Annotated in this window: 103 protein-coding genes, 3 tRNA genes and 2 riboswitches (1 of these 108 running past the window's edge); of the genes, 79 read left to right on the top strand and 27 right to left on the bottom strand. The window is 51.7% G+C overall.

Annotated elements, in window-relative coordinates; translation table 11 throughout:
• Positions 1-687 carry the 3' portion of a LytTR family DNA-binding domain-containing protein gene (locus FGS84_RS15160; RefSeq protein ID WP_347563839.1) on the top strand. It extends 48 nt beyond the left edge of the window, so the window shows 687 of its 735 coding nt (coding positions 49-735); its start codon lies off the left edge, out of view; it ends in the stop codon at positions 685-687.
• Between the two features lie 7 nt (positions 688-694).
• On the top strand, positions 695-1,999 hold the full coding sequence (locus FGS84_RS15155) for a GHKL domain-containing protein (RefSeq protein WP_138309384.1): 1,305 nt from the start codon (positions 695-697) through the stop codon (positions 1,997-1,999).
• Positions 2,000-2,013: 14 nt separating this feature from the next.
• Here FGS84_RS15155 and FGS84_RS15150 read toward each other — a convergent pair whose 3' ends face one another.
• Positions 2,014-2,376, bottom strand: coding sequence for a helix-turn-helix transcriptional regulator (locus FGS84_RS15150; protein WP_138309383.1), 363 nt, complete (start codon positions 2,374-2,376; stop codon positions 2,014-2,016).
• A 114-nt stretch (positions 2,377-2,490) separates the two neighbouring features.
• Between FGS84_RS15150 and FGS84_RS31545 the strand changes: the two genes are divergently transcribed.
• From FGS84_RS31545 to FGS84_RS15125, 5 genes are all read left to right on the top strand, one after another.
• Complete coding sequence (locus tag FGS84_RS31545) at positions 2,491-2,883, top strand: hypothetical protein (protein WP_243129986.1); 393 nt, start codon at positions 2,491-2,493, stop codon at positions 2,881-2,883.
• Between the two features lie 19 nt (positions 2,884-2,902).
• A riboswitch (TPP riboswitch) is annotated at positions 2,903-3,012 on the top strand.
• Between the two features lie 148 nt (positions 3,013-3,160).
• Positions 3,161-3,952, top strand: a complete 792-nt coding sequence (gene thiD / locus FGS84_RS15140) for a bifunctional hydroxymethylpyrimidine kinase/phosphomethylpyrimidine kinase (protein ID WP_138309382.1) — start codon at positions 3,161-3,163, stop codon at positions 3,950-3,952.
• Positions 3,953-3,964: 12 nt separating this feature from the next.
• The gene (cytX, locus tag FGS84_RS15135; protein WP_138309381.1) at positions 3,965-5,155 is read left to right on the top strand and encodes a putative hydroxymethylpyrimidine transporter CytX; all 1,191 of its coding nucleotides are present in this window, start codon (positions 3,965-3,967) and stop codon (positions 5,153-5,155) included.
• A gap of 303 nt (positions 5,156-5,458) precedes the next feature.
• On the top strand, positions 5,459-6,172 hold the full coding sequence (locus tag FGS84_RS15130) for a peptidylprolyl isomerase (protein WP_138309380.1): 714 nt from the start codon (positions 5,459-5,461) through the stop codon (positions 6,170-6,172).
• 205 nt (positions 6,173-6,377) lie between these two features.
• Positions 6,378-7,814 carry a L,D-transpeptidase family protein gene (locus FGS84_RS15125; protein WP_138309379.1) on the top strand — a complete coding sequence of 479 codons (1,437 nt, stop codon included), beginning with the start codon at positions 6,378-6,380 and terminating at the stop codon, positions 7,812-7,814.
• Between the two features lie 172 nt (positions 7,815-7,986).
• On the opposite strand, the gene FGS84_RS15120 is transcribed toward FGS84_RS15125, so the two are convergent.
• Together FGS84_RS15120 and FGS84_RS15115 are read right to left on the bottom strand one after the other, a co-directional pair.
• Positions 7,987-8,754 (bottom strand): hypothetical protein, encoded by a 768-nt coding sequence (locus FGS84_RS15120; RefSeq protein WP_138309378.1) that lies wholly within the window; start codon positions 8,752-8,754, stop codon positions 7,987-7,989.
• Complete coding sequence (locus tag FGS84_RS15115; RefSeq protein ID WP_138309377.1) at positions 8,751-9,308, bottom strand: sigma-70 family RNA polymerase sigma factor; 558 nt, start codon at positions 9,306-9,308, stop codon at positions 8,751-8,753. The genes FGS84_RS15120 and FGS84_RS15115 overlap by 4 nt, the downstream gene beginning before the upstream one ends.
• 317 nt (positions 9,309-9,625) lie before the next feature.
• Here FGS84_RS15115 and FGS84_RS15110 point away from each other — a divergent pair, with 317 nt between their 5' ends.
• Positions 9,626-11,005 carry an MATE family efflux transporter gene (locus FGS84_RS15110; RefSeq protein ID WP_138309504.1) on the top strand — a complete coding sequence of 460 codons (1,380 nt, stop codon included), beginning with the start codon at positions 9,626-9,628 and terminating at the stop codon, positions 11,003-11,005.
• A 127-nt stretch (positions 11,006-11,132) separates the two neighbouring features.
• Here the strand turns inward: FGS84_RS15110 and FGS84_RS15105 are convergent, their stop codons facing one another.
• Positions 11,133-12,368, bottom strand: coding sequence for a BTAD domain-containing putative transcriptional regulator (locus tag FGS84_RS15105; RefSeq protein ID WP_138309376.1), 1,236 nt, complete (start codon positions 12,366-12,368; stop codon positions 11,133-11,135).
• 195 nt (positions 12,369-12,563) lie between these two features.
• Here FGS84_RS15105 and FGS84_RS15100 point away from each other — a divergent pair, with 195 nt between their 5' ends.
• The 5 genes from FGS84_RS15100 (at position 12,564) to FGS84_RS15080 (ending at position 17,260) form a co-directional block, all read left to right on the top strand.
• A complete protein-coding gene (locus tag FGS84_RS15100; RefSeq protein WP_138309375.1) occupies positions 12,564-13,424 on the top strand; it encodes a hypothetical protein in 861 nt (286 codons plus the stop codon).
• A 26-nt stretch (positions 13,425-13,450) separates the two neighbouring features.
• Positions 13,451-14,359: a class B sortase gene (gene srtB, locus FGS84_RS15095; protein WP_138309374.1), complete on the top strand. Its 909-nt coding sequence runs from the start codon at positions 13,451-13,453 to the stop codon at positions 14,357-14,359.
• 314 nt (positions 14,360-14,673) lie between these two features.
• Positions 14,674-15,621 carry a transporter substrate-binding domain-containing protein gene (locus tag FGS84_RS15090; RefSeq protein WP_138309373.1) on the top strand — a complete coding sequence of 316 codons (948 nt, stop codon included), beginning with the start codon at positions 14,674-14,676 and terminating at the stop codon, positions 15,619-15,621.
• A gap of 95 nt (positions 15,622-15,716) precedes the next feature.
• A complete protein-coding gene (locus FGS84_RS15085) occupies positions 15,717-16,520 on the top strand; it encodes an amino acid ABC transporter permease (protein WP_027641035.1) in 804 nt (267 codons plus the stop codon).
• The gene (locus FGS84_RS15080) at positions 16,517-17,260 is read left to right on the top strand and encodes an amino acid ABC transporter ATP-binding protein (protein WP_138309372.1); all 744 of its coding nucleotides are present in this window, start codon (positions 16,517-16,519) and stop codon (positions 17,258-17,260) included. Before FGS84_RS15085 ends, FGS84_RS15080 begins: the two co-directional genes overlap by 4 nt.
• 147 nt (positions 17,261-17,407) lie before the next feature.
• Here the strand turns inward: FGS84_RS15080 and FGS84_RS30900 are convergent, their stop codons facing one another.
• On the bottom strand, positions 17,408-17,572 hold the full coding sequence (locus FGS84_RS30900; RefSeq protein WP_171042639.1) for a hypothetical protein: 165 nt from the start codon (positions 17,570-17,572) through the stop codon (positions 17,408-17,410).
• A 148-nt stretch (positions 17,573-17,720) separates the two neighbouring features.
• Complete coding sequence (locus tag FGS84_RS15075; RefSeq protein WP_138309371.1) at positions 17,721-19,331, bottom strand: CTP synthase; 1,611 nt, start codon at positions 19,329-19,331, stop codon at positions 17,721-17,723.
• A gap of 239 nt (positions 19,332-19,570) precedes the next feature.
• Here FGS84_RS15075 and ftsH point away from each other — a divergent pair, with 239 nt between their 5' ends.
• Positions 19,571-21,715 (top strand): ATP-dependent zinc metalloprotease FtsH, encoded by a 2,145-nt coding sequence (gene ftsH / locus FGS84_RS15070; protein WP_138309370.1) that lies wholly within the window; start codon positions 19,571-19,573, stop codon positions 21,713-21,715.
• A 250-nt stretch (positions 21,716-21,965) separates the two neighbouring features.
• A complete protein-coding gene (locus FGS84_RS15065; protein WP_138309369.1) occupies positions 21,966-22,604 on the top strand; it encodes a phosphoribosyltransferase in 639 nt (212 codons plus the stop codon).
• Positions 22,605-22,682: 78 nt separating this feature from the next.
• On the opposite strand, the gene FGS84_RS15060 is transcribed toward FGS84_RS15065, so the two are convergent.
• The 6 genes from FGS84_RS15060 to FGS84_RS15035 form a co-directional block, all read right to left on the bottom strand.
• Positions 22,683-23,390 carry an ABC transporter ATP-binding protein gene (locus FGS84_RS15060; protein ID WP_138309368.1) on the bottom strand — a complete coding sequence of 236 codons (708 nt, stop codon included), beginning with the start codon at positions 23,388-23,390 and terminating at the stop codon, positions 22,683-22,685.
• Positions 23,377-24,243 carry an ABC transporter ATP-binding protein gene (locus FGS84_RS15055; RefSeq protein WP_138309367.1) on the bottom strand — a complete coding sequence of 289 codons (867 nt, stop codon included), beginning with the start codon at positions 24,241-24,243 and terminating at the stop codon, positions 23,377-23,379. Before FGS84_RS15055 ends, FGS84_RS15060 begins: the two co-directional genes overlap by 14 nt.
• The gene (locus tag FGS84_RS15050; RefSeq protein WP_138309366.1) at positions 24,243-25,358 is read right to left on the bottom strand and encodes a branched-chain amino acid ABC transporter permease; all 1,116 of its coding nucleotides are present in this window, start codon (positions 25,356-25,358) and stop codon (positions 24,243-24,245) included. Before FGS84_RS15050 ends, FGS84_RS15055 begins: the two co-directional genes overlap by 1 nt.
• A 10-nt stretch (positions 25,359-25,368) precedes the next feature.
• Positions 25,369-26,250: a branched-chain amino acid ABC transporter permease gene (locus tag FGS84_RS15045; protein WP_138309365.1), complete on the bottom strand. Its 882-nt coding sequence runs from the start codon at positions 26,248-26,250 to the stop codon at positions 25,369-25,371.
• Between the two features lie 154 nt (positions 26,251-26,404).
• On the bottom strand, positions 26,405-27,568 hold the full coding sequence (locus tag FGS84_RS15040; protein WP_138309364.1) for an ABC transporter substrate-binding protein: 1,164 nt from the start codon (positions 27,566-27,568) through the stop codon (positions 26,405-26,407).
• A 145-nt stretch (positions 27,569-27,713) separates the two neighbouring features.
• Positions 27,714-28,583 carry an AraC family transcriptional regulator gene (locus FGS84_RS15035; RefSeq protein WP_138309363.1) on the bottom strand — a complete coding sequence of 290 codons (870 nt, stop codon included), beginning with the start codon at positions 28,581-28,583 and terminating at the stop codon, positions 27,714-27,716.
• A gap of 217 nt (positions 28,584-28,800) precedes the next feature.
• Here FGS84_RS15035 and dapF (FGS84_RS15030) point away from each other — a divergent pair, with 217 nt between their 5' ends.
• From dapF (FGS84_RS15030) to FGS84_RS15005, 6 genes are all read left to right on the top strand, one after another.
• The gene (gene dapF, locus FGS84_RS15030; protein WP_138309362.1) at positions 28,801-29,661 is read left to right on the top strand and encodes a diaminopimelate epimerase; all 861 of its coding nucleotides are present in this window, start codon (positions 28,801-28,803) and stop codon (positions 29,659-29,661) included.
• A 220-nt stretch (positions 29,662-29,881) separates the two neighbouring features.
• Positions 29,882-31,219 carry a type I glutamate--ammonia ligase gene (gene glnA, locus FGS84_RS15025; protein ID WP_138309361.1) on the top strand — a complete coding sequence of 446 codons (1,338 nt, stop codon included), beginning with the start codon at positions 29,882-29,884 and terminating at the stop codon, positions 31,217-31,219.
• A gap of 45 nt (positions 31,220-31,264) precedes the next feature.
• Entirely contained in the window at positions 31,265-31,813 is a 549-nt protein-coding gene (locus tag FGS84_RS15020; protein WP_138309360.1) for an ANTAR domain-containing protein, read from the top strand.
• Positions 31,814-31,894: 81 nt separating this feature from the next.
• Complete coding sequence (gene dapF, locus FGS84_RS15015; protein ID WP_138309359.1) at positions 31,895-32,725, top strand: diaminopimelate epimerase; 831 nt, start codon at positions 31,895-31,897, stop codon at positions 32,723-32,725.
• Between the two features lie 199 nt (positions 32,726-32,924).
• A complete protein-coding gene (locus tag FGS84_RS15010; RefSeq protein ID WP_138309358.1) occupies positions 32,925-34,145 on the top strand; it encodes an LL-diaminopimelate aminotransferase in 1,221 nt (406 codons plus the stop codon).
• A 169-nt stretch (positions 34,146-34,314) separates the two neighbouring features.
• Complete coding sequence (locus FGS84_RS15005) at positions 34,315-35,097, top strand: N-acetylmuramoyl-L-alanine amidase (RefSeq protein WP_138309357.1); 783 nt, start codon at positions 34,315-34,317, stop codon at positions 35,095-35,097.
• 85 nt (positions 35,098-35,182) lie between these two features.
• On the opposite strand, the gene malQ is transcribed toward FGS84_RS15005, so the two are convergent.
• The 3 genes from malQ to FGS84_RS14990 all read right to left on the bottom strand — a co-directional run bounded on the left by malQ (position 35,183) and on the right by FGS84_RS14990 (position 39,931).
• Positions 35,183-36,682 carry a 4-alpha-glucanotransferase gene (gene malQ, locus FGS84_RS15000; RefSeq protein WP_138309356.1) on the bottom strand — a complete coding sequence of 500 codons (1,500 nt, stop codon included), beginning with the start codon at positions 36,680-36,682 and terminating at the stop codon, positions 35,183-35,185.
• Positions 36,683-36,716: 34 nt separating this feature from the next.
• The gene (locus tag FGS84_RS14995; protein WP_138309355.1) at positions 36,717-37,589 is read right to left on the bottom strand and encodes an endonuclease/exonuclease/phosphatase family protein; all 873 of its coding nucleotides are present in this window, start codon (positions 37,587-37,589) and stop codon (positions 36,717-36,719) included.
• Between the two features lie 65 nt (positions 37,590-37,654).
• On the bottom strand, positions 37,655-39,931 hold the full coding sequence (locus FGS84_RS14990; protein ID WP_138309354.1) for a PTS transporter subunit IIBC: 2,277 nt from the start codon (positions 39,929-39,931) through the stop codon (positions 37,655-37,657).
• Positions 39,932-40,241: 310 nt separating this feature from the next.
• Here FGS84_RS14990 and FGS84_RS14985 point away from each other — a divergent pair, with 310 nt between their 5' ends.
• The 14 genes from FGS84_RS14985 to FGS84_RS14920 all read left to right on the top strand — a co-directional run bounded on the left by FGS84_RS14985 (position 40,242) and on the right by FGS84_RS14920 (position 59,200).
• Positions 40,242-41,264 carry a LacI family DNA-binding transcriptional regulator gene (locus tag FGS84_RS14985; RefSeq protein ID WP_138309353.1) on the top strand — a complete coding sequence of 341 codons (1,023 nt, stop codon included), beginning with the start codon at positions 40,242-40,244 and terminating at the stop codon, positions 41,262-41,264.
• Positions 41,265-41,538: 274 nt separating this feature from the next.
• The gene (locus FGS84_RS14980; protein WP_138309352.1) at positions 41,539-41,778 is read left to right on the top strand and encodes a hypothetical protein; all 240 of its coding nucleotides are present in this window, start codon (positions 41,539-41,541) and stop codon (positions 41,776-41,778) included.
• 279 nt (positions 41,779-42,057) lie between these two features.
• Complete coding sequence (gene nrdD / locus FGS84_RS14975) at positions 42,058-44,217, top strand: anaerobic ribonucleoside-triphosphate reductase (protein WP_138309351.1); 2,160 nt, start codon at positions 42,058-42,060, stop codon at positions 44,215-44,217.
• Position 44,218: 1 nt separating this feature from the next.
• A complete protein-coding gene (gene nrdG / locus FGS84_RS14970; RefSeq protein WP_138309350.1) occupies positions 44,219-44,755 on the top strand; it encodes an anaerobic ribonucleoside-triphosphate reductase activating protein in 537 nt (178 codons plus the stop codon).
• A gap of 87 nt (positions 44,756-44,842) precedes the next feature.
• Positions 44,843-45,859, top strand: coding sequence for a LacI family DNA-binding transcriptional regulator (locus FGS84_RS14965; RefSeq protein WP_138309349.1), 1,017 nt, complete (start codon positions 44,843-44,845; stop codon positions 45,857-45,859).
• 330 nt (positions 45,860-46,189) lie between these two features.
• A complete protein-coding gene (locus FGS84_RS14960; protein WP_138309348.1) occupies positions 46,190-47,254 on the top strand; it encodes a sugar ABC transporter substrate-binding protein in 1,065 nt (354 codons plus the stop codon).
• 123 nt (positions 47,255-47,377) lie between these two features.
• On the top strand, positions 47,378-48,895 hold the full coding sequence (locus FGS84_RS14955; protein WP_138309347.1) for a sugar ABC transporter ATP-binding protein: 1,518 nt from the start codon (positions 47,378-47,380) through the stop codon (positions 48,893-48,895).
• Positions 48,896-48,900: 5 nt separating this feature from the next.
• Entirely contained in the window at positions 48,901-49,857 is a 957-nt protein-coding gene (locus tag FGS84_RS14950; RefSeq protein ID WP_138309346.1) for an ABC transporter permease, read from the top strand.
• Between the two features lie 13 nt (positions 49,858-49,870).
• Complete coding sequence (locus tag FGS84_RS14945; RefSeq protein WP_138309345.1) at positions 49,871-50,704, top strand: transketolase; 834 nt, start codon at positions 49,871-49,873, stop codon at positions 50,702-50,704.
• The gene (locus tag FGS84_RS14940) at positions 50,697-51,635 is read left to right on the top strand and encodes a transketolase C-terminal domain-containing protein (protein ID WP_138309344.1); all 939 of its coding nucleotides are present in this window, start codon (positions 50,697-50,699) and stop codon (positions 51,633-51,635) included. Before FGS84_RS14945 ends, FGS84_RS14940 begins: the two co-directional genes overlap by 8 nt.
• 28 nt (positions 51,636-51,663) lie before the next feature.
• Positions 51,664-53,148: a glycerol kinase gene (locus tag FGS84_RS14935; protein ID WP_138309343.1), complete on the top strand. Its 1,485-nt coding sequence runs from the start codon at positions 51,664-51,666 to the stop codon at positions 53,146-53,148.
• A gap of 24 nt (positions 53,149-53,172) precedes the next feature.
• Positions 53,173-54,216: an NAD(P)-dependent alcohol dehydrogenase gene (locus tag FGS84_RS14930; protein WP_138309342.1), complete on the top strand. Its 1,044-nt coding sequence runs from the start codon at positions 53,173-53,175 to the stop codon at positions 54,214-54,216.
• Between the two features lie 301 nt (positions 54,217-54,517).
• Positions 54,518-56,233, top strand: a complete 1,716-nt coding sequence (locus tag FGS84_RS14925; protein ID WP_138309341.1) for a GGDEF domain-containing protein — start codon at positions 54,518-54,520, stop codon at positions 56,231-56,233.
• An 84-nt stretch (positions 56,234-56,317) separates the two neighbouring features.
• On the top strand, positions 56,318-59,200 hold the full coding sequence (locus FGS84_RS14920; RefSeq protein WP_138309340.1) for a response regulator: 2,883 nt from the start codon (positions 56,318-56,320) through the stop codon (positions 59,198-59,200).
• Positions 59,201-59,208: 8 nt separating this feature from the next.
• On the opposite strand, the gene ribE is transcribed toward FGS84_RS14920, so the two are convergent.
• From ribE to ribD, 4 genes are all read right to left on the bottom strand, one after another.
• Positions 59,209-59,736 (bottom strand): 6,7-dimethyl-8-ribityllumazine synthase, encoded by a 528-nt coding sequence (gene ribE / locus FGS84_RS14915; protein ID WP_138309339.1) that lies wholly within the window; start codon positions 59,734-59,736, stop codon positions 59,209-59,211.
• A gap of 82 nt (positions 59,737-59,818) precedes the next feature.
• Positions 59,819-61,018: a bifunctional 3,4-dihydroxy-2-butanone-4-phosphate synthase/GTP cyclohydrolase II gene (locus tag FGS84_RS14910; protein ID WP_138309503.1), complete on the bottom strand. Its 1,200-nt coding sequence runs from the start codon at positions 61,016-61,018 to the stop codon at positions 59,819-59,821.
• Between the two features lie 94 nt (positions 61,019-61,112).
• Positions 61,113-61,793 (bottom strand): riboflavin synthase, encoded by a 681-nt coding sequence (locus FGS84_RS14905; protein WP_138309338.1) that lies wholly within the window; start codon positions 61,791-61,793, stop codon positions 61,113-61,115.
• Positions 61,775-62,878 carry a bifunctional diaminohydroxyphosphoribosylaminopyrimidine deaminase/5-amino-6-(5-phosphoribosylamino)uracil reductase RibD gene (gene ribD, locus FGS84_RS14900; RefSeq protein WP_138309337.1) on the bottom strand — a complete coding sequence of 368 codons (1,104 nt, stop codon included), beginning with the start codon at positions 62,876-62,878 and terminating at the stop codon, positions 61,775-61,777. Before ribD ends, FGS84_RS14905 begins: the two co-directional genes overlap by 19 nt.
• Before the next feature lie 260 nt (positions 62,879-63,138).
• Positions 63,139-63,253, bottom strand: a riboswitch (FMN riboswitch).
• Between the two features lie 222 nt (positions 63,254-63,475).
• On the opposite strand from ribD, the gene FGS84_RS14895 reads away from it, so the two are divergent.
• The 9 genes from FGS84_RS14895 (at position 63,476) to FGS84_RS14855 (ending at position 73,755) form a co-directional block, all read left to right on the top strand.
• Positions 63,476-64,111 carry a cytidylate kinase-like family protein gene (locus FGS84_RS14895; RefSeq protein ID WP_138309336.1) on the top strand — a complete coding sequence of 212 codons (636 nt, stop codon included), beginning with the start codon at positions 63,476-63,478 and terminating at the stop codon, positions 64,109-64,111.
• Positions 64,112-64,246: 135 nt separating this feature from the next.
• Positions 64,247-65,497: a peptidoglycan-binding domain-containing protein gene (locus tag FGS84_RS14890; protein ID WP_138309335.1), complete on the top strand. Its 1,251-nt coding sequence runs from the start codon at positions 64,247-64,249 to the stop codon at positions 65,495-65,497.
• Positions 65,498-65,864: 367 nt separating this feature from the next.
• Complete coding sequence (locus tag FGS84_RS14885; protein WP_138309334.1) at positions 65,865-66,938, top strand: carbamoyl phosphate synthase small subunit; 1,074 nt, start codon at positions 65,865-65,867, stop codon at positions 66,936-66,938.
• Positions 66,938-70,156 (top strand): carbamoyl-phosphate synthase large subunit, encoded by a 3,219-nt coding sequence (gene carB / locus FGS84_RS14880; RefSeq protein ID WP_138309333.1) that lies wholly within the window; start codon positions 66,938-66,940, stop codon positions 70,154-70,156. The genes FGS84_RS14885 and carB overlap by 1 nt, the downstream gene beginning before the upstream one ends.
• 29 nt (positions 70,157-70,185) lie before the next feature.
• Positions 70,186-70,650 carry a RidA family protein gene (locus FGS84_RS14875; RefSeq protein WP_138309332.1) on the top strand — a complete coding sequence of 155 codons (465 nt, stop codon included), beginning with the start codon at positions 70,186-70,188 and terminating at the stop codon, positions 70,648-70,650.
• 235 nt (positions 70,651-70,885) lie between these two features.
• On the top strand, positions 70,886-71,563 hold the full coding sequence (locus FGS84_RS14870; RefSeq protein ID WP_138309331.1) for a DUF4253 domain-containing protein: 678 nt from the start codon (positions 70,886-70,888) through the stop codon (positions 71,561-71,563).
• A gap of 170 nt (positions 71,564-71,733) precedes the next feature.
• Positions 71,734-72,357, top strand: coding sequence for a hypothetical protein (locus tag FGS84_RS14865; protein WP_138309330.1), 624 nt, complete (start codon positions 71,734-71,736; stop codon positions 72,355-72,357).
• Between the two features lie 94 nt (positions 72,358-72,451).
• Entirely contained in the window at positions 72,452-73,087 is a 636-nt protein-coding gene (locus FGS84_RS14860; RefSeq protein ID WP_138309329.1) for a hypothetical protein, read from the top strand.
• Positions 73,088-73,248: 161 nt separating this feature from the next.
• Positions 73,249-73,755 carry a CarD family transcriptional regulator gene (locus FGS84_RS14855; protein WP_138309328.1) on the top strand — a complete coding sequence of 169 codons (507 nt, stop codon included), beginning with the start codon at positions 73,249-73,251 and terminating at the stop codon, positions 73,753-73,755.
• A 216-nt stretch (positions 73,756-73,971) separates the two neighbouring features.
• Here the strand turns inward: FGS84_RS14855 and arcC are convergent, their stop codons facing one another.
• Positions 73,972-74,901 (bottom strand): carbamate kinase, encoded by a 930-nt coding sequence (gene arcC / locus FGS84_RS14850; RefSeq protein WP_138309327.1) that lies wholly within the window; start codon positions 74,899-74,901, stop codon positions 73,972-73,974.
• Between the two features lie 184 nt (positions 74,902-75,085).
• On the opposite strand from arcC, the gene FGS84_RS14845 reads away from it, so the two are divergent.
• The 3 genes from FGS84_RS14845 (at position 75,086) to FGS84_RS14835 (ending at position 77,172) form a co-directional block, all read left to right on the top strand.
• Positions 75,086-75,535 carry a CPBP family intramembrane glutamic endopeptidase gene (locus FGS84_RS14845; protein ID WP_138309326.1) on the top strand — a complete coding sequence of 150 codons (450 nt, stop codon included), beginning with the start codon at positions 75,086-75,088 and terminating at the stop codon, positions 75,533-75,535.
• A 214-nt stretch (positions 75,536-75,749) separates the two neighbouring features.
• Positions 75,750-76,769 (top strand): glycosyltransferase family A protein, encoded by a 1,020-nt coding sequence (locus FGS84_RS14840; RefSeq protein WP_138309325.1) that lies wholly within the window; start codon positions 75,750-75,752, stop codon positions 76,767-76,769.
• A 70-nt stretch (positions 76,770-76,839) separates the two neighbouring features.
• Entirely contained in the window at positions 76,840-77,172 is a 333-nt protein-coding gene (locus FGS84_RS14835; RefSeq protein ID WP_138309324.1) for a hypothetical protein, read from the top strand.
• 306 nt (positions 77,173-77,478) lie between these two features.
• Here the strand turns inward: FGS84_RS14835 and FGS84_RS14830 are convergent, their stop codons facing one another.
• Positions 77,479-78,144 (bottom strand): phosphatase PAP2 family protein, encoded by a 666-nt coding sequence (locus FGS84_RS14830; protein ID WP_138309323.1) that lies wholly within the window; start codon positions 78,142-78,144, stop codon positions 77,479-77,481.
• Positions 78,145-78,391: 247 nt separating this feature from the next.
• Here FGS84_RS14830 and FGS84_RS14825 point away from each other — a divergent pair, with 247 nt between their 5' ends.
• The 15 genes from FGS84_RS14825 to bcp all read left to right on the top strand — a co-directional run bounded on the left by FGS84_RS14825 (position 78,392) and on the right by bcp (position 95,740).
• Positions 78,392-79,246, top strand: coding sequence for a MurR/RpiR family transcriptional regulator (locus FGS84_RS14825; RefSeq protein ID WP_138309322.1), 855 nt, complete (start codon positions 78,392-78,394; stop codon positions 79,244-79,246).
• A 204-nt stretch (positions 79,247-79,450) separates the two neighbouring features.
• Positions 79,451-80,353: a 1-phosphofructokinase gene (pfkB, locus tag FGS84_RS14820; RefSeq protein ID WP_138309321.1), complete on the top strand. Its 903-nt coding sequence runs from the start codon at positions 79,451-79,453 to the stop codon at positions 80,351-80,353.
• 21 nt (positions 80,354-80,374) lie between these two features.
• Positions 80,375-82,306, top strand: a complete 1,932-nt coding sequence (locus tag FGS84_RS14815) for a fructose-specific PTS transporter subunit EIIC (RefSeq protein ID WP_138309320.1) — start codon at positions 80,375-80,377, stop codon at positions 82,304-82,306.
• Positions 82,307-82,446: 140 nt separating this feature from the next.
• Entirely contained in the window at positions 82,447-83,349 is a 903-nt protein-coding gene (locus FGS84_RS14810; protein ID WP_138309502.1) for an AraC family transcriptional regulator, read from the top strand.
• A gap of 187 nt (positions 83,350-83,536) precedes the next feature.
• The gene (locus FGS84_RS14805; protein ID WP_138309319.1) at positions 83,537-84,931 is read left to right on the top strand and encodes a sugar ABC transporter substrate-binding protein; all 1,395 of its coding nucleotides are present in this window, start codon (positions 83,537-83,539) and stop codon (positions 84,929-84,931) included.
• Between the two features lie 132 nt (positions 84,932-85,063).
• A complete protein-coding gene (locus FGS84_RS14800; protein ID WP_138309318.1) occupies positions 85,064-85,957 on the top strand; it encodes a sugar ABC transporter permease in 894 nt (297 codons plus the stop codon).
• Positions 85,950-86,792 carry a carbohydrate ABC transporter permease gene (locus tag FGS84_RS14795; protein WP_138309317.1) on the top strand — a complete coding sequence of 281 codons (843 nt, stop codon included), beginning with the start codon at positions 85,950-85,952 and terminating at the stop codon, positions 86,790-86,792. The genes FGS84_RS14800 and FGS84_RS14795 overlap by 8 nt, the downstream gene beginning before the upstream one ends.
• 67 nt (positions 86,793-86,859) lie before the next feature.
• Positions 86,860-88,074 carry an enolase C-terminal domain-like protein gene (locus FGS84_RS14790; RefSeq protein ID WP_138309316.1) on the top strand — a complete coding sequence of 405 codons (1,215 nt, stop codon included), beginning with the start codon at positions 86,860-86,862 and terminating at the stop codon, positions 88,072-88,074.
• Positions 88,075-88,240: 166 nt separating this feature from the next.
• Positions 88,241-89,986: a sensor histidine kinase gene (locus FGS84_RS14785; RefSeq protein WP_138309315.1), complete on the top strand. Its 1,746-nt coding sequence runs from the start codon at positions 88,241-88,243 to the stop codon at positions 89,984-89,986.
• Positions 89,987-90,001: 15 nt separating this feature from the next.
• Complete coding sequence (locus FGS84_RS14780) at positions 90,002-90,724, top strand: response regulator (RefSeq protein ID WP_138309314.1); 723 nt, start codon at positions 90,002-90,004, stop codon at positions 90,722-90,724.
• A 205-nt stretch (positions 90,725-90,929) separates the two neighbouring features.
• The gene (locus tag FGS84_RS14775; RefSeq protein ID WP_138309313.1) at positions 90,930-92,288 is read left to right on the top strand and encodes a sugar ABC transporter substrate-binding protein; all 1,359 of its coding nucleotides are present in this window, start codon (positions 90,930-90,932) and stop codon (positions 92,286-92,288) included.
• A gap of 92 nt (positions 92,289-92,380) precedes the next feature.
• Positions 92,381-93,262 carry a sugar ABC transporter permease gene (locus tag FGS84_RS14770; protein ID WP_138309312.1) on the top strand — a complete coding sequence of 294 codons (882 nt, stop codon included), beginning with the start codon at positions 92,381-92,383 and terminating at the stop codon, positions 93,260-93,262.
• Between the two features lie 16 nt (positions 93,263-93,278).
• Positions 93,279-94,130 (top strand): carbohydrate ABC transporter permease, encoded by an 852-nt coding sequence (locus FGS84_RS14765; RefSeq protein WP_138309311.1) that lies wholly within the window; start codon positions 93,279-93,281, stop codon positions 94,128-94,130.
• Positions 94,131-94,207: 77 nt separating this feature from the next.
• Complete coding sequence (locus FGS84_RS14760) at positions 94,208-95,125, top strand: nucleoside hydrolase (protein ID WP_240305332.1); 918 nt, start codon at positions 94,208-94,210, stop codon at positions 95,123-95,125.
• A 147-nt stretch (positions 95,126-95,272) separates the two neighbouring features.
• On the top strand, positions 95,273-95,740 hold the full coding sequence (gene bcp, locus FGS84_RS14755) for a thioredoxin-dependent thiol peroxidase (RefSeq protein ID WP_138309309.1): 468 nt from the start codon (positions 95,273-95,275) through the stop codon (positions 95,738-95,740).
• Between the two features lie 16 nt (positions 95,741-95,756).
• Here bcp and FGS84_RS14750 read toward each other — a convergent pair whose 3' ends face one another.
• The 4 genes from FGS84_RS14750 to FGS84_RS14735 all read right to left on the bottom strand — a co-directional run bounded on the left by FGS84_RS14750 (position 95,757) and on the right by FGS84_RS14735 (position 97,808).
• Positions 95,757-96,395 carry a sce7726 family protein gene (locus FGS84_RS14750; protein ID WP_138309308.1) on the bottom strand — a complete coding sequence of 213 codons (639 nt, stop codon included), beginning with the start codon at positions 96,393-96,395 and terminating at the stop codon, positions 95,757-95,759.
• Between the two features lie 13 nt (positions 96,396-96,408).
• Positions 96,409-97,536 (bottom strand): MFS transporter, encoded by a 1,128-nt coding sequence (locus tag FGS84_RS14745; protein WP_138309307.1) that lies wholly within the window; start codon positions 97,534-97,536, stop codon positions 96,409-96,411.
• 105 nt (positions 97,537-97,641) lie between these two features.
• Positions 97,642-97,715 (bottom strand) — tRNA-Met (locus tag FGS84_RS14740).
• Positions 97,716-97,735: 20 nt separating this feature from the next.
• Positions 97,736-97,808, bottom strand: a tRNA-Val gene (locus tag FGS84_RS14735).
• Between the two features lie 178 nt (positions 97,809-97,986).
• Between FGS84_RS14735 and FGS84_RS14730 the strand changes: the two genes are divergently transcribed.
• The 17 genes from FGS84_RS14730 to FGS84_RS14650 all read left to right on the top strand — a co-directional run bounded on the left by FGS84_RS14730 (position 97,987) and on the right by FGS84_RS14650 (position 113,900).
• Complete coding sequence (locus FGS84_RS14730; RefSeq protein ID WP_138309306.1) at positions 97,987-98,913, top strand: diacylglycerol kinase family protein; 927 nt, start codon at positions 97,987-97,989, stop codon at positions 98,911-98,913.
• Positions 98,914-99,134: 221 nt separating this feature from the next.
• Positions 99,135-99,686 (top strand): 2-C-methyl-D-erythritol 2,4-cyclodiphosphate synthase, encoded by a 552-nt coding sequence (gene ispF / locus FGS84_RS14725; protein ID WP_138309305.1) that lies wholly within the window; start codon positions 99,135-99,137, stop codon positions 99,684-99,686.
• 80 nt (positions 99,687-99,766) lie between these two features.
• On the top strand, positions 99,767-101,176 hold the full coding sequence (gene cysS / locus FGS84_RS14720) for a cysteine--tRNA ligase (RefSeq protein ID WP_138309304.1): 1,410 nt from the start codon (positions 99,767-99,769) through the stop codon (positions 101,174-101,176).
• Complete coding sequence (locus tag FGS84_RS14715; RefSeq protein ID WP_138309303.1) at positions 101,161-101,631, top strand: ribonuclease III domain-containing protein; 471 nt, start codon at positions 101,161-101,163, stop codon at positions 101,629-101,631. Before cysS ends, FGS84_RS14715 begins: the two co-directional genes overlap by 16 nt.
• A complete protein-coding gene (gene rlmB / locus FGS84_RS14710; RefSeq protein WP_138309302.1) occupies positions 101,628-102,371 on the top strand; it encodes a 23S rRNA (guanosine(2251)-2'-O)-methyltransferase RlmB in 744 nt (247 codons plus the stop codon). Before FGS84_RS14715 ends, rlmB begins: the two co-directional genes overlap by 4 nt.
• A gap of 30 nt (positions 102,372-102,401) precedes the next feature.
• Positions 102,402-103,325, top strand: a complete 924-nt coding sequence (locus tag FGS84_RS14705; RefSeq protein WP_138309301.1) for a transglutaminase-like domain-containing protein — start codon at positions 102,402-102,404, stop codon at positions 103,323-103,325.
• Positions 103,326-103,339: 14 nt separating this feature from the next.
• Positions 103,340-104,398 (top strand): type II secretion system F family protein, encoded by a 1,059-nt coding sequence (locus tag FGS84_RS14700; protein WP_138309300.1) that lies wholly within the window; start codon positions 103,340-103,342, stop codon positions 104,396-104,398.
• 17 nt (positions 104,399-104,415) lie between these two features.
• A complete protein-coding gene (locus FGS84_RS14695) occupies positions 104,416-104,745 on the top strand; it encodes a hypothetical protein (RefSeq protein WP_138309299.1) in 330 nt (109 codons plus the stop codon).
• Between the two features lie 12 nt (positions 104,746-104,757).
• Positions 104,758-105,252: a DUF4860 domain-containing protein gene (locus tag FGS84_RS14690; RefSeq protein ID WP_138309298.1), complete on the top strand. Its 495-nt coding sequence runs from the start codon at positions 104,758-104,760 to the stop codon at positions 105,250-105,252.
• On the top strand, positions 105,245-105,769 hold the full coding sequence (locus FGS84_RS14685) for a hypothetical protein (RefSeq protein WP_138309297.1): 525 nt from the start codon (positions 105,245-105,247) through the stop codon (positions 105,767-105,769). The genes FGS84_RS14690 and FGS84_RS14685 overlap by 8 nt, the downstream gene beginning before the upstream one ends.
• A gap of 62 nt (positions 105,770-105,831) precedes the next feature.
• Entirely contained in the window at positions 105,832-106,311 is a 480-nt protein-coding gene (locus tag FGS84_RS14680; protein WP_138309296.1) for a hypothetical protein, read from the top strand.
• A 25-nt stretch (positions 106,312-106,336) separates the two neighbouring features.
• Positions 106,337-107,398 carry a PilT/PilU family type 4a pilus ATPase gene (locus FGS84_RS14675; protein WP_138309295.1) on the top strand — a complete coding sequence of 354 codons (1,062 nt, stop codon included), beginning with the start codon at positions 106,337-106,339 and terminating at the stop codon, positions 107,396-107,398.
• Positions 107,399-107,520: 122 nt separating this feature from the next.
• Entirely contained in the window at positions 107,521-108,468 is a 948-nt protein-coding gene (locus tag FGS84_RS14670) for an L-lactate dehydrogenase (protein WP_138309294.1), read from the top strand.
• A 152-nt stretch (positions 108,469-108,620) separates the two neighbouring features.
• Positions 108,621-108,693: transfer RNA gene (locus FGS84_RS14665), tRNA-Thr, on the top strand.
• Positions 108,694-109,126: 433 nt separating this feature from the next.
• Positions 109,127-109,660 carry a methyltransferase gene (locus FGS84_RS14660; RefSeq protein WP_138309293.1) on the top strand — a complete coding sequence of 178 codons (534 nt, stop codon included), beginning with the start codon at positions 109,127-109,129 and terminating at the stop codon, positions 109,658-109,660.
• Between the two features lie 6 nt (positions 109,661-109,666).
• Positions 109,667-111,301: a GH3 auxin-responsive promoter family protein gene (locus FGS84_RS14655; protein ID WP_138309292.1), complete on the top strand. Its 1,635-nt coding sequence runs from the start codon at positions 109,667-109,669 to the stop codon at positions 111,299-111,301.
• 4 nt (positions 111,302-111,305) lie between these two features.
• A complete protein-coding gene (locus FGS84_RS14650; RefSeq protein WP_243129985.1) occupies positions 111,306-113,900 on the top strand; it encodes an HD domain-containing phosphohydrolase in 2,595 nt (864 codons plus the stop codon).
• A gap of 154 nt (positions 113,901-114,054) precedes the next feature.
• On the opposite strand, the gene FGS84_RS14645 is transcribed toward FGS84_RS14650, so the two are convergent.
• Positions 114,055-114,384, bottom strand: a complete 330-nt coding sequence (locus tag FGS84_RS14645) for a branched-chain amino acid transporter permease (RefSeq protein ID WP_138309291.1) — start codon at positions 114,382-114,384, stop codon at positions 114,055-114,057.
• A 3-nt stretch (positions 114,385-114,387) separates the two neighbouring features.
• Positions 114,388-115,089 (bottom strand): AzlC family ABC transporter permease, encoded by a 702-nt coding sequence (locus tag FGS84_RS14640; RefSeq protein WP_138309290.1) that lies wholly within the window; start codon positions 115,087-115,089, stop codon positions 114,388-114,390.
• Positions 115,090-115,343 lie beyond the last annotated feature (254 nt).

Genomic DNA, 115,343 nt, shown 5'->3' with positions numbered 1-115,343 from the left:
ACAGAGCAGGAGCGCATTCAGGCAGCGGAATATGCCGGGCGCTTTTTTGACAGGGAAGGCCTGGAGGTTCACATAGATACATATGCTGCCGGAAGGGAGCTTCTGGAGTCAGGAAGGGCGTATGATTTGTATCTTCTGGATGTGCTTATGCCCGGTATGAGCGGTATTGATACGGCGGAAGCACTGGCAGGGGAAGACGGGCAGGGCCATCCTGTGGTGGTGTTTATTACATCCTCCCTGGAATCCGCAGTGGAGGGATACCGGGTGGAGGCGGCAGGATTCATCCTTAAGCCGGTGGAGGAAGAGAATTTCCGGTCCACCATGGAACGGGTGATGAGGCGCAGGCTGGGAGTGAAAAAGGCGGTCCTGTCCGTGGTGCACAACCGGGTGAATGTAGAGCTTCCCCTGGAGCGTCTGGCCTGGTTTGAGAACCGTCTGCACCGAGTCTTTGTGAGACTGACAGATGGGGAAGTACTGGCCATTAACCAAAAGCTGTCCGAGCTGCAGCAGGCTCTTGAATGCCATTCCCAGTTTCTGCGCTGCCACCAAAGCTACCTGGTGAATCTGGATTATGTGGATAAGCTGGAGGATTCCTGCTTTTACATGAGGGATGGGCAGATGATTCCCATATCCAGGAATTTTTATAAACAGAGCAAGAATGCCTATTACCATTACCGGCTGAAGTGAGGTGCCTATGAACGACGCGGCATGTACTGTCTTTATGAACCTGATTAACCTGGCTGTGCGTATGATGCCCATTTTCGTGTGTCTGGAGCCAAAACACAGCTACAGGGAGAACATAGCAGCCATTTCCGCCTACCTGTGGGTTATCATGATATCCATGGAATCTGTATTCCATATCAGCCCTCAGGTCTTTTTTGTGTTCCGGGGCGTATTTTCCTGCCTTTATTTCCTGGTGCTCCTTATCTTTTTTAAGGGCACCCTTCTTAAGAAAGGCTTCCTGTACATATCCGCATGGCTGTTCGCGGTCCTGTCCACATCGCTGAATGAGTTTGCAGCCTGGATGTTAAAGGGGCATGTTTCCCTGACATACGGACAAATCTGTGTGGCGGTATCCCTGCTGTGGGCCTGCGGTTTTTATGTGTTTGTACGGTTCTGGCTGAGGGATAAGGTGGACCGGCTGTTTGACCAGTTATCCAGGCGCTCCTGCTCACTGCTGCTGACGTACCCATCGGTTTCCCTGTTCATTCTTTTTATCGGAAACAACACCATATTTTCATCCCTTTCCCTGGCTGTGCGCGGGCTGGAGGACGTGCTGTTCTACCTGGCACTGTGCATCATGATACTGGTGCTCTATGTGCTGATTTTAAGCAGCACCCTGGAAATCATGTGCAGGCGCAGGACAGAGGAGGAGCTGCAGTTTGCCAGACAGCTTATCAGCCAGCAGAGGGAGCATTACAACCAGACCCTGGATTACATTGAACAGGTGCGCATCATCAAACATGATTTCCGCCATCACATCCATGCCCTTCTGAATATGGACAGGGGAGAACGGACCAATTATCTGATGAACCTGAAACGGGAACTGGACATGACGGCGGAGATGGTGTTCTGCCAGAACCAGGCCGTGAACGGACTTCTCCAGGAGTATGCTGCCAGGGCAAGGCAGGATGGGGTGGAGTTCACTGCCAGGGTGGATTTGTCCGCCCATGTGCCGGTGGATGATTTGACCCTGTGCATTGTCATCGGCAATCTGCTGGAAAATGCCCTGGAAGCATGCCGCCGCCTGTCAGGGCAGCGCTTCATCCTGGTCCAGGCCAGATGGCTGGATGACCACCTGATGATGCTGGTGGAAAACTCCTACAACGGACAGATTAAGAAGAACGGCAGCAGGATTCTGTCCAGCAAAAGGGACGGAGGGCTGGGCATACTGAGCATAAAGCGAATCCTGAACCAGCCGGGGGACGAGTTCGACGTGGATTACAACGACACCACCTTTACGGCCATGGTGAAAATTGTGGACCGGGCCCTGGGATAGAATGGGCAGATATGCTATTGCTTGCTGTCTTTATGAGACTGTAATTTGGACTGGGCATCCATCTTGGACTGGGTATCCAGCAGGTCCCTGGCCGCCTTAATCAGATAATCCTGCAAAGCCGGAGAGAGTTCATCGAAAATATCCAGGAACTCTTTCCACTTTTTTTTATTTTCAAGGAACATGGGTCCGGAACCCGTGCGGAGCCAGGTTTCATTGACACTGAATTGGGAGCAGATGGTCTTAATATTCTGCTCCGTAACAGTGGAACCGCTTTTTTCCATATAGCTTATGGCATTTTGTTTCAACCCGATTTTTTCTGCAAATTCTTTCTGGCTCAGGCCAAGTTTTTTTCTCAATTCCCGTATACGACTATTCATTCAAAATACCTCCAGAATCAAGATATCAATTATTGATAATAAAGTCAAGAAGGCTAGGAAATCATTGCCCGTGAGATTCCGGCGGTAAAGCCCTCGGTACTGACCATCGGCCATGTGGAGGCGGGCTTTGCCTACAATGTAATCCCCTCCGAGGTGCTGATTGAGGGCACCATCCGTGCTCTGGAGGAGGATGTGCGCCAGGAACTGGACAGGAGAATCGGTGAGATTGCCAGGACGACCGCTGAAACATTCCGTGGTGAGGCAGAGTACGAGATGATATGGGGCGCTCCTCCTGTTATCAATGATGCGGACATGGCTGCCCTGGCAGCGGAATGCGCCAGGGATGTGGAGGGGGACAGGGGCATCACCATAGGAGGTGTGGCAGGACGGGTGGTCAGGAAGGAAGAAGGCTACCTTACGCTGGTCATTGATGAGGAAAAGAACGTGACCATGAAAATCGTGCTGTATGCAGTCAATCAGAAGATAAAAGGATTGCAATCTCCTTAAAACCATGTATAATGGTAGATGTAAATAAACGGGGAGCTCACTTAAGTGGGCTGAGAGTAAGCTGTTCATGCTTAGACCCATTACCTGATTTGGATAATGCCAACGTAGGGACCATAGCGGACGATTGCCGGCGGAGCACCTGTTTTGGTGTTCCGCCTTTTTTATGCGCGGGGCGGTTTTGTATGGCATCAGGCATGGGCGCCGGAGCTTCCCGGCGGCGGATTGGGGGCACCACCTTCTGCCGCTTTATAAAATTAATGCGAAAAGGAGAAAGATTATGAAAACAGCATTAACAATCGCTGGAAGCGATTCCAGCGGAGGCGCCGGCATCCAGGCAGATATCAAGACCATGACCGCTCACGGGGTTTACGCCATGAGCGCCATAACGGCATTGACTGCCCAGAATACAACCGGCGTGACAGGAATTATGGAGGTGACTCCATCTTTTTTAAGGGAACAGTTGGACGATATATTTACGGATATTGTTCCGGATGCAGTTAAAATCGGTATGGTTTCCTCCGGGGGCCTGATAGAGGCCATCGGGGACAGGCTGGCATTTTACAGGGCTGCCAATGTGGTGGTGGACCCGGTCATGGTATCCACCAGCGGTTCCAGGCTGATTAGCGGGGAGGCCATCGGGGCGTTAAAGGAAATCCTGCTGCCCATGGCCAGCCTGCTGACTCCCAATATACCGGAGGCAGAGGTGCTGTCAGGAATGACGATACATAATCCCGGCGACATGGAGCTGGCGGCAAGGAATATCGGGGAAGGCTATGGCTGCGCCGTGCTTCTTAAGGGAGGCCACCAGCTGAATGACGCCAACGACCTGCTGTACCGCGGCGGAAACCTTAAGTGGTTCAAGGGCAGGCGGATTGACAACCCCAATACCCACGGGACAGGCTGTACCCTGTCCAGCGCCATTGCCTCCAACCTGGCCAAGGGCATGGATATGGACCTGGCGGTGGAGCGCGCCAAAGCATACCTCTCAGGTGCGCTGGAAGCCCGGCTGGACTTGGGAAAGGGAAGCGGACCAATGAACCATGCATTTGCCATCCGGGGCGAATATTAAGGAGGAATGGGTATGAAGGAAAAGGGAACTTCCGTATTTGCCAACAGCCTCATATGGTTTGGGGCAGGTGTATCCATTGCTGAGATACTGACAGGCACCTATCTGGCGCCTTTGGGATTTGGAAAGGGCCTGGCAGCCATTTTGCTGGGCCATGTGATTGGCTGCGCCCTGCTGTTCATGGCAGGACTGATTGGCGGGTACACCAGGCGCAGTTCCATGGAAACAGTGAAGATGAGCTTTGGACAGAAGGGAAGCCTGCTGTTTTGCGGGCTCAACGTCCTGCAGCTGGTGGGCTGGACCTCCATCATGATTTATGACGGCGGACTGGCTGCCAACGGTATTTTTAACGCGGGCCTGTGGGTCTGGTGCCTTGTAATTGGAGGTCTGATTCTGGTATGGCTTTTGATTGGAATCAGGAATCTGGGAAAAATCAATACAGCGGCAATGGCAGCCCTGTTCGTACTGACACTTCTTCTGTGCCGGGTCATATTTACAGGCAGCGGAGCGCCGGTCCCGGAGACAGACGGTTCCCTGAGCTTCGGGGCGGCTGTGGAGCTGTCCGTGGCCATGCCGCTGTCCTGGCTGCCGCTAATCAGCGATTATACAAGAGAGGCCGAAAAGCCCTTTGGGGCAACGGCAGCCAGCGCCCTTGTATACGGCCTGGTAAGCTGCTTCATGTACGTCATTGGAATGGGCGCAGCCATCTATACGGGTGAATATGATATTTCAGTCATCATGGTCAAGGCAGGACTGGGAATAGCCGGACTTCTTATCATCGTGCTGTCCACCGTGACCACCACATTCCTGGACGCATACTCCGCCGGTGTGTCCAGTGTGTCCATTACAGGCAGGATAAAGGAAAAATGGGCGGCAGTTGCAGTAACCATTGTGGGTACTGCGGCAGCCATGGTATACCCCATGGACAATATTACGGATTTCCTTTATCTCATCGGCTCCGTGTTCGCACCCATGATTGCCATCCAGATTGCGGATTATTTCATTATCAGGCAGGACCATGAGGCGGAGACAGCCAATATAGTGAACCTGGTTATCTGGCTTGCTGGTTTTGTGATGTACCGCATACTGATGCATGTGGATACCCCTGTGGGAAGCACCCTTCCTGACATGGCTGCCACTGTGGCGCTGTGCGTGGTCTGCCGCCGTGTGACGGCTGCCGGCCGTGCAGCGGCCAGTCGGGTCTGAGAGGCAGCGGACTGGTATGAGAAATAGCGGCCAGCCGGGTCTGAGAGGCAGCGGACTGGTATGAGAAACAGCGGCCGGACAGGTCTGAGAGGCAGCGGCCGGCCGGCAGATTTCCCGGTTCACGCTGGCGGAAATTGTGACAAAAGTATGATATTTCTATAAAGTCCTTTACGGGAAGGCATTGCAGGTGTTACAATATGCTCTGGCAGTCCGGGTGACATAACGCCCAGGCGCCTATTACGGGAAAATGGCCGGACATAGGGACGGCGGACTGGTTTTTCCATAAGAAGAGGAGCATAATTTATGAAAAAATGGATGAGTATATGTGCAGCGGCGGTACTGGCAGTTTCAGCCCTGGCCGGATGTAGCACCAGCGCAGGGACCGCAACCACGGCAGCGCAGACCGAGGCAGCCAAGGAAGATGCAGCCAAGGCAGAGACTGCTGAGAAAGAGACAATTAAGACAGCAGAGGCTTCAGAGGGAGCCCGGGATACAGCTTCTGAGGAAATTAAGACAGCAGCAGGAAAACACCATGTAAAGATTAATGTAAAGGATTACGGCACCATTTCCGTGGAGCTATACGGGGATGAGGCCCCCATTACGGTGGCTAATTTCCTGGAGCTGGCAAAGGACGGCTTCTATGACGGGCTTACCTTTCACCGCATCATAAGCGGTTTCATGATTCAGGGCGGCGACCCGCTGGGAACAGGCATGGGCGGTTCCGACCAGGAAATCAAGGGCGAGTTTTCCAGCAACGGAGTGGAAAATCCATTGTCCCACACCAGGGGCGCCATTTCCATGGCACGTTCCCAGATAAAGGACAGCGCCAGCTCGCAGTTTTTCATTGTACATGAGGACAGTACGTTCCTGGACGGGGATTATGCCTGCTTCGGGTATGTGACAGAGGGCATGGAGGTAGTGGATGCCATCTGTGAGGATACAAAGGTGGAGGACAACAATGGTTCCGTGGCAAAGGCCAACCAGCCTGTTATTGAGAGCATTGAGGTAGTGGACTGATAATGGTCCTGACATACGAAAGAATCCGGGATTCCCTGTTTTTGGGACCCCGGATTTTATATTTTTATGAAGAATTCTTACATTTTTGGTTTTTATATTGAAAATATGCAAAAGGGCTGTTATGTTAAGAAGGCGTCCTGCCATATTCAGGCAGGGGCAGAAAATAATGCAGTTAATATCAATAAAAGGCAGGGCAGGATTATTTATGCAGAAATTAAGGAAGAGGACATGGATGGGAAGGCTGGCAGCAGCGCTGGCGGCAGCGGCTGTGCTTGTGCTGGCAGGGGCTTTTGTGTCCCTGGCAGATGAAGGCGGAGACACAGCCCGCTTTGTATCCGGTACAAAAGTCAACGGCGTGGGCGTGGGCGGACTGACCGTGGATGAGGCCAAGGACAGAATCGAAGGCTTTTATGCCGGTGAATACAATCTCACCATCAAGGAGAGAGGCGGACGCCAGGAAACCATAACAGGCACGGATATCGGTTACAAGGTAGCGGTTCCGGAGGGACTTAAGGCCATACTGGATGCACAGAACGCGTCCGGGCGTGTCTCAGGACCGGATGCGGATAACTCCCATACCATGACCATGACGGTGACCTATAGCCAGGAGGCCCTGGAGGCAAAGATTAAGGCTCTGAACCTCATAAGCGGCTCCGGCATCACGGTCACTTCCGATGCCCATATATCCTCCTATGAGGAGGGACAGCCTTTTTCCATTATACCGGCTGTCCAGGGGAATAATGTGGACGAGGCCAGGACCACAGAGGTGATTACGGCAGCCGTAAAAGCAGGCCAGAGCTCAGTGGACGTGGACAGCGCGGGCTGTTACTACCAGGTAAATGTATGGGAGACAGATGAGAATCTTATGGCCCTGTGTACACGTATGAACCAGTACCGCGATATGAGTATCAGCTATGTATTCGGCGAGGAGCGGGAGACTCTGGGCGGGGATACCATAGCTACCTGGGTCACAGGAAGCCAGGACGGGGTTGTGACGGTTGACATGGAGAAAATTACGGCCTTTGTGACAGAGATGGCCGCCAGAAGGGATACAGCAGGAACCGCCCGTATATTCCATACAGCCACTGGCAAGGATGTGGAGCTGACAGGCCCCTATGGCTGGAAAATAGATGTGGCAGGCGAGGTGCAGGCCCTGGCTGCCCTGATTCAGGCAGGCCCCGCAGCTGCTCCGGCGGACAGGGAGCCTGTATATGCACTGACGGCAGCCAGCCGTACTGCTCCTGACTGGGGCGCCACCTATGCGGAGGTGGACCTGACGGGCCAGCATGTATATATGTTCCAGGAGGGAAACCTGGTGTGGGACGCGCCCTGCGTCACGGGAAATATATCCAAGAATTACGACACGCCCGCAGGCATCTACAGTCTGACCTACAAGGAAAAGGACAGGATACTGAGGGGGGCCAAGAAGGCGGACGGCACCTATGAGTACGAGAGCCATGTGGATTACTGGATGCCTTTTAACGGAGGCATTGGTTTCCATGATGCCACATGGAGAAGCAAATTCGGAGGCACTATTTTCCAGACCAGCGGAAGCCATGGCTGTATAAACCTTCCCCCGGAAAAAGCCAGTATACTCTATGACCTGATTTATAAGGGCATGCCTGTGCTCTGCTACCAATAACAGAGGGCAGCGCAATGGCCAATCCCTGTCCGGCATAAATTCAAACCAGCTATATAATAAAATCAGTGATATGCGGATGGCCCTGCCATCCGCATTGTTATTTGCCTGACCTTTTTCAATATTTTCTATATAAAGCGCCGCCATTGTATGTTTTGGAGCTTTGCCCGGATTTTTATTGCAGCTGTCCCACAAATTCCTTTACCTGATTCACGTCCCTGCCGCCAATCACTATATAACGTACATTCTCATAGATAAAACAGGCAAATACCCCGCCGCCGGATGATGTGATAAGAGCCACAGGTATGTCCAGCGCCGGGTGGCAGAAGGTTTCCATTTCCATTTCCGTTTCCTTCCCCACAACCCCAAAGGCTCCCAGATACCCATCAGAACCGGTCAGGAAATCCATATCGTAAGACATATAAACCGGCCGGCCACCCGCATCATTATATGCAACAGAAACAGATATGGAGGCAGATTCATTATAATCAAAATACTGCAGGGAGATGGGCCGGGGGCCGCTGCCCAGTGCCAGCCGGTACGGTTCACTATATTCCAGCAAATCCAGCCCTAAGTCATCCTCAAGCGCCTGAAAGGATGTGTAATATTTGCACAGGTTTTCGTCCAGACCCTGGACTCTGCCTGTGTTGAGGGAACGGGCAGCACCCAAATCAACAGAGTCATCGGGGGTCTTTACTATACCGCTAAGATAGCTGTTGATTTTTGACGCCAGGGAGGTTATCTCTCCCGGGAAAGCAAAGGCGGCTATCATGACGGCCAGGGCTGCGGCTGCAATCATCCTTCCTTTTTTACCTGAAAACAGAGGGGAAATCCGCTTACTGTCCAGGAACTGCTGGTTCTCAGAGGCGGAAAATATCATGGCCTCTTCTATGAGTTTTTGGTCTATACTGCCAATTTCCTTAAACAACTCCGTTGATTTCATAGATGTGCTCCTTCCTGTTCAAGATACATTTTCAGCGATTTCCGCATACGAAAAAGCAGGGATTTCACATGGCTTTCACTCATACCGGTCACAGCTGCAATGGAACGAATCGTATCCCCATACCAATAGCGGCGGATAAAGAGAACCCGCTTCTGCTGCTCCTGCTCCCACAGAAATCGGCTGATTAATCTGGCTGTCTCCCCTTTTTCATACTGTACTTCCGCACTGTCTGCCCACACGGCGCACTCATCCAGTTCAGACAGCAGACGGTTCAGATTCTTATTCCTCATTTTCGCATGGTTATAATCATAACGGTCCAGGGCAATGTTGCGTGTGATGCGCCCCAGATAAACCGACAGCCTATCAGGCCTGTCCGGAGGAATGCGGTTCCAGGCGGCAAGCCAGGTATCATTGAGGCATTCCTCCACATCCTCCCTGTTCTTTAGAAGGTTCCAGGCAATCCTCCTGCAATATGAACCGAATTTTTCCGACGCCTCAATGACAGCCCGTTCAGAGCGCTGCCAGAACAAATCTATCATATCCTGCTCGTTCATATCTCACCTCCTGATATATAAGTGCAGGGTTCGCTTTGGATAATCTGCCATGTACACGGCCGGCAGTAAATACAGGAATTCCCCCCTTTACTAATAGAGTAGGAAACAGGCATGGATTGGTTGCACATGAACGGCATTTTATTTTTTTTTGCCTTCCTTCTTTGTAAAATACCGACCGCACAGAATTCTGAAGAAACCCTATTGTATATTATGTATGTACGGTTCACGGATTCCGGTGTTATTTTCTACTTGCAAATTGCAGGTTAAGAGAGTACATTATTGGGATGAAATTCATGGAAACAGAGAGGAATACATACATGGCCGCAAATGTGACAAAGGATATGACTGAAGGCTCCCCGGTAAAACTGATACTGGGATTTTTCATCCCCATGCTGTGCGGGCTGCTGTTCCAGCAGCTGTATAATATGGCGGACACCATCATCGTGGGCAAGTGCCTGGGCGTCAGGGCCCTGGCAGCGGTGGGCTCCACCGGCTCCATCAACTTTATGATAATCGGTTTCTGCCTGGGAGTGTGCAGCGGCTTTGCCATTCCGGTGGCCCAGAAATTCGGTGAAAAAAACGAAAAGGCCCTCAGGCGGTTCGTGGCCAACAGCGCATGGCTGGCAATCCTGTTTTCCGTGGTCATGACCGTGGCCGTATGTCTGTTATGCCGAAACATCCTGGAGCTGATGCAGACGCCGGAGGATATCATCGACGGGGCTTACAGCTATATCTTTGTGATTTTCCTGGGGATTCCGGCCACCTATCTCTATAACCTGCTGTCCTGTACCATACGTTCCCTGGGAGACAGCACCACCCCTCTGATTTTCCTGGTGTTCTCTTCCGTGGTGAATGTGGCCCTGGACTTTTTTACGATTCTGGTCCTTAAGATGGGGGTGTCGGGAGCTGCCTGGGCAACCATCACGGCCCAGGCAGTGTCGGGAATCCTGTGTCTGCTGTATATGAGAAAAAAATTCACCATCCTTAAGATGAACGATGACGAGTGGAGACCGGATGCCCATTACATGAAGATTTTATGCAACATGGGGATTCCCATGGGACTGCAGTATTCCATCACAGCCATAGGAAGCGTAATCCTGCAGACCGCAGTTAATTCTCTTGGCTCCATGGCAGTGGCCGCAGTCACCGCGGGCAGCAAAATCAGCATGTTTTTCTGCTGTCCCTTTGATGCCCTGGGCTCTACCATGGCCACCTACGGAGGACAGAATGTGGGAGCCAGAAAGCTGGACCGTATTGACCGGGGCTTAAAGGCAGGGGCTGTTATGGGCTGTGTCTATGCAGTGATAGCCTTTGCCGTGCTCTGTTTCTTCGGCGAATGGATTGCCCTGATGTTTGTGGATAAGGGAGAAGGGGAAATACTGAGGAACACACGCCTGTTTCTCATGGGCAACAGCCTGTTCTATATCCCTCTGGTGTTTGTCAATGCGGTCCGCTTCATGATTCAGGGACTGGGATATTCCAGGCTGGCCATCATTGCCGGTGTATGCGAGATGGCGGCGCGTTCCTTTGTGGGCTTCTGCCTGGTGCCTGTGTTTGGCTACATAGCTGTGTGCATCGCCAGCCCGGTGGCCTGGATAGCCGCAGACCTGTTTCTCATACCGGCTTACCGCCATGTGATGAAGAGCCTGAACAAGCTGTTTTACGGCAGGAGCCGGGCAGCGGGCGGGGCAGAATAATTTGCGGCAGGGCCGCAGGTGGAACCGGAGTAGTCCGGATGTCATCAAAGAAAGCTGCAGGAGAAAATCCCATGGAGGATAATCCTGCAGCTTTTTCATTTATGAATGTGAAATTGTCATACATCCTTTACTCCCGGATACCTGCCGGGGTTCGCTCCCAGGGAAGTACGGGCTGAAGCTTGTAATCCACAACCAGGTCCTTGCGGCTGTAGAGCCTGCGGAAATTGCCCAGTATCCGCTTCATGACCATCTCTCCCTTTTCCATGGTCACAGTAGGAAGGAGGATAATGTACTGGCTGATGCTGTAGCGGGTGTACACGTCGCTGCACCGCAGGGAATCGCGGATGGCACTGTTCAGATGCTCCATGGCCTTGCTGAGGACCGTTGTTTTGGGGACCCGTCCATCCAGGTCGCCGATGGTGAGCAGACACAAATAGATGGAATCACCTGTGCGCTCAATGGCCCTGCGTTCCAGCTGGAACAGGTCATGGAATACGGGATATTCACAGTAAAATGCACCTCCGGAGGCTTCCTCCTTAAGGGTTTCCTGTATGGAATCCAGATTGGTGTTGATGCCCTGTTCCTTGCTGCGGATAGCCTTATACAAATCCTTAAAATGGTCTGACGGCGAGATGGAGAATTCATTATAAAACAGGTCCAGGGTATGGTTGTATTCTTCAATGGCCTGGCTGGTGTGGCCGTCCCTGTAGAGGGAGTAAACCAGGTGATAGTGGAATTCTTCATCAAAGGGTTCAATTCCCACAGCTGTCTGGCAGATGGAGGTTATCCTGGAGAAGTCTTCCTTCTTAGTAAGCAGCTCCACTGTCTTATAGACCAGCTTCTGGTACAGGGAATGGTAGTATGTACTGATGGGGATGACCCAGGATTCATATTCGGATTTGGGAAGGAAATCCCCCTTGTACAGCTCCAGCCCTTCAAGGCACAGCTCCAGGGCTTCATCTTCTCCCATATCCTGATTCAGCACCCGGGTGCAGATGGACTCAAACTGGTCAATGTCCAGGACAGATGGATAATCCTGTGTCCAGCAATAGGAGCCCCGCTGCTGGACCAGCAGCTTCTGGGGAGGAATCCCCAGGGGTTCAAGCAGCTTGCGGCTGCGGAACATCAGGGTCTTCAGGGCGCCGCCCGGGTTGACGCCGGGGTCGTCGGCCCACACGATGTTGATAAGTTCGCCGGGACTGATGGATTTCTTCTGGAATACAACCAGATATTCCAGGAGACACCATGGCTTTTTTGACTGGTTGCTGTTGTCGGTTATCTCTTTATCGCCAACCCTGAGGGAAAATCCGCCCAGGGTTTTTATATAAATTGTTGGTCTGTCTTCCATAACGGATGCATTCATGTCTGCTCTCCTTTGCAAAAGCGGGGTCACTCTAAGATAAGTATACTAACCAGAACCATAATTGTCCAGAAAAAAAATACATAAAAAAGTAGTGCCCTGTACTTTTGTAACCGGATTGTAACCGGAGGCTGTTATAATGATAACAGGTTTAATGGGATTACTATGTCAATTTATTAGAGAAAAGCAGGTGAATATATGTCGATTGCAAAAACAGGGGCCCTACCGGATTCATACAAATATGTAAATGTAGCCATTGACAGTTTTGATGGCCGCCTGTTACAGGGGAGGCTTTATCATGACAGCCTGGAGGAGGCAATGCCCTTTGGCTGTATCTCAGAGATGGCCATCTGCCTGGAAAACCTGTACGATGAACTCCGCTATCCCATGAAGAGTGTGGACCAGAGGTCCTTTGTGGGGATGAACCACGCCGGGGTATCCTTGCGGTGCGGGGATGAGTCCGGAAAAAAGCGGATACAGGGAAAACTGGCCGAGTTCAGTCTTCATGTGAAATACAGGTTTCATTCCACATGGCAGGGTGATATAATGGATTTGAGAAACGGCAGCACCTATTCCTTTCAGAGCTTTTTGGAGCTGATGGATTATCTGGACCGTTCTCTCGGATGCGGAAGTGATATCATCCACGGCCTGGGCAAGCGGATGTGTGAGGTGGCTGTGCGGAATTTCAGTCATTTCGTCATGGGCGGGGACGTATCCCATCCGGCGGTGCCGGACCGGCGGGAATTTGCCAGTGAGTTTGAGCTCAGGGATGAAGTGGAACGCCTCCTTCTGCCTCTTCCGGAAGGAGAGGAGAAGGGCAGCATCATCATTCCCAGAAGCGTCATGGTCAATGCAGAAGGCTTTGGTCCCATGACCTTTGTCATAAGGGTCATGTTCAGACGGAACGCCACCTGGCAGGGAACCATCTGCTGGAAGGAGAAGCGCAGGCAGATTAGTTTCCGCAGCTTTTTGGAGATGCTGCTTCTGATACAGGAGGCAGTGGCTGACAGCGAAGGATGGAATGGGGAGCTTAAAGCGGCCTCCGGCCATATGGGATGACAGCAGGAAAGGACATATAATCATCTATGAATCAGAAAAAAGGAAATAGCAGGATACGGGGCGTCATCATCCTTGTATTGCTGGCCATCATGCTGGTAAGCGGCGCCATGAGCGTCCACAGCTGGCTGGAGGACAAGAGGACCAGGGAGGAATATGAACGGCTGGCCGAACTGGCCAGGGAGACAACCCCGCAGCCGTCCGCAGAGGCAGTGACAGAGCCCGGCCCTGCGGAGCCGGAGACAGAACCCTATGTATCCCCAATTAACTTTGAGGAACTGATGAAGGAGAATCCGGATACCATTGGATGGATTCGTGTGCCGGATACCAACATCGATTATCCCATTGTACAGGGAGAGGACAACGATTTCTACCTGAATCATGATTTTTACGGCAAGGAGAATATTGCAGGCGCCATTTACCTGGACTTCGAGAGCCAGGGCGATTTTGTGGGACGCAACAATGTGCTGTACGGCCATAATATGAAGAACGGAAGCATGTTCAAGGATGTAAACCGTTATAAGGACGAGGCGTATTTTAAAGAGCACCAGTTTTTCAGCATCTATACGCCTGACCGGGAAATCAGGTTAAAGGCAGTGGCTGCCTATTACGGGGAGGCCCAGCCCATTGTGCGCAAGACCAGGTTCAAATCCCAGGAATCCTTTGACGCCTTTGTGCATGAGATGGTGAAGCCCTGCGGCTACAGCCAGGAGATTACATATCCGGCCAGGACACTGTATACTCTGGTTACATGCAGCTACGAAATCAACGATGCCAGGACGTTCCTGTTTGCCGTGGAGGTGGATGAGGACGGAAATCAAATCCAGCCTGATGATGCATTCTTACAGCGCATGGATGAACTGATGGGGGACAAGGCCGGGGAAGGGACCCAGGAAGCCGGTCAGGAAACAGCAGCCGGAACAAAGGAAAATAAATAGCAGAAAGTGATTATATATGACAGCCATGAATTCCCAGTTAAAGGATTTATGGCTGTTTTTACAAGTATTTATACCTTTTTCCTGCATAAAAAAACGTATTTGGGTATTGGAAAACAGGACGAGTTATGTTATACTTAGCACGTTAGGCGCATGTATGCTTAAGAAATGAAAGTGCGCCGTGTTTAATAGGGCAAGGTTTTAGCTGTTTAGGGATTGCCGGTCATCAGATGACAGTGGAGTCATACCTGTGTGGATGGGTGTGGCTTTTTTCTTAGACAGTAAAGCCGGGAATATTTTTAAGAGGAGAGATTATTATGAAAATGAGTGCAAAGAAAGTTTTAGGCCTGATTCTGGCCGGCGTCCTTGCTGCCGGTTCCCTGACAGCCTGCGGCGGAGGCAGTACAGCAGCAACAGCAGCAGACACAAAGGCAGAGACAGCAGCTGCAGCCGGCGATGCCAAGGCAGAGGGCGACGCCGCAGCCGGTACCACGGCAGCCGCAGACAGCGGAGAGAAGAAGACGCTGCGCGTGGCCATGGAATGTGCATACGCGCCTTACAACTGGACGCAGCCGGATGATTCCAACGGTGCAGTGGCTATTGCTGACAGCAATGAGTTTGCTTATGGATATGATGTTATGATGGCAAAAAAGATTTGTGAGGAACTGGGATATGACCTGGAAATCGTACGTCTGGACTGGGATTCCCTGATTCCGGCTGTCACCACAGGACAGGTTGACTGTGTTATCGCAGGACAGTCCATTACCTCCGAGCGCCTTCAGGCAGTGGATTTCACTGAGCCATATTACTATGCAACCATCGTTACTCTGGTAAAGGAAGGCAGCAAGTATGCAGATGCCAAGAGCGTTGCAGACCTGGCGGGTGCCACCTGTACGTCCCAGCAGAGCACCATCTGGTACAACACCTGTCTGCCTCAGATTCAGGATGCCAATGTACTGGCTGCAACTGCCAGCGCTCCTGACATGCTGATGTCCTTAAACGCCGACAAGTGCGACCTGGTTGTTACTGACCAGCCTACAGGCAAGGGCGCTCTCATCGCTTATCCTAACTTCAAGATGATTGAGTTTGGCGGCGGCGATGCTGATTTCCAGGTAACGGATGAAGATATCAATATCGGTATTTCCTTAAAGAAGGGCAATACGGAGTTAAAGGATGCCATTAACAGCGTCCTCACAAAGATGACAAAGGATGACTTCTCCAAGATGATGGACGAAGCTATCTCTGTTCAGCCTCTGGCAAATTAATACGCAGGTTCATCTGCAGAGGGATAAGCAACTGATTTGCAGAAAGATGGCATTGCCGGCAGGCGAAAGTACGTTAAAGAGTAAGGAGAAGGGATATGCCAACAGACTTTTTCGGCCGTGTTATGGTCGTATTCAACCGATACGGTATGTCAATGCTCCAGGGCGCAGGCGTCAGCCTTAAGATTGCCCTGGTAGGTACCCTGGTGGGCTGTATCATAGGCTTTGCCGTGGGTATAGTCCAGACCATACCGAATGAACGGGGAGACAACCCGGTAAAGAGGGCTGTACTCTGGGTCGTGAAACTGATTCTGAACGCCTATGTGGAGTTCTTCCGCGGAACACCCATGATGGCCCAGGCCATGTTTATTTATTACGGGCTTCTGCCCATGTTAGGAATCAATATGTCCATGTGGGGCGCTGCTTATTTTATTCTTTCCATCAATACAGGCGCTTACATGGCTGAGACGGTCCGCGGCGGAATTCTTTCCATTGACCCGGGACAGACAGAGGGAGCAAAGGCCATCGGCATGACCCATGTACAGACCATGCTCTATGTGATTCTGCCCCAGGCTCTGAGGAACATCATGCCCCAGATTGGCAACAACCTGATTATCAATATCAAGGACAGCTGCGTGCTCTCTGTTATCGGCGTCACGGAGCTGCTGTATAAGACCAAGGCAGCAGCAGGAGCCCTGTACATGAATTTCGAGGCATATACCATCACCATGATTGTATATTTCATCATGACATTCACCTGTTCCAGAATCCTGCGCTGGTGGGAAAACCGGATGGACGGCGCGGACAACTACGACCTGGCCACCACCGATACCCTGGCCCATACCAGCGGTATGTACCGGTTCCCGGATGAGAAGGATAAGAAGAAGGAGGATGCGCGATGAAAGGAGACAGAATATTAGAAATCCGTCATTTGAGCAAAACCTTCGGTACCAATCCCGTGCTCAAGGATATTGACTTTTCAGTCAGCAGCGGAGATGTGACCTGCATCATCGGAGCTTCAGGTTCCGGAAAATCCACCCTGCTCCGATGTCTGAATCTTTTGGAGACGCCTACCACAGGTGAAATCATGTACCATGGAACGGATATTGCCGATAAAAAGGTTAATGCGCCCCAGTACCGCTCCAAGGTGGGCATGGTGTTCCAGAGTTTTAATCTGTTCAACAACATGACTGTGCTGGAGAACTGTATCATCGGACAGGTAAAGGTTCTTAAGAAGAACAAGACAGATGCCCATAAGAATGCCATGTACTACCTGGAGAAGGTGGGGATGGCTCCCTATATCAATGCAAAGCCCAGACAGCTTTCCGGCGGACAGAAACAGAGGGTGGCCATAGCAAGGGCATTGGCCATGGAACCTGAGGTACTGCTTTTTGACGAGCCCACATCTGCATTGGACCCGCAGATGGTGGGCGAGGTGCTGGAGGTCATGCGCAAGCTGGCCGGAGAGGGCCTTACCATGATTATCGTCACACACGAAATGGCTTTTGCCAGGGATGTATCCAGCCATGTGGCATTTATGGCCGGCGGCGTGATTGTGGAGGAGGGAGAGCCCTCCCAGATATTCGGTTCGCCTAAACAGCTTCAGACCCAGGAGTTTTTGAGCAGGTTTATGCACGGGTGATTGCGGTTGGCGGATGCAGATACAGATTATAAGATTGCAGTTGGCAGATGCAGACTGCAATAGCAGTATAATAGTATGACAGATGAGATGGAAACGGAGCGGAGGCAGATGTCCCGGCTCCGTTTTTATTTGTGCCGGGCTGCTGCTTTATTCCTTGTCTGATGAGACAGCCTTGGTTACATAGGGATAGAGATCCTCATAGGCTTCCTTTTCCGCCTCGTCCTGAGGCAGGGAAGGTATCAGGCCTGTACAGTCCATGGTGGAGCAGGCTTGTATGTCAACGTCAAAATCGTCTTTTTCCTTGTGTTCCAATTGGATTTCACCTCCTTGTGGTGTGTTTTTGATTGATTCTCAAATATAGTTTGCGCCAAGGCAGAGGACTCATACTGGTAAATTGAAAGCAGGGCAGCCATTTCTTTCAAAATAGCTGTCCTGCTCAGGGGGATTTTGAGATATCATGTTATTTCTGGTTTTTTTCCTTTAGAGCAGCCTCAATAAATCCTTTAAATAAGGGATGGGGCCGGTTGGGCCTGGATTTGAGCTCGGGATGGGCCTGGGTGGCAATAAACCAGGGATGGTCCGGAAGCTCTATCATTTCCACAATCCGTCCGTCAGGGGACAGGCCGGAGAGCATCATGCCGCATTTTGCAAGCGCTGTCCGGTAGTCGTTATTGACCTCGTAGCGGTGTCTGTGGCGCTCATGGATGGTGGACTCATTGTACAGTCCATAGGCTTTGGAGGTCTTGTCCAGGACACAGGGATAGGAGCCCAGCCGCAGGGTGCCGCCGATGTCCTCCACTCCGTTCTGCTCCGGCATGAGATGGATAACGGGATGGGTGGTGGCGGGATTCAGCTCCACGCTGTGGGCGTCTGCGTACCCGGCCACATTTCTGGCAAATTCCACAATGGACAGCTGCATTCCCAGGCAAAGTCCCAGGAATGGTATGCTGTGTTCCCGGGCATACTGGATGGCGTAAATCTTTCCGTCGATGCCGCGGTCGCCAAAGCCGCCGGGAACCAGGATGCCATGGATGTCTTTGAAGATTTCAGAGGCATTTTCCGGGGTGACTGTCTCGGAGTCCACCCATTTGATATGGACAGAGGCACGGTTGGCAACGCCTCCGTGCTTCAGGGCCTCCACCACGGAAATGTAGGCATCGTGAAGCTGGATGTATTTGCCTACCAGAGCAATAGTCACATCCTGTTCCGGATGCTTCCATGCGTCTATCATGGCCTTCCAGTCTGTCAGGTCCGGTTCAGGGCAGGGCAGGTCCAGGCATTCACAGGCAGACTGGGCCAGATGCTCTTCCTCCATTACAAGGGGGACTTCATAGAGCACGTCCACATCCAGGTTCTGGAGTACGTGATGTTTGGGAACATTGCAGAATTGGGCGATTTTCGTCTTGATGCCGTCGTCCAGGGGGAGTTCGGAGCGGCAGACAAGGATATCGGGCTGGATGCCCATTCCCTGAAGGTCTTTTACGCTGGCCTGAGTCGGCTTGGTCTTAAGCTCTTCTGAGGCTTTCAGATAAGGGATAAGAGTTACATGGATGATGCATGTGTTGCCGGGGCCTGCCTCATGCTGGAACTGGCGGATGGCCTCCAGAAAGGGCTGGCTTTCGATGTCGCCTACCGTGCCGCCGACCTCGATGATGGCGATTTCCGTTTCCTTTTCCGTGTAGTTGCGGTGAAAACGGCTTTTGATTTCGTTGGTAATATGGGGGATTACCTGTACGGTTCCGCCGCCGAAGTCTCCGCGGCGTTCCTTTTGCAGGACCGTCCAGTAGACCTTGCCTGTGGTGACGTTGGAGTTTCTGGTAAGGCTCTCATCGATGAAACGCTCATAGTGTCCTAAGTCCAGGTCTGTCTCAGCGCCATCGTCCGTCACAAAGACTTCTCCGTGCTGCACCGGGTTCATGGTGCCGGGGTCGATGTTGATGTAGGGGTCGAACTTCTGCATGGTCACTTTGTAGCCTCTGGCCTTTAACAGACGGCCAAGGGATGCTGCGGTGATGCCTTTTCCCAGGCCGGATACTACGCCGCCGGTTACGAATACGTATTTGACTGGCATGATTGGGGATACCTCCTTTTCTTGTTGTGGGTGTCGTGTGACTTGTTTGATATAGTATCAAAAAAATAACTGAAACATTATACATCCTCATTGAGAATAAATCCAGGACTTTTTGTAAAAATTTAAGAAAATTAATTGTTCTTTTCTTGATTTATGGGGAGACTGACACTATAATGGTAGAGAATGGGTTTTTGTTGGGAATTGATAGATGGCCCATTCAGAGGGAGAATTTGTACAATATGGATAATAATAACAAACAGGACCCGAATATGAAGAGTAACTGGCAGACCATAACCATGCTGGTGGTGGCGGCCATACTCACATTTATCGTGGTCAGCAGTATGAACAACTATCTGAATTCCAAGAAACGTCAGGAGTTGTCCTATAATGAGTTCGTCCAGATGGTGGAAGCGGGCGAGGTGGATTCCATCAAGGTGGGCAGTACGGAAATCACGGTTATCCCTAAGAAGGGTAATACTAAGTATTCCCAGAATCTGGATTATTATGTGGTGAGACTGGAAGGCGATTATGATTTTGTCAGCAGGATACTGGATAATAACGTGGTCACCAACCGCGAGAAGAGCGACAGCAGCACCCTTCTTCTGGTCCTGCTGAATTATGCGGTCCCATTCCTGTTCCTGCTGTTCCTCATGAACTTCACCATGAAGCGCATGGGCGGTGGCGGAATCATGGGTGTGGGCAAGTCCAATGCCAAGATGTACGTCCAGCGGGAGACCGGCATCACCTTCAAGGACGTGGCCGGTGAGGACGAGGCCAAGGAGTCGCTGACTGAAATCGTGGATTTCCTCCACAATCCGGGCAAGTACACCAAGATTGGCGCCAAGCTGCCTAAGGGAGCTCTTCTGGTGGGCCCTCCCGGAACAGGTAAGACCCTGCTTGCCAAGGCAGTGGCAGGAGAGGCCCATGTGCCCTTCTATTCCCTTTCCGGTTCTGACTTTGTGGAGATGTTCGTGGGCGTGGGTGCGTCCCGTGTCCGTGATTTGTTTAAGAATGCCACTGAGAATGCACCCTGTATCATCTTCATTGATGAGATTGACGCCATTGGACGCAGCCGTGACAGCCGTATGGGCGGCAACGACGAGCGTGAACAGACCCTGAACCAGCTGCTCTCCGAGATGGATGGTTTTGATTCCACCAAGGGACTTCTGGTACTGGGCGCCACCAACCGTCCGGAGGTTCTGGACCCGGCCCTTCTCCGTCCGGGACGTTTTGACCGCCGCGTGGTGGTGGATAAGCCGGACCTTAACGGCCGTATCAACATACTTAAGGTGCATTCCAAGGATGTGCTCCTGGATGAATCCGTAGACTTTAAGGAGATAGCTCTGGCCACCTCGGGCGCTGTGGGCGCGGACCTGGCCAACATGATGAACGAGGCAGCCATCAATGCGGTTAAGCACGGGCGCAATGCCGTGTCGCAGAAGGATTTGTTTGAGGCAGTGGAAGTGGTGCTGGTGGGCAAGGAAAAGAAGGACCGCATCATGAGCAAGGAAGAACGCCGCATCGTGTCCTATCATGAGGTTGGCCACGCCCTTGTGAGCGCGCTGCAGAAGCATTCCGAGCCAGTGCAGAAGATTACGATTGTGCCGAGGACCATGGGCGCTCTTGGATATGTCATGAATGTGCCTGAGGAGGAGAAATACCTCAACACCAAGAAGGAGCTGGAGGCAAGGCTGGTAGAGCTGATGGCAGGCCGCGCTGCGGAGGAAATCGTATTTGAGACCGTTACAACGGGAGCAGCCAATGATATCCAGCAGGCCACCAACCTGGCCAGGGCCATGGTGACTCAGTATGGTATGTCTGAAAAATTCGGACTCATGGGACTTGAGTCCCAGGAGAACCAGTATCTGACAGGCCGTGCCGTATTGAACTGCGGCGATGCTACGGCAGCCGAGATTGACCGGGAGGTCATGAAGATACTGAAGGATTCCTACGATGAGGCAATACGCCTTTTAAGCGATAACAAGGATGCCATGGACCAGATAGCGGCATTCCTCATTGACAAGGAGACAATCACAGGTAAGGAATTTATGCAGATATTCCGCAGGGTAAAAGGCATTCCGGAGCCGGAAGAAACCAAAGAGGCTGAGGATAAAGCGTTACCCGGTGAGAAGAAGGATGCTTTGGAAACGGACCAGGAATCGCAGGCAGTCCAGGACAGGCAGATGGGCCAGGAGGCGCAGCCGGACCAGGACGGGCAGATGGGCCAGGAGGCGCAGTCTGACCAGGAAGCGCGTATGAACCCGGACACACAGCCGAATCCGGGAACCCGGCCAGGGCCGGAGGATTCAGACAGGTTTAATGATTCAGAAAAGAAGCCGGAGGATACAATGTGGAGCCATCCCGGCAATGACAGGAATCAGTAGAATCTGCCAATCCATAGGACAGTAATATCAGACGGAAATGATAAAGAATAACAGGCGCCAATGCTGCTGGGAAGCAGTGCTGGCGCCTGTTTTGCACGGCGGGCAGTCTGGTTTGTACATTGCCGTATGTCTGTAATTTTTAGCAGAAAATGGTAAGACAGCCGGATTGCCCTTGTACCGGGGAGGATTATTTAGTATAATAATACATATAGCAACCAATGTCCGTACCATTGTAAAAGGGGGCGTTTTTATGGATAATAAGTATGTTAAGATACATACCACCGGCTGTAATGCACCGCTTAAGATTACACCGGGTCACTTTGCCACCAACCATGCCCATATCAATTATTATCTGGATATGACAACCTTAAAGACCAGGCTCAGCGAGGCTCAGGAGATTGCCAGAAGCCTGTCCGGACTGTTCCTCTATGACACGGTAGTGGACACCATTGTGTGTCTCGAGGGAACCCAGGTCATAGGCAGTTTCCTGGCAGAGGAACTGACCAGTGCAGGAGTTCTCTCCATGAATGCCCATAAGACCATCTACATCGTGACTCCAGAGTTCAACAGCAACAGCCAGATGATATTTAAGGAGAACATACTTCCCATGATTCGGGATAAGAATGTCATTATCCTGACAGCGTCCGTGACCACGGGTCTGGCACTGAACAAAGGAATTGAATCCATCCGGTATTATGGAGGCAATCTGAGGGCCATTACCGCTATCTTCAGCACATTGGAGGAGCTCAACGGATACAGGATTACATCTATTTTCGGAAAGAAGGATTTGCCTGATTATACGTATTATGACTACAGGGACTGCCCGCTGTGCAAGCAGGGCAAGAAGCTGGATGCCCTGGTGAATGCTTATGGGTATACCAGTTTGTAGTGGAGCTGGATGATATAAATAATAGGGATGCAGGTTGAAAGGCCGGAGAGCGAATGTGCTCTCCGGCCTTTATCGGTCTTATTTCTTTTTCTTCCCCAGATAAGCCGCCTTCACAGACTCGTCTGCCAGCAGCTCCCTGCCGGTTCCGGAGAGGGAAATCCGGCCTGTTTCCAGTACATAACCCTGGTCTGCAATGCGCAGGGCCATGTTGGCGTTCTGTTCAATCAGCAGGATGGTTACGCCCTGTTTGTTGATTTCCTTTATGATATTGAATATATCCCGCACAATAAGGGGGGCCAGGCCAAGAGACGGCTCATCCATCATCATGAGCTTTGGATGGCTCATGAGGGCCCTGGCAACGGCCAGCATCTGCTGTTCGCCTCCGGAAAGCGTGCCGGCTAACTGCCAGCTGCGCTCCTTTAACCTGGGAAACAGGCTGTACACCCACTCAATATCCTGGTCCAGGGAATCGGTTCTTAGGTAAGCTCCGATTTTAATGTTCTCAATGACCGTCATGTCCGGAAACACCCGTCTGCCTTCAGGCACCAGGGTGATGCCTTTGGATACAATATCAGGTGTATCCATGCCTAAAAGCTCTGCGCCGTCAAACTGGATGGAGCCGGCCGAGGCCTTTACCAGTCCTGCAATGGCCCGCAGGGTGGTGCTCTTGCCAGCGCCATTGGCCCCTATGAGGGTGACAATGGATTTCTCAGGCACCTCAAAGCTGATACCCTTTACAGCCTCGATACCGCCGTAATTCACTCTTAAATCATTAATCTTCAGCATCGTCGCTCACCCCCAGATATGCTTCTATTACTTTTGGATTGTTCTGGACTTCATCGGGCGTGCCATGGGCTATGAGCTTGCCGAAGTCCAGCACATAGATGCGGTCGGATATCTGCATGACCAGGTCCATATGGTGCTCTATCATGAAGATGGTCAAGTGGTAATCGTCCCGGATTTTGTGGATAAAGTCAGTCAGGTCCTGTGTCTCCTGTGGATTCATGCCGGCGGCCGGCTCATCCAGAAGAAGCAGGCTGGGGCTGGTGGCCAGGGCCCGGGCAATCTCCAGGCGGCGCTGCAGCCCGTAGGGCAGGGAGGATGCTATCTCATTTTTTAAATGGGCCAGCCCCTGCATTTCCAGAAGCTCCATGGATTCATCGCGCATGCGTTTTTCTTCAGCATGGTTGAGGCGCAGCGTGGCTGAAAAGACATTCTGTTTTGCCCGCATATGCTTGGCAATCAGCACATTTTCAAACACAGTCAGAGCGCCGAAGAGACGGATGTTCTGGAAGGTCCTGGCAATGCCCAGCTTGGTAATCTGGTCCGGGGTTTTGCGCACAGGAGCCAGGTCCGCGGGAGGCACATCGCCCTCATAGAGGCGGCGCATCTTGCCCTGGGGTGTATCGGCCAGTATGACCTCCCCGTTAAAGGATACGGAACCAAAGGTGGGCTGGTAAATACCTGTGACACAGTTAAAAGCAGTGGTCTTGCCTGCACCGTTGGGTCCGATAAGGGCCACGATTTCGTGCTCATTTACATCCAGTGTCAGTCCGTTCACTGCCACTACGCCGCCGAACTGCATAGTGATGCTTTCCATATGCAATACATTTTTTACGTTGTTTTCCATGTTATTCATCAGCGTATACCTCCCTTCTCAGCGGAAGAGGGCTTTTTGCCTTTGCCCTTAAGCCTGCCGGGAATGCCCCGTATGAGCCGGAACAGTCCGTCCCAGGAGAATTCGTGGTTCCCCATGATGCCGCGCCGGTAGAAGAGGACCACCATCATCAGCAGGATGGAGAAAATAACCATACGGAATCCGGAACGGAACAGGGGAACGCTTACCCCTGCAATGGTCAGGGGGTCATCGAAGAAACGCAGCAGTTCCCTGCCTGCGGTAACCAGGAATGCGCCCACAACGCTGCCTGTGACGCTGCCGATGCCGCCCAAGACCACAATCAGCAGGATGTCATATGTAAGGGCCACCTGGAAGGTCTTGGAATCAATGGAGCGCATAAACATGGCCAGCATTCCGCCTCCCACCCCGGTGAAGAAGGAGGAAATCACAAAGGAAAGCTCCTTGTAATGGAACAGGTTAATGCCCATGGACTGGGCAGCCACTTCATCCTCCCGGATGGACTTAAAGGCCCTGCCGTAGGAGGAGTTAATGAGAAGAAGCATCAGGGCAATGCACAGGGCGGCCAGTCCGAATACCGCAAAGATATTGGGAAAGCCCGGTATGCTCTTTAGTCCGTAGGAACCATTGGTAATGGTGTCGAACATGGGGGCAGCTATGAATGCGCGGATGATTTCCGAAAAGCCCAGTGTGGCAATGGCCAGATAATCGCTCTTTAAGCGCAGCACAGGAATTCCGATAAGGGCTGCCAGAGCTGCTGCCGCCAGTCCGCCAAGGAGCAGGGCCACGGGGATGGGCAGCTGGATATTGGCAATCACCGGCGAAATGCCGCTTACATAGTACACGCTGGCCCTGGAACCCACCGGAATGGTGAAGATGGCCACCACGTAGGCGCCAATGGCCATAAACCCTGCCTGGCCCAGTGAGAACAGGCCCGTAAAGCCGGTCAGCAGGTTCATGGATACAGCCACCACTGCGTAGATGGCGCTTCTCTCCAGAATGGAAATCTGGTAGCTGTATTCGGCTGTGTCAGACTGCAGGAATGCCAGGAAGCCGATGATTACCACCAGGGCAATGAGGGTATATAGTTTGTTTTTGTTCTTTGTCATATTCTTCATGTCCGCCACCTCACACTTTATCGGTCGTCTTCTCACCAAAGAGTCCTGTGGGACGGATGAGAAGCATGACAATCAACAGGATAAATGTAAACGCATCGCTGAAGGTGGACTGTCCCATGGCCACCAGGGCTGTCTCTCCCAGTCCCAGGATAAAGCCTCCGATGACGGCTCCGGGAATGCTGCCGATTCCGCCGAACACGGCGGCAACAAAGCATTTAAGTCCGGGAAGGGCGCCGGAGAAGGGAAATACGGTCATACGGTCCGTAAAATACAGGATAGAGCCAATGCCGGCCAGCAAAGAACCAACTGCAAAGGTAAAGGTAATGGTTTTATTGATTTTAATACCCATAAGGGAAGCTGTTTCGTAATCCTTGGAAACCGCCCTCATGGCCATGCCTATCTTGGTATGGTTAATCAGCGCGATGAGAAGGTAGACTAACACCAGGGTCAGGACAGGGGTAAGGAAGGTGACAAAGGAGGCGGACAGTCCGCCTATACGGAAGATTTTCTTTAAGAAAGGAATCTCCGGGTAACCTTTTGGCAGGGCGGTAAAGAGGTAAGTGGCCAGATTCTGCAAAAGGTAGGAAACGCCGATGGCTGAAATCATGACAGACATTCTGGGTGCGGAGCGCAAGGGGCGGTAGGCCACCCGCTCTATGGTGACGCCCAGAAGAATGGTCACAATCAGGGTGACGGGAATGGCAATGAACCAGGGCAGGCTTGCCATGGCAAATATCATAAAGTATCCGGCCATCATGAAGATATCGCCGTGAGCGAAATTGATGAGGCGGAGGATGCCGTAGACCAGTGTGTAGCCAATGGCAATGAGCGCATAGGCCCCGCCAAGGGAGATGCCGGTCAGGCATTGCTGAAGAAATGTTGTTAAACTCATATGAGTCTGCCTCCTGTGTTTTTATAGTTGGGTCCGTATCCAGAAATCCGTTGAAACATACAACCAGCCCTGGAACGTCCAAGGCTGGTTAAGACCGAAGGCAGCAGCGGATGCCGCCTGCAGCCCTGTATCCATATGTAATTAGTCAGATACCTTATTCCACGGTGGTAGTGGTCAGGAACTGGAACTTGCCGTCCTTAATGGTCTTGATGAATGCAATATCCTTGTTGGCATCGCCTGTCTCGTTAAAGGTGATGTTTCCTGTTACACCGTCAATCTCTACGTTCTTCAGTGCGTCGCGGATGGCAGTGGTGTCGGTGGAGCCTGCATCCTCAATGGCCTTGATGGCAGCCAGGTAGGAATCGTAGCCCAGTGCGGAGACAGCCGGGATAATGTCTTCCTGTTTTTCCTTAACAAGGTATTCCTTGAAGCCCTTAATGAAGGCAGCAGCCTCGTCGTTGGCCGGTTCAGCCTCGTCAAAGAAGGTGGAGAGCACTACGCCCTCAGAGTCAGCCCCTGCATTTTCAATGATGGTGGAGTTCTCCCATGTATCGCCGGCAGCAATGGTGGCCGTGATTCCCAGCTCCCTGGCCTGCTTGATGATTAACGGGGCAGTGGTGATGGAGGACGGGGCAAAGATGATGTCAGGGTTGGCTGCCTTTATGTTGGTCAGGATGGCCTTGAAATCAGTCTGGTTTGTCTGGAACTGCTCCTCGCTGACAATGTCGCCGCCTAACTTGGCAAAGGCTTCCTTAAAGAAGGAGCCGAGTCCTGAGGAGTAGTCATCTCCTAACTGGGTGATGACAGCAGCACTCTTGGCGCCGTTCTGGTATGCATAGTTAGCCATGACCGTGCCCTGGAACGGGTCGATGAAGCATACGCGGAAATAGTAATCATTGCCCTCTGTTACCTGCGGATTGGTACAGGAACAGCCAATGGCCGGAATTTTGGCGTCCGCAAAAATCTGTCCGGCGGCAATGGACACACCGGAACCATAGCTGCCCAGCACCACGCTGACCTTCTCGCTTACCAGCTTCTGTGCTGCATTGACAGCTTCGGTCTTGTCGGATTTGTTATCTACCTCCACCAGTTTGACGGAATATTCCTCGCCGCCTATGTTGACTGTGGGGTGTATCTGGTTGGCGTAGCGGATACCCAGCACTTCCTGGAAGCCGCCGCCTCCGTTCTCACCGGTGGTTGGCTCGAATACGCCGATTTTGATGACTTTCTCCTCGGATTTTTTGCTGCCGCACCCTGCCAGGGCGCCGATGGCCAGACATGCTGCCATGGTCACTGCTAATACTTTTCTGATTCTCATAATACATTCCTCCTGTTTCATTGAATTTATCCCGGTCCAGTTTATTTGGCGTGTTCACGCTGCAAAGACAACTGTCCTCAATAGGAAAACAATGAGTATATTATAACAGAAATCAGAAAAAATTCAAGAAATTTTGAGAAATACTTTATATTTTAGCGCCTGGATTCCGTTTGGGAAGCTGGTGAAAGTGATTTTTATAGGCCCGGAGAAAGGTGGAATAATGGCTGAAGCCGGAACGGAAGCAGGCATCCGTGGCATTAAACCCTTCACTGAGCAGGTCCCTGGCGTAGAGCAGGCGTTTTTCGGTGATGTATTTTCCTATGGTGCAGCCGGTTTCTTCTTTGAAAATACGCATCATATGGTAGGGGCTGATGCAGCTTAAGGAGGACAGGGTCCCGATGCTCAGGTCCTCGTCCAGATGTTCATTAATATAGGATATAAGGCCGGAGACCCGGTAGTTTAAGACACCGGTGGGAAGGTACTGGGCCTTGTCGTCCATGGAGGCCCTGTTCAGTCCCACCAGAAATTCCAAACACAAAAGGCGGCTCATAAGGGTTCCTGCAAATTCTTCCTGCTGCCAGTTCTGGGAGCGCTCCAACCGCTTTAGCAGGGAGAGCATATTTATCCGGACATCCTCCTTCAGCCGCAGTACATTGGAATGACGGTAGGCAGCCGTGGCAAAACACTGGTCCAGGGAATCCCTGCCGTCCCTGCAGCGGTCCAGGAAATCCTGGGACAGGTATAGTATCTGCCGTTCATAGGGCTGCCCCGGGTCCACCTCGGGGCGGTGAATCTGTCCGCGGCCTACCAGTACGATATCAAAGGGATGGAGGGTATAGGAGCGTCCTTCTATGACATAGTTTACCTTTCCCTCCAGAAGCACCATTATTTTCAGAAAATCGTGATAGTGGAATTCATAGCTGGGACTAACCTTATCCTTTAAATGGAACAGCCTGAAGTCCTCCTTCAGGAATCCCTGGCGTTCAAAGGCAGGCGCATCATCTGTAATGGGCATGGAACCGTTACCTCCTTCGTTCATCTATTTGGGTGTGTACCGGGGTGATGATTGCAGTATATTATAAATAGAGCATTATTTGCAATATATAATAGCAATATATCTATATTTTTATCAAAAAATGCTTGTTAAAATAATGATAAAGGTGACTATAGCTTATGCTGCGCAGCCAGGAGCAGGGCTGTTTAATCAGACAGCAGATATGGAGGATATCTATATGAGAATCGTAGTAGAAAAATATCATGGACTGGGAAATGATTATCTGGTATATGACCCCAATAAAAATAAACTGAAGCTGACCCCTTCCAATGTACAGCTTATGTGCAACCGCAATTTCGGCGTTGGCGCCGACGGTATTTTGGAGGGACCCATTCTGGATGGGGAGCAGATTTCCATGGTGGTATGGAACCCGGACGGCAGTGTTGCGCAAAAGAGCGGAAACGGCGTCCGCATTTTTGCAAAATATTTAAAGGACGCAGGATATGTACAGAAAAAGGACTTTACCATTTTCTCCCAGGGCGGCGAGGCGTCCATCCATTATCTCAACGAGGAGGGCACCCGGTTAAAGGCGTCCATGGGAAAGGTATCCTTCTGGAGCGACGATGTGCCGGTGGAGGGGCCGCGCAGGGAAATCATCAATGAGACCATGGTATTTGGCCGGATTCCCTATCCCGTGACCTGCCTGTCCATCGGCAATCCCCACTGCGTTATCCTTATGGATGAGATTTCAAAGGATTTAGTGTGCAGGATTGGACGGTATTCTGAGAGCGCCAGGCAGTTCCCTGAGAAAATCAACACCCAGATTATGAAGGTGCTGGACCGGACCCATATCCAGACCGAAGTGTATGAGAGGGGAGCCGGCTATACCCTTGCATCAGGCAGCGGCTGCTGTGCAGCTGCAGCTGCAGCCTACCGCCTGGGGCTTACGGACCCCAAGATGTTTGTTCAGATGCCGGGCGGCATCCTGGAGCTGGAGATTGACCAGGAGGGTGTGGTCCACATGACCGGCGATGTGGGGTATGTGGGCACCATTAAACTGGGAAGCCATTTCACAGAGCAGCTTCGCGCGTTAAAGTGATATCAGAAAAAATAAAAAACAGAGAAATTTCATTGACAAATGATTTTTCTGCTGATATATTTTTTATATCAAAAAACAGGGGTAAGGGAAGGCAGACGAGGGCGTCTTAAGGGATGCCCTGTCCCTGCCCGGTGATTTTGCAGGAGGCGGGAGCATGGTAAAAAGGTTCCCGCCTCTATGTGTTTGACGGTATCACAGTTTGCAAGAGAAGGAGACTAATATGAGCAAATACAGTAAACAGGACATCATGCGTATGGTGGAAGAGGAGGATGTGGAGTTTATCCGCCTCCAGTTCACGGATATCTTCGGAATGCTTAAGAATGTGGCCATCACCTCCAGCCAGCTTGAAAAGGCATTGGATAACCGCTGCATGTTTGACGGCTCTGCCATTGAAGGGTTTGTGAGGATTGACGAGTCCGACATGTACCTGTATCCGGACCTGGATACTTTTGAGGTGTTTCCCTGGAGACCCCAGCAGGGAAAGGTGGCCAGGTTTATCTGCGACGTGTATAACCCGGACGGGACCCCTTTTTCCGGCGACCCAAGGTATGTGCTTAAGAGGGCTGTGAAACGGGCCGAGGACATGGGATATGTGCTCAATGTTGGGCCGGAATGCGAATTCTTCCTTTTTCATACGGACGAGGAGGGACGGCCAACCACCAGCACACATGAGATGGCGGGATATTTTGACGTGTCCCCCATTGACCTGGCGGAAAATGTGCGCAGGGACATTGTGCTGAACCTGGAGGAGATGGGCTTTGAGGTGGAGGCCAGCCATCATGAGATTGCCCCTGCCCAGCATGAGATTGACTTCCAGTATACGGATGCGCTTAGGGCTGCGGACAATATCATGACCTTTAAGATGGCTGCCAAGACCATAGCAAAGCGCCACGGGCTTCACGCCACCTTCATGCCGAAGCCCAGGGAGGGGATGAATGGGTCCGGCATGCATATCAATATGTCCCTGTCAGACAAGGAGGGCAGAAACCTGTTTGCAGACGACCAGGATGGGTTGAGACTGAGCCGGGACGCCTACTATTTTATGGCAGGCATTCTTCAGCACATGAAGGCCATGACCATCCTTACCAATCCCCTTGTGAATTCCTACAAGAGGCTGATTCCCGGATTCGACGCGCCGATTTATATTGCCTGGTCCCCGACCTCCAACCGCAGCTCCCTGATACGCATACCGTCCCCCAGGGGGGAGAGCACGCGGATTGAACTGCGATGCCCGGATTCTGCCATGAACCCGTATCTGGCGCTGGCAGCCTGCCTGTCAGCCGGTCTGGACGGGATTGAGAAGAAAACAGGGCTTCCCGCCTGTGTGGAGGGAAATATGTTTACCATGGAACCGGAGGAGCTGAGGGGAAGGAATGTGGAGCGGATTCCGGAAACCCTGGGTGACGCCATTGAGGCGTACAGCGGGGATGCCTTCATGAAGGAGGTGCTTGGAGAGCACATTTACACCAAGTATCTGGAGGCCAAGGAGCAGGAATGGAGGGATTTCCGGGCTCAGGTCACGGATTGGGAAGTAAGCCAGTATCTGTATAAATATTGATGGCGCCGGCGGTTGTGAATAAGGTGCTGCCTGGAGGTGGGACATGTGACTAACATCATCGTAGCGTTCTCCAAACCGGAGGACGGGAAGAACATAAAGAGCATACTGGTCCGAAACGGATTCCAGGTAGTCGCAGTCTGCACCTCGGGAGGTCAGGTCCTGTCGGCCGCAGACAGCCTGAACGGCGGAATCGTGGTAGGCGGTTACCGGTTTGAGGACATGATGTATGACGAGCTGCGCCAGTGTCTGCCGGGGGATTTTGATTTGCTGTTGATTTCATCGCCTGCCAGGTGGGGCGGACAGACCCCGGACCGGGTTATCTGCCTGCCCATGCCCCTTAAGGTCCACGACCTTCTGAATACCCTGGAGATGATGGTGCAGGCCCAGGAGAGAATCCGCAGGAAGAGAAGGAGCAGGCCCAGGGAGCGCAGCAAGGAGGAGCAGGACATCATAACAGAGGCAAAGACACTGCTGATGGAGCGGAACAATATGACAGAGTCCGAGGCTCACAGATATATACAGAAATGCAGTATGGACAGCGGCACCAATCTGGTGGAGACAGCCCAGATGGTTATCAGCCTGATACACGTGTAATTGGGGCGTCAGAGGAGATACCGGCGGACGTGACAGGATGGATAAGAGAATATCTATGGATAAAGCAGAATGGAGACGGATATGGAATTTACAAAAATGCAGGGAACAGGGAATGATTATGTGTATGTGGACTGCTTTAAGGAGCCGGTAAGGGAACCGGCAAAGACAGCGGTTTACGTCAGCGACCGCCATTTTGGAATCGGGTCGGACGGACTGATTCTCATATGTCCCTCCCAGGCAGCTGACTGCAGGATGGAGATGTACAATGCGGACGGCTCCCAGGGAATTATGTGCGGCAACGGCGTGCGCTGCGTGGGCAAATACGTCTATGACCACGGTCTGGTGGATAAGGATAAGAAAACCATTACGGTGGAGACACTGGCGGGAATTAAGACGCTGGAGCTGGAGACAGAGAATGGCAGGGCAGTGTCCATAACCGTGGACATGGGGGAAGGGGTCCTCACATCCCGGCTGCCGGAGGATATCACGGTAGATGGTAAGGAATACCGGTTTGTGGGCATCAGCGTGGGAAATCCCCATGCAATCTATTATGTGGATGAGGTGGACAGCCTGGATTTGGAACGGATTGGTCCGGCTTTTGAGAACCATGCACGGTTTGCGCCTGAACGGGTCAATACGGAGTTCATCCATGTGGTGGACCGGAAACACCTGAAGATGCGGGTATGGGAAAGGGGCAGCGGCGAAACCTGGGCCTGCGGCACAGGGGCCACGGCCAGCGTTATGGCTTCCATCCTTATGGGATATACGGATGATGAGGCGGAGGTGGCCCTCCGCGGGGGAAAGCTGGTAATCCGGTATGACAGGGAATCGGGCCATCTGTTTATGACAGGGCCTGCCGTGGAGGTGTTCAGGGGCACTATTGACATACCAGAAGAAATATATTATGATTGATAAGGTGAATTTCACCAGTTAGTACTTTAAAGCGAAGAATTATCAATATACACTCTCAGGAACCAGACGCACGACGGCGTGTGTCCTGGTACACCTTTTTGCAATAGGGGGCGGACATGGAAAAACATGGCGTCTGTCCTGCTGCGGCAAAGGCGTATCCGGTTTTTGGGAGTGTTTTCATTTGTTGGAGGACACAGATATGTTTAAAATCAATGAAAATTATTTGAAGCTGCCGGGCAGCTATCTCTTTTCAGCCATTGCGAAAAAGGTGGCTGCATATGAACAGGCCAACCCGGACAAGCAGGTTATACGGCTGGGAATCGGGGATGTGACCCTTCCCATTGCACCGGCCATTGTGGAGGCTGTCCACAGGGCTGCGGATGAGATGGGACGTGCTGAAACATTTCACGGATATGCCCCGGATTTGGGCTATGCCTTCCTGCGGGAGGCCATTGTGGAAAAGGACTACAAGTCATGGGGATGCCATGTGGAGGCGGACGAGATATTCGTATCGGACGGCGCCAAAAGCGACTGCGGAAATATCCAGGAGATATTCAGTGAGGACAGCCGCATCGCGGTGTGCGACCCGGTATATCCTGTGTATGTGGATTCCAATGTCATGGCGGGCCGTACCGGCAGCTACGACCCTGTCACGGGTATGTGGAGCAATGTGATTTATATGCCCTGCACGGCGGAGAACCACTTTGTTCCGGAGCTGCCGAAGGAGACGCCGGACCTGATTTACCTGTGCGTACCCAATAATCCCACGGGAACCACGCTGACCAGGGACCAGTTAAAGGTGTGGGTGGACTATGCAAACAAGGCGGGGGCTGTGATTCTCTACGATGCTGCTTACGAGGCATATATATCCGAGGAGGATGTGCCTCACAGCATATTTGAGATTCCGGGTGCCAGGACCTGCGCCGTTGAATTCCGTTCCTTTTCCAAAAAAGCCGGGTTTACAGGCGTGCGTCTGGGGTTCACTGTGGTTCCCAGGGACATAAAATGCGGGGATGTGATGCTTCACTCGCTTTGGGCCAGACGCCACGGCACCAAGTTTAACGGAGCCCCCTACATCGAGCAGAGGGCCGGGGAAGCCGTGTATTCGGAGGAAGGCAGCCGGCAGGTCATGGAGCAGGTGGCGTATTATAAGAGGAACGCCAGGGTTATTTATGACGGGTTAAAAGAGGCGGGCTATACTGTATTTGGCGGAATTAATTCCCCCTATATCTGGCTTAAGGTGGAGGACGGAATGGACAGCTGGGAGTTTTTTGACTATCTTCTGGAGCAGGCCGGCGTGGTGGGAACGCCCGGAAGCGGTTTCGGGCCCAGCGGCCAGGGGTATTTCCGCCTGACGGCCTTTGGCACCTATGAAAATACGGCGGAGGCCGTAAAAAGGATGAAGGCTCTAAGGCAGTAACAGCGCCGGAGGGCGTGCGGCTGTGGGAGGCATGCTGCGGACATGCCCCGGGCAGGAGAGCAGGGAGGCAGGAAGTTATATGGACGAAATTTAGTTCCAGGTTCAGTCAACATTTGTCTCACTTTCACATATGGTATAATGTAGAGTCATATATGAAGGAGAATCTGGTATGACAGATGTTAAGAGAGTCATCATTGATGCCGGCCATGGCGGCGAAGAGCCGGGCGCTATTTACGACGGGCGCCGGGAAAAAGACGATACCCTGCGGCTGGCTCTTGCAATAGGACAGATATTAGAAAATAACGGGGTGGATGTGGTATACACCAGAACCACGGATGTATATGATACGCCTCTTGAAAAGGCCCAGATAGCGAACCAGTCAGGGGCTGATTATTTTGTATCCATCCATAGGAATGCATTTCCGGTACCGGGGACGGCAAGCGGCGCAATGACCCTGGTGTACCAGGACGCCGGGGTGCCGGCCATGCTGGCGGATAATATCCAGCGCAATCTGGTGGAAACAGGATTCAGGGACCTGGGAGTACAGGAGCGCCCCGGTCTTATCGTGCTGCGCAAAACAGAGATGCCGGCCGTGCTGGTGGAGGTGGGGTTCATTGACAATCCGGATGACAACCGGTTTTTTGATGAGAACTTTGATGCCATTGCCCAGGCCATAGCAGACGGTATATTGGAGACCATACGCCAGCAGGAAGCCCAGCGGCCTGAATATTATCAGGTCCAGGTAGGAGCCTTCCGCACCAGAATGCCGGCGGACCGGCTGGTGAATGAGCTTCAGGCCGGCGGCCTCCCTGCTTTTCTGGTTTATGACGACGGATTATATAAGGTCAGGGTCGGCGCTTTCCTCAATATGGATTATGCGGTGCAGATGGAGAGAAACCTGAGAAACATGGGATATCCAACTGTGCTGGTGAGGGAACGGGCCATATATTGATTGACGCAGAGTGCCCCAGGTCAAATGTTTCAGGATTTGACCCGGGGCACTTTTGCGTGTTCCGGCTGCGGGCTGCAGCTGCCGGTTACCAGTTCCAGCGCCCGTAGCGCAGTGTAACCGAGGCAATGGTCTTTACCAGCTGGTCCGACATCTGTCCCGGAAGAAGGCGCCATTTCCAGTTAGAGCCAACCGTGGAGGGAGTGTTGATGCGGCAGTCATTGTCCAGGCCCATGTAATCCTGAAGAGGGATGACGCACATTCTGGCCTGGCTGCGCATAATCAGGCTGATAAAGGACATATGCAGACGGTTTGCGGGGGTGCAGCTGTCACAGAGGTAGTCCCTGGCCAGCTTCCGCTCCTGGGCCGTGATGGAGGCGTACCATCCCCGGATGGTTTCATTGTCATGGGTGCCTGTGTAGGCCACGCAGTTTTCCGGGTAGTTGTGGGGAAGGTAGTCGCTGGCACAGCCGGAATCCCTGGAATCAAACGCAAATTCCAGCACTTTCATGCCTGGGAAACCGCTGTCCCTCACAAGCTGTCTGACAGAGTCTGTCACATAACCCAGGTCCTCTGCAATGATTTCCTTTTCTCCCAGGGCGCTGCGCACCGTGTGGAAGAAACCGATTCCCGGTCCCTGCTCCCAATGGCCTCCTATGGCTGTGTCAGAACCGGCCGGGATGGAATAGTACTGGTCAAATCCCCGGAAGTGGTCAATCCTTACTACATCGTACAGCTTGTAACAGTAGGACAGGCGGGACAGCCACCACTCATAGCCGGTGCTTCGGTGGTAATCCCAGCGGTACAGGGGATTGCCCCAGAGCTGCCCGGTGGCGGAGAAGCCGTCGGGAGGGCAGCCGGCAACTGCGGTGGGTATATTGTCACGGTCCAGCTCAAAGAGTTCGGGATGGGCCCATGTGTCGGCGCTGTCCATGGCCACATAAATGGGAATGTCCCCGATGATGCGGATTCCTTTGGCATTGGCATAGGATTTCAGTTTTTTCCACTGCTGGATGAATTTGAACTGAAGATATTGGTGGAATTCGATATCGTAATACAGCTCCCTGCGGTAGTAGTCCAGGGCATTCTGCCAGCGCAGGCGGATGTCCTGTGCCCACTGGGGCCAGGCAATCCCGCCAAACCGGGCCTTCACCGCCATGAAGAGGGAGTAATCCTCCAGCCACCACCTGTTTTCCTCCGTGAATTTCCTGAACTGGGGGTCAAGGCTTATGCTGCTGCGTTCATAGGCTTTTCGGAGCAGGGGAAACCGTTCTTCGTATACCTTTGCATAGTCCACGGATCCGGGACTGCTTCCAAAGCCGGCCTGGCTGCATTCCTCCTCTGTGAGAACACCCTCCTGTATAAGGTCCTCCAGGCTTATGAAATAGGGGTTGCCTGCAAAGGTGGAAAAGGACTGGTAGGGAGAATCGCCGTAACTGGTGGGCCCCAGGGGAAGAATCTGCCAGTAGGACTGGCCGGCTTCCTTTAACCGGTCCACGAATTCGTAGGCCTCCTTTGAAAAGCAGCCGATACCGTAAGGGGAGGGAAGGCTGGTGATGGACAGTAAGATTCCGCTTTCTCGTTTCATGTCTGTATGCTCCTTTTAGCAGGCATTGCCCTGTTTAATATTCTGTGATGATTCCAAAATGGTCTGATACAATGGGATAGGATGCGCCGTTAAATATGGTCCGGGAGGAAATGACCGGCACCCTGCGGCTGGTCCAGATGTAGTCGATGCGCATTCCGGATATTTCTCCATGTTCCCGCCAGCCGTCAATGGCATGTTCCACGGTGATTCCCCCATCCCTGGAGGCAGCCAGGTCATAGCTGTCAAACCAGCCTGAGGCCAGAACCAGGTCATGTCCCTGACCGGCCACATGGGCCGGGGAATTAAAATCCCCCATGAGCCACACCTGTTCCCCGGATAAGGGGGCCAGGCCGCTGCAGATGCGTTTCCATTGTCCCTCAAAGGGTTCTTCGCTGTCATTCCACCAGCCCACGTGGACACTGTAAAAATATTCGGTTCCGTGCTCTGTACGGGTGCTGATGCCCAGTATTTTCCGGGTCTTCCAGTTCCCATAATCCCGGCTGCCGGTGATGTAAAACTGGTGGGTTCCAAGTATGGGGGAGCGGCTGAGGACAGCCAGGCCCTCGTCATATTTTCCATATCCTATCTTGGCAGGAACCCAGGTCCATTCATAGGAAAGGCCGGACTGGGCCAGGAGCAGCGCCAGGTTAAAGGCGTGGTTGTCTGCGCGGATGACTGTCCGGGGCCCGGAGGGGGAGTCCTGGGCTATATCCCCTGTGCTGCAGGGGACATAGCCCCAGTCCGGCAGCCGGTCAGGGGCTGCCGGGGAAGCATTCCTGGACTGGCTGACCTCCTGGAGGGCTATGATATCCGGCTGGATTTGGACAAGGGAACCCGCAAAGGCGGTGAGCTTGGATTCATAATCCGGTTCCGCCAGGCTGTGTGTGTTAAGGGTCATTATTTTCATATTATCTGTCTCCGGTGTTTTTTGCAGCAGCAGTCTGGTGCTGCGGGTCAATGGCAGCGCCCTTGTTACAGTATATCATTGATATCGGATTTAAGCACATCGGCTTTTGGTCCGTAGATGGCCTGGATGCCGCCGTCCTTTTTAATCAGTCCCATGGCGCCTTCCGCCTTCCATTCAGGCAGTTCGGCTACCTTGTCCACGTCCTTCACCGTGACGCGCAGACGGGTCATGCAGGCGTCCGCCAGGACAATGTTGTCCCTTCCTCCCAGGAGGGAGATAATGCGCTCCGCCTGGCCGCTGCCCGGTGCTTTGGAGCCGGTCTGGTTCTGGCTGTCCTCTGAGGCAGAGTCATCGTTATAGTTGCCCAGTCTGCCGGGGGTGGCAAAATGGAACCTTCCTATCATGAAGTAGGCGATTAAATATCCCGCAGCAAAGAATACAGCCACACAGAGAATGAAGTTAATCAGGTCACCGCCGAGTCCTGCGCGGAGGGACATGGGCACACGGGTCAGGAATTCCAGGTTGCCGAAGGAATGGAGCCTGAGGTGGATGATGCCGGCCATGGCAAATGCGCATCCCTGCAGGACTGCGTATACCAGATACAGCGGAAGCGCACAGAACATGAACATGAATTCCAGAGGCTCTGTGACGCCTGTAAGGAATACGGCCAGCACGGTGGAGATAAACATGGAACGGTAATTACGGCGCTTATCCGGGTCCACACGGCGGTACATGGCCAGGGCAATGCCCAGCAGCAGGCCGGTGGCGCCAATCATCTGTCCCACCTTGAAGCGGGCCGGGGTGATGGCGGCCAGCAGGCTCTGGTAACCGGCCATGTCGCCGGCGTCCTTAAGGTTGATAAGGTCTGTGGCCCAGGCCAGCCACAGCGGGTCCTGGCCAAAGACCTGGGAACCTGCGTTGACGCCGGTCAGAATGGTGTAGGTGCCTCCGAAGGAGGTATAGTTCATAGGTATGGTCAGCATATGGTGCAGGCCGAAGGGGAGAAGAAGCCTCTCCAGGGTTCCGTATATAAAGGGGGCCAGCACAGGGGAGGTGGAGGAGGAATTGGCAATCCACACGCCGAAGGTGTTGATGCCTGTCTGGACCACCGGCCATACAATGGCCAGCACCAGAGAGATAACAACGGACCAGAGGATGACCACCATGGGTACAAAGCGCTTGCCGTTAAAGAAGGCCAGGGCATCCGGAAGCTTCCTGTAATTATAATATTTATTGTAAATAACTCCGCCTGCAAAGCCTGATATGATTCCCACAAACACGCCCATATTAAGCGCAGGAGCGCCCAGGACCGAGGTGAAATAGCCGTTTACCAGGATTTCCTGGCCCAACAGGGTGCGGGTGACGGCGGCAGGGTCATTCAGGTCAGCGCTGCTGACGCCGAAGAGGGCGCCTGTTATGACATTGATGAGGATGAAGGCAATGACGGCTGCAAATGCTCCGTCGGCCCGTTCCTTTGCCCAGGAACCGCCGATGGCAACAGCAAACAGGATGTGCAGGTTGTTGATTACGGCCCAGCCTATGGTTTCCATGGTGCTTCCGATTGTAAGGACAGCGTTCATGTCTGCGCCGGCCATCTGTATGAGCTTTCCTACGCTAATCATCAGTCCGGCTGCAGGCATGACCGCAATGACGGTCATCAGCACCTTGCCCAGCTTCTGGAGGAAATCGAAATTTATCAGGGATTTTTTTGCTTTTCCGGCTTTTCTGCCCGCGGTATCTGTATGGGAAGCTGCGTCTGTTTTTACGCCGCCATCTGCATGGGAAGATGCGTCTGTTTTTACGCCATTATCTGTATGTGCTGAACCGGTTATCCCGGGTTCTCCTGCCCCGTCGGGCGGACAGTGGTCCAATATTGTTATCACGGCATCTGTCCCGGCTTTTACAGGACCTGTGAAGGCATTCATGGAACGGCCTTCCATTCCTCCGCAGATAAGGACAGGCGTGATGGTGTTGACCTGCTTTTCAGCAAGGGCCTTTAAATCAGCCTTTGCCAAAAGGTCCCCGGCCTTTACCTTATCTCCGGCCTTTACGCAGCACTGGAAGGATTCTCCCTTTAAGGCCACTGTCTCCAGGCCAAAGTGGACCATGATTTCTATGCCGTCTTCGGAGCGGAGACCATAGGCGTGAAGGGTTTCTGCCACGGAAACCACCTCTCCGTCAATGGGGCTGACCAGATTGCCGTCCTGGGGCAGGATGGCGATGCCGTCTCCAATGATTTTCTGCGAGAATACAGGGTTCGGAACTTCCTCCAGCGGGACCGCTGTTCCGGTTAAGGGGGAGAGAATCCTGATTCCAATACAGCCGTCAGTGTTCTTGTTCATATGTAACCTCCTGAATTTGATTGTTGCACTGTTTGCGCAACCGCTTGCATTAAATATAATCCGGTTGCATGAAGAATGCAATAGATATTTTAGAAAACCCATGTTTTCTACGTTTTAGACAAAAACAGGCAGTTGTATTTGTGCAACTTTCTTAGGGAGCAGTGCAAATGAGCAGGGAAGAATTGCGCAAATAAAGCGCAAATAAGTTGACAAAAGTTGCATTAAACCTTACAATAAAGAAAGAGCGTATATGGATTCATATACATCTGCATGTCCATGAAAATGAAATGTATATTTAAGGAGGCTGTGTATGCCTGTTACAATCAAAGACGTGGCCGCCCTTGCGGGGGTGTCGCCATCGACCGTAAGCCGTACGTGCAAGGACCATCCCTCCATCAGCCGCCAGACCAAGGAGAAGGTCCGCCAGGCCATGGCAAAGCTGGGGTATGAACCGAATTTCCAGGCCAGCAGTCTGGCCACCCAGAATTCACGTACCATCGGAATCATACTGCCCCCGTCGGAGCGGGAGGCGTATCAGAATCCATTTTATCTGGAGATGATACGGGGAATCAGCCAGTATTGCAACCAGAAGCAGTATATCAATACAGTGATTACAGGCCAGAATGAGGAAGAGGTCCTTCAGGCCATAAAAACCATGGCAAGAACCGGCCTGGCAGAGGGCTTTATCGTGCTCTATTCCAAAGAACAGGACCCGGTCCTGGATTATCTCTATGAGGAGGGACTGCTGTATGTGCTTATAGGAAAAGCATACCGGAATGTGAACCAGACCATTTACGTGGACAACGACAATGTGCTTGCCGGCAAAGAGGCAGCGGAGTACCTGCTGAATCTGGGCCATGTAAGGATTGCCTGTCTGTCCGGGGACCATTCCCTTCTATATAACCACGACCGGAAAATGGGGTACATGCTGGCCCTGACAGAACGGGGGATACCCTTTGAAAATGAGCTGTGCGTGGAGGTTCCTTCTGTGCCGGAGGAGCAGGACCAGGCGCTGGCTTCCCTGTTCGGAAAGGAGGACAGACCCACGGCCGTGCTGGTCAGCGACGACATACTGGCAGTGGCTCTGGAGAAGACCTGCATCGGCCTGGGACTTTCCATTCCGGGAGATGTATCCATCCTGTCCTTTAACAACTCCCTGCTATCCAGGCTTACATTTCCGCCCCTGACATCCGTGGATGTAAACGCCTGCCAGCTGGGAATCGAGGCAGCTGCCCAGATGATAAGCCATGTGGAGAACCCGGAGCTGGTGGCCACGAAAATCATAGTTCCCCATCATCTGGTGGAGCGTGACAGCTGTGCAGGGAGAGAATAGCAGCATGAAAAATCCGGGTATAAAAAGCAAAATTCCGCTTACGAAAAACAAAAAAATCTGCTATAATATACCGTGAAAAGAAGCTTTACAACAAGGGAATTTATCAATCTCTGCTAGTAATTTTCGGGGTAAACGGGAAGACTTGTTTCGCTCAAATTCGCTGAGTGGGATAGGTCTTTTTTTGTTGGTTCAAGGGCGGATATTAGTGCACTGGTGCATTGATATAGAGTGTTATAGAATGAAAATGTATAGAATAAAAAGGAAGGTGTTCAAGATGAAAAGAATCAAGGCGGCATGTATCAGACAGACCCTGCATTTTCTGCTGAAGGAGGATATTGACCATCAGCTGGCGGCAAAGCTGGTAAAGGAAGAGGTGGACAAATACAAGATGCAGCTGGACCGGAACAGGACCCAGTACAAAATACTTTCCGAATCCGCGGAACCGGATGGCTCTGTTGTGATTGAGATACTGAAGCAGTATAACACATCTCCGGTGGGGCATTATCTGGAATAGGATGGAAAAGGGCGCCGTACAGCTATTGTGTCTCAGCGGCGCCTTTTTGCTGTCAGACTTATTGCCGGGTTCAGCCGGGATTTCAGCCAATTGCCCTATTTTTCTGAAATACATCTTATCGTATACTTTCTCTTGAAAAACACAACATTTAGTGTTAAAATCTTATACTGTTGCACAAGCAACAGATTTTTCCAATATTTTGTGATAAGATGCCTTTAAACCGTTTACCTGAAGACAGGCAGCGTGGGAGAGCATTTGGATAAAAGGAGTGTAGTGACGATGAAAATTATTAAGAGGAATGGCGCAGAAGAGGACTTTGACAACAATAAGATAGTGGTGGCCGTGGCAAAGGCCAATACGGCTGCCGGAAAGAGCAAGCTGAGCCTGGAGCAGATTAAGGACATTGCGGATTACGTGGAGTACAAGTGTGAGAAGCTGAACAGGGCTGTGTCCGTGGAGGAAATCCAGGATATGGTGGAGAACCAGATTATGTCCACCGGCGCCTTTGAGCTTGCAAAGGACTACGTGAGATACCGTTATCAGCGCTCCCTTATACGCAAGGCCAATACAACGGACAACCGCATCCTGTCCCTGATTGAGTGTAATAATGAGGATGTGAAGCAGGAAAATTCCAACAAGAATCCAACGGTCAACAGTGTGCAGAGGGATTACATGGCCGGGGAGGTCAGCAAGGACCTGACCAAGAGAATGCTCCTGCCCCAGGACATTGTGGAGGCGGACAAGGAGGGTATCATCCATTTCCATGATTCCGATTATTTTGCCCAGCACATGCACAACTGCGACCTGGTGAACCTGGAGGATATGCTGCAGAACGGCACGGTTATCAGCGAAACCAGGATTGAGAAGCCCCACAGCTTTTCCACGGCCTGCAACATTGCCACCCAGATAATTGCCCAGGTAGCCAGCAACCAGTATGGCGGGCAGAGCATCAGCCTGGCCCACCTGGCTCCTTTTGTGGATGTATCCAGGAAGAAAATATACGCGGAGGTACAGGAGGAGGTAAAGACCTTTGGCTGTGCGCCTTCTGAGGAAGCCATCCATCAGGTGGTGGAAAACAGGCTCCGCAAGGAGGTTACAAAGGGGGTCCAGACCATCCAGTATCAGGTCATCACACTGATGACAACCAACGGACAGGCTCCCTTCCTGACCGTGTTCATGTACCTGAATGAAGCTAAGAATGAACGGGAGAAAAAGGACCTGGCCATGATTATCGAGGAGACTCTGAAGCAGCGCTACCAGGGAGTGAAAAATGAGTCAGGCGTATGGATTACACCGGCATTCCCCAAGCTGATTTACGTGCTGGAGGAGGATAATATCAACGAGGGAACCGAGTACTATTACCTCACTGAGATGGCTGCGAAATGTACGGCCAAGCGCCTTGTCCCCGACTATATTTCCGAGAAGAAGATGATGGAGTTAAAGGAAGGCAACTGCTTCCCTGTCATGGGCTGCCGCAGCGCCCTGAGCCCCTGGAAGGACCAGGAGGGCAATTATAAATTCTACGGCCGTTTCAACCAGGGCGTGGTGACCATTAACCTGGTGGACGTGGCCCTGTCCTCGGGGGGCGATATGGATGCCTTCTGGAAGATATTTGACGAGAGGCTGGACCTGTGCTACCGTGCCCTGATGTGCCGCCACAACCGTCTGAAGGGCACCCTGTCGGATGCGGCTCCGATTCTCTGGCAGAACGGCGCCCTGGCAAGGCTTAAGAAGGGGGAGACCATTGACCGGCTCCTTTACGGCGGTTATTCCACCATTTCCCTGGGATATGCAGGACTCTATGAGTGTGTCAGGTATATGACTGGAAAGTCCCATACAGACCAGGCGGCCACTCCTTTTGCCCTGGAGGTCATGGAGTATATGAATCAGGCCTGCAACCGCTGGAAGGACGAGACAAACATCGGATTCAGCATCTATGGTTCGCCCATAGAGAGCACCACCTATAAGTTTGCCAAATGCCTTCAGAAGCGCTTTGGCATCATCGAGGGCGTGACGGACAGAAGCTATATCACCAACAGCTACCATGTGAATGTTTCCGAGGAAATTGATGCCTTCTCAAAGCTTAAATTTGAGTCCCAGTTCCAGGCCCTTTCCACCGGAGGAGCCATCAGCTACGTGGAAGTGCCCAACATGCAGAACAATATTCCGGCTGTGCTGGGAATCATACGGTATATCTACGACAATATCATGTATGCGGAACTGAACACCAAAAGCGATTTCTGCCAGGAATGCGGGTTTGACGGCGAGATTCAGATTGTGACGGATGAGAGCGGCAAGCTGGTATGGGAATGCCCCAAGTGCGGCAACCGGGATGAGAACAAGCTGAATGTGGCCAGAAGGACATGCGGTTACATCGGAACCCAGTTCTGGAACCAGGGCAGGACCCAGGAAATCAAGGAAAGGGTGCTCCATTTATAAGATGAATTACGGTACAATTAAAAAAAATGATATCGCCAACGGCTCAGGCGTGAGGGTATCCCTGTTCGTATCAGGGTGTACCCATCACTGCCCCGGCTGCTTTAATGAGGAGGCGTGGGATTTTTGTTTCGGGAACCCTTTTACAGAAAAGACCGCGGGGGAAATCCTGGACGCACTGTCTCCGGATTATATAGACGGCCTCACCCTTCTGGGGGGAGAGCCTTTTGAACCGGAAAACCAGATGGCGCTGGTGCCTTTCCTGGAAAAGGTAAGGGAGCGTTATCCGCAGAAAACCCTTTGGTGCTACACGGGGTACACCCTGGAAACAGACCTTCTAAGGGACAGCCGGGCCAGGTGCGGGTATACGGACCGGATGCTGTCCATGATAGACGTGCTGGTGGACGGGCGTTTCGTGGAAGCCCTTAAGGATATCAGCCTTCCCTTCAGGGGGTCATCCAACCAGCGCATCATAGACCTTAAGGCCACCCTGGAATGCGGGAGCGTGAAACTGCTGGAAATGGGAAACGGAAGAATCTGAGATACAATGGGGGATGCCTTTTACTATTGCAATTTAGTTAATAATTTAGTAAAATCAACTTAACTGCAAGGCAAAGGGGGTCCGGAAATGGCGCTGAGAGCAAAAGACATAGCGGAAATGCTGGGGGTGTCCACGGCTACGGTTTCGCTTGTTTTAAATAACAAGCCGGGCGTGGGCGAGAAACGCCGTCAGGAAATCATACAGAAGATAAAGGAAATGGACTGCGGATACATGTTAAAGGAGCAGAGAATTAATAATGGCTCCATCGGTTTCGTAGTCTATAAACGGGAGGGGAGCATCGTGGATGAGTCCCCTTTTTTCACATATATCCTGGAGGGAATCAATAACCGCATCAACCACTACGGATATACCCTTAACTTCCTCTACATCAACAAAACCATGCCCAGGACGGAGCAGGAGCACCAGATAAAATCAGGAGGGTATAAGGGGCTCATCATTTTCGCAGTGGAAATGTACTATGACGACCTTCAGCTTTTTAAGGATTCCCAGATTCCCTTTGCCATCCTGGACAATTCTTTTCAGGAAAACGATGTGGATGCCGTGTCCATCAATAATGTGCAGGGCACCAGCAAGGCCGTGGCATATCTGTGCTCCATGGGGCACCGGGAGATAGGGTATATCCGGAGCAAGGTCAGAATCAACAGTTTTGACGAGCGTTACAGTGCCTTTAAGCATAAGCTCAGAAGTCTGGGAGGCATCTTCAACAAGGAGTATGTCATTGATGTGGGGTACTCGGAGGAGGGTGTGAAACAGGATGTAAAGAAGTACCTGGAGGGCCGCAAACACCTTCCCACGGCATTCTTTGCGGAAAATGACCTGATTGGGTGCAGCGCAATCAGGGCCATGCAGGAGTGCGGATACCGGATTCCGGAGGACATATCCGTGGTGGGGTTTGACAACCGGCCCATCAGCACCCTGGTGGAGCCTCAGCTGACCACCATCAATGTGCCCAAGGACATATTCGGACCGGCTGCCGTGGACCTGCTGATTTCCCGGCTGGACCAGGGCAGGGAACAGTCCCTGAAGGTGGAGATAGGCACCAGTCTGGTGAAACGGGAAAGTGTGAAAAAAATAACAGATTAAAACAAAGCAAAAACAGAAGACGGACAGAGCATGTACGGCATTTAATGCTGTATATGCTCTTTTTTTGTCAGAAGTCACAATATACTAAATATTATTAAGTAAAAATTGTTAAAATTTTGTTTTTAATTTAATTAAATTAATTAAAATTTAGTCAAAAACTATTGACACCAAGGGAATAACCTGCTATATTACGTGTAACAAGCACAATGAAACCTGTAAACACAGAGAATAAATGGTTATAATGCACAAATACATTACTTAATAAAATTTAGTTAAATCATAAAGCATAGGTGCATAAACTGTTTTCTCACATCAAAAAGGAGGAACAAAATGAAAAAAAGGTTATTCAGCATCCTGTTGACCGGTATGGCGGCACTGAGCCTGGCAGCCTGTACGTCCAATGGACTGGAGGCAGCATCCACCACCAATGACAATGCCAGGGAGGCGGAAGCAGGAACTGAGAAAAAGGAAGGCATCAGCGTTTACTGGGTGGGAAAGACACTGAACAACCCGTGGTGGATTTCCGTATCTGATTTTGCACAGCAGACAGCGGATAACCTGGGTGTGGACCTGACCATTGCCATTCCCCAGGAGGAGGTGGACCTGGAAAAGCAGGTGTCCATGATTGAGGCGGCCATTGAAAAGAAGGCGGATGCCATCGTGGTCTCGGCGGCCAGCTCGGACGGCGTGATTCCGGCCATCAGGAAGGCCAGGGAAGCGGGAATTAAAATCGTGAACTTTGATACGCGAATCAGCGATACAAGCGTTATAGATGCCTTTGTGGGCGGCGACGATGTGGCCGGGGCATACAAGGCAGGCAAGTACATATGCGAGCAGCTGGGCGGAGAAGGCGAGGTTGCCATTATCACAGGGCTTATGGAACAGTCCACAGGCGTTGACCGCCATGCAGGATTCATGGAGGCATGTGCCGAATACCCGGGAATCAAGGTGGTTGCGGAACAGGGAGCAGAGTGGTCCAGCGACAAGGCGGCTGACGTCACAACCAACATCCTTACGGCAAACCCCAATGTGAAAGCCATATTTGCCTGCAACGACCAGATGGCAGTGGGAATGGTCAATGCGGCCAAGGCAGCGGGCAAAAAAGCCGATGATTTAATTCTGGTGGGCTATGACGGAATCCTGGATGCAGTGAACATGACCATGGACGGCGACCTGGATGCGTTTGTGTCTCTTCCAAACCTGGACGAGGGCGCCATGGGAGTAAAGCTGGCCACGGCCCTGGTCATGAACAGCGATTACCACTATGACAGGGAAATTCTCTATGACTGTACACTGGTTACAGGCCAGTTTGTGGACGGGCTCACGGACCAGACCATTTATGAGTACGCGGCAGAACGGTTCCCGCTCAGAGGACTTACCGAGAAGGGATATTAAAATCAGGGAACAGCCGGGAAAAGGAAGGCAGGCAGAAAGCCGGGAGAAGAAAGCCGGGCGGAACAGTCAGGCAGAAAGCCAGGAAGAACAGCCCCGGAAACGGGCGGATTGGAGAAGTAAGATATGGAACATTCCAAACCTATATTGGAGTTTAAGCATATTGTGAAGGAATTTCCGGGTGTCAGGGCCCTGGACGATGTTTCCATGGACTTCTATGAGGGCGAGGTCGTCGCCCTCATGGGAGAGAACGGAGCAGGCAAATCCACGCTGATGAAAATCTTGAGCGGCGCCTATACACGGGACAGCGGGGACATTATCCTGGACGGCCGGTCCCTTCCCAAACAGTATTCCACCCTGGAGGCCAGGGGATTTGGCGTGGCAATTATCTATCAGGAGTTAAGCCTTATGTCGGAGATGAATGTCATGGAAAATGTATATGTGTCCCATGAGCCCAGGCGGGTGGGAAACCTGATTGATTTCGGGAAGATGTACAGGGATACCAGGGAGCAGCTGGTAAAGCTGAACGCGGGACATATTGACCCAAGGCGCCGGGTGGGGGATTTGTCCCTGCCGGAAAAGCAGATGGTGGAGATAGCCAAGGCACTGGCCGTGGACTGCAAGGTACTCATCATGGACGAACCCACCACCTCCCTGACCCATGAGGAGTCGGAGCAGCTATTTGAAATCATTGCAGCCTTAAAGGCCAGGGGAATCACCACCATCTACATATCCCACCGCCTGGACGAGATATTCCGGATATGCGACAGGGCAATCGTCATGAGGGACGGGAAGCTGGTGGGCTCCTCCGATGTAAAGACCAGCACGCCGGACGATGTAATTATGATGATGAGCGGCAAGGTGCTGGGCCGGCCCATGGGAGGCGGACGCACCAGACGGGATAAGGCGGGAAGCATTCCCCTTCTGGAGCTGGAGCATATAACAGACGGCGGTTTTATTCAGGACCTGAACCTGACGGTCTATGAGGGTGAGGTACTGGGAATCGGAGGACTGGTGGGGTCCAAGCGGACGGAGCTGGCCAGGATGGTATGCGGGGCAGACCCGTTAAAGGGCGGTGTGATTAAAGTCTCCGGAAAGGTCCGGCGGATTGCGAATACCAGACAGGCCATTGACGCGGGGCTGGGATACCTGAGTGAGAACCGCAAGGAGGACGGCCTGTCCCTGGGACTGAAAATAGAGGAAAATACCATCCACTGTGATATGAGGGCGGTCAGCGCCCGCGGATTCATGAACTGGAAAAAAGTCCGGCAGGTATCGGACCGTTACATAAAGATGCTTAAGACCAAGGGCACATCCGCCACCCAGGTGGTAAATTTAAGCGGGGGAAACCAGCAGAAGGTGGCCATTGCCAAATGGCTCCACGCGGGCTGCAACCTTCTCATCTTTGATGAGCCCACAAGGGGCATTGACGTGGCCGCTAAGGCAGAGATACACCAGCTAATCAGGGATTTTGCGGCCCAGAAGGGGAAAGCGGCCATTGTCATTTCTTCTGAGGTCAATGAGCTGGTGTCGGTCAGCGACCGTATCATCGTCATGTCCAAGGGCCAGATAACCGGTGAATTGGAAGCGGAAGAGATAGAACAGAACAATGTGCTCAGGCACATTACGACGAAGGGAAGGTAAATGCAGTGGATAAAGCTAAGAATATTTCATTGAAAAAACTTTTGACAGGAAGCCTGGGAACCGTTCTGGGGCTTGTCATCCTGGTAGTGGTGTTTACCGCTCTCAGCAACATATTCCTTACCCCCAGCAATATCAGGAACATACTGATTCAGAGCGGCACCAATGCCATTATTGCGGTGGGCATGACCTATGTAATCATTTCCGGAAACATTGACATTTCCGTGGGCGCCTCCCTTGCGTTGTCCTCCTGTGTGGGCGCCACCCTTATGGTAAAGACAGGCAATGTGGGACTGGGCATCACGGCGGTGCTGCTGACCGGTATCCTGCTGGGACTGTTCAACGGCAGCCTGGTGGCTTATCTGGGATTTCCTCCCTTCATCGTGACCCTTTCCACCATGTGGCTGTTCAGGGGAATGGCGTACCTGTATACGGGAGGCCAGGCAGTGGTGGGCCTTCCCCAGGGCATGACCAGCTTTGCCATGGGAAGCATACTCTACATACCCAATATTGTCTGGCTCATTGCCATTGTCTATATTATAGGGCACGTGGCCCTGCAGAAGACCACGGCGGGCCGCAAGGTTTGTGCGGTGGGCGATAATTCAGAATCTGCAAGGCTCTCCGGCATCAACGTGAAACGGGTTACATTGGCAGCCTTTGTGCTGTCGGGCTTCTGCGCCGCGCTCAGCGGCATCGTGTACATGGGACGTCTGAATTCAGGCCAGCCCATTGCAGGCCAGTCCTATGAGATGTATGCAATTGCCGCCGCTGTCATTGGCGGCGCCAGCCTGACAAAGGGCGGCATCGGAAGCATGGTGGGAACCCTGATTGGAGCCATTTTCATCTCCGTACTCCAGAATGGGCTTACCATCCTGAATGTAAACACATACTGGCAGCAGGTCTGCATGGGCGTGGTCCTTTTGCTGGCAGTGGGTCTTGACCGGTTCAGGAAGTCGGTAAAATAAAGGGGGAAAAGGAATGAACGAACTTAAGGTCCTTTCATATGACTTGAGGAAACATGTACTGGATATGATTGTCGCGGGAAAGGGAGGACATATCGGAGGCGATATGAGTGTCATGGAGATACTGGTGGAGCTGTATATGAAACAGATGAACATAAGCCCTGAGAACCAGGACCATGACACCCGCGACCGTTTTGTGCTCAGCAAGGGGCATTCCGTGGAAAGCTACTATGCGGTATTGGCAGAAAAAGGATTCTTTCCTATAGAAGAGGTTATCGCCACCTTCAGCAGGTTCGGCTCCGAATTCATAGGACATCCCAACAACAAGCTGCCTGGAATTGAGATGAACTCAGGCTCCCTGGGCCATGGCCTGCCTGTGTGCGTGGGAATGGCCATGGCGGGAAAGATGGACCGGAAGGACTACCGCGTCTATGTGGTCATGGGGGACGGGGAACTGGCAGAGGGCTCTGTGTGGGAGGGAGCCATGGCAGCCAGCCATTATCATCTGGATAACCTGTGCGCCGTGGTGGACAGAAACCGGCTGCAGATTTCAGGGTGTACGGAGGATGTTATGGGCCACGATGATTTGCATGAGCGGTTTTGCAGCTTTGGGTGGCACGTGATTGACGTGACGGACGGAAACGACATTGACCAGCTGGACGCTGCCTTTGAGGAAGCAAAGACTGTAAAGGGAAAACCGGCTGTACTCATTGCAAACACGGTAAAGGGCTGCGGCTCTCCTGTGATGGAGAATAAGGCCGGTTGGCATCACAAGGTTCCAACGCCGGAGGAATATAATGAAATCATCCGCGATTTTGAAAAAAGGAAGGAGGCCCTGCTTCATGAATAAGATACCCAACAGAAAGGCCATCTGCGATACGCTGATGGAGGCTGCGAAGGAGGACCGGGATATTGTGGTGCTGTGCAGTGATTCCAGGGGGTCAGCATCCCTGACGCCTTTTGCGGATGCCTATCCGGACCAGTTTGTGGAGATGGGAATTGCAGAGCAGAACCTGGTCAGCGTGTCCGCCGGACTTGCAAAATGCGGCAAGAAGCCCTTTGCTGCTTCCCCGGCCTGTTTCCTCAGTACCAGAAGCTACGAACAGATTAAGGTGGATGCAGCTTATTCCAACACCAATGTAAAGCTTATCGGCATCAGCGGAGGCATCAGCTATGGAGCGCTGGGCATGAGCCATCATTCGGCCCAGGACATAGCGGCCCTGTCGGCCATCCCCAATATGAGGGTATATCTGCCCAGCGACCGTTTCCAGACAGCCTGTCTGGTGAAGGCGCTGCTAAAGGATGATAAGCCTGCCTATATCCGTGTGGGCAGGAATGCGGTGGAGGATATCTATGAGGAGGCAAATGTACCCTTTGTCATGGATAAGGCCACAGTGCTTTCCAGGGGAAGTGATGTGGCAATCATTGCCTGCGGCGAGATGGTGAAGCCTGCGTTGGACGCCGGGAGGCTCCTTGGGAAATCCGGAATCAGCGCCGGCGTGATGGATATGTACTGCGTGAAGCCCCTGGACGGGGAAGCGGTCAGAGAGGCTGCCTGGGGCGCCAGGCTGGTGGTGACCGTGGAAGAACACGCTCCCTTCGGCGGGCTGGGTTCCAGGGTAAGCCAGGTGGTATCCGCATGCTGTCCCAGGATGGTGGTAAATCTCAGCCTTCCGGACGAACCTGTAATCACCGGCACATCGGACCAGGTGTTTGAACACTACGGCCTTACGGGCCAGGGGATTGCCGGTACGGTGCAGGAGCTTCTGGGGCGGCTTTAAGCGGAGGACCGGGCGGAAGGGAGAAAAAATGGATAAACAGTATCTTTTATCGGTTGACCAGAGTACCCAGGGAACCAAGGCCCTGCTGTTTGACAGGGGAGGAAACCTGATATGCCGCGGGGACCTGCCCCACCGGCAGATTATCAACGAGGCAGGCTGGGTTTCCCATGATTTAAATGAAATCTATGCCAACACCCTTAAGGTGGTGAGGGATGTGATTGAAAAGGCCGGGATTCACAAGAGCCAGGTGGCCGGACTGGGAATCAGCAACCAGAGGGAGACTTCGGCTGTCTGGGACAGGACAAAGGGCCGTCCCCTGGCGGACGCCATTGTATGGCAGTGCTCCAGGGCAAAGGATATCTGCGCCCGGGTGGAGGAATCGGGAAAAGCGGAATGGGTGCGCCGGACAACAGGAATCAACCTGTCCCCCTATTTCCCTGCCTCCAAGCTGGCGTGGTTTATGGAACATGTGAAGGAAGCGCCCCAAAAAGCGGCCGAGGGCCAATTGTGCCTGGGAACCGTGGACAGCTACCTGGTCTACCGGCTGACAGGGGGAACATCGTTCCTGACGGATTACTCCAATGCCTCCAGGACCCAGCTGTTCAATATTCACAGCCTGAAATGGGATGAGGGGCTGTGCAGCCTGTTTGGAATTCCCATGGACGCCCTGCCCAGGGTATGCGATTCCAATGCGTGGTTCGGGGATACGGACTTTGAGGGATATTTCGACGAGCCCATTCCCATCCACGGCGTGCTGGGGGATTCCCACGGCGCCCTGTTCGGCCAGGGCTGTCTTGAAAAAGGAATGATTAAGACCACATACGGCACAGGTTCCTCCATCATGATGAATATTGGCAGCAAGCCTGTCATAAGCACCCATGGCGTGGTTACCTCCCTGGCCTGGGGCATGGACGGCAGGGTGAACTATGTGCTGGAGGGAAATATCAACTATACAGGGGCTGTGATTACCTGGCTGAAGGATGATTTAAAGCTCATATCCTCTGCCTCTGAGACAGAGGAGCTTGCCGGGCAGGCCAGCGGGGAGGATACCACCTATCTGGTGCCTGCGTTTACTGGCATGGGGGCTCCCTACTGGGACAGCGAGGCAAAGGCCGCTATTGTGGGAATTACCCGCAAAACCAGAAGAGCGGAGCTGGTGAAGGCCGGTCTGGAGTGTATTGCCTATCAGATTGCAGATGTGGTGGGCGCCATGAGCCGGGATGCGGGGATTCAGATTGAAGAGCTCCGGGTGGACGGAGGCCCCACCAGGAACCGCTGCCTGATGCAGTTCCAGAGCGATATACTGGATATCCGGGTCCTTGTGCCGGATGCAGAGGAACTGTCGGGCATCGGGGCAGCCTATGCAGCCGGTCTGGCACTGGGATTCTTTGACAAAAGCATTTTCGGGAAAATGAAGCGCAGCGTGTTTGAGCCGGGGATGGACCGTGCTGTCATGCAGAGAAAGCATGAAGGCTGGAAACATGCGGTGGAAAGCGTACTGACCAGAAAATAATCATAATGAAAGAAGGGCTAAGAGATGGAAGGAACAATGAAAGTAGCAGTTATGACAGGTAAAAAGAAAATGGAGTGGAGGGAACGGGAGATTCCCCAGCCAGGCCCGGGGGAGCTTCAGATTAAACTGGAGTATGTGGGCGTGTGCGGCTCCGACCTGCATTTTTACTCAGAGGGCCGCCTGGCCAACTGGGTGCCGGAGGGCCCCCTGGTCCTGGGCCATGAGCCGGGCGGAGTGGTGAGCGCAATCGGTGAAGGCGTGACTGGTTTTGAGATTGGGGACCGGGTGGCCCTGGAGCCGGGGGTTCCCTGCGGTCACTGTGAGGACTGCCTTAAGGGGCACTACAACCTCTGCAGGTCCGTACGGTTTATGGCTATTCCCGGCGAGAAGGACGGGGTGTTTTCCGAGTACTGCACCCATGCGGCCAGCATGACCTTCAAGCTTCCGGACAATGTATCCACCATGGAGGGCGGCCTGATGGAACCCCTGGCAGTGGGAATGCACGCGTGCGAACTGTCGGGTGCAAAGCTGGGCGAGACAGCAGTGGTACTGGGGGCGGGGTGTATCGGACTGGTCACCCTCATGTCCCTAAAGGCAAGGGGAGTCAGCGAGGTATATGTGGCGGATGTGCTGGATAAGCGTCTGGAAAAAGCCATGGAGCTGGGGGCTGCCAGGGTATTTAACAGCAGGAATGAAAACATAGAGGAGTTTGTGAAAACCCTTCCGGGCGGCGGCGTGGACCAGGTCTATGAGTGCGCCGGAAACCGCGCCACCACCCTTCAGACATGCCGCCTGATTAAGAGGGCAGGTAAGATTACCCTTGTGGGTGTTTCCCCTGAGCCGGTTCTGGAACTGGATATAGCCACGCTGAATGCCATGGAGGGAACTGTTTACTCGGTGTACCGTTACCGCAACCTGTACCCCTCTGCCATCAGCGCTGTCAGCAAGGGGCTTATCCCTCTTAAGAAAATCGTATCCCATACCTTTGATTTTAAGGATGTCATCGAGGGCGTGGATTACAGCCTGAACCACAAGGACGAGGTAATCAAGGCAGTCATCAAGATGTAACGGATGCAGCAGGAGAGGAATGATAAAACAGAATATATGGTGCAGGATACATATAACCGGATGTTTCCGCTGGGGATGCCCTCCTGGCGGAAGCATCTTTTTGTTTATTTTATATATCTGGCATAAGGCCCCGGTATCCGGGTTCGCCGTATTGCGTTTGGCGCCCGCCGTACCGCATCCGCCTTTTGCCAATCCCGGCCGCCGGGTCATTGACGGAGGGTGGGGATGATGATAGAATACATATGATACAGTTCAGAACGAAAGAGACGGCAGTGCACACGGCCGCCGGGAGGGAATGAATATGAATCATGTGGTAGTGGACCCGGTGAAAATGGAGCAATATGCATTTGTCCTGGAGGATGCCTATGATGAATTCTTTGAGGTGGATGGGGCGGAAGGGACTCTTAAGCCTATTTTTCTGACTCCGGGAAAGGGTGCTGCGGTTTCCGAAACAGGAGATATGGAGGTCCGGGCAGCGGCGGAGGCATTTGTCCATGAGGAGGACAGGGCCGGTTTCCTGGCATTGTTCAGCCCCCAGAGCCTGGATGAGGTTTGCAGCCATAAAATCAGGAAACAGGCGGAATTCCGGAGAAAGCAGCCGGACGGACGGGAAAGCTGGGTCAGAGGCATTCTTTTTTCCAATGACGCCTGCGGCAGGGATAAGGCGCTGTTTTACACCGTGGATATTGAAAGCCGCAATGCCGCCAGACTTATGCAGCTGAACCGTGATTTGTTCGGTGTGTTCCTGGATGCCTATATCGGGATTGCGCAACTGGACCTGGACCAGGGAATCGGGACAATCATCCAGTGCATCCCCATGCCGGATTTGGCGCTGCGCTCCTTTAAGTGGGGACGGATGATAGGATATTTGTGCAGTACGGTTATTTACCCAGGGGACAGGGATATATTTGCAGGTACCTTTTCCCTTAAGCATATGCGGGAGGTGTGGGGATACGGGCATAAGAACATGTCCCTGGAGGTCCGGTATTCCCAGGATGGAGAGAACTTCCGGTGGGCGGAGGTCAACGCCATGCTGTTCAGGCAGGAGGACATGCCGGACAAGGTATACCTGGCCATGCGGGATACCAGCGAACAGCATCTGCTGAAGGGAATCGTGGAGCGGTATGTCTACAGCCACTGCGACTATTTTATCTATCTCAATGCCAGGAACAACAGCTATGTCATGTTCAGCAGCAAGGGAGACGGCACGCCTCTTCCGCCTGAACACTGCGATGATTATGAGAAGGCCATTGAAATATATGTAAGGAAGTACATAGCCCCGGAGGACCAGGAGCTGGCAATCCGGGAGATGCGCATCAGCCGCGTACTGGAGGAGCTGGACCGGACAGGGGAACACAACTTTTACTGCGGCGTCATGGACGCTGAACGCGGATATACCCGCAAGAGGCTGCAGTATCTTTACTATGATAAAGAGAGCCAGATGGTGCTGATGACAAGGACCGATGTCACAGACATTTATCTGGAACAGAGGCGGCAGAACAAACTGCTGCAAAGGGCTCTCATGCAGGCGCAGACCGACCCTCTTACGGGCCTCTACAACCAGGCGGTAAAGGAGATGATTTCAGAACGTCTGGAAGGGGAGGATGGGACAGCTGCGATTCTGTTTATGGATTTAGACAATTTTAAGGTGATTAACGACACCCTGGGCCATATCAAGGGGGATTTGATGCTTCAGGAGGTGGCCGGGGTCCTTAAAAAGACACTGAGGGCCTCTGATTTAAGCGGGCGCGTGGGAGGGGACGAGTTCATTGCCCTGCTCCATCCGGTCAGCTCGCCTGCCGGTGTGCGCCAGTGTGTCCAGAGAATATGCACCTCTGTCCGCAGCGTGATGGACAGGGATTTCCAGGATTTTTCCGTCACATGCAGCATCGGCATAGCTATGTATCCGGCTGATGGGATAAATGTTGCCTCCCTGGTGGAAAAAGCGGATAAGGCGGCATATGCAGTGAAGCGCAAGGGCAAGAATGGATTTGCATTTTATTCGGATTTGTTATAGGATGGGGCGGTGTTTTTAGTAATCCTCATGCGGGGCTGCAGCCGGTCCTGGATGCCGGTTGCTACAGATTAAGGGAGGATTTAAATGAAAAAATGGTCGGCAGAAGAAGTAAGGGAGTTTGCCAGAAGCATTCTTTCTTCGTATTTCTGTGAGAGCGATGTGGAGCTTCTGATATCCACATTTGCGGATGATATCATATGGCTGGGCGGCGGAAAGATGCAGAAGGCAGAGGGGCGTGACGCCGTGGCAGCCTGGTTCCGGGAGGGGAAGGATGAACTGTCGCCCTGCAATATGTTTGATGAGCAGTACGAGGTTATGGAGATGGGGGACGGCCTGTGGCTCTGTGAGGGCGTCAGCGAGCTTGAATCAAAGGAAGGCACGGGAGTCTACCTCAGGATACAGCAGAGGATTACCTTTGTTTTCAGGGAAAAGGGGGACGGACTGGAAACAATCCATATCCATAACTCCATACCGTTCAGTGAACTGAAAGAGGATGAACTGTTTCCGGCGGAATCAGGAAAGCGCACCTATCTGGAGCTGGAGGGGGAGCTGCGCCGCCGTGAGCAGGAATACGTGCAGCAGGCCCGGTTCTTAAGCCAGCTGTACAATTCAGTGCCCTGCGGCATCATACAGTTTGAACGGGGAGAAGGCCACCGGATTGTCAATGTGAACCGGATGGGATGGGAGCTTTACGGATACAGCTCCGAGGAGGAATACAGGCGTGAGGTGAAGAATCCCTTCCAGATGGTTCAGGATGAGGATAAGGACTGGATTGAAGGCATCATAGCCGGACTGGCGCTCAATGGGGATACGGCATCCTATATACGCCATACCTTTCTGCGGGACGGAAAACAGATATGGGTCAGCGTTATCATGGGCCGGATTGTCAATGCGGACGGCCAGGAGGTTATACAGGCTGTATTCACGGATGTGACGGATATAAAGCAGCTGGAGCTGGAACAGGAAAGGCAGCAGCTCATAGAGAACCGTTCCCTCAGGGCGGCCATCTGTACGGCCTATCCCCTGATTATGAGCCTGAATCTTACAAAGGATACCTATAATTGTTTTATTGAGGACCAGGATTCCCTGCTGTCCAAACGTCACGGCGGCTATACGGAGATGATAAACGGGAGCCTGCCCAATGTATACCCGTCCTATCAGGAGGATTTTGCAGCGTCCTTTGCCAGGGAGAACATCCTGGCCAGATTTGCTGCGGGAGAACGGGATGTTTACATGGAGCTGCAGGAAATGGGGAGTGACGGTGAGTATCACTGGCTGTCCGTTCAGATTATTTATGTGGAGAATCCCTTTAACGATGATGTGCTGGCCATTGGCTTGGTAAAAGTGCTGGACAGCCAGAGGGCGGAGCAGGCGCGGCAGGAGCAGCTTCTCCGGGATGCCCTGGCATCGGCCAAGGCTGCAAACCAGGCTAAATCAGATTTTCTGTCCAGAATGAGCCATGACATCCGCACACCCATGAATGCCATAGTGGGCATGAGCACCATCGGCCAGCTGAAGCTGGATGACAGACGGAGTGTCCAGGATTGTTTCTGCAAGATTGACGCCTCGTCCAGGTACCTGCTCTCCCTGATTAACGACATCCTGGATATGTCCAAGATAGAGACAGGTAAAATGGAACTGGCCCACGAATACTTTGATTTTACGGAGCTTATGGGCGAGGTGGACCAGATTATATATCCCCAGGCCGAGGAACGCCGGATTGATTATGTGATTTACCACAAAGAGCCGTTGGAGCAATTTTATATCGGGGACCCGCTGCGCCTGAAGCAGATTCTCATGAACCTGCTGTCCAATTCCCTTAAATTCACTCGGGCCGGAGGGAAAATACAGATTCAGATAGAGGAAACGAAGAGGACCAACGGATTTTCATACCTGATGTTCCAGGTGAAGGATACCGGCATCGGGATGTCCAGGGAATTCCGCAAGCGCCTGTTCATGCCCTTTGAACAGGAAGCGTCGGAGACAGCCCGCAACAACATTGGCAGTGGTCTGGGCCTTTCCATTGTATACAATCTGGTCCAGCTCATGGGAGGCAGCATTGAGGTTGAGAGTGAGAAGGAGAAGGGCTCCATGTTCACGGTCACTCTTCCCTTTAAGCTGGCTGAGGATGACCAGGAGATGGAGCGCCAGAGAAAGAAGCGTGAACTGCTGAAGGGACTGGCTGTGCTGGTGGTGGATGATGACCCGCTGGTGGGGAGCCAGGCCACGTCCATCCTTGAAAAGGCCGGAGCCCATTCCCTGTGGGTGGATTCCGGGTTCAGGGCAGTGGAGGAGGTGCAGCGCCTGCTGGCGGAGAACAGGCATTATGACATTGCCATGATTGACTGGAAGATGCCGGATATGGACGGCGTGGAGACAGCCAGGCGCATCCGGGCCATGGTCGGGCCGGATACCACCATCATCATGATTTCCGCCTACGACTGGAGCCGGATTGAGGATGAGGCCAGAAGCGCAGGGGTCAACTGTTTTATCTCAAAGCCCCTGTTTGGAAGCACCATATACGATGCCTTTGCCCAGGCAGTGGACCGGGGGCAGGAGGAGACAGCGCAAAAGGAACGGGAGGACTTTGCAGGCTGCAGGGTGCTGCTGGCGGATGACAATGAGCTGAACCGGGAAATCGCCAGGACCCTCCTGGAGATGCGGGGCATGGAAGTGGAAACAGCAGAGGACGGACAGGAGGCAGTGAACCTGTATCGGTCCAGGGGGGCCGGGTATTTTTCCGCGGTGCTCATGGATATCCGCATGCCCCTGATGGATGGACTGGAGGCTACCAGGACTATCCGGGCCATGGAGGGTGACGGTATGGGCAGCATCCCCATACTGGCCATGACGGCCAATGCCTTTGAGGAGGATAAGGCCAGGGCATTTGAGGCAGGGATGAATGGATATCTGGTAAAGCCTCTGGATATGGAGGCAGTGCTGGATGAGCTGAAAAAGCATTTATAAAAGTGGGATTATGGGCGGTTAGGTCCATCCTGAACAGGAGAGGTGCCGGACAGGCTGCTGCCGGCCGTCTCCACGTCAATTTCATGTATCAGATTCACCATCTCAATGGCTCCCGCAGCGCAGTCATAGCCCTTGTTGCCTGCTTTTGTCCCGGCCCGTTCAATGGCCTGCTCAATGTTCTCCGTGGTCAGCACACCGAACATGACCGGGACTCCTGTGGCAAGGGAGGTATGGGCAATGCCCTTGGAAACCTCACTGCACACATAGTCGTAATGGCTGGTGCTGCCCCGGATGACGGCGCCCAGACATATGACGGCGTCGCAGCGCCCGCTGGCAGCCATACGGGAGGCAATGAGCGGAATCTCAAAGGCGCCCGGAACCCAGGCAACTGTGATATTGTCCTCCGGCACCTCATGGCGGGTCAGACAGTCCAGGGCCCCGGACAGGAGCTTTGAGGTGATGAATTCGTTGAAACGGGAGGCAACAATGCCTACCCTTATTTTTTTTGGAACAAGCTTTCCTTCTAATATATACATGGCGGATTCTCCTTTTCTGTGTCTGTGATAACTGGCTGTTTAAACGGTGGTGCATCATAGTGATACACTTTTATTTTATATTTTAATAATGCATGAAATGCCCCATGCGCTGTTCCTTTGTCTTCAAATAGAACAGGTCGTGGTCCGTGGGGGCCATCCGGATGGGAACACGTTCTCTGATATCCAGGCCAAAGCCGGAGAGCTGGTATACCTTATCCGGGTTGTTGGTCAGCAGCCGCAGTGTTCTGGCACCCAGGTCCCTTAATATCTGGGCGCCTATGAAATATTCCCGCAAATCCCCCGGAAATCCCAGAGCCAGGTTGGCGTCCAGGGTATCCATGCCCTGGTCCTGGAGTTCATAGGCCCGGAGTTTATTGAGAAGGCCGATGCCCCTTCCCTCCTGGCGCATGTAGAGAAGCACGCCCCTGCCTTCCTGTTCAATCCGGGACATGGCGGCTGCAAACTGCTGTCCGCAGTCGCAGCGCAGGGAGCCAAAGGCATCGCCGGTCAGGCATTCCGAGTGGACACGGCACAACAGGTCCTGTCCGTCCCCAATCTCTCCTTTTACTAAGGCCACATGATGTTCACCATTCAGCAGATTCCGGTAGCCGTAAGCCTTAAAGGTGCCGTAACGGGTGGGCATACGGGTCACGGCCGCGCATTCCACCAGCTTGTCGTGCTGCTTGCGGTAGTCCTGCAATGCCTTGATGGTGGTGATTTTCATATTCCATTGCACGGCGCATTGAAGGAGCTGGGGCATGCGCATCATGGTTCCGTCCTCCTTCATGATTTCACAGCAAAGCCCGCATTCCCTGAGACCGGCCAGGCGCATCAGGTCAACGGTGGCTTCGGTATGGCCGTTCCGTTCCAGCACACCGTTTTTGCGGGCTGTCAGAGGAAACATGTGGCCCGGCCGCCGGAAATCTTCAGGGCGGGCCTGGGCACTGGCGCACTGCCTGGCTGTCACGCCCCGTTCGGCTGCGGAAATGCCGGTGGTGGTGCTGACATGGTCAATGGACACGGTAAAGGCTGTTTCATGGTTATCGGAATTGTGGGATACCATCTGGGGGAATTTAAGCTCTCTGCACAGCTCCATGCTCATGGGCATACAGATAAGGCCCCTGCCGTGTACGGCCATGAAATTCACGTTTTCCGTGGTGGCGTACTGGGCGGCGCAGATAAAGTCGCCTTCGTTTTCCCTGTCTTCATCGTCTGTTACCAGTACGATTTTACCCTGGCGCAGGTCCTCCAGCACTTCTTCTATGGTGTTGAATCCTTTTATGGCATTGAGTTCTTCCATGGTTGTTAGTCCTCCTCTTGTTTTTAACAGGGACAATCCGGTTGTCCTGCGTTCTGTTTTCCTGTTCCGGTACTTCTTAAAAGCCGTATTGTTTCAGTAATTCCGGTGTGATTTTGGCGCCTGTATTCCTGTGTGCAGTGTCCGGTTCTGCCGTGTTTTGGGAAGGGGGAGGCATTTTTATCAGGGTTTCAATGTATTTCCCCACGCAGTCATTTTCCAGGTTGACCCTGCAGCCGGGTTTCAGGGAGCCAAGGGTGGTGCGGGAGGCTGTATGCGGAATCAGGGATACGCTGAAATCCCGTTCCCGTACCCGGGCAACCGTAAGGCTGACGCCGTCTATGGCGATGGAGCCCTTTTCAATGATAAGACGCAGGATAGACGGGGCGCAGCAGATGGTATACCAAAGGGCATTGCCGTCGCGCCTAATACTGGTAATGGTCCCGGTGCCGTCAATATGGCCGGTTACAATATGTCCGCCGAACCTGCCGCCGGCCATCATGGCCCTCTCCAGGTTAAGGAGGCTTTTAAGGGGCAGCTGTCCCAGGCTGGAACGATTCAGGGTTTCGGGCATCACATCCGCGGAAAAACAGCCGGAGTCAAAGGAAGAGGCCGTAAGGCAGACGCCGTTGACAGCAATGCTGTCCCCTTTTTTTATATCCTCCAGAATCCTGCCGGCCTTGATGACCAGGCGGGAACCGGATGCACCCCCCTGAACAGACACCAGAATTCCGGTTTCTTCTATGATTCCTGTGAACATGGCCTAACCTCCCCTTCTATGAGAATATCTTCATCCAAAGCCGTGATTCTGGTCTTTCCCAGGGTGAAGCCCTGGTATGGAAATTGTACGCCGCTGCCGCCCACCGGTGTTTTGGCGGATGCGCCCCCAAAGAGTTTTGGGGAAATGTAGGCCTGGACCCTGTTTACAATTCCCTGGGAAAGGGCGGACCAGCTGAGGGAGGCCCCGCCTTCCAACAATATGCTGTCAATGCCCATCCGCCCCAGATGTTCTGTCAGCGCATTCAGGTCCGTGTGCCCCTCCCTGGACGGAAGGAGGAGGATTTCACAGCCCTTTTCCTCATAGGGAAGCCATGCCTTCCTGTCAGCACAGCAGGTAGCCAGTATGGTCCTGGCCTGGGAACAGGTGGCGGCAACCTGGGAGTCCGGCGGCGTGCGAAGCCGTGAATCACAGATAATCCGGACCGGATTCCTGGTATCCGGGAGGCGGCAGGTAAGGAGGGAATCATCGGCCAGTATGGTTCCCACCCCGCACATGACAGCGGAATACCTGTTTCTGTCCTCATGGACCCTGCGGCGTGAGCGCTCTCCGGTAATCCACCGGGAATGTCCGGCGCAGGTGGCTGTCTTGCCGTCCAGCGTCATGGCATATTTCATGACCACAAAAGGGCGTCCGGTCTTTATATAGTGGAAGAATACATGATTGATTTCCCTGCACGCCTCTTCCAGCACGCCTTCTGTTACCTCTATGCCATGGCTTATTAAAATTTCTGCGCCCTTGCCGGATACCATGGGATTGGGGTCCTTTGTACCAATCACAACCCGCCGGATGCCGCTTTTCACGATGGCGTCCGTGCAGGGAGGGGTCTTGCCGTGGTGACAGCAGGGCTCTAAGGTTACATACAGGGTGGCTCCCCTGGGAGATTCGGTCAGGGATGCCAGGGCGTTCCGTTCAGCGTGGGGACCGCCGAAACAAAGATGGCAGCCCTGCCCGATGATGCGGCCCTCCTTCACAATGACAGCCCCTGCCATGGGATTGGGGCTGACTCCTGCGCGGCCCTTTTCCGCCAGTTTCAGTGCCATGGACATGTAATCAGTATCGTTCAATACAGCGCCTCCTTTACATAATACGGGACCTGCATGGGGCTGCCATGGTCCGTCCCTGGTTGATTGCCGTGAATCCTGCAATAAAAAATGCCTTGAACCGTATCGTTCAAGGCAGAACATATGAAGCCGCCGGCACAGGATTATGTGCCTGCAAAAAAGATATAGGGAACATGGGAGACACACAAAAGCCCTGGAATGATAGTCATTCCAGGGCACTGTCGGTCAGCCATGGGAAGCGGGTAAACGCATCCATGCCATTCTTTTATCTTCTTTCATCCAGACTGTACTGTCGGCTTCGGAGTTTCACCGAATCATGCCTTGCGGCTCGTGGGCTGTACCACCGGTAGGGAATTGCACCCTGCCCTGAAGATATGATTCAATTGAGTGTTATTATAAACACTGTATGGCGGTATGTCAAGAAGGATTTTCGTCATGGGTGCATGGATTTGGAGTTATCCGGAAAATGATGGAGGGCAAACTTGGGAAAAACCAGGAATAACTGTTAAATGTTAGAACGCATTGTGATATAATAAAACCATGAAAGCAAACCATGGAAGCAGGCGTGAGCCTGCGCTGTCAGAACAGGAGGATGGGCGTATGAAGGAAGGAAAGAAACTCATTGTGACCATTGGCAGACAGTACGGCAGCGGCGGCAGTGAAATCGGCTCCAGGCTGGCCAAGGAACTGGGAATCCATTTCTATGACAAGAATATCCTGCGCATGAATTCAGACCAGAGCGGCATCAAGGAGAGCTATTATTATCTGGCAGATGAGAAGGCAGGTAACAAGCTCCTGTATAAGATTGTCAAGAGCCTGACTCCGGAAAAGGGGAGCCCTTCCTTTGGTTCCGACCTGGTGTCGGCGGACAATCTGTTCCGGTTCCAGTCTGAAGTCATACGCAAGCTGGCAGCGGAGGAGAGCTGCGTCATCATGGGACGCTGCGCTGATTATGTGCTGGAGGGCACGGAAGGGCTGGTAAGGGTATTCCTGTATGCGGACATGGAATACCGGGAAAAGCGAATCAGTGAACTGGGGTATTATGAGCCTAAGGATATCAGGAAGAACATCAAGCGCATTGACAGGGAACGAAGGGATTACCACCGGTACTATACGGGCCGGGACTGGGAGAATGTGGAGAATTATGACCTGATGCTGAATACGGCATCCCTGGGAACAGAGGGGGCCATGGAGGCTATACGGGCTTATTTGCGGATTAAGGAGTATGAACTGTAATGAGCTGTAAGGGAGCAGGCTGATGCCTGCTCTCTTTCTGTGCGTTTCCGGTTTAGAGCATGATTGAAAATGTATGCATATAATAGGATGGTCAGTATTATATTTAGGTAATGAAAAGAAATTGCGAGGTATTACATGGCAACCAATCCAGAACGGACATCCAGTGGACTGCTGCAGATTAACGTAATCAACATACAGAACAATTTTCCCATACAGAACGCCAGGGTCACCATCAGCTATAAAGGAGAACCGGACCGTACAGTGGAGCAGCTGACTACCAACAGCTCCGGTCAGACAGAACAGGTGCAGCTTCCGGCTCCCCCTGTGGAATACAGCCTGGAACCGAGTATTATCCAGCCCTATTCGGAATACAATGTGATGGTGGAGGCAGAGGGCTTTGAGCCTCTGGCCATATCCGGCACCGAGATACTGGCAGACGCAACGGCCATCCAGCCCGCCGGCATGACGCCGGCTGGCGGGGAAACGCCTCCCGAAGACCCGGTGGTAATACCGGACCATACCCTGTATGGGAATTATCCTCCAAAGATAGCGGAAGCAGAGATAAAGCCAGTGAACGAAAGCGGGGAAATCGTACTCAGCCGGGTGGTGGTGCCTCAGACTGTGGTGGTCCACGACGGGGTTCCCACGGACAGCACGGCCAAGGATTATTATGTGCCCTACAGGGACTACATAAAGAATGTGGCTTCCAGTGAAATCTATTCCACCTGGCCCAGGGCTACCATAACAGCCAATGTGCTGGCAATCATGTCCTTTACCCTGAACCGTGTATACACGGAGTGGTACAGGAACCAGGGCTATGATTTTACCATTACATCCTCCACTGCCTTTGACCACAAGTGGATATACGGGAGAAATATATTTGAGAGCATCAACCTGATAGTGGATGAGATATTTGACAACTACCTGTCCCGTCCCGGGGTGAGACAGCCTATCCTGACCCAGTACTGTGACGGACGCCAGGTCCAGTGCCCCAACTGGATGACACAGTGGGGCTCCTGTTCCCTTGGAGAGCAGGGGTACAGTCCCATTGAGATTCTCCGTCATTTTTACGGGGACAGCATCTATGTGAATACGGCGGAGCAGATATCCGGGATTCCGGCCTCCTGGCCGGGAAATGACCTGACCATAGGAAGTTCCGGGGATAAGGTGCGGCAGATGCAGGAACAGCTGGATGAAATCGCAACGGTTTACACAGCCATTCCCAGGGTGACGCCTGACGGGATATACGGCACCAGGACAGCCAATGCGGTGCGGGAATTCCAGTCCATTTTCGGACTGCCCCAGACAGGGGTGGTGGACTTTGCCACATGGTATAAAATATCGCATATCTATGTGGGAATTACCCGGATTGCGGAGCTGGTGTAATGAATATGACAGGGTAATATGGTGAAATCGGTTTAGGAGCAGAGAACTTTTGCCGGCGCCGGAGAGGAAGGATGGGAGGCGGAAATTCCCTATAAAGAGCAACGGCCTGCGTATAAAAGGCAGCCAATAACGCTTCAAAGACAGTCATGAAAGACGGTTGTCAAAGACATGGGCAGGACACTGATTTATGGGTCCTGCCCTTGCTGTATCCTGCCTTTTTGTACTAAAAAAATATTTGATTAATACAAAAAAATTTAGCATTCAAAGTCATTGCAAATTCATATGAAATACAGTATAATCTTTACAATTTGGGCTGAGGTCACCAGGCCCATAACCAAACACATGAGAAAGGACAGGTACCCCCCATATGAAAGCATACCTCATACTGGAAGATGGAACTGTATTCACCGGGACAAGTATTGGTTCCCAGCGAGAAGTCATCAGTGAAATCGTGTTTAACACATCAATGACCGGTTATCTGGAAGTGCTGACCGACCCGTCTTACGCAGGACAGGCCGTTGTCATGACATATCCCCTTATTGGCAATTATGGAATCTGCCATGAGGACATGGAGTCAGCAAAGCCCTGGCCGGATGGCTATATTGTAAGAGAATTATCAAGAATCCCCAGCAATTTCAGAAGCGAGGATACCATTCAGAACTTCTTAAAAGAACACGACATTCCCGGTATCTGCGGTATCGATACAAGAGCCCTTACCAAAATATTAAGAGAAAAAGGCACCATGAACGGTATGATTACTACAAAGGAATATACCGATTTCAGCGAGCCCATAAAACGCATGAAGGAGTATATTGTGACCGGCGTAGTGCTTAAAACCACCACAAAGGAAAAATATGTCCTTCCCGGAACCGGTAAGAAGGTTGCCCTCATGGATTACGGCGCCAAGAGAAACATTGCCCGCTCCCTGAATCAGAGGGGATGCGAAGTAACTGTATATCCGGCTGATACTCCCGCAGAGGAAGTACTGGCAGGAAACCCTGACGGCATCATGCTCAGCAACGGCCCCGGGGACCCGAAGGAAAACACAACTATTATCAGAGAAGTGAAAAAACTGTATGAGTCAGATGTTCCTATTTTTGCCATCTGCCTGGGACACCAGCTCATGGCCCTTGCCAACGGCATGGATACCCATAAATTAAAATATGGACACAGAGGCGGAAACCATCCGGTAAAGGATTTGGAGACCGGAAGGGTTTATATTTCCTCCCAGAACCACGGCTATGTGGTGGATACGGACAACCTGGACCCATCAGTGGCCGTACCGGCATTTGTCAATGTAAATGACAGCACCAACGAGGGCTTAAAGTACGTTGGCAAGAATATCTTCACGGTGCAGTACCACCCGGAAGCATGCCCGGGACCCCTGGATTCCGGTTACCTCTTTGACCGTTTTCTTAAAATGATGGAGGTGAATGACTAATGCCAAAGAATCCTGATATCAAAAAAGTACTGGTGCTTGGCTCCGGCCCCATTGTCATCGGACAGGCAGCAGAATTCGACTATGCAGGCACCCAGGCCTGCCGTTCCCTGAAGGAAGAGGGAATTGAGGTGGTTCTCCTCAACTCCAACCCTGCCACCATTATGACAGACAAGGACATTGCGGACCGGGTCTACATTGAGCCTCTTACCGTGGAAGTGGTGGAACAGCTTATATTAAAAGAAAAACCGGATAGCGTACTGCCCACCCTGGGCGGACAGGCAGGGCTTAACCTTGCCATGGAGCTGGAGGATGCAGGCTTCTTAAAAGAACACAATGTGCGCCTGATTGGCACCACGGCCCTGACCATCAAGAAGGCAGAGGACCGCGAGATGTTCAAGGAAACCATGGAAAAGATTGGGGAACCAGTTGCTCCCTCTGATATTGTGGAGGATGTAAAGCATGGTCTGGAGGTTGCCGAGCGAATCGGTTATCCGGTTGTGCTTCGTCCGGCATACACCCTGGGAGGTTCCGGCGGCGGTATTGCAGACAACCGGTCGCAGTGCGCCGAAATCCTGGAAAACGGACTTCGCCTTTCCCGTGTGGGACAGGTGCTGGTGGAGCGCTGCATCGCAGGGTGGAAGGAAATTGAGTACGAGGTAATGCGCGACGGCGCGGGCAATGTAATCACTGTTTGTAATATGGAGAATATTGACCCTGTGGGCGTTCATACAGGCGACAGTATTGTGGTGGCCCCCTCCCAGACGCTGGGGGACAAGGAGTACCAGATGCTCCGCACCTCTGCCCTTAACATCATCAGCGAGCTGGGAATCACCGGCGGCTGCAATGTGCAGTATGCCCTGAATCCGGACAGCTTCGAGTACTGCGTTATCGAGGTAAATCCCCGGGTTAGCCGTTCCTCCGCCCTGGCAAGCAAGGCAACGGGATATCCCATCGCCAAGGTGGCTGCCAAGATTGCCCTGGGATATACCCTGGACGAAATCAGGAATGCGGTTACAAAAAAGACATATGCAAGCTTTGAACCCATGCTGGATTACTGCGTGGTCAAGATGCCAAGGCTGCCCTTTGATAAATTTATCAGCGCCAAGCGTACCCTGGGCACCCAGATGAAGGCCACAGGTGAGGTCATGAGTATCTGCACCAATTTTGAAGGTGCGCTGATGAAGGCCATCCGTTCCCTGGAACAGCATGTGGACTGCCTGCTGTCCTATGATTTTACAGACCTTTCCGATGAAGAGCTGACAGAGGAATTATCCAGGGTGGATGATATGCGCATCTGGAGAATTGCAGAGGCACTGCGCCGCGGATTCACCTATGAGCATATCCATGACATCACCAGGATTGATTTCTGGTTCATTGACAAGCTGGCTATCCTGGTGGAGATGGAAGATGCCCTGAAGGCAGTGGGAGCCGGAGAAAAGCAGCTGACCGTGGAACTTCTGACTGAGGCCAAGAGAATTGAGTATCCTGACAATGTCATAGCAAGGCTTACAGGCATTTCCCAGGAAGAAATCAAAAAGCTGCGCTACCACAATGATATCCGCGCGGTTTATAAGATGGTGGATACCTGTGCGGCTGAGTTTGCAGCCGAGACCCCCTACTATTACTCCTGCTTCGGCGGTTTTAACGAGGCGGAGCAGACCGGCGGGCGCAAAAAGGTGCTGGTGCTGGGTTCCGGCCCAATCCGCATTGGACAGGGAATTGAGTTTGACTTCTGTTCTGTCCACAGCACCTGGGCTTTCAGCAGGGAAGGCTATGAGACTATTATTATAAACAATAACCCGGAAACCGTCAGCACGGATTTTGACATTGCGGATAAGCTGTATTTTGAACCCCTTACCCCGGAAGATGTGGAGAGCATTGTGGATATTGAGAAGCCGGATGGCGCGGTGGTCCAGTTCGGCGGCCAGACAGCCATCAAGCTGACAGAGGCCCTGATGAAGATGGGGGTTCCCATTCTGGGCACGGCGGCAGAGGATGTGGATGCGGCAGAGGACAGGGAGCGTTTTGACGCTATCCTGGAGCAGTGCAATATCCCAAGGCCGGCGGGCCACACCGTATTCACGGCAGAGGAGGCCAAGGAAGCAGCCAATAAGCTGGGCTATCCGGTGCTGGTAAGACCGTCCTATGTACTGGGCGGACAGGGGATGCAGATTGCCATCAGCGACGAGGACATTGATGAGTTTATCGGCATCATCAACCAGATTGCCCAGGAGCATCCGATTCTGGTTGATAAATATATTATGGGCAAGGAAATCGAGGTGGACGCCATCTGTGACGGCACCGACATCCTGATTCCAGGCATTATGCAGCATATTGAGCGTACCGGTATCCACTCCGGCGACAGTATCTCCGTGTACCCGGCCCAGGATATCAGCCAGCATAACATTGACACCATTGTGGACTACACCGAGAAGCTGGCAAGGGCCCTCCATGTAAAGGGCATGATTAATATCCAGTTTATTGTGGACGGGGACGACGTATATATCATAGAGGTGAACCCGCGTTCCTCGCGTACGGTTCCCTATATCAGCAAGGTAACCGGAATCCCCATTGTTCCGCTGGCCACTCAGATTATCTGCGGCCACACCATCCGGGAGCTGGGCTACCAGCCTGGATTACAGCCGGCAGCTGATTATATTGCCATCAAGATGCCGGTATTCTCCTTTGAAAAGATTCGCGGTGCTGACATCAGCCTTGGACCTGAGATGAAGTCCACCGGCGAGTGCCTGGGAATTGCAAGGACATTCAATGAAGCGCTCTACAAAGCATTTGAGGGCGCAGGCATCCGCCTTCCGAAATACAGGAAAATGATTATGTCCGTGCGCCACAGCGACCAGGAGGAGGCAGTGGACATTGCCCGCAGGTTTGCTGCTGTGGGATATCAGATATTTGCCACCAGAGGCACGGCAAGGACACTGAATAAGAACGGCGTAAAGGCCTACGAAATCCGCAAGCTGGAGCAGGAATCCCCCAATATCCTGGACCTGGTGCTGGGCCATCAGATTGACCTGATTATCGACATCCCGGCCCAGGGTGCAGAGCGCAGCCATGACGGCTTCATCATCCGCCGCAATGCCATTGAGACAGGCGTCAATGTCCTGACCTCCCTGGATACGGCCAATGCGCTGGTAACCAGCCTGGAAAACCGGGCCAAGGAGCTGACGCTGATTGATATTGCCACGGTAAAGAATGCCTGAGGGAATGGAAACACGCTAAGGAGAAGGCTATGATAGTTGAACAGAAATTGCAGGAAATGGGACTTGAGCTTCCGGAGCTCCCTAGGCCAAACGGATTGTATGTACCCGCAAGAAGGGTGGGAAATCTGATTTATATTGCAGGCCAGACCCCGGATATCCATGGAGTGCGCCAGGTGGTGGGTGTTGTGGGGGAGGATTTGACCATAGAGGATGGCCAGAGGTCCGCCCAAATCTGCGCTCTGAATATTCTGTCTGTTCTGAAAACGGAACTGGGCGATTTGGATAGAGTGAAACAGTTTGTACAGATTATCAGCTATGTACGCTGCGCCAAGGGGTTTGGAAATCAGCCTTTGGTCATAGACGGGGCATCCGGACTGTTCCGTGATTTATATGGGGAAGCAGGAATCGCTGCAAGGCTTGCCATTGGAGCCAATGAGCTTCCGGGCGGCAGCGCCACGGAAATACTGGCGGTAGTGGAAGTAAAGGAAGATTGATGGGTCCTCCATCAGGGTAAAAGGATTGGCGGTTAAGCAGATGTAAGCAGAGTCTGGTTTGACCGGATAGGAGCCTGGGGACTCCGGTTTGTTTAAACCGGAGTCCCCGGGCTTTTCATGTCTTTGCCGGGTACCAGCCATGGGCTGGTTCCTGTTTTCCGGCGGGATGGCTGTTTTTGGAACGGGGGATAGCCGCAGAGGGGGTTATCCGATATAATGGAAGCATGAAGATTGAATGCTGGTTCTGAAAAACGGCAGGGATGCGTATGGAGGGAAAGAAATGACGCAGACCGGAGATGAGAAGAAAGAGAGTTACCGTAAAATGCTGGAAATTATGGGATGCCCATGTCAGGTGATTGACCGCAGGGGAGCGGAACAGCCCCTGGAGGAACTTTATCTGGAGAAGAGGGAACAGGGAAAGAGGGATGGATTTGTTCCTCTGTTCATTTATCCGGATGAAAATTTTATAGACATGGTGACAACGAACCTGGCGGAATCGTCCATGGAAATGCCGGAGTCCTTATTGGGAAGGTTTGAGGACGGAGAAGCGGCGGAGCATTTCCAGGAGGATACGGATTATCTGACCAGACAAAAATCAGATGTCATACTGGCGGAGATTCCGGTGGACCAGCCCTGGAAGGTGCTGGGCTGGCTTCCCTTTGGCGGATGGAACCAGTGTCCGGACAGCGGCAGAATGCTGGCATTTGCAAAACGGTGGTATGAAATGTGGGGAGCTGTGCCGGCTGTTATGGGTGCCGATACCCTGCAGTTTTATGTGGATACACCGGTGGCAGACCAGGAACAGGCCGAGAAGCTGGCTATGGAACAGTTCGGCTTCTGCTTTACGGAGGAGGTCATGACCCTGGCAGGGTCCCTGTCCAGGTCCCATGTATGGTTTTTCTGGTGGGATTGATGGAGGATGGAGAAATGGAAAAAGTGGCGGGAAACCGCTGCTTTTTTATTTTGGTGCAAACAAAGGTATTTTATGAAATATCTGTGAATTTCAGTTTGATTTAAGCCAGGGCCGTTATACTTCTGGAATCAGATGAAAATCTGAAATAAAGCGGAAAGTAGGAGATTACAATGAAAAGAAATCCAGCAAGGATGTTACTGTGTGCAGGTCTGTGCGCGGCGGCTGTGATTGGTACCGGGGTGATGAGCTACGCGGCATCATGGTCATCCTCTGGTTCAGAAACAGCACAGACAGATAACAGGATGACTCCCCGGGATGACGGGAGTGTAATGGCTAAAATAACTGCGGCAGGCGACGGCTCATTGACCGTGACATTTGCCTTAAAGCCGGAACAGAGGGATGGTGACGGAACCGGTCCTGCAGAAGACAGGGCGCCGGACAGGGAATCCCCGCCGGAAAAACCGGCAGAAGGGGAGACACTGCCGGAAAAACGGGCAGATGGAGAAACTCCGCCGGAAAAACCGGCGGATGGGGAGAACCCTCCTGCACAACCTGAAGAAGAGGGGACCATGCCTGCAATGCCGGAGGGCGGGAATCCCTGGGACAGACAGGGGAGCGGAGGTATGACAATGGAATTCAGCACGGATGAAACAACCGTTTATCTGACCGGTTCCACTGTCATTACAAAAGGAATGGAGGGCCGGGAAGGTACGGAATCTGATTTGGCAGTTGGAAGCATTGTAAGAATGATATTGGAGGATACACAGATTATCAGTATTGACATCATGGAATAGTCATGGAGGAAATGCAGGAACTGGCGCAGGGATGCATATACGGCATTCCTGTGCCGCCGGGACAGAGGATTACAGGATTAAAAGGAGTATATTCATGAAAAAAGGAGTATTTATTTTGGCAGTGCTGGCTGCTGCGGTTCTGGCATCCGGCTGCGCAGGTCAGGGGAAAGAGGATGCCGCGGCTTCTGATACCGTTGAAGCACCGGAAGAAAGCAGCAATGCGGAGGCGACGGAAATCATTGGTATGGTGAAGGAAATTTCTGATTCACAGATATCCCTTGTTACCGGAAGACCTGGCCCCAGAGGCGGCGGGCAGGGGAAGGGTGATGCGGGAAAAAGGATGGACGGGGAAGAGACTGACGGCGGACCTGATGAGGCAGGCACAGACCGTGTCCCGGACACCCAAGAAGCCGGAGACGGGCCGGAAAAGGGGGCAGGAGGCAGACCTGGCCGGAGAGATAAGGGCGGTGAAACGGGAAAAGGCCGGAACCAGAATGAGGCCGGAAGCAGGGGCCCGGACAAACACACAGGGGATGGCAAAGATTCCGCCGCCGCTGTGACAATCCTGTTGTCCTCTTCCACTGAGGTTATGGATTCGGAGGGAAAAGCCGCTGATATAGCAGAGGTAAAAGCCGGGGACATGGTTTGTGTGGAAACAGATGCCGCCAATATTGCGGTCAGGATTACCATAAAGTCCGGCTCAGGGCAAATGGAGAAAGAGATACAATAGATGCATATACCCCGGAGACTGGCTATTGTATACAAAAAAATATACGGCTCCATGGTGTATTTTTTACAAAGTTTACGGCGGCGCCAAAAAACTTCTGACATCGACACCCTTTTAATGATACAATATATGTATTATAAAATAAGGGAAGTAGGCGGTAAAATATGTATCAGAAAGGTCAGTATATCATATACGGCATCAGAGGCGTCTGCGAGGTGATGGATATCATCAAAATTGACAGGCCTGACGGTCCGAAGGGCCGGCTGTATTATGTACTCCGTCCCTATTATCAGCAAGACAGCAAGATTGTGACGCCTGTGGATTCGGAGAAAACCATAACCAGGCCGCTTCTTTCCAAAGAAGAGGCCCTTGAACTGATTGACGAAATCTCTGATGTGAAGGAGATGGAGGTGACCAATGATAAGCAGCGGGAGGAACGGTATAAGGAAGCCCTTAAGACCTGTGACTGCCGGGTGTGGATTAGCATGATAAAGGCGTTGTACCTGCGCCGGAAGGACCGCATGGAGCAGGGAAAGAAAATGACGGACCTGGACGAGCGGTATTTTAAGACGGCGGAGGATAATCTGTACTCTGAGCTGGCCCTGTCCCTGGGGATGCCCAAGGAGGAGATGGTCAGCTATATTACCGAGCGGGTGCTGGCGGAGGCGTGATGACGCTGCGGAGGCATAGGGCTTCACATGTCTTCCGGCTATATATCTGCATGTCTGCCGGATTCTGCCAGATTAAAAGTATACGGACAGCAAAATAATAACAGAAACAATTACAGAAACAATTACAAAAAGAATCCATCAACCCCTATTGTTCTTAAGGGATGAATGGATTCCTTTTTGTTGTTTACGTACGGTTATCTGGCAGAACCAGGGTCTTTATTCAATTACCGTGCCTGCATGTCCCTTCAGGCTTTCTTTTGCCTTATCCAGGGAGGTGATGATGGCTTTCCTGCCTTTGCCGCTCTCCAGGAAATCAATGGAGGCAGATACCTTTGGCAGCATGGAGGCAAATTCGAACTGGCCCTGGCTGATATAATCCCTGGCCTGGTCTATGGTCATGCGGCTGATGGGCTGTTCCTGGGGAGTACCATAGTTTAAGGTCACGTTGTCCACGCTGGTAAGTATCATCATCACATCCGCGTCAATCTCTTTGGCCAGCAGTCCGGTGGCAAGGTCCTTCTCAATGATGGCGCTGGCGCCCCTTAGGTTATAGCCCTGCTCCATAACCGGAATGCCGCCTCCTCCGCAGGCAATGACAATCTGGTCCGCATCCATAAGGGCCTTGATGGCATCAATCTCCACTATGGCAACGGGATGGGGGGATGCAACGATTCTGCGGTAGCCGCCTTCCACTTCTGTCACATGGTTGCCCTTGGCTTCCTCAGCATCAGCTTCCTCCTTGGTCATAACACGTCCGATGACCTTTACAGGGGTATAGAAAGCCTCATCATATGGGTCCACTGTCACCTGGGTCAGTACAGTGCTTACTGGTTTGTAAATGCCTCTTTTAATCAATTCAGCCCGGATTCCGTTCTGAAGGTCGTATCCGATATAACCCTGGCTCATGGCAGAGCAGACAGACATGGGAGCCTGACTATAGCCGTCATGCTGTTTGCCGAATTCATTCATGGCCGTGTGAATCATGCCTACCTGGGGAGCGTTGCTGTGTACAATGGCTACCTGCCACCCCTCCTGGATGAAATCAGCGATGATTTTGGCGGTTCTCGCCACAGCTGCCTTTTGTTCAGGAAGATTGGTTCCCATATCTTTGTGGCCAATGGCCATTACGATGCGTTTTTTCGCCATAATCCATACCTCGCTTGTCTTTTAAATTGTCATATAAATTAAGTTTATTATAGGGTAATATGGGAAAAAATGCAATGAAAAGAGTAAAAAGATGGTGGCAAAACACATGGAGCCATGCTATACTGTCAGCAGAATAAGAACGCAGAATAAAAACACAGAATAAGAACAGAAGGACAGGGAGCGTATGAGGGATGAAAAGCAGCTTTTGCCCGCAGGATGGCAGAAGCGTGTACTGGCGGCAGCGGCAGCGGCGCTGGCCGGCAATCTGCTGGTAAAGGTTATACCATGGCCGGGCAGTCTCCTCTCATCTTACGAGGAGGCCATGAGTCCGGCTGTATCCCAGGGAGCAGGCTTTTTGTGGATGACACTGGTCCTGGCCCCTGTTCTGGAGGAGGGAGCCTTCCGCCTGGTCCTGTACGGATGGCTCAGGCGCTTTATGGCTTTTCTTCCTTCAGCAGTCATATCATCCCTGGCCTTTGGCATATATCATGGAAACTGGATTCAAGGCACTTATGCATTCCTGCTGGGAATGGTGCTGGCATGGGGCTATGAAAGCAGTGAATACCGCAGATATCCCATGGCAGTATTGATGCATGGGGCCGCTAATCTGGCAGCCCTGGCAGTATTTGGCTAAGCGCTCATAAACGAGCCACTGCGCTAAGCTCGAAAGGACCTCGCTAAGCGCCAGTGACATGTATCGCGCGTAGGAGACCAAAAGACGGTCTCTAAGCGCTCATAACGAGCCACTGCGCTAAGTTCGAAGGGACCTCGCTAAGCGCCAGTGACATGTATCGCGCGTAAGAGACCAAAGGACGGTCTCCAAGCGCTCATAACGAGGAGGTAGAAACGTGAAGTTATTGACTGTGGCAATCCCCTGTTATAACTCGGAGAGCTATATGGAGCACTGCATCAACACCCTGCTTACAGGCGGGGAGGAAGTGGAAATCATCATTGTGGATGACGGTTCCACAAAGGACAGGACGGGGGAGATTGCAGACCGGTATGCCCGTGAATATCCAACTATCTGCCGTGCCATCCACCAGGAAAACGGCGGGCACGGGGAGGCTGTGAATACAGGACTTAAAAATGCCACAGGCATTTTCTTTAAGGTGGTGGACAGCGACGACTGGGTCAATGAGGAGGCGTATGAGCAGGTTCTTTCAACCCTGAGGCGCTTTGTATACGGAGGAGAGACGCTGGATATGCTGGTTACCAACTTTGTCTATGAAAAGGAGGGCGCCAGAAGGAAAAAGGTGATGAAATATCACACGGCGTTTCCAAAGGACAAGGTATTTGGATGGAATGACGTGAAGTTCTTCATGACAGGGCAGTATATCCTGATGCATTCTGTTATTTACAGGACAGGGCTGCTTATCCAGTGCGGGCTGGAGCTGCCCAAGCACACCTTTTATGTGGATAATATTTTTGTGTACCAGCCACTGCCCCATGTGAAGCATATCTATTACCTGGATGTGAACTTCTACCGTTATTATATCGGGAGGCAGGACCAGTCAGTCAATGAAGAGGTGATGATTGGCCGCATTGACCAGCAGATTCGGGTCACCAAGCTGATGCTGGGGTATTATGACGCCATGAAGATAAGCAGCAGAAAACTGCGTCATTACATGATACAGTATCTGGAAATCATGATGACCATCTGTTCTGTCCTGGCCATCAAATCCGGGACAGAAGAAAACCTGGAGAAAAAGAAGGAGCTGTGGCAGTATCTGAAAAAGCAGAACCTTCCTCTGTTCCTGCGGCTCAGGATGGGTTTCCTGGGACAGGGATGCAACCTTCCGGGCAAGGGCGGAAGGGAACTGCTGATTCTGGGATATAAAATAACGCAGAAATTTTACGGTTTTAATTGACATCTTTTTAACGGAGTAGTATAGTATAGCCGGTATCAGGAAATTTCCATATGTATGGAGGTCTTATAAAATGGTAAAAGAATTTTTGAAGTGTAATTCAATCAGGGAACGGATTCAGTTTCTTGCCAACACTGTCCTTAAGGACTGGGATGACGGAGAGCTGGATACAGTCATGGACATCATGGGACTATCTAGGGAAGGTATGGAGGCGCCGGAAGACAAAATCAGCGCCATTGAAAAATACCTGGCTGACTATAAGCACGAAGTAGAGATGAGGGGCAGCATTGACGGCTCCAGGGTTGACAGTATACCTGCAAAGGACCAGGGAAGCACCCTGTTCGAAGGCCCTTCTGAAGCGGAAGTGGTGAACAAGATGCTGAATCCTTTTTCCAAGGAGCAGTAACCCGGGAGCACCGGGAATCCGGCAGCACTGGGAGTCCGGGAGCACCGGGAGTCCGGGAATCCGGCATCATCCAATCAAAAATTGATATGAAAATCCATGGAAATCCCGTTGGCAGGGAGGGCCATGGATTTTTTGGTTTCCCGCCAATGGGACAGCATGGCGGGAGATGGGGCAGAGATGGAACGCAGCTAAGATTTTTATCTGAGATAATAGAAAAGAGAGGAACAGAGGTTGACGCAGGAAAACCGCTGTACGCCGGCTGGTAATCACATACCGGCGTACAACGGTTTTGGTTTTTTTGTCCATCTAACTGAGGGCCTTCTGGGTGACCTTCTTGTCTTCTGCGGACCAGTTGTATCCGTAGACGATTCCGTAAATCACATACGCCATAATGGCTGCGCCTACCATGTCGATGACCGAGTGCTGTTTTAAGAAGACAGTGGACAGGCAGATGGAAACCATAAGGATGGCTGAACCGGCCCGGACCCAGGGATATTTCTTAAGCGACCCGCTTTTCATGATGGCGATGTGGGTGCCGATGGAGTTGTATACGTGGATGCTGGGGAATACGTTGGTAGGCGTATCCGTCTGGTACAGGGCTGCAACCATGCTGGAAAATATGTTCTTGCCCGGGTCAATGGCCGGTCTGAAATCTGTGCCGTTGTGGAAAAAGGTACAGATAATCAGGCTGATGGTCATGCCTGAGAACAGGAAGGTGCAAATCCTGTAATAGTCTTCCTTATTGCGGAAAAGGAAGAAAACAATGGTTCCCGCCACGTATAAAAACCACATCATGTAGGGAATAATAAAATATTCGTTGAAGGGTATGAAGTCGTCCAGGGCAACATGCATCACATGGTAATGACGTGTGACCGTCCGTTCCAGGTAACAGAACCATGGGAGATAAATGAAGCCGTAACACAGCAGCCATGCATGTTTGTACCTGGATAAAAATGTTTTAATACTTTTCATGATACCAGCCTCTTTCTCACATTTGAAGACCTGATAATATGCGGCTAAATATAAACAAATTGTTAATAATGTGTTAACGTTTAGAGATTATAGCACAGTAAAAAAGGAAAAACAAGGGGAGTAACGAAAAGTTAATAAAGTTTCAGAAAGCATTATAATATATGACGAAAAACAACTTTTATTTTTAAATTTTGTGTGCTATATTTAAAGCATGAAATAAATTTACATGAGACAGGCGGAATATGATATGGGAGAGACACGAAGCGCGTTGGGAGTCATCTGCTCCTCCTATGATGAATTTTTTGAAGCAGAGAAAAAGATAGCGGATTATATGATGGAGCATAAGGCGGAAGTGGTGGACATGACAGTGGGAGAGCTGGCCAGGGCCAGCGGGACCAGCGACGCCACGGTATCCCGTTTCTGCAGGCGGTGCGGTTTTAAGGGATTCCACAGCCTGAAGCTGGCATTGGCCAGGGAGGTGCTGGAAGAAGAACACAAGGACAGGAACGTGTCCAATGACATTGACCGCAGCGACCTGAGCCAGTCCCTTCAGAACATATTGGCCAATAAGGTGGCGGAGCTGACAGAGACAGTGAACATGATGGACCCTGCCAATCTGGAGCATATTCTGGACAAGCTGGAGCACGCCCGCATGGTGCAGCTGGCAGCTGTGGGCAACACCATTCCTGTGGCGCTGGACGGAGCCTTTAAATTCAACCAGCTGGGAATCCCGGCCGTGGCAGGAGATATATGGGAGACCCAGACAGCCTATACCTTTAACCTGGGACCGGAGGATGTGGTTATGGTTATATCCAATTCCGGCAGTTCCAAGCGTCTTCAGACCCTGGCGGAGGGGGCAAAGGAAAACGGATGCACGGTCATCCTCATTACCAACAATGGAAATTCGCCTCTGGCCGGAATAAGCGACTATAAGATTGTTACCGCCACCAGGGAAAAGCTGCTGACAGAAGAATTCTGGTTTTCCAGGGTCACGGCCACGGCGGTCATGGAGATACTGTACCTGCTGCTGATGGCAGGCATGAAGGAATCCGTGGAGCATATACGGCGTCATGAAAAAGCCATATCACCAGATAAGAAGTAATGATTCATACAGAGGATAAAATAGAAAATAATGCACAAAAAACAGACGGCTTTTTACAGAAACAGGCCGTCTGTTTGTATATTGCGACGAAAAAATGTATGAAACATATTTTCTTACAAAATACTATTGACGAAAATATGATATCGTATTATGATATAGACAACATAAGAAATAAAATTTCATGAGAAGGCGGTGCAGAGATATATGATTTACACAGTAACATTTAATCCGGCACTGGACTATGTGGTGGCAGTGGAGCATTTCACACTGGGAAGTGTAAACCGGACCATCAGGGAAAACATCTTTTACGGGGGTAAGGGCATCAATGTTTCGGCGCTTCTGGCAAACCTGGGATATAAGAGCACGGCTCTGGGATTCATAGCCGGGTTCACAGGACAGGAGATTGAGAGGGGCGTCCGGAGCCTGGGCTTTGACTCTGACTTTATCCGGGTGGAGAAGGGTATGTCCCGTATCAATGTAAAACTGAAGTCAGACCGGGAAAGCGAGATTAACGGCATGGGACCGGAGATTACGGCCGGTGATGTGGAACAGCTTTTTCAGAAGCTTTCCTATTTAAAAGAAGGAGATGTGCTGGTCCTGTCAGGAAGCATACCGGCAGCCATGGACAATGATATCTACCAGAGAATCATGGAGCGCCTGGACGGCAGGGGAATCCGCATGGTGGTGGATGCGGAAAAGGATTTACTCTTAAAGGTTTTAAAGTACCATCCCTTCCTTATCAAGCCAAACAACCATGAGCTGGGACAGATGTTCGGACTGGAGCTTAAGACAGAAGAGGAAATCATTCTCCATGCCAGGAAGCTTAAGGAACAGGGGGCAGTGAATGTACTGGTATCCATGGCAGGGGACGGAGCCATCCTGGTGGCTGAGGACGGCAGCGTATACCGCCAGGGAGTTGCCAGGGGAATTGTGAAGAATTCCGTTGGAGCCGGGGATTCCATGGTGGCAGGCTTCATAGCCGGATACCTGGAAAAAGGAGATTATGCATACGCCCTGAAGCTGGGAACAGCCTGCGGCGGCGCGACTGCATTTTCCGACGGCATAGGAACCAAGGATGAAATTATGAGACTCTTAAACACACTTTAATCGGTCAGGAGGGGCGCATTTATGCGGATTACAGAGTTATTAAAGAAAGAGAGCATTGAACTGGGCGTAAAGGTTTCCAATAAGGAGGAGGCCATTGACAGGCTGGTATCCCTGATGGATGCAGGCAAAAGGCTTAAGGACACAGACGGATACAAGAAGGGCATACTGGCAAGGGAAGCCCTGGGCAGCACGGCCATTGGTGAGGGAATCGCCATTCCCCACGCAAAGGTGGAGGCGGTAAAGGAGCCCGGGCTGGCAGCCATGGTTGTGCCGGAGGGGGTTGATTACGACGCCTTTGACGGTTCCCTTGCAAACCTGCTGTTCATGATTGCAGCGCCTGCTGAGGGGGCAGACGTGCACCTGGAGGCATTGTCCCGCCTGTCCACCCTGCTTATGAATCCCGGATTCAAGGAAGGGCTGATTGGGGCTTCGGATAAGGAGGAATTTTTACGCATCATTGACAGGGCTGAGGTGGAGCGTTTTGGGGCGCCTGAGGGAGAGGCGGACCGGAATGCAGAAGCGGATGTGAAAACAGCCTCCGGATACCGGGTCCTGGCTGTCACGGCCTGCCCTACCGGCATTGCCCATACCTATATGGCGGCTGAAAACCTGGAGAATACAGGAAAGAAGCTGGGAATTTCGCTGAAGGCTGAGACGGATGGTTCCGGCGGCGCCCAGAACGTGCTCACCAGGGATGAGATTGCAGCGGCGGACGCCATCATCATTGCCGCGGATAAGAATGTGGAGATGGCCAGGTTTGACGGCAAGCCGGTTATCATGGTTCCTGTAGCTGACGGCATTCACAAGGCAGAGGAACTGATTAAACGGGCAGTGGACGGCACCGTGCCTGTATACCACCACACAGGGGCTGCCGGAGACGGGTCTGTATCCGACAGCAATGACAGCATTGGACGCACCATTTACAAGCACCTGATGAATGGCGTTTCCCATATGCTTCCCTTTGTAATCGGCGGAGGAATCCTCATTGCCCTGGCGTTCCTGTTTGACGATTATTCCATTAACCCGGCTAACTTTGGTAAGAATACGCCTTTGGCCGCTTACCTTAAAACCGTAGGAGAGCAGGCGTTTGGAATGATGCTTCCTATCCTGGCTGGTTTCATTGCCATGAGTATTGCGGACCGTCCGGGACTGGCAGTGGGCCTGGTGGCAGGACTGATTGCCAAGATGGGCGCTACGTTTGCCAATCCCGCCGGGGGCGATGTGAACGCAGGCTTCCTGGGCGCCCTGTTTGCAGGCTTTGTAGGCGGATACATTGTAGTGGGATTGAGGAAGCTTTTTTCGAAACTGCCAAAGTCACTGGAAGGCATTAAGCCGGTGCTGCTGTATCCGGTTATCGGCATCTTCCTGGCAGCTGTGGTCACCACCTTTATCAACCCGTATATGGGGATGATTAATGACGGCCTGACCCGTTTCCTGGGAGGAATGGGAGGCACCAGCAGAGTTGTGCTGGGCATGGTATTGGGCGGCATGATGTCCATTGATATGGGCGGTCCCTTTAACAAGGCAGCCTATGTGTTCGGAACAGCGCAGCTGGCGGAAGGCAACTTTGAGGTCATGGCGGCTGTCATGGCAGGCGGTATGGTGCCTCCCATTGCCATTGCCCTTTGCACCTCCTTCTTTAAGAAAAAATTCACGGCAAAGGAGCGCCAGTCCGGTATTGTCAACTATGTGATGGGCCTGTCCTTTATCACCGAGGGAGCCATTCCCTTTGCGGCCCAGGACCCTCTGCGGGTGATTCCTTCCTGTATCATCGGTTCCGCGATTGCAGGCGGTCTTTCCATGGCCTTCGGCTGTACCCTCAGGGCGCCTCACGGCGGTATCTTTGTACTTCCGACCATCGGGAATCCATTTATGTATCTGGCTGCGGTGGTTGTGGGAGCAGCGGCCGGATGTGTGATTCTGGGGATGCTTAAAAAGAACGCAGAGGAATAGGAACGCAGATTAAAGCGGCGGTGCAGACCAAAGGGGAGTATTTGGTCATACAAATATAAAAGATATTGGCGGCAGTCCCGGTTCTTTGACCGGGGCTGCATTTTTTGACATTCAGATACAGGTATGCTATAGTAAACCACATGGAGATTAAGATTAACGATTATTATGAGCCGGACCATTTCCGGGCAATCTGCGAGGATAATTATAATATTTCACGGACCTGTGAATACGAGAAGAATGAGATGCACCACATCCATAATACCAGTGAAATTCTCCTGGTGGAGGACGGGGCGGCGGATTACTACATCTCAGGCAGAAAGTACCATGTGGAGCCCTATGACATACTGGTCATAGGAGCCATGGAGCATCATCTCAGGCGGATTGACAGGCTGCCGTTTTCAAGATACGGCTTCACGGTCAAACCAACCTACTACAGGAGCACTGTATTGGACAGCGACCTGCAGAAGGTGTTCAACACGCCCACACCGGAGGAGTTTGTCCAAAATTATAAGAATGTGGACCGGGCCGTGTTCGGACAGTTAATTGATATGCTGTGCTGCCTGAAGGCGGAGGACGCGGTGCATAAGCCCTTCCGCTCCCAGATTCAGCGGACCATTGTCACCCAGATTGCGGTGCTGCTGTTTCGGACCTTCCGAATCAAACGGAGCGAGTCCGGTATCTCGCCGTCCAATGCCAGGATGCTGGAAATCAAGGAATACATAGACACCCATTTTAACGAGGAACTGAACCTGAACATGCTGGGTGAAAAATTTTTTCTTCACCCATCCACCATCAGCAAGGATTTCACCAAGTACTGCGGATACAACCTAAACAAGTATATCAACACGGTGAGGGTCTGCGAGGCAGCCAGCTTATTGGAAAATAATAGTGATAGCGTGGCGGTGATAGCGGAAAAGTGCGGTTATGACAGTGTAAACACATTTTTAAGGCAATTTAAATCAATCATGGACGTATCTCCCCTCCAATACCGTAAATCTGTACATGAATGGTGGGAAACAAGCAGGAGAAGCAGAAGAAAGTAGCTGGTGATTTTTGGACGCCAGCTGCTATTTTTATGCAGATTTTTACAACAGGACAAAGAAATGGTGATTTTTGACTAAATAATAATCACATTCCGCAGGGCACTTGATGTATGATATTTACATCGGAACAAACGATTACCGGCCGGTAATTATGAGTGATTCATAACAATGAAATGGAGGAACTGACATGAAAAAAAGATTCTTATCAGCAATGCTTTCCGTAGCGATGGCAGCATCCCTTGTGACAGGATGCGCGGGCTCATCATCCGGCACGGCAGATACAAAGGCAGAGGATGTAAAGGCGGATACAAAAGATAATAATGGAACGGAAGCAGGGGAAAAGGATACGCAGGCAGCGTCCGGCGAACCGGTTACCCTGACCGTCATGGACGGATATGCGCCGGAGGACCCCCACGGCCAGTACATATATCAGTATGCAGAGGAATTTATGAAGGAAAATCCGGACATCAAGGTGGAAATCCAGGCCATTGCCTCCGGCGATATCTACACAAAGCTGGCAGCCATGGCAACCTCTCCGGATGACCTTCCCACTATATTTTTTACATCTGCCGACCAGATTCCAACCCTTTACGACCTGGGACTGACAGAGGACCTGAGCAAATGGATGGACAAGGAGGTCGTTGACGGCCTGGCAAACGGCGTTATGGACGCCTGCACCATTGACGGACAGATGACCTATTATCCGGTGGCCGTACAGCCTCAGGCCGTTATCTACCGCATAGACCGTTTTGAGGAAGCAGGGCTTAAGGTGCCCTCCACATGGGACGAGTTTGTGGACTGCGCAAAGGCGCTGACAAAGGATACGGACGGGGACGGACAGGTGGACCAGTGGGGATTCTCCATGGTAGGCTCTAACAATTCCTCAGGACAGAGCCGTTTCATGTCCTATCTCTGGAGCAACGGCTATGAGCTGGCTTACCAGGAGGATGGTTCCGGCGAGTGGAAGACCGACATCACCACAGACCCGGCCTTCGTGGACGTATTCTCAAAGTGGACCGACATGAACAATGTGGAGGGCGTGGTTCCCACCGGTATCACGGAGGTGGATTATCCCACGGCTGCCAACTACTTTGCCATGGGCTATACAAGCATGTTCCTTACCGGTCCCAACGCCCTGGGCGTGGCCTATGCCAATAATCCTGAGTTAAAGGGAAAGCTGGGTTCCTTTAAGCTTCCGGGGGAATATTCAGGCACCATGCTGGGAGCAGAGGGCTATGCCATCACTGCCAAGTCAACGGACGCTGAAAAGGCAGCCGCAGCTAAATACCTGGCATTCTTTACCTCCCATGACCAGGATATGAAGTTCTGGGAATCCAGCGGTAAGATTCCGTCCACCACCGAGGGACAGAAAGTCTCCTATATAACAGGGGATGATTATGCAGGTTTCCTGAAGCAGATTGAGGACGGCTGCCGTCCTACCCTGCCTTTTGCAGGAATCAGCGGCCTTAAGAGCGCTCTGGGCGATGCCTATGCATCTGTATTCAGCAACGAGAAAACAAATGACCAGGCAGTGGAGCAGCTGGTGAAGGACCTTGAACAGCTTCTGGAAGATTACAACTAGAGGCAGCAGAATGCAAAGCCTGGGACAGCGCAGGAAACAGCACCACCGCAAACAGTAACAGAAACAGCAGCATGATACGGGGAAGGGCAGATAACTGCCCTCCCCGTATTCAAAAGAAAGGTTCATGATAGTATGTCTAAGGTAAAAACCAAAGGAACTGCGGGCAAAATTAAATACCAGAATGACGGATACTTATTTGCTTTCCCCATTGTATTTATGCTGGCGGCCCTTATTATATATCCCATGGCCTATGGCTTCTATATCAGCTTTTTTAATACCAACCTGGTGACTAAGTGGAAATTTGTAGGCTTTAAATATTACGCAGAGGCATTTACAGACCCGTCCTTCTATAAATCAGTTCTGCTTACGTTTGAGTTCATGATATTTGTAGTAATCGGGCATTTTGTCCTGGGGTTCATTCTGGCCGCCCTGTTAAACAGGGAGTTCAGGGGAAGAACCGTATTCAGGGTAATCTTTATGCTTCCATGGCTTTTCCCGGAAGCTGTCATCGCCCTTTTGTTTACCTGGATTATGAATCCCATGTACGGCGTCTTAAATGACATTTTAAAGTCCCTGGGAATCATCTCAGCCAATATATCCTGGCTTGGGAGTAAGGAACTGGCGTTTCCGTCTGTGGTATTCACCTGTATATGGAAGGGATTTCCGCTGGTTATGACCATGATACTGGCCGGCCTTCAGAGCATATCCAAGGACCTGTACGAGGCGGCTGTGATTGACGGGGCAAATAAGTGGGACAGCTTCCGGTACATAACCCTGCCCTCCTTAAAGCCCATACTGACAACGGTTATCATACTGGACAGCGTGTGGTGGTTCAAGCAGTATACCCAGGTCTTTACCATGACGGCCGGCGGACCGGGCACAGCCACCAACCTGATAAGCCTGAGTATTTACGGAACCGCGTTCAACGACCTGAGGTTCGGCAAGGGAGCTGCCTGGGGAATCCTGGTGTTCATTATCTGTTATCTCATAAACTCTGTGTATAAGGTGGTGCTGAAGGATGAATAAAATAAAGTCAAAACGCAGAATGGAACAAATTATCTGCTATGTGGTCCTGATTCTGCTGGCCATGCTGGTGCTGGTGCCAGTGCTCTGGATGGTTTCCACGGCATTCAAGACAGAGGCCCAGACCTACTCGCCCAAGCCCCAGTGGATACCGGACCCAATCAGCCTGGAGTCCTTCCGGAAATTTTTCACCACCTACAATTTTGGAAGAATGACCCTGAACAGCCTGATTACATGTATCTTTGCCATGATTATCTGCATCACCTGCGCGTGCCTGGCCGGCTACGGGGTGACCAGATTCCAGTTTAAGGGAAAAAAACAGCTGATGGATTTTCTTCTGGTGACCCAGATGTTTCCCAGCGTTATGCTGGTGGTGCCTTTTTATGCAGTGCTCTCCAAATACCATATGACCAACAAGCTGATTGGACTCATCATTGTGTATGCAGCCACCAATGTTGCCTTTAGCACATGGATGCTGGTTTCCTACTTTAAGACAGTGCCCATTGAGCTGGATGAGGCGGCCCGGGTGGACGGGGCTTCCAGTTTCCGTATTTTCTGGAACATCATTCTGCCCCTGATAGTACCGGGTATTGCAGCGGTTGCCATATTTGTCCTGTTCAGCGGCTGGAATGAGTATATGTATTCCTCGGTCCTGATTTCCAACGACCAGCTTAAGACATTGACCGTGGGCATTATTTCCCTGAATTCCCAGTACCAGATTAAATGGAATGACCTGATGGCCGCCTCCACCGTATCCAGTCTTCCGCTGGTGGTCCTTTTCATCTGTTTCCAGAAGTATTTCATCGCAGGTATGACAGGCGGGGCCGTGAAGAGCTGATACTGTATTGCCGGGGGGCGCACAGTGCAGGCATAGGGATTTTACAAGAAAACAGGAGATTAAGAACATGGATAACATAACGATTCGCGATATAAAAGTATTTGTGACAGCGCCCAGGGGAATTAATCTGGTTATTGTGAAGGTGGAAACATCGGAACCGGAACTCTCCGGATACGGATGCGCCACCTTTACATGGAGGCATAAGGCCGTGGTCACAGCCATAGAGGAGTACCTTTGCCCCATGCTTAAGGGCAGAAGCGTCCATAATATAGAGGATATCTGGCAGACCATGATGGGAAGCTCCTACTGGCGCAACGGCCCGGTCCTTAACAACGCCATATCCGGTGTGGACGAGGCTCTGTGGGACATCAAGGGCAAACTGGCCGGCATGCCTCTTTACAGCCTGCTTGGCGGCAAGGCCAGGGAAGGGGTAACGGTTTACCGCCATGCGGACGGAGGATGCCTGGAAGAGGTAAAAGAGTGCATCAGCCGTTATATCGAGGAAGGGTACCGGCATATCCGCTGTCACATGGGGACCTACGGCGGGAATTTTGACGGCAGGCGCCAGCAGATGGTGAAGCCGGACGGAGCGCCGGAAGGCGCGTATTTCCATCCGAAAATGTATATGGACAGCGTAATCCGTCTGTTTGAACAGGTGAGGAAGGATTTCGGCTGGGAGCTTGAGGTCATGCACGATGTACATGAGAGGCTTTCCCTGGCAGATACCCTTGCCTTTGCAAAGGAGCTGGAACCCTTTAAGCTGTTTTTCCTGGAGGATTCCCTGTCCCCTGACCAGGTGGGGTATTACAGGTATCTGAGAGAGCAGACAGCTGTTCCCTTTGCCATGGGAGAGCTGTTTACCAATCCGGCTGAGTGGAAGACCATCATACAGAACCAGTGGATTGATTTCATTAGGGTGCATCTAAGCGATATCGGAGGCGTGACCCCTGCCGTGAAGCTGGCACACTTCTGCGATGCATACGGGGTGCGGACCGCATGGCATGGTCCCAATGACCTGTCGCCCATCGGGATGTGCGCCCAGATGCATCTGGACCTGAACAGCCACAACTTCGGTATCCAGGAATTTTCCGGCTTTACCCAGGAGGAGAAGGCCGTATTCCCGGGCTGTCCGGATATCAGGAACGGCTATGCATATGTGGATGATACCCCCGGCATCGGTGTTGGCTTTGATGAGAGGGAAGCGGCCAAATATCCGGCAGTGGACATGGACCACAGCTGGCTGTTTGCAAGGCTGCCTGACGGGACGGCTGTCAGGCCGTAGGTGAATGGCAGACATATAATAAGACAACAAAACGCGGTTCTGGCAATAAGCCAGGGCCGTGTCTTTTTTTGTCCGGCGGTTGGGGACGCATAAGCCCCCTCGGGGTTTGTAATCCCAAACTATAAATGCTATGATAGAAAAAATATAATCACAGGGGGAACAGAGCGTGAGACAGTTGTCATTCCGTGCAAAGATTATGATTGTATTTATAACCATCGGCATTCTTCAGGGCAGTATTATGGGATATTTTGCTTACAGCCATGCAAGGGGCCTTATTTTTAACAACAAGAAAAATGAGATGGAAAACATGCTGGAGAAAATCAATATCAGTGTGACGGATAAGGTTTCCTATATGACACAGCTGGGGCAGAGCACAGCCACCAGCCAGATTGTGAGAAACAATATCCACAGCGGCGAGGACTACCTGCAGGTGGGCCGCAGCAAGCGCAGCATAGCTGAGTATTTTTCCTCCCTCGTACTTTCATTTGAACCATTGAGCAATATCATGATTATTGACCGGTCAAATATCCTGTACAGCACCTATGATTATTACAGGCTGCAGGATTTTGACCTGGTGTCCTCCCAATATTATGAGGCAGCCTCAAAGCATGGGGGACAGCCTGTTTGGCTGGGTCTTGAGGACAACCTGCTTTTTCATATGGAGGGTATCACAGGACCTGAAAAGGTCCTTACCATGGTGGAGCCCATTACGGATTTTTACAATCAGGAGGTCATTGCCGTACTCATCATGGATTTGAACCCGGATACATTCCTGGACATCCTGCATACGGAGAACGCCTCATTTCCCCATCAGATGACCTTCATGCTGGACCAGAACCAGAACCTGATTGCAGGTGACGAAAAGACCTTTTCCCAGGCCATTGATGCAGTGGCTGCCATGGAGAACAGCAGGAGAGGGTCCGGGGAGCTGCTGGTGGGACAGGAGCGCATGGCGCTGTCTGCCATTACCAATGAAACAACGGGATGGAAGATATATACCATGGTGCCTTACTCGGATATCTCGGCCCAGGTACAGAGCCTGAACCATTCCATCCTGCTCAGCATCATCCTGTGCAACCTGCTGATTCTGGTCTGCCTTCTGGCAGTGTCCCTGGCCATCACAGCTCCTGTGAAGAAGCTGATTGAGGCCATGGGGGAGGTGCAGCAGGGGAATTTTGATTACCGCATAGAGAATAAACGCTCGGATGAAATGGGCCGTCTCATGGAGACGTTCAATTACATGGTGTTTAAAATAGACATGCTGATAAAGGAGGTCTACCAGGAAAAGCTGGCTCAGAAAAATGCGGAGCTGGAAGCCCTGCAGTCCCAGATTAATCCCCACTTTTTGTATAATACCCTGGATACCATCAATTGGATGCTGCTGGACAAAAAGGAATATGAGATAAGCGGCATCGTGGTGTCATTGGGTGAGATGATGAAATATGCAATCAGCAGGTCCTCCAGAACCGTGGCCCTGAGTGAGGAAATCCGTCACGTATCCAACTATCTCCTGATTCAGAAGGAACGGATGGAAGATAAACTGGAATATGAGATAGATATTCCGGACCAGTACGCATCCATCCAGGTTCCCAGGCTGATTCTGCAGCCCCTGGTGGAAAATGCCATTGTCCACGGAATAGAAACAGGGGGACGCGTAAGGATAAGGGCATATGAACATGATGAGGACGGGGGATGCTGGCTGGAGGTCAGCGATAACGGGTCAGGCATGGATGAGGGGCAGCTGAAACGCCTGAGGGATGGAACCACCCAACCCAGGATGAACCACACAAGCATAGGCGTGGAGAATGTAAATAAGAGAATCAGGCTGTATTATGGGGAGGAATACGGGCTCAGCATCGAGAGCCGGCTGGGAGAGGGAACGGTCATCCGTTTCTGCATACCCGGAAATTGATAGGGAGGGAATGACATGAGAGCAATTGTTGTGGATGATGAACCAAAAATAAGAAACGGACTGTGCGGGCTGGTGGAAGGTCTTGAGGGCTGGGCGGTGGCCGGGAGCTTTGAGGAAGCCGCCGCAGCCATGGAATACCTGAGGAACGGGCAGGCGGATGTAATCATCACAGATATCAAGATGCCCCATATGTCGGGACTGGATTTGATATATCAGATAAGGGAGGCCAATGCCGAGGTAGATGTGGTCATCGTAAGCGGATACACTAATTTTTCTTATGCCCAGCGCGCCATAGAGCTGGGCGTGACCCGGTATCTGACGAAGCCCACCAATCCCGTGGAGCTGATAGAAACGCTCAGGCAGATTGAGAAGAAGCTGAGCCGGTCCCCGGGAATGCGTCCGGAGAGAAATAAGCAGCCCGGAAATCAGCTTATCATGAAGGCGCAGGAATATATTGCCTCAAACTACAGCCGGAAAATCACATTAAAGGATATGGCAGACGAACTGTACATATCCCCCAATTATCTGTGCGAACTGTTTAAACGCCACACGGATAAGAATCTGACGGATTATATTTCGGCGTACCGGATTGACAGGGCCAAGGAACTGCTGATGGATGTCAGATACAGGGTTAACGATGTGGCATATATGGTTGGCTTTTCCGATGCCCAGTATTTCAGCAATCTGTTTAAGAAAAAGGTGGGTATGACTCCCACGGAATACAGGAACAGAAGGTAGATGTGTATAGGAAACATGGGTAAAAACAGGAATATAGTAAAATATTACACAAAATCATAATCTGGCCCGGTTGTTGTATATGGCGGTTTGTATATAATTAAGATATAAAAGTTGAATAAATTATGCATAATTTATGAAAAAGCAATGCCGTGTTTAACAGTAGCAAGATAAACAGAATGACCAGCAATGACTAGGGGGAAATATTATGAAGTTAAAAAAATTAACAGCAATTGGATTGGCTGCAGCCATGGTGTTTTCAGCAGCAGGGTGTTCCTCAAAAAGCCAGCAGGCGGATAACAGCTCTGCCCAGGCTGAAAAGGCGCCGGAGAGCAGCCAGGACAAGGCCCAGGGCGGAGAACCGGTGGAAATCGTATACCTGAATTCCCATGCAGATGTGTGGGAAGGTGATGTGGGCAAGGAAATCATACAGAAATTTGAGGAATCCCATCCCGGAATCAAGGTAAAGACAGAATCCTATCCCTTTGACCAGATGATAGAGATGGTTGAAGTAAAGATGAAATCCAAGTTAAGCGACTTTGACGTGCTGAATGTGGACGCGCCTCTTGTGACCTCTTATTCAGTCAGGGGGTATCTGGAGCCGTTTGAGAATTATATGAGCAGGGATGAGCTGGATAAGGTATTTACCCAGACCGGTCTGAAGGCAGCCACCTATGACGGAAAAGTTATGACAGCGCCTAAACGGGAGTCCGGCATGATTATGGTGTACAATAAGGACATTCTGGATGAAAACAATATACCTTATCCGGCCTATGACACAGACAAGCGCATGACCTGGGAGGAGTGCCTGGATATCTGCAAACAGGTCACCAAGGTGGAAAACGGCACCACTACATGCTGGGGCATCATCGGGGACCAGATAAACCGCGTGTGGAATGTAATGCCACTGGCCAATTCCCTGGGAGCTGCCTGGCTGGATGAGGACGGACTGACAGCTACCGGGTATCTGAACTCAGAAGCCAGTATAAAAGCAATGACTTTTTATCAGGACCTGTTTAATAAATACGGGGTGTCCCCCAAGGGCGTGAACACCAATGAGGCCAGGGAGATGTTTGAGACAGGAAAGGTGGCATTTACATGGGGCGACCCGGTGTGCTACGCCAGGGCCAAGGGAAAGGGAATCAATGTGGGCGTGTGCCCGGTGCCTTATTTTGAAGGCGGTGTGCCGGTGGTAGGATGCGACTCCTGGCATATAGGCATCAATGCCAATTCAAAGCACAAGGAGGAAGCGGCTGAGTTCATCAAATACATTACCGTGGGAGAGGGAAGCGGCATATTCCTGGACAGCCAGAATAATATTGGAGCCAATATGGAGCGGATTGCCCGGATTACAGATGATTCCGCCCCGGACCATGAGGTTTACGCCCTGCTGGCCAGTGACTTGGAAAAATACTCCGTATCAAGGCCCAAAACCCCGGGATACAATGAGTGGTCCGATGTTGTAAATGCTGCCATTGAGGATATCAGAAACGGGGCGGATGTAAAGACCACACTGGATACGTCGGCCGCCAGGATTGACGACATCCTGAAAAAATATACAAAGTAACGAGACGTAATAAAAAGCAGCATCAGACAGCATTGGAAGAACGTATCCGGCCCAAACGGATACGTTCTCCTTAAATAGGAGGAGGTCAGCGCATGGAGCCAGTAAAACTTAAAAAAAGGCCGGGAGCATGGGAACCGTATCTGTTTCTCGCACCGGCAATGCTCCTGCTTTTTATCTTTAAGATATACCCCATCATCATATCCTTTGCAGGAAGCTTTTTTGCGGAATCCTTTCTGCGGGGGGAGAAATATTTTGCGGGTCTGGACAACTACATCTCATTGTTTACAGACCCAACCTTTCATAAGACGCTTAAGGTGACCCTTGTATTCAATCTCATTACAACGCCGCTGCAGATTCTGATTTCCCTGCTGCTGGCATTGTCCGTGCGCATACCGGGCAGGGCCAACAGCGCGTTCCGGTCTGTCTTCATGATGCCCATTGCCATTGCCCTTTCTTCCGGATGTATGATATGGAATATATTGCTGAATCCAAACCAGGGAGTGGTCAACAGCATACTCATGATGTTCGGAATGCCGGCCCAGCCGTTTTTTACCAGCCCGAAGCAGTCCATGATGTCGGTTATCCTTATCTGTATCTGGAAGGGCTGCGGTTACTGGATGCTCTATCTTTTGTCCGGCATTCAGGAGGTGTCCGAATCCCTGATTGAATCAGCCAGAATCGACGGGGCCAACGGCTTCAGGACCGTGTGGGATATCATACTGCCCCTGATACGGCGGTCCATGATGTTTGTATTTGTCTCCAACACGGTGGCAAACCTTCTGATGTTTGTTCCCATGTACATGATTACCCTGGGAGGGCCTGAGATGTCCACCAACCTGATGATGTATGAGGCGTACAAATCAGGGTTTATCTATGCTGATTTCGGCCGTTCCTACGCCATTGTCACGCTGATTCTTCTGGTATCATTTGCAGTGGTCATGGTGGAGATGAAAGTGCTGAAACCAAAGCATTAGGAAGGAGGAAAACAATATGAAAAAACGGACCGTCAGGCATGTGCTGTTTGGCACCGTGCAGTATGGACTGATGCTGTTTTATGCCGTGTTTCTTGTACTGCCTGTATTTTTCTCGTTTATGTCATCCATCAGGCCCAGCGAGGAGATATTTAAGTACGCTTCACCGTTTTCACTGGCAACGTTCATTCCGAGACAGATATCCCTGGAATCCTTTCGGAGTCTGTTCATTGATTATGAGTTTATGAAGCCTCTGATTAATACCGTGGTGGTATGCGCCGTGACCGTTGTCCTGGGGCTGGCCCTCAATGCGCTGGCAGGGTTTGCATTTGCCAAATTCAGGTTCAGGGGGAAGAATATACTGTTCCTCATGGTCATACTTACCATGATGATACCCTTTGAGGCCATTGCCATACCGCTGTATTCCCTGTGCCATCAGCTTAATATGCTGAATACCAAGAGTGCGCTGATACTTCCGGCTGTTGCCAACGGTACGTACATATTTTTGTTTAAAAATGCATTTGAAGAAATACCGGACAGCCTGGCTGAGTCGGCCAGGATAGACGGAGCCAGCTGGCTGGCTGTGTTTACGAGAATATATATACCGCTGACCAAGCCCATTATGGTAAGCGCGGGACTGCTTATTTTCTTCTATCAATGGCAGTCCTTTGTATGGCCCCTGATTGCGGCCAATGCTCCGGAGGTGCGTGTGGTGCAGGTGGCCCTGTCCGTATTCCAGCAGGAGAACGGAACGCTGTGGGGGGAAATATTTGCTGCTTCCGTGGTCACCACAGTGCTGCCGCTGATGTTTTTCTTTCCGCTGCAGAAATACTATAAAATGGGAATCAGCACATCGGGCATGAAGGAATAAAGGGAATACCGTGTTGCGGCTGTAAGAAGCTGATGCCGGGGTAAATGGGAAATAGGATAAAAGGAAAACAGGATAGAATGAGAACAGAGCAGAAGGAGAATCGGATGGATAAGATTAAGATAATCATTGATACGGATATAGGGGATGACGCGGATGACGCGCTGGCCATCTGTCTTGCGCTCAAGTCAGAGGAGCTGGAGGTTTTGGGAATCACCACCGTATTCAGAAACACGGCAGCCAGGGCGCAGATTGCGGTAAGGCTTCTGCAGTTAATGGGCAGGACCGACATACCGGTATATGCGGGAATAGGCCGTCCGCTGGTGGCAGAGGCTGATGTGGAGGCGGTACCCATACAGCTTTTGGAGGGCATGGAGAAACTGGAGTACCGGAAGGACATGGATGGGGTGGAATATCTGCGCAGAAGCCTGGCTGAATCAGAGGGAGATATAACCCTGGTCACCATAGGCCCCCTGACCAATATCGGGGTCCTGCTCTGCAGCCATCCGGAAATCAAAGGAAAAATCAAGGAAATCGTAATGATGGGCGGGGCATATTACATGCACTACAATGAGTGGAACATTCTGTGCGACCCGGAAGCAGCCCATATTGTCTATTCCTCCGGCGTTCCCATCCGGGCCATTGGGCTGGATGTGACCACCAGGTGCCAGGTAAATGACGAATTGGTATCCCTGATGCGAAACAGCAATAAGCCGGAGGTGGAACTGCTGGCAGACCTGCTGATGTGCTATTATGAGAACCGGGGACGCCATACCTTCCTGCATGACCCTATGGCAATGTTCGCTGTGTATGATAAGGACCTTATTACCTATCAGGGGGAAGACATCCATGTGGAGCTGCATGGGCAGCATACCAGAGGCACTACCTTTAACACCTGGAAGATTGGCGTGGGAAACATAAGGCAGAATGTGATGTGCGCAAAGGACATTAAAGCAGAGGAGTTTGTCAGCAGATTTAAGGAAATCATAATGCGTTAGAAGGTGTGCGGCGCCGGGGAGTCCTTGACAAGTGCGGATACCTGCAATAATATAATCTTATGGGCCGGTGTTTTTCATGGACGTTTATCAAAACAGGCGGAGATTGAAACAAAGTACCCGGCCGATTGCTCAAGGAGGAAACAAGATATGTTAAGTGCAGGAACAAAGGCGCCGGATTTTACATTAAAAGATAAGGACGGAAAGGAAGTGAGCTTATCTTCTTTCCGCGGACAGAAGGTGGTTCTGTATTTCTATCCAAAGGATAATACGCCGGGATGCACCAGGGAGGCGTGTGCCTTTGCCGGGGCATACATTGGATTTAAGCAGAGGAATGTGGAGGTCATAGGCGTCAGCAGGGACAGCGAAAAGTCCCATGCCAATTTTGCCTCCAAGCATGAGCTGCCCTTTATCCTCCTGTCTGACCCGGAGCTTACAGTGATTCAGGCATACGACGTGTGGAAGGAGAAAAAGCTCTACGGCAAGGTTTCCATGGGGGTGGTGAGAAGCACCTATGTCATCGATGAGGACGGCGTCATTGAAACGGTGTTTGAAAAGGCAAAGCCGGATACCAATGCCCGGGAGATACTGGATTATCTGGATGGCAGGGCGGAATAGGAGAAGGGCAGGCGTATCATGAACGCCTGCCCTTCCGGATTCTCCGGGTGCGCCGCTTTCCTGCAGCTGAGGTCTGTGTCTGCTTAAACTCCCGTATCACATTCTCGATTTCATTATAATCCCGTTCAAACAGGACTTCGCTTATCTGCCCTGACAGTATATCTCCGGGTATCTTTTCCGCTATTTTATCAATGACAAAGAGCTTGCTCTTTTCCTTATACCTTGGCATGCTGTTCAGTTCCTGGATATGAGCCAGTTCCGGGCGCCACAGGATACTGAGCTTTTTCTTCAGCTTTACCAAGGGATTTGGCCGGGCTTCCCGGAGCAGGTAAAAGTCTGCTTTTCCGGCCACCTGCTCCACTGTGATGATTCCCCACCATTCAGGCACATGTTCCCCGATGTGCAGGGCGTGGGAAGAACCGGCCACCACATAATTTTTGTCGTAAAACTGGTCATAGTCCTTTACCTGGCGTTTCAGCCGGGCATAGGTGTCGGCATCACTTTTGATTTCAATACCAGCTACCAGGTCCGGCAGGACCATAACGATGTCGGCCCTGGATTTCCCCATCTGTTTTTCTTCCAGAATACGCATTTTTCCGTACATTTCCTCCAGAAAATCAAAGAGAGGCTCCCGTATATCCTTATCGTAGAGCATTGCTTCGGCGCTCCTATTCTTTCAAACGTTTCACAGCCACGCTGAATAACAGCATGCCTGCGCAGGGGATGATATTGGAAGCCATTCCAATTTCAATGCCTGCATGTTCAGCCACCATGCCGATAATCCAGGGCATGATGATGGCGCCGCTGCTGGCCGCCGGGAGCATGATTCCCATGCTGGCCGCGCTGGTCATGCGGCCTGCACTGGCCACGGCAGTGGGATTCATGCCTGCCATGGCAAATGCAAAGGCGAACAGCAGGAGAATGGCAGCGGTCTGGGTTCCGGCCATCATCAGGCCCAGGTAGAAGACGATACAGCCAATCCCCATCTTAATCATGGCTGAATAGCTGTTTTTGATGGGAATCACAAATGCTATGAGCAGGCGTGCAATCAGGGTGGCGCCCCACATCACGGTCACGGTGTAGGGGCTGAGGGAACCAGATATGATGCCGTTTCCTTTGAAGTATGTAACCATCCAGCCGGTCACACTGGTTTCCGCCGCGTTCTGGCAGAACAGAAGACCGGTGAGCAGCCAGAATTTCCTGCTTTTGAGGAAACGTTTATCTGAATTCCCGTCCTTTTTCATGGCTGTTGTTTCGGCAGGAGTCACACAAAAGGTCAGCCACAGCAGGAAACCGCAGGCTGCCAGCACCAGCATGGGGACGGCGTTTCCGGCCTTCATGGCGGCTCCGATAAAGAAGGGGCACAGCAGTGCGCCCAGGGCGTAACAGCTGTGCATGATGTTCATACCCTTCGTACGGTCGCCGGAGTTATCCGCCACCAGGATGGTGCAGGTATTGATGGTGCTTCCCTTGGCGACACCCACCAGGAAAAAGCCCAGCATGAGCACCAGTGTCCAGCCGGAAAAACCCATCATAAGATATCCGGCCCCGTAGCCGGCTGTCAGGAGCACCACGGTTTTCTTGGTGCCGATTTTTGCAGGCAGCATACCTGAGGCAAACCCGGCCAGAAGATTGCCTATGCTCATAAGGGACAGCAGTGTCCCTGTCATGCCGTACGCAAAGCCGTATGTCTCCTGCAGAATGCTTACGACCACGCCGCTGCTGATGGCACATATACCGCTTAGGAAAAATGCAAAAAAACCTGCATTTCTCTGAAATATCTGTTCCTTTTCCATGATACTGATGTCCTCCCTGGTGGATTTTGGACGTATAAACACGCCCTGCAGGCAAATACCCGGCGGCAAAATAAAAGAAGCCTTGACAATCCAAAGCTTCTCAAGTAGCGGAAGGGAGACTTGAACTCTCGACACCACGGGTATGAACCGTGTGCTCTAGCCAACTGAGCTATTCCGCCATATTTAGTTTGGTAGATAGTGGGGCCTACAGGGCTCGAACCTGTGACCCTCTGCTTGTAAGGCAGATGCTCTCCCAGCTGAGCTAAGACCCCATATCCTGCCGCCGTTTGTGTCTCACTCGCGACTGCCTGTACAGTATATGATAAATTGTGGTAATTGTCAAGACTTTTTTTACAACTTTTTTTATAGAAATTTTCTTAGTGTTTTATAGGGGATTATGCTATAATTTAAGGCAGAGTAAAATATTAGAAAGGACGACCAGAATCCTTCATGTATAACTTCATTGTAAATCCCAAAGCAGGTTCAGGCAGAGGCTTTAGAATCTGGAAAGCCATGGCCCGTTATATGGACAGCCATAATATTGAATACGAAGTTTTCCTGACAGAAGGCGTCGGGGATGCAAGGTCTGCGGCCAGGCTGCTGACGGACAGCTATGATGAGCCCAGATACATTATTGCCGTGGGCGGGGACGGAACCATGAACGAGGTTCTGGACGGCGTTTCTTTCCATGGGCCTTTAAGTCTGGGCTATATCCCGGCCGGTTCCGGCAACGACCTGGCCAGGAGCCTCCGCATGCCCGGCCGCACCATGAAGTGCCTTAAGAAACAGCTGGCTCCCCGGCATTTCACCATGATTGATTACGGGGTCCTTACCTATGGAAATCAGGAGATATCCCACCGCCGTTTTCTGGTCAGCGCCGGAATCGGTTTTGACGCAGCCGTCTGCCAGGATGCCCTGTCTTCCAGATGCCGTCAGCGTTTAAATCGTTTCGGTATGGGGAAACTTTCTTATATACTCATAGGCATACACCAGTTTTTCAAATGCAAATCCTGCAAAGGATATATTTTATTAGACGGGGTGAAGAAGGTAGAGTTCAACAATATCCTATTTATTTCCTGTCATATACAGCCCTCAGAGGGCGGCGGTTTCCTCTTCGCCCCCAGGGCAGACGGAAGCGATGGAAAATTAAACATCTGCGTCATGAGCCACGGCACCCGGACAAAGCTGATTCCGGTTCTGCTGTCAGCCTTCATAGGAAGAAGGCGGCGGCCCAAAGGCGTCAGGAGCTATGAATGCAGGGAAGTATCCATCCACACAGAAGCAGCGCTGCCCGTCCATGCAGACGGCGAAAGCTGCGGTTTCCAGACCGACATCCAAGCCAGCTGCATAGCCAGAAAAGTAAGAATGATGATATGACGCAGGCAATGAGCCATGCAAAATAAGGCAGAAGGAAATCTTCGTTGTGCTTGCACATAAGAAGATTTCCTTATGGCTTATTTTATAGGGCGAAGCCCGACACCGCGATGCAGCGCAGCGGAATCGCGGTGTGCATGGCGGAATCGCGGTGTGCGCAGCGGAATCGCGGTGTGTATGGCGGACGCCAGCCAAAAAATCAACCCACAACACAAGGAGACACTATGAGAATCGGACAAGGATACGATGTTCACAAATTAGTACAGGGACGCGGCCTAATCCTGGGCGGCGTCAGCATCCCATATGAAAAGGGCCTTTTGGGCCATTCCGATGCGGACGTACTGGTCCATGCGGTCATGGACGCCCTGTTAGGGGCAGCTGCCCTGGGAGATATCGGACAGCATTTCCCGGACACTGACCCGGCATATAAAGGTATTTCCAGCATAGAACTGTTAAAGAAGGTAGGGGAACTTCTGGATGAGAAAGGCTACGTGGTTGAGAACATCGACGCCACCATCATAGCCCAGCGCCCCAAATTGGCGCCATACAGGCCTCAGATGGCAGCCAACATAGCAGACGCCCTCCATCTGGACGTGTCCAGGGTAAGCGTCAAGGCCACCACGGAGGAAGGGCTTGGGTTTACGGGAACCGGCGAAGGAATCTCTTCCCAGGCAATTACCTTATTGACGGAAACAGCAGATTACTGCTATGATAGTAAGATAATGGAAAGCGGCTGCGGCGGCTGTCCTGGCTGCGGCCGGGCGAATGGAGAATAATAAGGGATAACGTTCTGACACAGCTGACCGAGGCATGCTTTGCACATGCTGTAAGAGATTCATTTGAGGAGAATAAGAGTATGAAGATATTTAACACACTGAGCAGAAAAAAAGAGGAATTCGTTCCCCTGACCCCGGGAGAGGTCAAGATGTACGTCTGCGGCCCTACGGTGTATAATTTCATCCATATAGGAAACGCCAGGCCCATGATTGTATTTGATACGGTGCGCAGGTATTTTGAGTATAAGGGATACGATGTGCGCTACGTGTCCAATTTTACGGATGTGGATGACAAAATTATCAAGAAGGCAATTGAGGAAGGCGTGGACGCTGATACCGTATCGCGCCGGTACATTGAGGAGTGCAAAAAGGATATGGCGGCCATGAACGTAAAGCCTGCCACGGTCCATCCGCAGGCAACCCAGGAAATCTGCGGCATGCTGGAGATGATACAGACCCTCATCGACAAAAACCATGCCTATGTGGCCGGAGACGGAACCGTTTACTTCAGGACCGGTTCCTTTAAAGAATACGGAAAGCTGTCCCATAAGAACCTGGATGAGCTCCAGTCCGGTTTCCGTGAAATTAAGGTTACCGGAGAGGAGGGAAAGGAAGACCCCAACGATTTCGTGCTCTGGAAGCCAAAAAAGGAAGGGGAGCCTTTCTGGGAGTCTCCATGGTGCGACGGACGTCCCGGCTGGCATATAGAGTGCTCCGTCATGTCCAAACGCTATCTGGGTGAGCAGATTGATATCCATGCAGGGGGCGAGGATTTGATATTCCCTCACCATGAGAATGAGATTGCCCAGAGTGAGTGCGCCAACGACAAGAACTTTGCCACATACTGGATGCACAATGCATTCCTGAATATTGATAATAAGAAAATGTCCAAATCCCTGGGCAATTTCTTCACGGTAAGGGAAATCAGCGAAAAATACGATTTGCAGGTACTGCGTTTCTTCATGCTCAGCGCCCATTACCGCAGTCCCCTTAACTTCAGCGCCGACCTGATGGAAGCATCCAAGAATGGTCTGGAGCGTATCCTGACCTGCGTGGGGAAACTGAAGGACCTGGAGGCAAAGGCGCCGGACAGCCCTGAGACTGCTGCAGAGCAGGGGAATGCAAAAGAGGCAGATAAGCTGCGCGGCAAATACGAGGAAGCCATGGACGATGACTTCAACACCGCAGACGCTATTTCCGCCATTTTCGAACTGGTGAAGCTGGCCAATACAACGGCAGATGAATCCAGCACCAGGGAATTTGTTTCCTATATGAGGACAATGATAGAAGAGCTGTGCGATGTCCTGGGCATTATCACGGAGAAAAAGGAAGAAGTGCTGGACAGTGAGATTGAAGAGATGATTGCAGCCAGACAGCAGGCCAGAAAAGAGAAGAACTTTGCGCTGGCGGATGAAATCCGCGGAAAGCTTCTGGATATGGGAATTGTATTAGAGGATACCAGAGAGGGCGTCAAGTGGAAGAGAGTGTAACCATTCAGGAATTTCTCACATATTATAGACAGTGCATGAGGCTTGAACCAGTGGATGAGAATTCTTACTCGCCACTGGTTCTGGCCTATATTGGAGATTCGGTGTATGAGGTCATCATACGGACCAAGGTGATAAACCGGGGCAGCATGCAGGTAAATAAAATGCATAAGCAGAGCTCAGAGCTTGTAAAGGCCGGGACGCAGGCAGCGCTCATAAAGGCCATTGAGGACATGCTTACCCAGGAGGAGCACGCTGTGTTTAAGCGGGGACGCAATGCGAAATCAGCCACATCGGCCAAGAATGCATCTGTCATTGATTACCGCATGGCCACAGGGATGGAAGCCCTGGTGGGATGGCTGTTCCTGAGGCAGGAATACAACAGGCTGGTATATCTGATAAGCCAGGGACTTGAAAAACTGGGCAGGATGCCGGACCCGGAAGGAGATAAGACATGAGATACGAAGAACTGACCATAGAGGGGCGCAATGCTGTGCTGGAGGCATTCAGGTCCGGCAAGACCATCGACAAGCTGTTTGTACTGGACGGCTGCCAGGACGGTCCGGTGCGTACCATCCTGAGGGAAGCCAGGAAATATGACACCATTATCAACTACGTGCCAAAGGAAAGGCTGGACCAGATATCTGAGACAGGAAAGCATCAGGGTGTCATTGCCTATGCCGCCGCCTATGAGTACGCTGAGGTGGAAGATATGCTGAAAGCAGCGGAGGAAAAGGGAGAGCCCCCCTTTCTCATACTGCTGGACGGCATAGAGGACCCTCATAACCTGGGAGCCATTATCCGTACAGCCAACCTGGCAGGGGCCCACGGGGTCATTATTCCCAAACGCCGCGCCGTGGGGCTGACCGCCACAGTGGCAAAAACATCGGCAGGGGCATTAAACTATACGCCGGTGGCAAAGGTTACAAATCTGACTGCCACCATGGAAGATTTGAAGAAAAAGGGTATGTGGTTTGTCTGCGCGGACATGGGCGGGGAACTCATGTATAAGATGAACCTGAAAGGTTCCATCGGACTTGTGGTGGGAAATGAAGGGGAAGGAGTCGGTAAGCTTGTGCGCGAGCACTGTGATATGGTTGCTTCCATTCCCATGAAGGGGGATATTGATTCCCTGAATGCATCGGTTGCGGCAGGCGTGCTGGCCTATGAGATTGTAAGGCAGCGCCTGGAGGTATAGTCCTTTTAGAGATAAAGGAGTGATAATGTTATGAAGACAGCATATAAACCTGTTGTAAAGCTTGCGGCAGCAGCGGCAGCGGCTTTTTTTGCCGTCAGCAGCATCCAGGGGCCGGTGACGGCCCTGGCCTACACAAAGCCTGCCGGAAGCCATGTACTGACTCCCATTGCTTCCGGTGTCACTACATTCAGTAACGATAAGGCCACCCTGGACGCGTCCAATGTGTCAGAGGGCTATATCATGGTAAAGTATACGGGAAGCGTCGGCAAGATTAAGGTGCAGATAACAAAAAGCGGTTCCGAGACATATACATATGATTTAAGCAGCAGCGGCGTATATGAGGTGTTTCCGCTGTCAGAGGGCAGCGGCAGCTATTCGGTAAAGGTGTTTGAAAATATACAGGGAAACCAGTATTCCCAGGCATTCAGCCAGAATGTGGATGCCAGCATAAGCAATCAGTTCGGACCATTCCTGTATCCCAACCAGTATGTAAATTTCAATGCTGCCAGCGCAGCGGTGCAGACCGGTGCAGCGGTGGCTGCCAGCGCAACGGACCAGCTGGAAGTGGTGTCAAACGTATATAATTATGTAATCAACAATGTCACCTATGATACGGCCAAGGCCAGTTCGGTCCAGTCCGGCTATCTGCCCAACGTGGATGTGGTGCTGGCGCAGAAAAAGGGTATTTGTTTTGACTATGCGGCCCTCATGACAGCCATGCTCAGGTCCCAGGACATTCCCACCAAGCTGGTGGTGGGCTATACGGGAAATCTGTATCATGCATGGATTAATGTATATCTGGAAGGCCAGGGATGGGTTGACAATATCATTTATTTTGACGGCAACAGCTGGAAGCTGATGGACCCCACATTTGCGTCCTCCAGCGGCCAGAGCCAGGAAATCATGCAGTACATTGGAAACGGCTCTAATTACAGGGCAAAATACAGCTATTAAGGGGAGGCAATGAGATGGCGAAAAAGGGAGAGGCGTATTACCGGTATTCCTATGAGGAGCTGTCGGCCTTCTGCCTGCAGATATCCCTGCTGCTGGAAGCGGCTGTTCCGCTGGAGGAAGGATTGTCCATCATGGCGGAGGATGCGGCTGTGCAGGGTGAGAAGGATATGCTGTTGTACATGGCAGAGGGCGTGGAGCTGGGAGACCCCTTCTTCAAGGTCATGGAGGATACAGGCGTATTTCCGGCCTATGTGGTGCGAATGGCCAAGCTGGGCCAGCAGACAGGCACCATGGACCAGATGATGAAGTCACTGTCCGATTATTATGAAAAGGAATACCGGCTCCTGCGGGCCATAAAGAATGCAGTTACATATCCGGTGATGATGGTGGTAATGCTTCTGGTGGTTCTCTTTGTGCTGTTTTCCAAGGTAATGCCTGTATTTAACAAGGTATACGAGCAGCTGGGGGCGCAGATGCCTCCCGTGGCAGCCTCAGCCATGCGGCTGGGCGGCTGGTTCAGCGGCGCTGCCCTTATTGCCGGGGCGGTGCTGGCCCTGGCGCTGTGCGGAATCTGGACAGCTTCCAAATTCGGCAAACGGTTTGCCGTGGTGGAGAGGTTTGTTAATTTTGTAAAGAGCCGCAGCAAGATTGCCCTGGCAGTTGCCAACCGCCGTTTTACCGCGGTGCTGGCCCTGACCCTGAAGAGCGGTATGGAGCTGGAAAAGGGCATGGACCTGGCAAAAGAGCTGGTGGAAAACGAAAGCGTGGCAGTCCGTATCGGGAAATGCTCGGAGCAGCTTCAGCTGGGTGAGAGCTATTATCAGGCCATGAAGGACACGGGCCTGTTTTCAGGCTTTTATGTGCAGATGATTAAGGTGGGAACCAGAAGCGGCCATCTGGACAGCGTCATGGATGAGATATCACAGGATTATGAGGAAATGGCTGATACTGCCATCGACGATATGATTGCCAGATTTGAACCCACCATTGTGGCGGTCCTGGCCATATCCGTGGGACTGGTCCTTCTGTCTGTCATGCTTCCTCTGGTGGGCGTATTGTCCGCTATCGGATAACAGTTAGGAGGCAGCAGATGAAGGTTAAGTCTCAGAAAAGAGAGAAGAATCAGGCGCTGGGATACATACTGTCGTTGGCGGCAATGGCTGCCCTGGTGGTTGTATTTGCGGTGGCCGTGCTGAATTTTTCAGGCAGAACAGGCGCAAGGGAAGAGGATACGCTCAGAAAGGCAGTGACAAGGGCTTCGGTCCAGTGTTATGCCATTGAGGGCCGTTATCCGCCCAGCGTGGAATATCTGGAGGAGAACTATGGGGTCCAGATTAACAGGAAGAAATACAATGTGTTTTACGATGGCTTTGCATCCAATGTGATGCCTGAGATTACCATCATACCCATAGAAGAGTAGGGGGCATACAGTATGAATCGGAAGACAGACAAGAAGGGAAATGCCGTTAGCGTGCTTTTTACCATGCTGCTGTTTCTGGTATTTGTGCTGTGTGCCCTTTTCACAGTGCTGATTGGAAGCCGGGTATATGAAAATATCAATGTGCGCAGCGACGCCAATTATACAGGCAACACAGCGTTGAGCTACATTGCCAACAAGGTGCGCCAGGAAGACCGGGCCGGGATGGTGAATGTGGTGGATGTGGACGGGACCCAGGTGCTGGAGATGAAACAGGAGATAGGGGAATCGGAATACGTCACATGGATTTACTGGGACAATGGGAGTATCCGGGAATTGTTTACGGACACATCCAGCGGCCTGGGACTTGCAGACGGACTGGAGATTCTGGAATGCCAGGGCCTGGAGCTTTTAAAGGACGGAAGGCTGCTGCATATAGAGACCGTGGGAGAGGGCGGCGGAAGCCTGGAGCTTTCCCTGCGGAGCGGAGGACTTGAGACGGATGAATAGGAAAAGCGGGTCCGGTTCGGGGCCATTTTTAATGGAAATGCTGGCGGTGGTTGGGTTCTTCATTATCTGCGCCAGTATATGTGTTCTGGTATTTGTAAAGGCTGACAGCATTAGCAAAGATGCCAGGGACATGAATCAGGCGGTGCTAAAAGCCCAGAGCCTGGCCGAGGAGCTAAAGGCGGGACAGACCCTTACGTGGTCAGAAATGCTGCCGGACCGGAATATATGGGAACACCTGGCATCTGCTGATGGTGAAAACCAGGAGCAGTCTGAATGGAACCAGGAGCTGGTTAAAAGTGAAGGCTACGACGGCATACATACCATGTACTGGGACAGCAGCTGGGAGGAAACAGAGGCAGGCAGTGAACCGGCTTTTCTGGGCGTCATATACACAGGAACAGTGGACGGCATGAAGCGGGCTGACATACTTATCATGCGTTATGGAAGAGGCGCTGATAAGGGAAAGCTGCTCTACCGCCTGCAGACAGAGACATATGCAGCCGGCAGCAGTGTATAGAATACAAAATACACGGCAGCCGGCAGGGCGGGAAAGTATGAAACACGGGAAAGGAAAGACAGATGGCAGGAGAGGCATCCAGGAATAAAGTGAATATAGGGGCATCGTCCCTGATTCTTATTTTCATCGTTCTGTGCATGGCTACCTTCGGACTGCTGTCCTTAAGCAGTGCCCAGGGTGATTTAAAGCTTGCCAAACGCAACGGGGACGCGGTCCGGGCATATTACCAGGCGGACAGCAGCGGGCAGCAGTGGCTTAAGGAAGTGGACCAGGTCCTGACAGAGGAAATGGGTGAGGGAAAGGATTCCACCCAGTGCAGCCTGGATATCAAGGACAGGCTGGGGGACCTCTATGACAGGGAGACCGGCCTTATTTCCACGGACATCCCCATGGACAGGGGACAGTCCCTGCACATTGAACTGGTCCTTATGTGCGGGGAACAGCATTACGATATAAAATCATGGTATGTATATGCCAGTGATGAGTATGAAATAGATAATTCAATGCCTGTGTGGGGCGGAGCAGCCCCATCCCAGGAATAAAACAGAGGCAAAAGGAGCAAAACAGATGAATGTGATGGAATTGCTTACATCGGCCGTGGAGCAGAATGCGGCCGACATATTTCTTATTCCAGGCATGCCCTTCTCCTATAAGATTGGCGGCCGGATTATCTATCAGGGTGATAACCGAATCATGCCCGACGAGATGGACAAGATGATTACGGAGATATACGGCCTGGCAAAGAACCGCGGCATGGAAAAGGTCCAGTCCCACGGCGATGATGATTTTTCCTTTGCCATCCCGGGTGTTTCCCGTTTCAGGGCCAGTGTGTTCCGCCAGAGAGGCTCCCTGGCAGGAATCATCCGGGTGGTGCGTTTTGAACTGCCGGATGCGGGCCAGCTCCATTTGCCGGAGAGCATCATCGGCGTATCCAGGCTTACCAAGGGGATGGTCCTGGTGACCGGACCGGCAGGCAGCGGCAAAAGCACCACCCTGGCCTGTATCATCGACGAAATCAACAGCACCAGGAACGCCCATGTCATCACATTGGAGGACCCCATTGAATACCTGCACAGGCATAAACAGAGCGTGGTAACCCAGAGGGAGATTGTCACGGATACGGACAGCTATGTCACCGGCCTGAGGGCATCCCTGCGCCAGGCGCCGGATGTTATCCTGCTGGGAGAGATGAGGGATTATGAAACCATCAGCATAGCCATGACAGCGGCGGAGACAGGCCATCTGATACTTTCCACTCTGCATACTGTTGGCGCAGCCAATACCATTGACCGTGTCATTGATGCGTTTCCTCCCAATCAGCAGCAGCAGATAAGGACCCAGCTGGCCATGGTGCTGGATGCAGTCATATCCCAGCAGCTCATACCAACTGTGGACGGCGGTGTGCAGCCAGCCTTTGAAATCATGTTTTTAAACAATGCAATCCGCAATATGATTCGTGAATCCAAGATTCACCAGATAGACGGAATCATTGCCACCTCCCAGGAGGAAGGCATGATATCCATGGATAACAGCCTTATAAAATTATACCGCGACGGTGTGATTTCCCGTGAAAATGCCGTGGCTTACAGCAGCAACAGCGAGCTCATGGAAAAGAAGCTGGCCAGGTAACCGGAGAGCCGGATGGAAGTCCCGGAAAAACTGGCTGTTAAACCAGTGGGAATAAGACACAGGTTTTACAGATATACTATGGATATGAACAGCAGACCGGGACAGCGGGAAAGGAGCAGCACGTGAGAGCAGACAAGAGGAAAGTGGTAATCGTAGGAACTGGAATGGTGGGCATGAGCTATGCCTACTGTCTTTTGAATCAGTCGGTATGTGATGAGCTGGTGCTTATTGATGTAAACAAGAAAAGGGCTGAGGGGGAGGCCATGGATTTAAACCATGGCCTGGCATTTGCCAATTCCAGCATGACCATATATGCAGGGGAGTACGATGACTGCAGGGATGCGGATATCGTGGTCATCTGCGCCGGAGTGGCCCAGAAGCAGGGGGAGACCCGTCTGGACCTTCTGAAAAGGAATGCAGAGGTGTTCCGTTCCATCATTGAGCCTGTTACCTCATCGGGATTCAATGGTTTGTTCCTGGTGGCAACCAACCCGGTTGACATCATGACCAGAATTACCTGCACCCTGTCAGGCTTTAATCCGAGACGGGTGCTGGGAACAGGAACCGCCCTGGACACGGCCAGGCTAAGATACCTGTTAGGCGACTATCTGAAGGCAGATCCCAGGAACGTCCACGCCTATGTTATGGGAGAGCACGGGGACAGCGAGTTCGTGCCCTGGAGCCAGGCGCTGCTGGCCACCAAGCCCATACTGGAACTATGCGGGGAAAATGGGGAAGCAGTAAGCCGGAGACGGTTTGATGAAATTGAGGAAGAGGTGCGTACCGCTGCCTACAAAATCATAGAGGCCAAGAATGCCACCTATTACGGCATCGGCATGGCTCTGACCAGAATAACCAAGGCCATTCTGGGAGATGAGCATAGCGTGCTTACCGTATCCGCCATGCTGCGGGGGGAGTACGGCCAGATGGACGTATTCGCCGGCGTACCCTGTATCATAAACCAGAACGGGGTGCAGAGGGTTCTGCCCCTGTCCCTGACGCCAGAGGAGCTGGAAAAGCTGGGACGCTCCTGTGATACGCTGCGGGAAGGGTATGACGGGATTTTCTGATGACTGAGAGCATGAAGGACCGGTATAAAGGCGCGGTCCTTCATGTGTGCCGGAAAGAATTGTTTTGAAAAATTTGAAAATTATTGTTGACAAAACCATAGGGGCATGATAATATATACAAGGTTCGCGTGAGCGATACCAAAACAGGATAAGCTGCTGTGGCTCAGTCGGTAGAGCGTCGCATTGGTAGTGCGGAGGTCACGGGTCCGATTCCCGTCAGCAGCTTTCAGAAAAGAGTGGAAACCATTGATTTTACAGTGGTTTCCATTTTTTTTGTATCAAACAGGCTGCAGACACTTGTAGACACTTAGATTATAGTGCTTTTGCAATCAGGTTCTCTGATGCCAATCCACCCCCGAGTATTTATAAACAGGCGAGGGGAGGATAATTGCACCTAAAAAACAACAAATTTTGGATGATTACAAAATAACCTAATAATTTATGAGAAAAGATAAATAATATCCGGTCAAATCCCTTCCTTTTTCGGTATATTTATGGTAAAATCTATTCTATTCGGCAAATAGTTACTATTTACATGATACATTACATAATTTCCCAAAGGTTGACAACAGATGGGAGGATTTATTTTAGATACGGCTGGGAGTCTGGATTTATGAAGAGTACGGACTCCCTTTTTTATCGGGCAGGGGGGATATAGATGCTGGATTGGGTCTTTGGGATAGGGGCCTTTGGGATGTTTTTCCTATATGACTGGAACCGGGTTTTTCTGAAAAAGAATTGGTTTGCTCCATTGTTTGCAGCAGGGAACCTGCTGCTGGCTGCGGTGGGAGGAAGGATGGTATATACCAGTGTTTCACCGGGGATTAAGGAACCGTCTGTATGGCTCCTTCCGGGGGCATTTTTTCTGGCAATGCTGATTTATACACTGTATTTTGCATTGCCCTTTGACAGTACTTACTGTCAGGAGGCGGACCGGCACAAGGTCTGCCGTTCCGGTATGTATGGCTGGTGCCGTCATCCGGGTATTTGGTGGTTTTTCGGCTGCTTTTTCTGCATGGGCCTGTCCACCGGAAATCCAAACCGGGTGATGCTCAGTCTTTGTCTTTCTTTTCTGAACCTTCTGTATGCCTGGTATCAGGACAGGCTTATATTTGTAGAGGAGTTTTCTGACTACAGGGATTACCAGGAACAGGTACCATTTTTACTACCCAGACTGTGGAAAAGGCGGTGAATTGGCATGACATTTGAGGAAAAACTGACCAATCAGGAATATGACAGGATATGGCAGGAATACTGCGGTTTTCTGGACCTGGATATGGCGTCTTATATGAAAATCCAGAGAAGGCTTTTGGAGGAGCAGATTGGGCTGTGGTGCGCCAGCCCTCTTGGAAAGAAGATTCTAAAGGATAAGAGGCCGGAGAACATAGATGAGTTCCGGGCCATGGTTCCGCTGACCACCTATGAGGATTATGCGGATGTCCTTCTTTTGAAGAAGGAGGACATGCTTCCTGATAAACCAATCATATGGATACAGACCACCTGGGAGGGAGGAAAGCATCCCATCAAGGTGGCTCCCTATACCAGCGGCATGCTGAAGACTTATAAGAATAATATCCTGACCTGTCTGATGATGGCCACCAGCAAGGGAAGGGGGAACTTTGATATCGGAATCGGCGATACATTTCTGTATGGACTGGCGCCGCTGCCCTATATCACGGGCCTGATTCCCCTGGGATTGTCGGATGAACTCCACATAGAGTTCCTGCCTCCGGTGGACGAGGCTGTGAATATGACGTTTTCCGAGCGGAATAAAAAAGGATTTAAGATGGGGCTGGGGAAGGGAATTGATTTCTTTTTCGGCATGGGCAGCGTGGCCTATTTTGTGAGCATGAGCATAGCCAGCCTGTCTGAGAACGGCAGGAAGGGCGGGTCCACCCTGAAAAAAATGTTTACCATACCCCCTTCCATGACACTGCGCTACCTTAAGGCTAAGAAAAGGTGTGAGAGGGAAGGCCGGGGGCTGATGCCCAAGGACCTGTTCAAACTAAAGGGATTTCTGTGTGCGGGAACAGATAACCGCTGTTATAAAGATGACCTGGAGGAGCTGTGGGGCATCAGGCCGGTGGAAGTGTTTGCAGGGACAGAACCCAGCTTCATCGGGACAGAGACTTGGAACCGCAACGGACTGTATTTTTTTCCGGATGCATGTTTCTATGAATTCATACCGGAGACGGAAATGTATAAGAATCTGGACGACCCCTCCTATAATCCCAGGACCATATGCATGGACGAGGTGGCAGCCGGGGAGGTATATGAGATTGTTCTCACTGTGCTGAAGGGCGGGGCGTTTGCCCGGTACAGGGTAGGGGATGTCTACCGATGCCTGGGGCTCTCCAGCAAGGAGGATGAAACCCGGATTCCCAGGTTTGAGTACATAGACCGGGTGCCGGATATCATTGATATTGCCGGCTTTACAAGGATTTCGGAAAATTCCATTGAGAATGTCATCAGCCTGTCGGGAATCGATGTGACGGACTGGGCAGCATTAAAGGAGTTTACGGAGGACAGGGGGAGGCCCTATCTTCACATGTACGTGGAGCTGGCGCCTGGCTGTGTGGTAAACCGGGCTGTGAGCCGGGAACTTCTGAAGGAACATTTAACCATCTATTTTAAATATGTGGACCAGGATTACCATGACCTGAAGCGGATTCTGGGGATGGACCCCCTGGAGATAACCATCCTGCGGTGCGGTACCTTTGCATCCTACCGGGAAAAGACAGGAAAGACACTGAGGCATATTAACCCATCCATCCATGATATACAGGAAATGTTAAAGATACAGGCAACCTTTGACGGGCGCAGGAGATACTGATTGTATGAGAAGCTATGTTTTTATATCCATAACAGCTTTATATTTCTATACCTTTCTTATGCTGGCTTTTATGTCGGCTAAGAAGTCACGGCTGATTCGTGACTTTATTGCTGTGCTGGGCGCCATGATTCTGTGGACCGGCGGCTCCCTTTTGATGAGGCTTAGGGCCTGGCCGTCCTATGAGCTGTGGTTCCATCTTTCCCTGGCGGGAATCTGTCTGGTTCCGTATGCATTTTTCTGTTTTATCAGGGATTTCTGCGGCCATAAGGCGAAAAGTTCCCACAGGATGTGGATGGTTCTTATCCTGCTGGTGAATCTCTACAATATATGGACCAGAAACCTGGTCCGGCCGCCCATGATTGAGTGGAACGGGGTTAATGCTGTGTTTGTCTACCATATGAACTGGCGCGCCAGCATCATATACGGACTCTGTTTTCTGGTTATCATACATACGGCGGCCATTATTTGGAACAGCCGGAAAAACAGGGCGCTGAGGGCCAAGGTGGTTCCGCTGCTGTCAGGTATCTTTCTGCTTTTTGCAGGCAATATGGCTGTGCCGCTGTTCAATGGATTTCCCATTGATATCCTGTCAGGAGTGCTGAATGCAGGGGTAATGTTTTATACGCTTTATTCCAGGCATGTGTTCCGCATGACCCTTTTGGTATCCAGAGGCAACTGCTACATCATTGCCATGGCGGTAAGCGCTCTGGCTTTTTACAATGTGGCCCAGACCCTGGACGGCATCATCCGCCAGGATATACCGATGCTGGCGCCGTTCAGCGTCATGATTGTGGCCACCATGACCATGATGGTCACACTGCTGATTTACATTGTGGCCAAGGGATTTTTTGACCGGATTTTTATCAAGGAGGAGGTGAGCCAGACAGAGCGGCTCAGCGAATACACGGCTATTGTGTCCCAGTCCCTCAGGCTGACTGAAATCCTCAATGCCCTGGTGAACGTCATAGGAAGTTCCCTGCACACAAGGAAGATTTATATCTGCATCAAGGATTCTCAGGGGAATTATCCGGCAGTGTTCAGCAGCAGTCCCCTGGATGACAAAAATTTTTCCCTGGCAGGCAGCGCACCCCTTATCAACTGGCTAAAAAACCATGATTCCTGCCTGCTGCTTAAGGACTTCCGCAGGACCGTGGAATACAAGTCCATGTGGGAGGAAGAAAAATACCAGATGGAGGTCCTTAAGATTGAGTGCATCCTGCCTCTTAAGGATGGGGATGACCTGGCGGGCCTGGTGCTTATGGGAGGCAAGGAGAAGCGCGGGAAGATGCGGGCCAGGGGATATTCCGAGGAGGACATTATATTCCTTAACTCCATTGAATCAGTAAGCTCCATTGCGGTGAAGAACTCCAGGCTCTATGAAAAGGCATATGAGGAAGCCAGGACAGACGAGCTCACCGGACTTTTAAACAGGAAGTATTTCTGCGAGACACTGGAGGAGAGTTACGAAAAATGCAGACGTACCTCCCTGGCCCTGGTCATTTTCAATGTGGATGATTTTAAGCTGTACAACCAGCTTTACGGCAATCATGAGGGGGATAAGGCCCTGGTGCATATAGCGCGCATCATACAGGGAACCGTGGGGGACAATGGATACTGCGGACGCTACAGCGGCAAGGAGTTTGCTGTTGTCCTGCCGGATTATGATATCTATTCAGCCCAGAATCTGGCGGAGAACATTTCAAGGCAGATTCAGAACATGAACCTGGACTGTACGGATACGTACTTAAAACCACTGACTGTCAGCTGCGGAATCTGCGCGGCGCCGTATGCAGCAGCGTCCATGAACGAGCTGATATCCAATGCAGACTGTGCCGTATACCATGTGAAGCGTTCCGGGAAGAATGGAATCCGGGTGTACTCAGACGGAATCATCGGGGTGAGGGACACGGATGAGGGGCTGGCTAAGAAGCACCGGAGCATGTATTCTGAATATGCGCCCACCATCTATGCCCTGACAGCTGCCATTGATGCAAAGGACCACTATACATTCCAGCATTCCAAAAATGTGGCCTACTATGCCCATGCCATGGGACAGGCCCTGAAAACCAGCGAGGAGTACCAGGAGATACTGAAGGAATCAGCCCTGCTCCATGATATCGGAAAAATAGGGATACCGGAAAACATCCTGAACAAGACCGGAAAACTGACGGACGAGGAGTACAGTACCATGAAACGGCATGTGGAGGCATCCGTTGAAATCATACGCCATCTTCCCTCCATGGATTACGTTATTCCCGCGGTTCTGGGCCACCATGAGCGGTATGACGGAAGGGGATACCCCAGGCGTATTGCGGGGAAGGATATTCCCCTGGCCGCCAGAATCCTGTGTATAGCGGATTCCTTTGACGCCATGGTATCCAAGCGCAGCTATAAGCCCAGCATGTCTGTGGAATTTGCAGTAAATGAGCTGGAGCGGGGCGCGGGCGCACAGTTTGACCCGGAGCTGGTGCCGGTTTTCATCGGCCTGGTGAAGGACGGAAGTATCCGGCCTGTATTGGATGACGGGAATGAGGGCAGCCATGAGGACGGGAACATAGCCAGCCCTGGAAATGGGAATATGGAAGAGACAAGCAGTTGATTGTGTGGGAAAAGACCATGCAGAAAAGCCTATTCACTTCAATGCAGAGTGGATAGGCTTTTTAATATGTTTTTTTGCGGGATGGATATCCGGGCAGTTGGATGCTGCCGTCAGAAATCCATAGGTGAATTGTCAGAACTCCGGCGTGTGCCTGCTAAAAAACCATCTGCACCAGCAGCATATAGCACACTGTCCCCAGCACAATGCTGGCCAGGGTATTTTTCTTCCAGAGGTGTAGTCCCACCACCACACCGACGGATATAAGCTCCGGCAGTCCGTAGGGGCAGGCCAGGGGTGTGATTCCTTTCAGGCAGTAGACCACCAGCACGGCCATGATGGCTGCCGGGAGAATGGTTCCCAGATAGCGGACCAGCTTGGGCACCTCCTTTTTACCGCCAAAGAGCAGGAAGGGAAGCCAGCGGGTAACCTGGGTGCACAGGGCGCAGATTAGGATGGTAATCAGTACGTAATTTGAATGAATCATGGTTTAATCCTCCTCCATTTTCTGTTCCACGGTCCTGCGCAGGAACAGCAGGATGGCTACGGCAGCTGCCAGGGCGGGCAGGATGAAATTGGAAGAACGGATAAGCACCAGAAACAAGGCACCGCATATAAAACCTGTGACAGCCGGTATATGGGTCCTGGCTGCTTTCCACTGGTCCACACAGATGACCACGAACAGGGCGGTCATGGCAAAATCAATGCCCGTGGTGTCAAAGGTAATGAGCTCACCCATAAGAGCGCCCAGAACTGACCCGGCTACCCAGTAGCACTGGTCAAAAAGTGCGGTAAAAAACGTGGCCGCCTTCCATTCCCTGTCCGTAAAATCAGATGGACGGGCCATGGAACACAACAGGGAATACGTTTCATCTGTCAGGGAAAATACCATGTAAGGATAGGTTTTTTTCATTTCCTTGAAACGCTGGATGAAGGTCAGGCCGTAAAATGCATGGCGGCTGTTGATGAACAGGGTCATGACAGCCGTGGTCACATAGCTTAAGCCGCCGGTGAGAATGCCCACCAGGGCAAACTGCATGGAACCTGCATAGACCAGGGTACTGATGAGAAAGGCCCAGAACACGCCTAAACCGGATTTCTGCAACAGGAGTCCAAAGGCGATTCCCAGGAATATGTAGCCCAGAAAAATGGGAATGGTTTTTATCAGTGCGAATTTAGCTGCTTTTTTCATGGTTCGGTAAATCTCCTCATAGTTGTACATAATTTAGCACATTAATATAGTATAGCAGACATGGAATAAGATTTCCACTGTAAAATGTATTTTTCCCTTTCCCATATGTCATAATTGTGATATGATTAATAATTATATTTATCACAATAGCAACGTAACGGAGGAACAATTATGGCAGACAAGGATACCCGTCTTTGGACTTTAACACCATAATTCTTTAGGGGCAATTCAACACATCATATATTTACAGTCAG

The organism is Clostridium sp. 1001271st1 H5 (assembly GCF_005845215.1).
In the GTDB taxonomy this organism is placed as follows: domain Bacteria; phylum Bacillota; class Clostridia; order Lachnospirales; family Lachnospiraceae; genus Enterocloster.
The sequence above is the reverse complement of the archived record's forward strand: the minus strand, read 5'-3'. Positions and strand labels throughout refer to the sequence as shown.

What these genes read in the sequence shown, in the direction of transcription:
- thiD (WP_138309382.1), top strand. Translation starts at nt 3,161, where the DNA reads ATGAAAACAGCATTAACAATCGCTGGAAGCGATTCCAGCGGAGGCGCC.
- FGS84_RS14790 (WP_138309316.1), top strand. Translation starts at nt 86,860, where the DNA reads ATGGATAACATAACGATTCGCGATATAAAAGTATTTGTGACAGCGCCC.
- FGS84_RS14935 (WP_138309343.1), top strand. Translation starts at nt 51,664, where the DNA reads ATGGATAAACAGTATCTTTTATCGGTTGACCAGAGTACCCAGGGAACC.
- glnA (WP_138309361.1), top strand. Translation starts at nt 29,882, where the DNA reads ATGAGCAAATACAGTAAACAGGACATCATGCGTATGGTGGAAGAGGAG.
- malQ (WP_138309356.1), bottom strand. Translation starts at nt 36,682, where the DNA reads ATGAAACGAGAAAGCGGAATCTTACTGTCCATCACCAGCCTTCCCTCC.
- bcp (WP_138309309.1), top strand. Translation starts at nt 95,273, where the DNA reads ATGTTAAGTGCAGGAACAAAGGCGCCGGATTTTACATTAAAAGATAAG.
- FGS84_RS14655 (WP_138309292.1), top strand. Translation starts at nt 109,667, where the DNA reads ATGACATTTGAGGAAAAACTGACCAATCAGGAATATGACAGGATATGG.
- FGS84_RS14955 (WP_138309347.1), top strand. Translation starts at nt 47,378, where the DNA reads ATGGAACATTCCAAACCTATATTGGAGTTTAAGCATATTGTGAAGGAA.
- FGS84_RS14885 (WP_138309334.1), top strand. Translation starts at nt 65,865, where the DNA reads ATGAAAGCATACCTCATACTGGAAGATGGAACTGTATTCACCGGGACA.
- ispF (WP_138309305.1), top strand. Translation starts at nt 99,135, where the DNA reads ATGAGAATCGGACAAGGATACGATGTTCACAAATTAGTACAGGGACGC.
- FGS84_RS14650 (WP_243129985.1), top strand. Translation starts at nt 111,306, where the DNA reads ATGAGAAGCTATGTTTTTATATCCATAACAGCTTTATATTTCTATACC.
- FGS84_RS15040 (WP_138309364.1), bottom strand. Translation starts at nt 27,568, where the DNA reads ATGAGAATCAGAAAAGTATTAGCAGTGACCATGGCAGCATGTCTGGCC.
- FGS84_RS14890 (WP_138309335.1), top strand. Translation starts at nt 64,247, where the DNA reads ATGGCAACCAATCCAGAACGGACATCCAGTGGACTGCTGCAGATTAAC.
- FGS84_RS14770 (WP_138309312.1), top strand. Translation starts at nt 92,381, where the DNA reads ATGGAGCCAGTAAAACTTAAAAAAAGGCCGGGAGCATGGGAACCGTAT.
- FGS84_RS14835 (WP_138309324.1), top strand. Translation starts at nt 76,840, where the DNA reads ATGGTAAAAGAATTTTTGAAGTGTAATTCAATCAGGGAACGGATTCAG.
- FGS84_RS15110 (WP_138309504.1), top strand. Translation starts at nt 9,626, where the DNA reads ATGGCCGCAAATGTGACAAAGGATATGACTGAAGGCTCCCCGGTAAAA.
- FGS84_RS14800 (WP_138309318.1), top strand. Translation starts at nt 85,064, where the DNA reads ATGTCTAAGGTAAAAACCAAAGGAACTGCGGGCAAAATTAAATACCAG.
- ribE (WP_138309339.1), bottom strand. Translation starts at nt 59,736, where the DNA reads ATGTATATATTAGAAGGAAAGCTTGTTCCAAAAAAAATAAGGGTAGGC.
- FGS84_RS14855 (WP_138309328.1), top strand. Translation starts at nt 73,249, where the DNA reads ATGTATCAGAAAGGTCAGTATATCATATACGGCATCAGAGGCGTCTGC.
- FGS84_RS14905 (WP_138309338.1), bottom strand. Translation starts at nt 61,793, where the DNA reads ATGTTCACAGGAATCATAGAAGAAACCGGAATTCTGGTGTCTGTTCAG.
- FGS84_RS14860 (WP_138309329.1), top strand. Translation starts at nt 72,452, where the DNA reads ATGAAAAAAGGAGTATTTATTTTGGCAGTGCTGGCTGCTGCGGTTCTG.
- FGS84_RS14640 (WP_138309290.1), bottom strand. Translation starts at nt 115,089, where the DNA reads ATGAAAAAAGCAGCTAAATTCGCACTGATAAAAACCATTCCCATTTTT.
- FGS84_RS15155 (WP_138309384.1), top strand. Translation starts at nt 695, where the DNA reads ATGAACGACGCGGCATGTACTGTCTTTATGAACCTGATTAACCTGGCT.
- FGS84_RS14980 (WP_138309352.1), top strand. Translation starts at nt 41,539, where the DNA reads ATGAAAAGAATCAAGGCGGCATGTATCAGACAGACCCTGCATTTTCTG.
- FGS84_RS14925 (WP_138309341.1), top strand. Translation starts at nt 54,518, where the DNA reads ATGAATCATGTGGTAGTGGACCCGGTGAAAATGGAGCAATATGCATTT.
- FGS84_RS14660 (WP_138309293.1), top strand. Translation starts at nt 109,127, where the DNA reads ATGCTGGATTGGGTCTTTGGGATAGGGGCCTTTGGGATGTTTTTCCTA.
- FGS84_RS15055 (WP_138309367.1), bottom strand. Translation starts at nt 24,243, where the DNA reads ATGAATAACATGGAAAACAACGTAAAAAATGTATTGCATATGGAAAGC.
- FGS84_RS15125 (WP_138309379.1), top strand. Translation starts at nt 6,378, where the DNA reads ATGCAGAAATTAAGGAAGAGGACATGGATGGGAAGGCTGGCAGCAGCG.
- FGS84_RS15130 (WP_138309380.1), top strand. Translation starts at nt 5,459, where the DNA reads ATGAAAAAATGGATGAGTATATGTGCAGCGGCGGTACTGGCAGTTTCA.
- FGS84_RS14990 (WP_138309354.1), bottom strand. Translation starts at nt 39,931, where the DNA reads ATGAACAAGAACACTGACGGCTGTATTGGAATCAGGATTCTCTCCCCC.
- FGS84_RS14775 (WP_138309313.1), top strand. Translation starts at nt 90,930, where the DNA reads ATGAAGTTAAAAAAATTAACAGCAATTGGATTGGCTGCAGCCATGGTG.
- FGS84_RS14920 (WP_138309340.1), top strand. Translation starts at nt 56,318, where the DNA reads ATGAAAAAATGGTCGGCAGAAGAAGTAAGGGAGTTTGCCAGAAGCATT.
- FGS84_RS14645 (WP_138309291.1), bottom strand. Translation starts at nt 114,384, where the DNA reads ATGATTCATTCAAATTACGTACTGATTACCATCCTAATCTGCGCCCTG.
- FGS84_RS14680 (WP_138309296.1), top strand. Translation starts at nt 105,832, where the DNA reads ATGGCAGGAGAGGCATCCAGGAATAAAGTGAATATAGGGGCATCGTCC.
- FGS84_RS15150 (WP_138309383.1), bottom strand. Translation starts at nt 2,376, where the DNA reads ATGAATAGTCGTATACGGGAATTGAGAAAAAAACTTGGCCTGAGCCAG.
- FGS84_RS15120 (WP_138309378.1), bottom strand. Translation starts at nt 8,754, where the DNA reads ATGAAATCAACGGAGTTGTTTAAGGAAATTGGCAGTATAGACCAAAAA.
- FGS84_RS14760 (WP_240305332.1), top strand. Translation starts at nt 94,208, where the DNA reads ATGAGAACAGAGCAGAAGGAGAATCGGATGGATAAGATTAAGATAATC.
- FGS84_RS14750 (WP_138309308.1), bottom strand. Translation starts at nt 96,395, where the DNA reads ATGCTCTACGATAAGGATATACGGGAGCCTCTCTTTGATTTTCTGGAG.
- FGS84_RS14940 (WP_138309344.1), top strand. Translation starts at nt 50,697, where the DNA reads ATGAATAAGATACCCAACAGAAAGGCCATCTGCGATACGCTGATGGAG.
- FGS84_RS14895 (WP_138309336.1), top strand. Translation starts at nt 63,476, where the DNA reads ATGAAGGAAGGAAAGAAACTCATTGTGACCATTGGCAGACAGTACGGC.
- FGS84_RS15115 (WP_138309377.1), bottom strand. Translation starts at nt 9,308, where the DNA reads ATGAACGAGCAGGATATGATAGATTTGTTCTGGCAGCGCTCTGAACGG.
- FGS84_RS14825 (WP_138309322.1), top strand. Translation starts at nt 78,392, where the DNA reads ATGGGAGAGACACGAAGCGCGTTGGGAGTCATCTGCTCCTCCTATGAT.
- nrdD (WP_138309351.1), top strand. Translation starts at nt 42,058, where the DNA reads ATGAAAATTATTAAGAGGAATGGCGCAGAAGAGGACTTTGACAACAAT.
- FGS84_RS14830 (WP_138309323.1), bottom strand. Translation starts at nt 78,144, where the DNA reads ATGAAAAGTATTAAAACATTTTTATCCAGGTACAAACATGCATGGCTG.
- FGS84_RS14960 (WP_138309348.1), top strand. Translation starts at nt 46,190, where the DNA reads ATGAAAAAAAGGTTATTCAGCATCCTGTTGACCGGTATGGCGGCACTG.
- FGS84_RS14985 (WP_138309353.1), top strand. Translation starts at nt 40,242, where the DNA reads ATGCCTGTTACAATCAAAGACGTGGCCGCCCTTGCGGGGGTGTCGCCA.
- FGS84_RS14695 (WP_138309299.1), top strand. Translation starts at nt 104,416, where the DNA reads ATGAAGGTTAAGTCTCAGAAAAGAGAGAAGAATCAGGCGCTGGGATAC.
- FGS84_RS14810 (WP_138309502.1), top strand. Translation starts at nt 82,447, where the DNA reads ATGGAGATTAAGATTAACGATTATTATGAGCCGGACCATTTCCGGGCA.
- ftsH (WP_138309370.1), top strand. Translation starts at nt 19,571, where the DNA reads ATGGATAATAATAACAAACAGGACCCGAATATGAAGAGTAACTGGCAG.
- FGS84_RS14780 (WP_138309314.1), top strand. Translation starts at nt 90,002, where the DNA reads ATGAGAGCAATTGTTGTGGATGATGAACCAAAAATAAGAAACGGACTG.
- FGS84_RS14815 (WP_138309320.1), top strand. Translation starts at nt 80,375, where the DNA reads ATGCGGATTACAGAGTTATTAAAGAAAGAGAGCATTGAACTGGGCGTA.
- FGS84_RS14675 (WP_138309295.1), top strand. Translation starts at nt 106,337, where the DNA reads ATGAATGTGATGGAATTGCTTACATCGGCCGTGGAGCAGAATGCGGCC.
- FGS84_RS14995 (WP_138309355.1), bottom strand. Translation starts at nt 37,589, where the DNA reads ATGAAAATAATGACCCTTAACACACACAGCCTGGCGGAACCGGATTAT.
- FGS84_RS14690 (WP_138309298.1), top strand. Translation starts at nt 104,758, where the DNA reads ATGAATCGGAAGACAGACAAGAAGGGAAATGCCGTTAGCGTGCTTTTT.
- FGS84_RS14845 (WP_138309326.1), top strand. Translation starts at nt 75,086, where the DNA reads ATGAGGGATGAAAAGCAGCTTTTGCCCGCAGGATGGCAGAAGCGTGTA.
- FGS84_RS15085 (WP_027641035.1), top strand. Translation starts at nt 15,717, where the DNA reads ATGCCAACAGACTTTTTCGGCCGTGTTATGGTCGTATTCAACCGATAC.
- FGS84_RS15105 (WP_138309376.1), bottom strand. Translation starts at nt 12,368, where the DNA reads ATGAATGCATCCGTTATGGAAGACAGACCAACAATTTATATAAAAACC.
- FGS84_RS14765 (WP_138309311.1), top strand. Translation starts at nt 93,279, where the DNA reads ATGAAAAAACGGACCGTCAGGCATGTGCTGTTTGGCACCGTGCAGTAT.
- FGS84_RS14700 (WP_138309300.1), top strand. Translation starts at nt 103,340, where the DNA reads ATGGCGAAAAAGGGAGAGGCGTATTACCGGTATTCCTATGAGGAGCTG.
- pfkB (WP_138309321.1), top strand. Translation starts at nt 79,451, where the DNA reads ATGATTTACACAGTAACATTTAATCCGGCACTGGACTATGTGGTGGCA.
- FGS84_RS14685 (WP_138309297.1), top strand. Translation starts at nt 105,245, where the DNA reads ATGAATAGGAAAAGCGGGTCCGGTTCGGGGCCATTTTTAATGGAAATG.
- FGS84_RS14875 (WP_138309332.1), top strand. Translation starts at nt 70,186, where the DNA reads ATGATAGTTGAACAGAAATTGCAGGAAATGGGACTTGAGCTTCCGGAG.
- dapF (WP_138309362.1), top strand. Translation starts at nt 28,801, where the DNA reads ATGAGAATCGTAGTAGAAAAATATCATGGACTGGGAAATGATTATCTG.
- FGS84_RS14930 (WP_138309342.1), top strand. Translation starts at nt 53,173, where the DNA reads ATGGAAGGAACAATGAAAGTAGCAGTTATGACAGGTAAAAAGAAAATG.
- arcC (WP_138309327.1), bottom strand. Translation starts at nt 74,901, where the DNA reads ATGGCGAAAAAACGCATCGTAATGGCCATTGGCCACAAAGATATGGGA.
- FGS84_RS14730 (WP_138309306.1), top strand. Translation starts at nt 97,987, where the DNA reads ATGTATAACTTCATTGTAAATCCCAAAGCAGGTTCAGGCAGAGGCTTT.
- FGS84_RS15010 (WP_138309358.1), top strand. Translation starts at nt 32,925, where the DNA reads ATGTTTAAAATCAATGAAAATTATTTGAAGCTGCCGGGCAGCTATCTC.
- FGS84_RS15035 (WP_138309363.1), bottom strand. Translation starts at nt 28,583, where the DNA reads ATGCCCATTACAGATGATGCGCCTGCCTTTGAACGCCAGGGATTCCTG.
- FGS84_RS15080 (WP_138309372.1), top strand. Translation starts at nt 16,517, where the DNA reads ATGAAAGGAGACAGAATATTAGAAATCCGTCATTTGAGCAAAACCTTC.
- cysS (WP_138309304.1), top strand. Translation starts at nt 99,767, where the DNA reads ATGAAGATATTTAACACACTGAGCAGAAAAAAAGAGGAATTCGTTCCC.
- nrdG (WP_138309350.1), top strand. Translation starts at nt 44,219, where the DNA reads ATGAATTACGGTACAATTAAAAAAAATGATATCGCCAACGGCTCAGGC.
- dapF (WP_138309359.1), top strand. Translation starts at nt 31,895, where the DNA reads ATGGAATTTACAAAAATGCAGGGAACAGGGAATGATTATGTGTATGTG.
- FGS84_RS14705 (WP_138309301.1), top strand. Translation starts at nt 102,402, where the DNA reads ATGAAGACAGCATATAAACCTGTTGTAAAGCTTGCGGCAGCAGCGGCA.
- FGS84_RS14945 (WP_138309345.1), top strand. Translation starts at nt 49,871, where the DNA reads ATGAACGAACTTAAGGTCCTTTCATATGACTTGAGGAAACATGTACTG.
- FGS84_RS15100 (WP_138309375.1), top strand. Translation starts at nt 12,564, where the DNA reads ATGTCGATTGCAAAAACAGGGGCCCTACCGGATTCATACAAATATGTA.
- FGS84_RS15005 (WP_138309357.1), top strand. Translation starts at nt 34,315, where the DNA reads ATGACAGATGTTAAGAGAGTCATCATTGATGCCGGCCATGGCGGCGAA.
- FGS84_RS14865 (WP_138309330.1), top strand. Translation starts at nt 71,734, where the DNA reads ATGAAAAGAAATCCAGCAAGGATGTTACTGTGTGCAGGTCTGTGCGCG.
- FGS84_RS15045 (WP_138309365.1), bottom strand. Translation starts at nt 26,250, where the DNA reads ATGAGTTTAACAACATTTCTTCAGCAATGCCTGACCGGCATCTCCCTT.
- FGS84_RS15065 (WP_138309369.1), top strand. Translation starts at nt 21,966, where the DNA reads ATGGATAATAAGTATGTTAAGATACATACCACCGGCTGTAATGCACCG.
- srtB (WP_138309374.1), top strand. Translation starts at nt 13,451, where the DNA reads ATGAATCAGAAAAAAGGAAATAGCAGGATACGGGGCGTCATCATCCTT.
- FGS84_RS14745 (WP_138309307.1), bottom strand. Translation starts at nt 97,536, where the DNA reads ATGGAAAAGGAACAGATATTTCAGAGAAATGCAGGTTTTTTTGCATTT.
- cytX (WP_138309381.1), top strand. Translation starts at nt 3,965, where the DNA reads ATGAAGGAAAAGGGAACTTCCGTATTTGCCAACAGCCTCATATGGTTT.
- FGS84_RS14795 (WP_138309317.1), top strand. Translation starts at nt 85,950, where the DNA reads ATGAATAAAATAAAGTCAAAACGCAGAATGGAACAAATTATCTGCTAT.
- FGS84_RS14870 (WP_138309331.1), top strand. Translation starts at nt 70,886, where the DNA reads ATGCTGGTTCTGAAAAACGGCAGGGATGCGTATGGAGGGAAAGAAATG.
- FGS84_RS15075 (WP_138309371.1), bottom strand. Translation starts at nt 19,331, where the DNA reads ATGCCAGTCAAATACGTATTCGTAACCGGCGGCGTAGTATCCGGCCTG.
- FGS84_RS15060 (WP_138309368.1), bottom strand. Translation starts at nt 23,390, where the DNA reads ATGCTGAAGATTAATGATTTAAGAGTGAATTACGGCGGTATCGAGGCT.
- FGS84_RS15090 (WP_138309373.1), top strand. Translation starts at nt 14,674, where the DNA reads ATGAAAATGAGTGCAAAGAAAGTTTTAGGCCTGATTCTGGCCGGCGTC.
- rlmB (WP_138309302.1), top strand. Translation starts at nt 101,628, where the DNA reads ATGAGATACGAAGAACTGACCATAGAGGGGCGCAATGCTGTGCTGGAG.
- carB (WP_138309333.1), top strand. Translation starts at nt 66,938, where the DNA reads ATGCCAAAGAATCCTGATATCAAAAAAGTACTGGTGCTTGGCTCCGGC.
- FGS84_RS14805 (WP_138309319.1), top strand. Translation starts at nt 83,537, where the DNA reads ATGAAAAAAAGATTCTTATCAGCAATGCTTTCCGTAGCGATGGCAGCA.
- FGS84_RS14965 (WP_138309349.1), top strand. Translation starts at nt 44,843, where the DNA reads ATGGCGCTGAGAGCAAAAGACATAGCGGAAATGCTGGGGGTGTCCACG.
- FGS84_RS15050 (WP_138309366.1), bottom strand. Translation starts at nt 25,358, where the DNA reads ATGAAGAATATGACAAAGAACAAAAACAAACTATATACCCTCATTGCC.